General features: G+C 62.3%; 101 protein-coding genes and 1 tRNA gene (2 of these 102 running past the window's edge). 74 read left to right on the plus strand and 28 right to left on the minus strand.

The window, feature by feature from the left end; translation table 11 throughout:
• From KHO30_RS11500 to KHO30_RS11550, 11 genes are all read left to right on the plus strand, one after another.
• On the plus strand, window positions 1–669 hold the end of the coding sequence (locus KHO30_RS11500; protein WP_211701103.1) for an FAD-dependent oxidoreductase. The gene continues 1005 nt to the left of window position 1, outside the view; the window shows 669 of its 1674 coding nt (coding positions 1006–1674); its start codon lies off the left edge, out of view; it ends in the stop codon at window positions 667–669.
• A gap of 346 nt (window positions 670–1015) precedes the next feature.
• Entirely contained in the window at window positions 1016–1876 is an 861-nt protein-coding gene (locus KHO30_RS11505; protein WP_211701104.1) for a polysaccharide deacetylase family protein, read from the plus strand.
• A 31-nt stretch (window positions 1877–1907) separates the two neighbouring features.
• Window positions 1908–2606, plus strand: coding sequence for a response regulator (locus KHO30_RS11510; protein WP_211701105.1), 699 nt, complete (start codon window positions 1908–1910; stop codon window positions 2604–2606).
• Between the two features lie 36 nt (window positions 2607–2642).
• On the plus strand, window positions 2643–3905 hold the full coding sequence (locus KHO30_RS11515) for a sensor histidine kinase (protein ID WP_211701106.1): 1263 nt from the start codon (window positions 2643–2645) through the stop codon (window positions 3903–3905).
• Between the two features lie 143 nt (window positions 3906–4048).
• Window positions 4049–5356, plus strand: a complete 1308-nt coding sequence (locus tag KHO30_RS11520; RefSeq protein WP_211701107.1) for a family 8 glycosyl hydrolase — start codon at window positions 4049–4051, stop codon at window positions 5354–5356.
• A 121-nt stretch (window positions 5357–5477) separates the two neighbouring features.
• The gene (locus KHO30_RS11525; protein WP_211701108.1) at window positions 5478–6653 is read left to right on the plus strand and encodes a glycosyltransferase; all 1176 of its coding nucleotides are present in this window, start codon (window positions 5478–5480) and stop codon (window positions 6651–6653) included.
• 35 nt (window positions 6654–6688) lie between these two features.
• On the plus strand, window positions 6689–7084 hold the full coding sequence (locus tag KHO30_RS11530; RefSeq protein WP_211701109.1) for a hypothetical protein: 396 nt from the start codon (window positions 6689–6691) through the stop codon (window positions 7082–7084).
• A gap of 107 nt (window positions 7085–7191) precedes the next feature.
• A complete protein-coding gene (locus tag KHO30_RS11535) occupies window positions 7192–7461 on the plus strand; it encodes a hypothetical protein (RefSeq protein ID WP_200617777.1) in 270 nt (89 codons plus the stop codon).
• A 676-nt stretch (window positions 7462–8137) separates the two neighbouring features.
• Window positions 8138–8446, plus strand: a complete 309-nt coding sequence (locus KHO30_RS11540) for a hypothetical protein (RefSeq protein ID WP_054039802.1) — start codon at window positions 8138–8140, stop codon at window positions 8444–8446.
• Between the two features lie 248 nt (window positions 8447–8694).
• Window positions 8695–9339, plus strand: a complete 645-nt coding sequence (locus KHO30_RS11545; protein ID WP_093633600.1) for a hypothetical protein — start codon at window positions 8695–8697, stop codon at window positions 9337–9339.
• Between the two features lie 59 nt (window positions 9340–9398).
• Window positions 9399–9902: a YgjP-like metallopeptidase domain-containing protein gene (locus KHO30_RS11550; RefSeq protein ID WP_211701804.1), complete on the plus strand. Its 504-nt coding sequence runs from the start codon at window positions 9399–9401 to the stop codon at window positions 9900–9902.
• 71 nt (window positions 9903–9973) lie between these two features.
• On the opposite strand, the gene KHO30_RS11555 is transcribed toward KHO30_RS11550, so the two are convergent.
• Entirely contained in the window at window positions 9974–12292 is a 2319-nt protein-coding gene (locus KHO30_RS11555) for an FdhF/YdeP family oxidoreductase (protein ID WP_211701110.1), read from the minus strand.
• A 168-nt stretch (window positions 12293–12460) separates the two neighbouring features.
• Between KHO30_RS11555 and KHO30_RS11560 the strand changes: the two genes are divergently transcribed.
• The 4 genes from KHO30_RS11560 (at window position 12461) to KHO30_RS11575 (ending at window position 16126) form a co-directional block, all read left to right on the plus strand.
• On the plus strand, window positions 12461–13894 hold the full coding sequence (locus tag KHO30_RS11560) for an aminotransferase-like domain-containing protein (RefSeq protein ID WP_211701111.1): 1434 nt from the start codon (window positions 12461–12463) through the stop codon (window positions 13892–13894).
• A gap of 32 nt (window positions 13895–13926) precedes the next feature.
• Window positions 13927–14235 (plus strand): helix-turn-helix transcriptional regulator, encoded by a 309-nt coding sequence (locus KHO30_RS11565; protein ID WP_211701112.1) that lies wholly within the window; start codon window positions 13927–13929, stop codon window positions 14233–14235.
• 161 nt (window positions 14236–14396) lie between these two features.
• The gene (locus tag KHO30_RS11570) at window positions 14397–15527 is read left to right on the plus strand and encodes a BMP family ABC transporter substrate-binding protein (protein ID WP_093633596.1); all 1131 of its coding nucleotides are present in this window, start codon (window positions 14397–14399) and stop codon (window positions 15525–15527) included.
• A 50-nt stretch (window positions 15528–15577) separates the two neighbouring features.
• Complete coding sequence (locus tag KHO30_RS11575; protein WP_093633595.1) at window positions 15578–16126, plus strand: nucleoside deaminase; 549 nt, start codon at window positions 15578–15580, stop codon at window positions 16124–16126.
• Window positions 16127–16128: 2 nt separating this feature from the next.
• On the opposite strand, the gene KHO30_RS11580 is transcribed toward KHO30_RS11575, so the two are convergent.
• Window positions 16129–16683 (minus strand): lysozyme inhibitor LprI family protein, encoded by a 555-nt coding sequence (locus KHO30_RS11580; RefSeq protein WP_211701113.1) that lies wholly within the window; start codon window positions 16681–16683, stop codon window positions 16129–16131.
• 225 nt (window positions 16684–16908) lie between these two features.
• On the opposite strand from KHO30_RS11580, the gene KHO30_RS11585 reads away from it, so the two are divergent.
• Window positions 16909–17787 (plus strand): SH3 domain-containing protein, encoded by an 879-nt coding sequence (locus KHO30_RS11585; protein WP_211701114.1) that lies wholly within the window; start codon window positions 16909–16911, stop codon window positions 17785–17787.
• A gap of 38 nt (window positions 17788–17825) precedes the next feature.
• On the opposite strand, the gene KHO30_RS11590 is transcribed toward KHO30_RS11585, so the two are convergent.
• Window positions 17826–18689 (minus strand): LysR family transcriptional regulator, encoded by an 864-nt coding sequence (locus tag KHO30_RS11590; protein WP_211701115.1) that lies wholly within the window; start codon window positions 18687–18689, stop codon window positions 17826–17828.
• A gap of 95 nt (window positions 18690–18784) precedes the next feature.
• On the opposite strand from KHO30_RS11590, the gene KHO30_RS11595 reads away from it, so the two are divergent.
• The 11 genes from KHO30_RS11595 to KHO30_RS11645 all read left to right on the plus strand — a co-directional run bounded on the left by KHO30_RS11595 (window position 18785) and on the right by KHO30_RS11645 (window position 27314).
• Entirely contained in the window at window positions 18785–19351 is a 567-nt protein-coding gene (locus KHO30_RS11595) for a DUF4865 family protein (protein WP_211701116.1), read from the plus strand.
• Window positions 19348–19566, plus strand: coding sequence for a hypothetical protein (locus KHO30_RS11600; RefSeq protein WP_211701117.1), 219 nt, complete (start codon window positions 19348–19350; stop codon window positions 19564–19566). The genes KHO30_RS11595 and KHO30_RS11600 overlap by 4 nt, the downstream gene beginning before the upstream one ends.
• A 111-nt stretch (window positions 19567–19677) precedes the next feature.
• A complete protein-coding gene (locus tag KHO30_RS11605; protein ID WP_211701118.1) occupies window positions 19678–21987 on the plus strand; it encodes a putative bifunctional diguanylate cyclase/phosphodiesterase in 2310 nt (769 codons plus the stop codon).
• A 239-nt stretch (window positions 21988–22226) separates the two neighbouring features.
• A complete protein-coding gene (locus KHO30_RS11610) occupies window positions 22227–22415 on the plus strand; it encodes a hypothetical protein (RefSeq protein ID WP_054043350.1) in 189 nt (62 codons plus the stop codon).
• A 194-nt stretch (window positions 22416–22609) separates the two neighbouring features.
• The gene (locus KHO30_RS11615) at window positions 22610–24010 is read left to right on the plus strand and encodes an FAD-containing oxidoreductase (RefSeq protein ID WP_200650650.1); all 1401 of its coding nucleotides are present in this window, start codon (window positions 22610–22612) and stop codon (window positions 24008–24010) included.
• Window positions 24011–24098: 88 nt separating this feature from the next.
• Window positions 24099–24446 carry a cupin domain-containing protein gene (locus tag KHO30_RS11620; RefSeq protein ID WP_211701119.1) on the plus strand — a complete coding sequence of 116 codons (348 nt, stop codon included), beginning with the start codon at window positions 24099–24101 and terminating at the stop codon, window positions 24444–24446.
• A gap of 68 nt (window positions 24447–24514) precedes the next feature.
• Complete coding sequence (locus KHO30_RS11625; protein ID WP_093633587.1) at window positions 24515–24832, plus strand: hypothetical protein; 318 nt, start codon at window positions 24515–24517, stop codon at window positions 24830–24832.
• 102 nt (window positions 24833–24934) lie between these two features.
• Complete coding sequence (locus KHO30_RS11630) at window positions 24935–25321, plus strand: DUF488 domain-containing protein (protein WP_211701120.1); 387 nt, start codon at window positions 24935–24937, stop codon at window positions 25319–25321.
• A gap of 92 nt (window positions 25322–25413) precedes the next feature.
• Window positions 25414–25989, plus strand: a complete 576-nt coding sequence (locus KHO30_RS11635; protein ID WP_093633585.1) for a TMEM175 family protein — start codon at window positions 25414–25416, stop codon at window positions 25987–25989.
• Between the two features lie 2 nt (window positions 25990–25991).
• On the plus strand, window positions 25992–26801 hold the full coding sequence (locus KHO30_RS11640; RefSeq protein ID WP_167378326.1) for a hypothetical protein: 810 nt from the start codon (window positions 25992–25994) through the stop codon (window positions 26799–26801).
• 24 nt (window positions 26802–26825) lie between these two features.
• Window positions 26826–27314, plus strand: a complete 489-nt coding sequence (locus tag KHO30_RS11645) for a metallophosphoesterase family protein (RefSeq protein ID WP_211701121.1) — start codon at window positions 26826–26828, stop codon at window positions 27312–27314.
• Between the two features lie 53 nt (window positions 27315–27367).
• On the opposite strand, the gene proP is transcribed toward KHO30_RS11645, so the two are convergent.
• From proP to argA, 3 genes are all read right to left on the minus strand, one after another.
• On the minus strand, window positions 27368–28870 hold the full coding sequence (proP, locus tag KHO30_RS11650; RefSeq protein ID WP_234475448.1) for a glycine betaine/L-proline transporter ProP: 1503 nt from the start codon (window positions 28868–28870) through the stop codon (window positions 27368–27370).
• Between the two features lie 712 nt (window positions 28871–29582).
• Window positions 29583–29858: an oxidative damage protection protein gene (locus KHO30_RS11655; RefSeq protein ID WP_054043359.1), complete on the minus strand. Its 276-nt coding sequence runs from the start codon at window positions 29856–29858 to the stop codon at window positions 29583–29585.
• Window positions 29859–29912: 54 nt separating this feature from the next.
• The gene (gene argA, locus KHO30_RS11660; protein ID WP_054043361.1) at window positions 29913–31301 is read right to left on the minus strand and encodes an amino-acid N-acetyltransferase; all 1389 of its coding nucleotides are present in this window, start codon (window positions 31299–31301) and stop codon (window positions 29913–29915) included.
• Between the two features lie 23 nt (window positions 31302–31324).
• Here argA and hrpA point away from each other — a divergent pair, with 23 nt between their 5' ends.
• Complete coding sequence (hrpA, locus tag KHO30_RS11665; protein WP_211701122.1) at window positions 31325–35833, plus strand: ATP-dependent RNA helicase HrpA; 4509 nt, start codon at window positions 31325–31327, stop codon at window positions 35831–35833.
• A gap of 268 nt (window positions 35834–36101) precedes the next feature.
• Here the strand turns inward: hrpA and KHO30_RS11670 are convergent, their stop codons facing one another.
• Window positions 36102–38795 carry a YadA-like family protein gene (locus KHO30_RS11670; protein WP_211701123.1) on the minus strand — a complete coding sequence of 898 codons (2694 nt, stop codon included), beginning with the start codon at window positions 38793–38795 and terminating at the stop codon, window positions 36102–36104.
• A gap of 607 nt (window positions 38796–39402) precedes the next feature.
• On the opposite strand from KHO30_RS11670, the gene KHO30_RS11675 reads away from it, so the two are divergent.
• The 4 genes from KHO30_RS11675 to KHO30_RS11690 all read left to right on the plus strand — a co-directional run bounded on the left by KHO30_RS11675 (window position 39403) and on the right by KHO30_RS11690 (window position 43306).
• The gene (locus KHO30_RS11675; RefSeq protein WP_093633582.1) at window positions 39403–40422 is read left to right on the plus strand and encodes a YVTN family beta-propeller repeat protein; all 1020 of its coding nucleotides are present in this window, start codon (window positions 39403–39405) and stop codon (window positions 40420–40422) included.
• A gap of 46 nt (window positions 40423–40468) precedes the next feature.
• On the plus strand, window positions 40469–41467 hold the full coding sequence (locus tag KHO30_RS11680; RefSeq protein ID WP_200650643.1) for a sterol desaturase family protein: 999 nt from the start codon (window positions 40469–40471) through the stop codon (window positions 41465–41467).
• Between the two features lie 147 nt (window positions 41468–41614).
• Window positions 41615–42445, plus strand: coding sequence for an EI24 domain-containing protein (locus tag KHO30_RS11685; RefSeq protein WP_054037984.1), 831 nt, complete (start codon window positions 41615–41617; stop codon window positions 42443–42445).
• A 30-nt stretch (window positions 42446–42475) separates the two neighbouring features.
• Window positions 42476–43306 (plus strand): competence/damage-inducible protein A, encoded by an 831-nt coding sequence (locus tag KHO30_RS11690; RefSeq protein WP_093633580.1) that lies wholly within the window; start codon window positions 42476–42478, stop codon window positions 43304–43306.
• A 167-nt stretch (window positions 43307–43473) separates the two neighbouring features.
• On the opposite strand, the gene KHO30_RS11695 is transcribed toward KHO30_RS11690, so the two are convergent.
• Window positions 43474–43938: a rhodanese-like domain-containing protein gene (locus tag KHO30_RS11695; protein WP_211701124.1), complete on the minus strand. Its 465-nt coding sequence runs from the start codon at window positions 43936–43938 to the stop codon at window positions 43474–43476.
• A 439-nt stretch (window positions 43939–44377) separates the two neighbouring features.
• Here KHO30_RS11695 and glnA point away from each other — a divergent pair, with 439 nt between their 5' ends.
• Window positions 44378–45793, plus strand: coding sequence for a type I glutamate--ammonia ligase (glnA, locus tag KHO30_RS11700; RefSeq protein WP_063496656.1), 1416 nt, complete (start codon window positions 44378–44380; stop codon window positions 45791–45793).
• A 21-nt stretch (window positions 45794–45814) separates the two neighbouring features.
• Here the strand turns inward: glnA and KHO30_RS11705 are convergent, their stop codons facing one another.
• Window positions 45815–45985: a hypothetical protein gene (locus KHO30_RS11705; RefSeq protein WP_167378325.1), complete on the minus strand. Its 171-nt coding sequence runs from the start codon at window positions 45983–45985 to the stop codon at window positions 45815–45817.
• Window positions 45986–46007: 22 nt separating this feature from the next.
• On the opposite strand from KHO30_RS11705, the gene glnL reads away from it, so the two are divergent.
• From glnL to KHO30_RS11720, 3 genes are all read left to right on the plus strand, one after another.
• Window positions 46008–47150: a nitrogen regulation protein NR(II) gene (gene glnL, locus KHO30_RS11710; RefSeq protein ID WP_093633579.1), complete on the plus strand. Its 1143-nt coding sequence runs from the start codon at window positions 46008–46010 to the stop codon at window positions 47148–47150.
• 35 nt (window positions 47151–47185) lie between these two features.
• Window positions 47186–48703, plus strand: coding sequence for a nitrogen regulation protein NR(I) (gene ntrC / locus KHO30_RS11715; protein WP_093633578.1), 1518 nt, complete (start codon window positions 47186–47188; stop codon window positions 48701–48703).
• A gap of 110 nt (window positions 48704–48813) precedes the next feature.
• Complete coding sequence (locus KHO30_RS11720) at window positions 48814–50952, plus strand: prolyl oligopeptidase family serine peptidase (RefSeq protein WP_211701125.1); 2139 nt, start codon at window positions 48814–48816, stop codon at window positions 50950–50952.
• Window positions 50953–50970: 18 nt separating this feature from the next.
• On the opposite strand, the gene xth is transcribed toward KHO30_RS11720, so the two are convergent.
• Window positions 50971–51747 (minus strand): exodeoxyribonuclease III, encoded by a 777-nt coding sequence (gene xth, locus KHO30_RS11725; RefSeq protein WP_211701126.1) that lies wholly within the window; start codon window positions 51745–51747, stop codon window positions 50971–50973.
• 257 nt (window positions 51748–52004) lie between these two features.
• On the opposite strand from xth, the gene KHO30_RS11730 reads away from it, so the two are divergent.
• Together KHO30_RS11730 and KHO30_RS11735 are read left to right on the plus strand one after the other, a co-directional pair.
• Window positions 52005–52292, plus strand: a complete 288-nt coding sequence (locus KHO30_RS11730; RefSeq protein ID WP_054038000.1) for a hypothetical protein — start codon at window positions 52005–52007, stop codon at window positions 52290–52292.
• 126 nt (window positions 52293–52418) lie between these two features.
• Window positions 52419–52495, plus strand: a tRNA-Met gene (locus KHO30_RS11735).
• Between the two features lie 92 nt (window positions 52496–52587).
• On the opposite strand, the gene KHO30_RS11740 is transcribed toward KHO30_RS11735, so the two are convergent.
• On the minus strand, window positions 52588–53289 hold the full coding sequence (locus KHO30_RS11740) for an aspartate/glutamate racemase family protein (RefSeq protein ID WP_200617813.1): 702 nt from the start codon (window positions 53287–53289) through the stop codon (window positions 52588–52590).
• Window positions 53290–53502: 213 nt separating this feature from the next.
• Here KHO30_RS11740 and KHO30_RS11745 point away from each other — a divergent pair, with 213 nt between their 5' ends.
• Window positions 53503–54804: an amidohydrolase family protein gene (locus KHO30_RS11745; RefSeq protein ID WP_211701127.1), complete on the plus strand. Its 1302-nt coding sequence runs from the start codon at window positions 53503–53505 to the stop codon at window positions 54802–54804.
• 121 nt (window positions 54805–54925) lie between these two features.
• Here the strand turns inward: KHO30_RS11745 and KHO30_RS11750 are convergent, their stop codons facing one another.
• Complete coding sequence (locus KHO30_RS11750; protein ID WP_211701128.1) at window positions 54926–57034, minus strand: M3 family metallopeptidase; 2109 nt, start codon at window positions 57032–57034, stop codon at window positions 54926–54928.
• A 337-nt stretch (window positions 57035–57371) separates the two neighbouring features.
• On the opposite strand from KHO30_RS11750, the gene KHO30_RS11755 reads away from it, so the two are divergent.
• Window positions 57372–58472, plus strand: a complete 1101-nt coding sequence (locus tag KHO30_RS11755; protein ID WP_093633572.1) for an acyltransferase family protein — start codon at window positions 57372–57374, stop codon at window positions 58470–58472.
• 73 nt (window positions 58473–58545) lie between these two features.
• On the opposite strand, the gene folD is transcribed toward KHO30_RS11755, so the two are convergent.
• The 5 genes from folD to fixL all read right to left on the minus strand — a co-directional run bounded on the left by folD (window position 58546) and on the right by fixL (window position 65614).
• Window positions 58546–59406 (minus strand): bifunctional methylenetetrahydrofolate dehydrogenase/methenyltetrahydrofolate cyclohydrolase FolD, encoded by an 861-nt coding sequence (gene folD / locus KHO30_RS11760; RefSeq protein ID WP_200617819.1) that lies wholly within the window; start codon window positions 59404–59406, stop codon window positions 58546–58548.
• Between the two features lie 243 nt (window positions 59407–59649).
• Window positions 59650–60591 carry a DUF2950 domain-containing protein gene (locus KHO30_RS11765; protein ID WP_093633570.1) on the minus strand — a complete coding sequence of 314 codons (942 nt, stop codon included), beginning with the start codon at window positions 60589–60591 and terminating at the stop codon, window positions 59650–59652.
• A gap of 20 nt (window positions 60592–60611) precedes the next feature.
• Window positions 60612–61928, minus strand: coding sequence for a DUF3300 domain-containing protein (locus tag KHO30_RS11770; RefSeq protein ID WP_211701129.1), 1317 nt, complete (start codon window positions 61926–61928; stop codon window positions 60612–60614).
• A 528-nt stretch (window positions 61929–62456) separates the two neighbouring features.
• Window positions 62457–63101, minus strand: a complete 645-nt coding sequence (gene fixJ, locus KHO30_RS11775; protein ID WP_011488992.1) for an oxygen response regulator transcription factor FixJ — start codon at window positions 63099–63101, stop codon at window positions 62457–62459.
• Window positions 63098–65614 carry an oxygen sensor histidine kinase FixL gene (gene fixL, locus KHO30_RS11780; RefSeq protein ID WP_054038009.1) on the minus strand — a complete coding sequence of 839 codons (2517 nt, stop codon included), beginning with the start codon at window positions 65612–65614 and terminating at the stop codon, window positions 63098–63100. The genes fixJ and fixL overlap by 4 nt, the downstream gene beginning before the upstream one ends.
• A gap of 275 nt (window positions 65615–65889) precedes the next feature.
• Here fixL and aceE point away from each other — a divergent pair, with 275 nt between their 5' ends.
• From aceE to lpdA, 3 genes are all read left to right on the plus strand, one after another.
• Window positions 65890–68586: a pyruvate dehydrogenase (acetyl-transferring), homodimeric type gene (aceE, locus tag KHO30_RS11785; protein WP_093633567.1), complete on the plus strand. Its 2697-nt coding sequence runs from the start codon at window positions 65890–65892 to the stop codon at window positions 68584–68586.
• 86 nt (window positions 68587–68672) lie between these two features.
• On the plus strand, window positions 68673–70331 hold the full coding sequence (gene aceF / locus KHO30_RS11790; RefSeq protein WP_211701130.1) for a dihydrolipoyllysine-residue acetyltransferase: 1659 nt from the start codon (window positions 68673–68675) through the stop codon (window positions 70329–70331).
• A 259-nt stretch (window positions 70332–70590) separates the two neighbouring features.
• Window positions 70591–72366, plus strand: a complete 1776-nt coding sequence (lpdA, locus tag KHO30_RS11795) for a dihydrolipoyl dehydrogenase (protein ID WP_200617824.1) — start codon at window positions 70591–70593, stop codon at window positions 72364–72366.
• A 322-nt stretch (window positions 72367–72688) separates the two neighbouring features.
• On the opposite strand, the gene KHO30_RS11800 is transcribed toward lpdA, so the two are convergent.
• A complete protein-coding gene (locus KHO30_RS11800; protein WP_054038013.1) occupies window positions 72689–73261 on the minus strand; it encodes a phasin family protein in 573 nt (190 codons plus the stop codon).
• Window positions 73262–74040: 779 nt separating this feature from the next.
• On the opposite strand from KHO30_RS11800, the gene pbpG reads away from it, so the two are divergent.
• Window positions 74041–75225, plus strand: coding sequence for a D-alanyl-D-alanine endopeptidase (pbpG, locus tag KHO30_RS11805; protein WP_093633563.1), 1185 nt, complete (start codon window positions 74041–74043; stop codon window positions 75223–75225).
• Between the two features lie 104 nt (window positions 75226–75329).
• Here the strand turns inward: pbpG and KHO30_RS11810 are convergent, their stop codons facing one another.
• Window positions 75330–76136, minus strand: a complete 807-nt coding sequence (locus KHO30_RS11810; RefSeq protein ID WP_093633562.1) for an IclR family transcriptional regulator — start codon at window positions 76134–76136, stop codon at window positions 75330–75332.
• A gap of 180 nt (window positions 76137–76316) precedes the next feature.
• Between KHO30_RS11810 and KHO30_RS11815 the strand changes: the two genes are divergently transcribed.
• Both KHO30_RS11815 and KHO30_RS11820 read left to right on the plus strand, forming a co-directional pair.
• Window positions 76317–77039, plus strand: coding sequence for a (Fe-S)-binding protein (locus KHO30_RS11815; protein WP_054038014.1), 723 nt, complete (start codon window positions 76317–76319; stop codon window positions 77037–77039).
• Between the two features lie 157 nt (window positions 77040–77196).
• Complete coding sequence (locus KHO30_RS11820) at window positions 77197–78612, plus strand: lactate utilization protein B (RefSeq protein ID WP_211701131.1); 1416 nt, start codon at window positions 77197–77199, stop codon at window positions 78610–78612.
• Between the two features lie 82 nt (window positions 78613–78694).
• Here KHO30_RS11820 and KHO30_RS11825 read toward each other — a convergent pair whose 3' ends face one another.
• On the minus strand, window positions 78695–79249 hold the full coding sequence (locus KHO30_RS11825) for a hypothetical protein (RefSeq protein WP_211701132.1): 555 nt from the start codon (window positions 79247–79249) through the stop codon (window positions 78695–78697).
• A gap of 275 nt (window positions 79250–79524) precedes the next feature.
• Here KHO30_RS11825 and KHO30_RS11830 point away from each other — a divergent pair, with 275 nt between their 5' ends.
• The 10 genes from KHO30_RS11830 (at window position 79525) to iscX (ending at window position 86731) form a co-directional block, all read left to right on the plus strand.
• The gene (locus tag KHO30_RS11830; protein ID WP_211701133.1) at window positions 79525–79764 is read left to right on the plus strand and encodes a hypothetical protein; all 240 of its coding nucleotides are present in this window, start codon (window positions 79525–79527) and stop codon (window positions 79762–79764) included.
• Window positions 79765–79884: 120 nt separating this feature from the next.
• The gene (locus tag KHO30_RS11835; RefSeq protein WP_200650630.1) at window positions 79885–80382 is read left to right on the plus strand and encodes a low molecular weight protein-tyrosine-phosphatase; all 498 of its coding nucleotides are present in this window, start codon (window positions 79885–79887) and stop codon (window positions 80380–80382) included.
• Between the two features lie 141 nt (window positions 80383–80523).
• Window positions 80524–81054 carry a Fe-S cluster assembly transcriptional regulator IscR gene (gene iscR, locus KHO30_RS11840; protein WP_028199491.1) on the plus strand — a complete coding sequence of 177 codons (531 nt, stop codon included), beginning with the start codon at window positions 80524–80526 and terminating at the stop codon, window positions 81052–81054.
• A gap of 74 nt (window positions 81055–81128) precedes the next feature.
• Complete coding sequence (locus KHO30_RS11845) at window positions 81129–82352, plus strand: IscS subfamily cysteine desulfurase (protein WP_054038230.1); 1224 nt, start codon at window positions 81129–81131, stop codon at window positions 82350–82352.
• Window positions 82353–82424: 72 nt separating this feature from the next.
• Complete coding sequence (gene iscU, locus KHO30_RS11850; protein WP_093633555.1) at window positions 82425–82838, plus strand: Fe-S cluster assembly scaffold IscU; 414 nt, start codon at window positions 82425–82427, stop codon at window positions 82836–82838.
• Between the two features lie 161 nt (window positions 82839–82999).
• The gene (gene iscA / locus KHO30_RS11855; protein WP_028199494.1) at window positions 83000–83323 is read left to right on the plus strand and encodes an iron-sulfur cluster assembly protein IscA; all 324 of its coding nucleotides are present in this window, start codon (window positions 83000–83002) and stop codon (window positions 83321–83323) included.
• A 200-nt stretch (window positions 83324–83523) separates the two neighbouring features.
• Window positions 83524–84051: a Fe-S protein assembly co-chaperone HscB gene (gene hscB, locus KHO30_RS11860; RefSeq protein WP_093633554.1), complete on the plus strand. Its 528-nt coding sequence runs from the start codon at window positions 83524–83526 to the stop codon at window positions 84049–84051.
• A gap of 113 nt (window positions 84052–84164) precedes the next feature.
• Window positions 84165–86036, plus strand: coding sequence for a Fe-S protein assembly chaperone HscA (gene hscA, locus KHO30_RS11865; RefSeq protein WP_211701134.1), 1872 nt, complete (start codon window positions 84165–84167; stop codon window positions 86034–86036).
• 140 nt (window positions 86037–86176) lie between these two features.
• Window positions 86177–86518, plus strand: a complete 342-nt coding sequence (gene fdx / locus KHO30_RS11870; protein WP_012433562.1) for an ISC system 2Fe-2S type ferredoxin — start codon at window positions 86177–86179, stop codon at window positions 86516–86518.
• Between the two features lie 15 nt (window positions 86519–86533).
• Window positions 86534–86731 carry a Fe-S cluster assembly protein IscX gene (gene iscX / locus KHO30_RS11875; protein WP_007181290.1) on the plus strand — a complete coding sequence of 66 codons (198 nt, stop codon included), beginning with the start codon at window positions 86534–86536 and terminating at the stop codon, window positions 86729–86731.
• Window positions 86732–86855: 124 nt separating this feature from the next.
• On the opposite strand, the gene KHO30_RS11880 is transcribed toward iscX, so the two are convergent.
• From KHO30_RS11880 to KHO30_RS11900, 5 genes are all read right to left on the minus strand, one after another.
• Window positions 86856–87575: a glycine zipper 2TM domain-containing protein gene (locus KHO30_RS11880; protein WP_200650627.1), complete on the minus strand. Its 720-nt coding sequence runs from the start codon at window positions 87573–87575 to the stop codon at window positions 86856–86858.
• A 318-nt stretch (window positions 87576–87893) separates the two neighbouring features.
• Window positions 87894–89420, minus strand: a complete 1527-nt coding sequence (gene lysS / locus KHO30_RS11885) for a lysine--tRNA ligase (protein WP_200650681.1) — start codon at window positions 89418–89420, stop codon at window positions 87894–87896.
• A 132-nt stretch (window positions 89421–89552) separates the two neighbouring features.
• Window positions 89553–90657 (minus strand): peptide chain release factor 2 gene (gene prfB, locus KHO30_RS11890; RefSeq protein WP_200650626.1). Its coding sequence is split into 2 segments (ribosomal slippage): window positions 89553–90575 and window positions 90577–90657, totalling 1104 coding nucleotides; the frame shifts between segments, so codons are not numbered across the junction.
• A gap of 151 nt (window positions 90658–90808) precedes the next feature.
• Window positions 90809–92515, minus strand: a complete 1707-nt coding sequence (gene recJ, locus KHO30_RS11895) for a single-stranded-DNA-specific exonuclease RecJ (protein ID WP_211701135.1) — start codon at window positions 92513–92515, stop codon at window positions 90809–90811.
• A gap of 28 nt (window positions 92516–92543) precedes the next feature.
• Window positions 92544–93689 (minus strand): regulator, encoded by a 1146-nt coding sequence (locus KHO30_RS11900; RefSeq protein ID WP_200617836.1) that lies wholly within the window; start codon window positions 93687–93689, stop codon window positions 92544–92546.
• A gap of 120 nt (window positions 93690–93809) precedes the next feature.
• Between KHO30_RS11900 and KHO30_RS11905 the strand changes: the two genes are divergently transcribed.
• From KHO30_RS11905 to ftsB, 10 genes are all read left to right on the plus strand, one after another.
• Window positions 93810–94055, plus strand: a complete 246-nt coding sequence (locus tag KHO30_RS11905) for a hypothetical protein (RefSeq protein WP_093633549.1) — start codon at window positions 93810–93812, stop codon at window positions 94053–94055.
• Window positions 94056–94426: 371 nt separating this feature from the next.
• Window positions 94427–95680: a lipoprotein-releasing ABC transporter permease subunit gene (locus KHO30_RS11910; protein ID WP_093633548.1), complete on the plus strand. Its 1254-nt coding sequence runs from the start codon at window positions 94427–94429 to the stop codon at window positions 95678–95680.
• Window positions 95673–96416 (plus strand): lipoprotein-releasing ABC transporter ATP-binding protein LolD, encoded by a 744-nt coding sequence (lolD, locus tag KHO30_RS11915; RefSeq protein ID WP_093633547.1) that lies wholly within the window; start codon window positions 95673–95675, stop codon window positions 96414–96416. The genes KHO30_RS11910 and lolD overlap by 8 nt, the downstream gene beginning before the upstream one ends.
• 56 nt (window positions 96417–96472) lie before the next feature.
• Window positions 96473–97261 carry a TatD family hydrolase gene (locus tag KHO30_RS11920; protein ID WP_211701136.1) on the plus strand — a complete coding sequence of 263 codons (789 nt, stop codon included), beginning with the start codon at window positions 96473–96475 and terminating at the stop codon, window positions 97259–97261.
• 112 nt (window positions 97262–97373) lie between these two features.
• Window positions 97374–100274, plus strand: coding sequence for a DNA internalization-related competence protein ComEC/Rec2 (locus KHO30_RS11925; protein WP_211701137.1), 2901 nt, complete (start codon window positions 97374–97376; stop codon window positions 100272–100274).
• A 116-nt stretch (window positions 100275–100390) separates the two neighbouring features.
• Window positions 100391–101194, plus strand: a complete 804-nt coding sequence (locus KHO30_RS11930; protein WP_211701138.1) for an alpha/beta fold hydrolase — start codon at window positions 100391–100393, stop codon at window positions 101192–101194.
• Window positions 101195–101346: 152 nt separating this feature from the next.
• A complete protein-coding gene (locus tag KHO30_RS11935) occupies window positions 101347–103020 on the plus strand; it encodes a CTP synthase (protein WP_211701139.1) in 1674 nt (557 codons plus the stop codon).
• Window positions 103017–103871 (plus strand): 3-deoxy-8-phosphooctulonate synthase, encoded by an 855-nt coding sequence (kdsA, locus tag KHO30_RS11940; protein WP_093633542.1) that lies wholly within the window; start codon window positions 103017–103019, stop codon window positions 103869–103871. The genes KHO30_RS11935 and kdsA overlap by 4 nt, the downstream gene beginning before the upstream one ends.
• 233 nt (window positions 103872–104104) lie before the next feature.
• Window positions 104105–105388 carry a phosphopyruvate hydratase gene (gene eno / locus KHO30_RS11945; RefSeq protein ID WP_054038196.1) on the plus strand — a complete coding sequence of 428 codons (1284 nt, stop codon included), beginning with the start codon at window positions 104105–104107 and terminating at the stop codon, window positions 105386–105388.
• 108 nt (window positions 105389–105496) lie between these two features.
• Entirely contained in the window at window positions 105497–105928 is a 432-nt protein-coding gene (ftsB, locus tag KHO30_RS11950) for a cell division protein FtsB (protein ID WP_093633541.1), read from the plus strand.
• A 154-nt stretch (window positions 105929–106082) separates the two neighbouring features.
• On the opposite strand, the gene KHO30_RS11955 is transcribed toward ftsB, so the two are convergent.
• From KHO30_RS11955 to KHO30_RS11965, 3 genes are all read right to left on the minus strand, one after another.
• Window positions 106083–106463 carry a hypothetical protein gene (locus KHO30_RS11955; protein ID WP_211701140.1) on the minus strand — a complete coding sequence of 127 codons (381 nt, stop codon included), beginning with the start codon at window positions 106461–106463 and terminating at the stop codon, window positions 106083–106085.
• A gap of 169 nt (window positions 106464–106632) precedes the next feature.
• Complete coding sequence (hslO, locus tag KHO30_RS11960; RefSeq protein ID WP_093633539.1) at window positions 106633–107583, minus strand: Hsp33 family molecular chaperone HslO; 951 nt, start codon at window positions 107581–107583, stop codon at window positions 106633–106635.
• A gap of 63 nt (window positions 107584–107646) precedes the next feature.
• Entirely contained in the window at window positions 107647–108171 is a 525-nt protein-coding gene (locus KHO30_RS11965) for a gamma carbonic anhydrase family protein (protein ID WP_172173977.1), read from the minus strand.
• A gap of 320 nt (window positions 108172–108491) precedes the next feature.
• Between KHO30_RS11965 and KHO30_RS11970 the strand changes: the two genes are divergently transcribed.
• The 8 genes from KHO30_RS11970 to dapA all read left to right on the plus strand — a co-directional run.
• Window positions 108492–109415, plus strand: a complete 924-nt coding sequence (locus KHO30_RS11970; protein ID WP_211701141.1) for a ferritin-like domain-containing protein — start codon at window positions 108492–108494, stop codon at window positions 109413–109415.
• Between the two features lie 85 nt (window positions 109416–109500).
• Entirely contained in the window at window positions 109501–110385 is an 885-nt protein-coding gene (locus tag KHO30_RS11975) for an alpha/beta fold hydrolase (RefSeq protein ID WP_211701142.1), read from the plus strand.
• Window positions 110386–110488: 103 nt separating this feature from the next.
• Window positions 110489–111319 (plus strand): 3',5'-nucleoside bisphosphate phosphatase, encoded by an 831-nt coding sequence (locus KHO30_RS11980; protein ID WP_211701143.1) that lies wholly within the window; start codon window positions 110489–110491, stop codon window positions 111317–111319.
• 151 nt (window positions 111320–111470) lie between these two features.
• Entirely contained in the window at window positions 111471–112106 is a 636-nt protein-coding gene (locus KHO30_RS11985; protein ID WP_054038207.1) for an L-threonylcarbamoyladenylate synthase, read from the plus strand.
• 47 nt (window positions 112107–112153) lie between these two features.
• Window positions 112154–112816 (plus strand): site-2 protease family protein, encoded by a 663-nt coding sequence (locus tag KHO30_RS11990; protein WP_093633535.1) that lies wholly within the window; start codon window positions 112154–112156, stop codon window positions 112814–112816.
• Window positions 112817–112822: 6 nt separating this feature from the next.
• Entirely contained in the window at window positions 112823–114025 is a 1203-nt protein-coding gene (locus KHO30_RS11995; protein WP_093633534.1) for a tryptophan--tRNA ligase, read from the plus strand.
• 16 nt (window positions 114026–114041) lie between these two features.
• The gene (locus tag KHO30_RS12000) at window positions 114042–114653 is read left to right on the plus strand and encodes a class I SAM-dependent methyltransferase (RefSeq protein ID WP_211701144.1); all 612 of its coding nucleotides are present in this window, start codon (window positions 114042–114044) and stop codon (window positions 114651–114653) included.
• A gap of 43 nt (window positions 114654–114696) precedes the next feature.
• A protein-coding gene (gene dapA, locus KHO30_RS12005) for a 4-hydroxy-tetrahydrodipicolinate synthase (protein WP_200650619.1) crosses the window boundary here: on the plus strand, window positions 114697–114821 show its 5' portion. The gene runs 790 nt beyond the window's last position; only the first 125 of its 915 coding nucleotides appear in the window; its start codon is at window positions 114697–114699; the stop codon falls past the right edge of the window.

Raw genomic sequence — 114821 nt, forward strand, 5'->3', positions numbered from 1 at the left:
GAGCACGTATATGCCCGCGCTGTTGTCGTTGCGACTGGCGCGCGTTATCGGAAACCGCCGCTGGACCGCCTTGAGAATTTCGAGGGGCGCGGCGTTTACTACAGTGCCACGTTCATGGAAGCCGCGTTTTGTGCCAACGAAGAATTGATCATCGTCGGCGGCGGAAATTCAGCCGGTCAGGCAGCCGTTTTCCTCGCGGGATTTGCGCGGCATGTCCACATCGTGATTCGCGGTGACGGACTCGCTACGAGCATGTCGAATTATCTGATCCGACGGATCGATGCGGCGTCCAACATTACCGTTCATCAGCGGACTCAGGTCGTAGAACTGTACGGCGATGAGCGGCTTGAATCGGTCAAATGGGACCGGCAAGGGCAGGTCGAACAAAAGCCGATCCGGCAGGTCTTCCTGTTTCTCGGTGCGCAGCCCAGTACAGGCTGGCTCGGCGATTGTGTTGCGCTGGACAAGAACGGCTTCGTGCTCACCGGCACCGATGCACTTAAGGCGTGCCCGCCAGATCGTCCGCCTCGATTTCTGGAGACGAGCCGGCAAGGCATCTTTGCCGTTGGCGACGTTCGCAGTGGTTCGGTGAAGAGGGTCGCAGCGGCTGTCGGAGAGGGCGCCGCGGTCCTTCAGTCGCTGCATGAATATTTGGCTCTGTATGAGTGAAGTCTGACTGCAAGTGTCGGCAAAATAGCGGCGTTCTGACCATGCAACGCCGTAGCGATACGTACCTCATGCGGGTGCGTTACGACCAATCGTCGTAACGCACCCCGCGTCAAATCTGGACGACTTTTCGTCCATGCCGCATCAAGCGCATAGCTCGCGACAAAAGTACACAAATCCAGACAAACGGCCCGTGGACGGAAGAAATACTTCCGTCTAACATTCGCCCGTTCTTGTAAAAAACGGTAATACACAGTCGACATCAATAGTTGATTTGCCCGATCTCGTCAACAGAGAGGTCTGGATTTCCGCCTGGTAATCGCTCTGAAAATCTGGAATTTCATAGTAGATGAAATCATCGATGGAATCGTTCGCTCTCTCGCTGCCGGTACTCATGTACCACCATGTTTCAGAGTCGAATGGCTCGCTGAATATCTCACCCGAGTGTTTCGAATCGCAGATGAACTGGCTGGCACGCAACGGATATGTCACGCTCACCGCGGACGAATTCGCGCGCTTCCTGCGCGGTGCGCCCATGCCTGATAAATCGATTCTTCTGACATTCGACGACGGATACCTGGACAACTATATTCACGCGCATCCATGTCTCGAGCGCTACGGTTTCAATGCCGTCATGTTTCTCGTGACTGGTCGCATTCATGACGGTCCAGTTCGACCCGTCATCACAGCTCGCGGGGCCAGGAGCATGTCGCACGCGGAGTGCGAGCAACGCGTCCAGGCGGGCCGATCGGACGATGTCACGGTGCGTTGGAGCGAGATCGAACTCATGCGTAAGGCCGGAACTTTCGAGTTCCACAGCCACACGCACAGTCATCGCCGCTGGGACATATTGTGCAGTGATTCGGTCAGCAAGCGGCATCGCATCGCACAGGATATCGAAATATCTAAATGTATTCTGGCCGATCGCCTGGGTATGATATCGACGCATCTGTGCTGGCCAGAAGGCTATTACGACGACGACTATATCGCGGCTGCTCGGGTCGCTGGTTTCGAATATCTATACACAACGAGGAACACTCGCCGCAATCACCCGGGTAGCGATCCATACGAGATTCATCGTATGGCGGACAACGGCAAGAGCGCGGAGTGGCTGGCGCGGAAAGTACGCCGCTATCAGCATCCGCAGTGGGGCGCCGCTTATTACTGGTTCAAACGACTTAGAGAATTCAGAAAGGGCGTGCGTCTATGAGAATTCTCTACACGATGGACGCTGCGCCACCATGCCAGACACGCTCCTGTTGATCGAAGACGACCTTCCGCTCGCAGCATTGACGGCTGAGTTTCTGCGCTCCGAAAATTTCGAGGTTGCGATAGCTCACCGCGGCGACGTGGCTGTGAAGATGATCGATGCAGTACGCCCGGACCTGCTCGTTATGGACGTCATGTTGCCGGGCATGGATGGATTCTCCCTATGCCGCGAGATTCGGTCCTCCTATTCAGGGCGGATTCTCATGATGACGGCACTGGACGAGGACGTAGAACAGTTGATGGGCTTCCATGTCGGCGCCGACGACTTTGTCGTCAAACCGATCGATCCTCTCTTGCTCGTGGCCCGCATTCGCGCCTTGTTGCGAAGGGACATTCGCCGTCCCAAACCTGGCCGGGTGTTCGACCACACGTTCGGGCATTTTCGGCTAGACCTCCATGCGCGAAGGGCCTGGCTGAACGATAAAGCTGTCGCGTTTTCGGTGGCGGAGTTCGACCTCCTGTCGATTTTCGCTCGCCATGCCGGCACGCCGCTCAACCGGGAGCAATTGCTTCAGAACCTCCGCGGCGTGGAGTACGACGGCCTCAATCGTTCGATCGATATGCGTGTGTCCCGGCTGCGGAAGAAGTTGGCGAACCTGGCTTGCCCTGTGACGATCCGCACCATCACTACGCAAGGCTACCTGTTTGCCGAGCTATCGGGCGAGGAGTAGTTCATGCGGCTTTCACTGAGACGTTGGTCGATCATTGTGATCGGCGTCGGATGGACTGGCTCGATCCTTGGCCTGTTGTGGCTGTCGGCCTCCGCTGCGGTCGGCATCAGCGAGTACAGTTTCCGCCAATTGATGACCGGACCCGGCTACCTGCTTGCGGAGCAACTTCGACCGCTGTCGACGGCGCAGCGCGAGCAGCGGTTGATACTGCTACGCCAGCACTTCCAGTATCCGATCGAGCTAGTTGCGGCCGACAGCGTTGAGCTGCCGCCGCAAGCGCGCACCATGCTCCTGCATCAGCAGGCCGCACAGAACAGTGGTGAGGAGATCGCCTACTTCTCACTCGACGACGACACGTTGATTCAGTTCGGGCCGATGTGGGGCAGCGCTGCGCTGACGGATGTACTGGGTTCTCCGGTTTTTCTTTTGACCGCCGTAACCGCAAGTGCTCCCATCCTGGGCTTTTCAGTCGTCGCCTGGCGGCGCAAGCAACGATGGTGCCGCGACTTGCAGGAGATCACTGCCTGCCTTTCTGACATGGCGCGCTCGCCGGCCATCATGCTGCCCGCCGTCGACAGGGAATGGATGCCGCTGGTGCTCGCTATGCGCAGGCATGTCGAAGACCTGTCTGCGATGAGCGAGCGTCACAAGGAGGTGTCGCAAGCGGTCTCGCACGAGTTGCGTACCCCGCTTGCGCGAATGCGCTTTGCCATGATGCTGCTCGGCAGGAGCGAGGACGTCGCAACCCGGAACCGTCTCCAGGAACGACTGCAACTGGATGTCGACCGACTCGAATCGCTTGTACGCGCGAGTCTACGTTTCGCCAGACTGACCGATGCGCCAGCGCGCGTTGCCCGCGAACCTATCGCGGTTCTGACATGGCTGCGTGAAGAGCGCATGGATGTCGACGACAAAGGTTTTGTGATCAACGTCAACGCACAACCGGAACATCTCCAGTTCACTGGCGACAGAGACCTGCTGCATCTGATTGCCCGCAATCTCCTTGAGAACGCGCTCGCGCATGGTCGCTCCCACGTCATTGTGGGTGCCCGCCTCGACGAGACGCGGCAGATGATCCTGGAGGTCGAGGACGATGGCCCCGGCATTGCCGCGGAAGACCGCGAACGCGTGTTCGAACCTTTTGTCAGGCTCGCGCCCGGTGGTGAGGAGGGCTCGGGATTCGGACTCGGACTCGCGCTGGTACGGCGCGCGGTGTATTTGCAGGGCGGCAGCATCGGCATTTCAACCAGCGCTTTGGGCGGCGCGTGCTTCCGCGTGACCCTGCCGTTGCCCGCATGATCCCGCGGCGGTTGCCCTGTTACGTGCGGTGACAACACCGCGTATGCCTGTCACTTATGCTCGTTTCAGACGTTGTGCGCTGACTGTGATGTTGATGCTGCGCTCGATCACAACTTATCTGCAACGAACCGACTGGGAAGCTCATGCGGGACATCAAATCAAAGTTCATGATTCTTTGCGTAACAGCGTGCCTCGGCGCCTGCGGTGGCGGCGATGATGCGACAGCCAGACCCGAAGCGGCAAAGCGCAGGGTGCAGAAAGTCTTGACGGCAAAACCCTATGTCGGGGGCACGATTCTGCCCAACCACATTTCAGCGGCTGAACGTGACAGCCAGGTGCGGGCATTCTATAGAGAATGGAGAGCCAGGTATGTGGTGCAAGAATGTGGAGACGGGCGCTATTTCGTCAAGGTCAATGCGGACCACCGACCTGTTGGCGGCGATACGGCGCCGAAGACAATCACCGTATCGGAAGCCCACGGTTATGGCATGTTGATCACCGTCATGATGGCGGCACATGACAATGACGCTCGCGACATCTTCGACGGTATGGTCCGGTACTTCCGCGACCACCCCGCGGTGTCGAGCCCGCATCTGATGGCCTGGAATCAGGTAGAAGGTTGCGCCAACTCGGGCGGCACGTTCCGCGGGAAAGTCAGTGCGACCGACGGCGATCTGGACATTGCGTATGCATTGTTGCTGGCCGACCGCCAATGGGGCAGCGACGGCGCGATCAACTATCGCCAGGAAGCGCGGGAAGTGATGCAAGCCATTCTGCAGTATGAAGTGCACCCCGCAGGCAAACACCTGATGATCGGTGATTGGGCCGGAACAGATGGCGACCCGGAGATCGAATACACGACACGGTCATCCGATTTCATGCAGTCGCACCTGAAGGCTTTCTTCACCGACAGCGGCGATGCACGATGGCTGGCGGTCCGTGACCGAACCTATGTGATCGTTAGCGATATCCAGCAGCACCACAGCCCGAATACTGCGTTGATGCCGGACTTTATCTTCCACCTGGATGGGGAGCCCAGGCCCGCGAAACCACGTTTGGTCGGGGACCCGAGAGACGGCGAGTATTCGTGGAACGCGGCTCGCTATCCGTGGCGGGTCGGGATGGATTATCTACTCTACGGCGAGCCGCGTGCGTTTAATGTACTCGGCACGTTCAACAGTTGGGCGCGATCCGCCACGGGTGGAGACCCCGCGTCGTTCGCCAGTACCTACCATCTGAATGGCGTGCCCGTCGCGGCTGAGGGCAGGAACAGCCTGGCTTTTGTTTCCGCGTTAGGCGTGTCGGCGATGATTAACTCGGACAACCAGGAATGGCTGAACGCGATCTGGGAAAACCTGCGCGGCCAGAGCCTGGAGAACAACGACTACTACGGCAATACGCTCAAGCTACTGTCGATGATCGTCATGTCGGGCGCGTGGCTGCAGCCCTGATAACGGTCCTAATGTAGTGAACGGAATCGCCGTGTAGTTACCGCGTTATCAGCACTTGCAGTCTGGAAACCCGCGTACTACTGGCTCGAGCAAATCGGAAATTTTGAGGCAACCTGCTGTTATGAAGATTCTCTACACCAACTTTCACACGGGTGATGGCGGCGGTCATACGACCTATATTCTCAACTTGGCTGCAGCACTAGGCGGGCGCCATCGCGTGACGATCGCGGCACCCCGGTCAAGCCGGCTCTATCTGTACGCGAGGCAGATTCCCGGTGTCGAAGTGGTGGCGATGGGTTTTCGCAATACCCTGACATCGATGGTCGGAACCGGGTTGGCGCTGCGCCGTCTGATCGAACTGAACGGGTTCGATATCCTGCATGTCAATGGCTCCGCGGATCATCGGATCGCGATGCTAGCTACGACGGGATTGGGGAAAAGCAGCCCCTGTATCGTTTATACGAAACACAATGATCTGCCTGCGAGGAGCGTGACCACATGGCTCAAAGGCACGTTGGGGACCGATTCGGTCATTTGTGTTTCAGCGTACACACGCCGCCGGCTGGCGCAAACTGTCTATGGACGCAAGGTTAATTGGGTTGTACGGCACGGTATCGATCTCGGCCGGTTCGCACCTGTGAGTGCTGCTACCGTTAGCAGGATTCGGAGCCGATTTTTGCCTGGGATTCCAGAGGATGCGCTGGTGGTCGGGAGCACTGCAGGCATGGATGACAACAAAGCCTGGCTGGACATGGTGACGGCGGTTGCCATGTTGCCCGATGCATTGCGTAAGCGCGTCCGCATTGTTCTCGCGGGTCACTTACCCGATGCAACACAGCGCTCAAGAGTGGCTGCACTGGGGATGACGAGGCAGGTGATCTACACCGGAATGCTTCGGGACGTTCGGCCTGCAGTAGCGCTTCTGGATGTGGGCTTTGTGCTTTCCCAGCGGGAAACGCTGTCATTCGCGTGCCGGGAAATGATGGCGATGGGCAAGCCGGTGATTGTCTCCGATACCGGTGGCTTGCCGGAGAATGTGACCCCTGGCGAGGATGGCTGGCTGGTCCCGCCAGGTGGACACGGCTACATCGCGCAGCTTCTCATGCTTCTGCTGTGCAATCCGTCCGAGGTCGAGCGGGCCGGCGCCGCTGCACGTGCCAAGAGCGAGGCGGAGTTTTCATTGCAGACTTTCGCGGCCAGTACCGAGGCGGTTTACGTCGAGTGCTTATCAAGAGTCTCGCCGTTGGCAGCAGAAAAAGGTCTCGCTCAACGGGTGACGCAGGGGCGCACCGCCTAGAGCGCGTCGTAATTGAGCGAGTGTGCTGAACACCCGTGACCACTGTGGCGCTCCAGAATCAAATCAACAACATCCAGCTACCTATGAATTTACCACTGTCGTCCAACGGCGCAGCGTATACAACTCGGGAAACCCGTAATGGTGTCCCGCTGGCCTATATCAGCGAGAAGCTGGCGTATGCGATTGAAGATACCCATGCGGCCGGGCAGGCGCACCCGGAAATGCGCTTACGTCTTTCCCATGTGATGTATTCGCAAACTTTGGCGTTCCTGGCGCTTCACAATATGCTGGGCGCCGCCAATGACTCGGGATTGCCGGAACGCTTGCTCGATCTGGAGCGCGAGGAACTCAGGAACTGGATCAACGCTGTCGTCAGCTATGGGGATCTGCTGGGAGGGGGTGATGTTGGGGCGCGCAACAGTTCTTGCTAACGCAATGGTCGCTACGGGGAAGCGGGTAGTGGTCATGTTTGAAGCGCGATCCCTATCGATCAGCCACTACATGCTACGATGCCTCGACGATCACGATGGAGACAGCCATGTGGGACAAGATCGAACATAACGGATACGAAGTCTGGGTCCTGCCGATCCTTGCATACGGTCCCTCGGCCCCAACCACCTTGTGGCACTACTCGGCGTACATCTGCCGCCACGGTTCCGATGCCCACCTCGCCGGGCAGAGCATTCGCTTCCAGGAACTTGTCGCCACGTTCGGCAGTGAAGAAGAGGCCCGCGAGGCTGGGTATGTCGAAGGCAAGCGGCGCGTCGACATGATGGTCGAAGGCGGCCCGGTCGCCGGCAACGGCTGATCACTGCGCTAGTTGTTCACAATGGAACTCTGGATTCAACCATGCGCACGGTGCGCTGATCTCTACGGGCAGTCGGCTACCGCGGCTGCGCACGACGACCTGAGGCCTAACGGCGTCGGCACTGTGAAGGATACGCGAGCAGAAGAGCACTACACCTGCGTGCGGTGCGGCGGCGTGTTTGCTCGCATTCTTGCAGGTGCCCCCACGCGGCAGATCTGGATGCTCCTGAACGCGGGGCAGCACTGATTCTCTTGCGCAGGAGAGTCGGCTTGCGGCTAGTATCCTTCATACGAAGATTCTTCGAAGATACCGACGGAGGCCGCTATGTGGACCTGTCGAAACTGCAATGTGTCGTTCCCCTTTGATCGCGTCGAGCCGGAAGCCGACAAACAAGGTTTCTTTTTCCTCTGTCCTGCCTGTGACTACCGCAACCAACTGGTGGATTCAGGTCCTGACGCAATGGGGCGCCCAAAGCTTGTCCAGAGCGACGACGGGGTCCCGCCTGACGATCAGCCTGACTGAAGACAACGCTGCCGAACACATTCCGCAGTTAATCGCGCTCGAGGTGCGGCGCCGTCGCCGTCGCAGATGATCCGGCAAGAAAATTGGTCAATGAACCAGAAAAAGAAGCAGCGCATAATGGTGAAATCCCTTTGGCAGAATGATGGAGGCAGATATGGCTACGTTTGCTATAGACGCCATTCGCATCAATCCGACGAACGACAGGATTACCCACGTGCGTTGGGCTCCCGTCGACCCGGCGACGCGTGACTGGTTGTCCCCCACGTCGATTGTCGAGGTGGCCGAAGTCGTGGCCGCGATCCGTCGGGGGAACGCTGTTTGGTCCCTTTTTACGCTCGGTGGCATACGGTTTCTGGGGCCAAAAATCGTGTCGGTTGCTCACGCCGACGGCCACGACGGGATTGACACCGATGTCCCTGGCGAGCACGTCGAAAAGTGTATTGACGATTTGCCGCACGTTTGACCGCACACACCCGGTCAGGCGGACCTTGGCGTAGCGGTGCTGCCGCTGCGCAAGGTCGTGGTGTCCTCGAAAATCATTCGCAAAGACCGTAAATTGACGTGCAAGGCGGCGCGCCTTCCTGCTTGCCCTCGATGCGAAAAATATCGAACCGGCGGTCGCCGTGGCTCGGATAATTGCGCGGTTGCACAGAGCGTCGCCATGTTTAATGTAAATTGGTCGTTCTTGAGAGCGCCTTTTAGCGAAACACCATGAAAAACGGAAAACCAAAACTAACGCGTCGTGATGCAGACGGTCTTTTCCCTGACCTGCAGCAAAGCGGCGCCCGTCTCGCTAGCCGGCCTGATAACCCGTTCGGAGAAGAAGTATCCAGAACAACCGATCGACGCGATCGTGGCGAGGCCAAGCTTTGGAAAGATAACCTCGTTACCTTGCCCGCTGCGATCGAGTTGCCGCCAGGCTACGAGTCGGTGTCGCACGTGCGCGATGCAATGGAGCGCGCCTGGCGTATGAAATGGGTCCGGGAAAGCGGCAATGAGGTTGTGGCGGAATTTCCTGAAGGCTGGACGGCCGCTCGGCCACCCAGCGGTGCAGTGGAGTTAAAGGACGCAACTGGCGTGGTCCGGGCCGTGTACGGCTGGGCAGGAGATGCTGAAGTGAGACTCCTGCCACGATATCGGGTCGAAACGCAGGAGAACAGTTCGAGCGGTCTTGGCAGTCTGCTTGTCCGTGATCGTGAGAGCGGACAGATTCTCGAGAGGTCGTCGACGTGGTCCGCGAAGACCGGGACCAACCACCCTGATTGGACACGGCTGTCGGCGTGGCTCGACAAGCAGTATCCGCTTCACCGGGATCCGCTGCGCCTGTGGACGGATTGCGAAGGCAATCGCGGTTGAATTCGGCTCAACAAAAGTCCGTCGCCGCGAGGCCATCGTCACAAGCAAACCCCATTGCCATGCAACACCTGAAATACCTGACAGGCTACCCAGCCGGGCTGCAGGAAAAAGTCAAAAAGCTGATCGCCGAGGAACAACTCGGCTCGTACCTCGTGAAGCGCTACCCTGACACGCACCAGGTACAAACAGATCGGGCCCTGTACGAGTACTGCTCGGAGCTCAAGCGCGAACACCTTCGCAACGGCGCGCAAATCGACAAGGTCACTTACGACAGCAAGCTTGATGTTGTGCGCCACGCACTCGGCCTGCACACGAGCATCTCGCGCGTGCAGGGCGGCAAGCTAAAGGCGAAAAAAGAAATCCGCATCGCCTCGCTATTCAGGGAGGCTGCGCCGGAGTTCCTGAAAATGATTGTCGTGCACGAACTCGCTCACTTGACGGAAAGCGACCACAACAAGGCGTTCTACCGCCTCTGCGAATTCATGCAACCGGGCTACCACCAGATTGAATTCGATCTGCGCTTATATCTAACGCACCGCGATCTCACGAAAAACCAGACTTGAGCGCCAAGCTTAAGATGCGGAATTTCGGGTGACGCCTACGAGCGATCGTCCGAAGCTCCGCATCAAGAGCATCAAGCAGCAACCGCTTCAACAACCGCCGACGCCGTCAACAGCACTGGAATCGACTTCGAAGTCGGCGTCCCCGCGCCGTCGGCAACCGAAGAGAGCGGCACCAACGGATTTGTTTCCGGATAGTAGGCGCCAAGACACCCACGCGGAATGTCGTATTCCACCAGCAGGAATCCAGCCGCGTGACGCTCGATTCCATCGGCCCACACGCTCTTGATATCCACGCGCTGGCCCGCAACGAAACCTAGCATCGCGAGATCGTCCTTGTTGGCGAACAGCACGCGCCGCTGCCCATACACGCCGCGATAACGGTCGTCGAGGCCGTAGATCGTCGTGTTGTACTGGTCGTGTGAACGCGTCGTCATCAAGGTCATCAGACGCTCGCCATGCTCGGCGCGCGCCTGATGAATCGGCGTGTCGACGTCGATCGCATGCACAAGGAACTGCGCCTTGCCGCTCGGCGTTTTCCAGATCCGCTCGCGCGACGCCACGCCCAGGTGAAAACCGCCCGGGTTCTTGAGGCGCTCGTTGTAGTTCTGGAAGCCGTCGATCACCTGCGCAATGCCGTCGCGAATCAATGCATAGTCAGCGGCCTGAGCGAGCCAATCAACTTTGTTGCTGCCGAGCGTGGCGTGCGCCATGCGCGCGACGATTGCAATCTCCGACAGCAGATTCTCCGAGGCCGGCTTGTTCATGCCATACGAGATGTGCACCATGCTCATCGAATCCTCGACGCTCACGCCTTGCGCCACGCCATTCTGCAGATCGATTTCGGTGCGTCCGAGCGTCGGCAGAATCAGCGCGTCGCGGCCATGTATCAGGTGACTGCGGTTCAGCTTGGTCGTGATGTGCACGGTCAGCTCGCACGAGCGCATCGCTTCCCACGTACGCGGCGTGTCCGGCGTCGCGATCGAGAAGTTGCCGCCGAGGCCGATGAACACCTTCACCTTGCCGTCGAGCATCGCCTGGATCGTGTTGACGACGTCGAGACCATGCTCACGCGGCGGTTCGAAATCGTAGACTTCGCCGAGCCGATCGAGAAACGCCTGAGTCGGCCGTTCTTCGATGCCGACCGTGCGGTCGCCCTGCACATTCGAGTGTCCGCGCACCGGGCACAAGCCCGCGCCGCGGCGGCCGATATTGCCGCGCATCATCATCAGGTTCGACAGGATCTGCACCGTCGGCACGGAGTTCTTGTGCTGCGTGAGGCCCATGCCCCACGTCGAAATCACCGCACGACCCTTTACGTAGATGTCGGCGAGCTTCAGCACGTCTTCGAACGGCACGCCTGATTCGGCGACGATCGTGTCCCAGCTTTCGGCACGCAAATCGTCGGCAAACGTATCGAAGCCGACCGTGTGTTCGGCGATGAACGCGACGTCGAGCACGCGTTCGAGACCCGAGGCCAACGCTTCGTCGTCTAGTTCGATCACGCGTTTGGCGACGCCCTTGATCAAGGCGAAATCGCCGCCCACCTTCGGCCGGATGAACACGGAGCTGATTTTCGTGCTGCCCATCGTGATCATTTCCACCGGATGCTGCGGACTCGCAAAGCGCTCGAGGCCACGTTCCTTCAGCGGATTGATCGACACAATGGTCGCGCCGCGCTTCGCGCATTCACGCAGTTCGCCGAGCATGCGCGGATGGTTGGTTGCCGGATTCTGGCCGAAGATCAGCAGCGTATCGGCGTGTTCGAAGTCGTCGAGCGTGACCGTTCCCTTGCCGATGCCGACCGTGTGCGGCAAGCCGCGGCTGGTCGCTTCGTGGCACATGTTCGAGCAATCGGGGAAATTGTTGGTGCCGTACATGCGCACGAACAGCTGGTACAGGAACGCGGCTTCGTTGCTGGCGCGGCCCGAGGTGTAGAAGGCGGCGCTGTCCGGATCGTCGAGGCGTTTCAGGTGATCGGCAATGAGATCGAAGGCTTCGTCCCAGCCGATCGGCACGTAACGGTCGCGCACGGCGTCGTAGACGAGCGGGTCGGTCAGACGGCCATGTTGTTCGAGCTCGTAATCCGACTGCGCCATCAGTTCTTCGACCGTATGCTCCTCGAAGAACGCCGGCGTCACGCGCTTGCTGGTCGCTTCTGCCGCCACAGCCTTGACGCCGTTTTCGCAGAACTCGAAGGTCGACGCATGCTCGCGGTCCGGCCACGCGCAACCCGGGCAGTCGAAGCCGTCCGGCTGGTTCTGTTTGAACAGCATGCGGTAGTCGCCGCCCGTCACCTTTTCCTTGATGAGGTTGATGGCGACGTATTTGAGCGCGCCCCAGCCAGCGGCGGGGTGGGTATACGGTTCGATGCGAGCTTCGGGTTTCTTCATGATCTGCCGCCGGATATGGCTTGGACGAGGCTTTTATGCCGATGCATGAAAGCCTACTGTGTTCCAAAAACGGCGCAGCATACAGAAAAACGGAAAGGAGAGGGGTACAGTTGCAGGAAATTTGTCATAGACTGGCGTTCCGCCCATGTTTTTGTTCGAGCCAGGTCCTTGAAACTGTACGAAAAACTTGCCGATGAAATGACCGAAGCCGTGCGCCGCGGCGTGTTCGCGGCGGGCGAGCGGATTCCGTCGGTGCGGCAGGCGAGTCAGCAGCACGGCGTCAGCATCAAGACCGTGCTACATGCGTACGCGTTGCTGGAAAGCCGGGGGATTGTCGAAACCCGGCCGCAGTCGGGCTATTTCGTGCGCGACGCGTTGGCGACGTCGGCCGCGCTCGACGAGCCGCGCCTGAACCGCCAGCCGGCCGCCCAGGCGCCGCCGGTGGCCGCTGCGGTCGACGTGAGCCGCCTCGTGTTGTCGACGCTGCGCAGCATCCGTGCGCATGACGCCGTGCCGCTCGGCTCACCGTATCCCGATCCGTCGTTGTTCCCGTGGCGGCGTATCAACCAGTACGCGAATGCGATCGCCCGGCGTCACGCGAGCTGGAATCTGATCGACGACCTGCCGCCCGGCAATCCCGAGCTGATCCGGCAGATCGCGCGGCGCTATGCCGAGAACGGCGTGCCGGTCGACCCTGACGAAATCATCATCACGCTCGGCGCGACCGAGGCGATCAACCTCAGCTTGCAGGCGGTCGCCAAACCCGGCGACACGGTCGCCGTCGAGTCGCCGACTTATTACGCGATGCTGCACGCCATCGAGCGTCTCGGCATGCGCGCCATCGAAGTGGCGACGCATCCGGTCCACGGTATCGACATCGAGGCATTGGCCCAGGTCATCGCACGGCAGAAGATCGCCGCGTGCATGGTGATGCCGAACTTCCAGAATCCGCTCGGTTTCCAGATGCCGGACGAGCGCAAGCGGCAACTGGTCGAACTGCTCGCCGCGCACGACATTCCCGCCATCGAGAACGATGTCTATCAGGAGTTGTACTTCGGCGAGGCGCGGCCGTCGACCTTGAAGAACTACGACACCAAGGGACTGGTGCTGCATTGCGCGTCGTTTTCGAAGAGCCTGACCGCGTCGTACCGGATCGGCTGGGCGATGCCGGGGCGCTACCGCGCGCAGGTCGAGAAGCTGAAGTTTCTCAACACGCTGACTACGCCTTCGGTGCCGCAAGTCGCCGTCGCCGATTACCTGAAACAGGACGGCTACGACCGGCATTTGCGGCACGTGCGCAAGGTCTACCGGCAACAGGCGAGCATCATGATGGCGATGGTGCAGCGGTTTTTTCCGGCAGGCACGCGCATGTCGACGCCGCAAGGCGGCTACGTGCTGTGGGTGGAGTTGCCCGAAAGTGTCGATTCGATGCGGCTCTATCAGGCGGCGCTCGCGCGCAGTATTACGATCGGGCCAGGCATGATGTTTTCGATGCGCGACGATTTTCGCCACTTCATGCGGCTCAATTACAGCTATCCGTGGACGGCGCAGACCGAGGCGGCATTGAAGACGCTGGGAGAACTGGTGGCGCAGATGGCCTGATCGGCCTTCAGAAAAGCGAGGAGACATTCACGATGGAAGACGATGAACTCGATCCGGTACTGGTCGCCGTGCTGGCGCAGTTGTGGCGCGCGTATCTGGAAACGCCAGGCGGCGCGTGGTCGCTCGCCAAGCTGTCCAAACAGGCGGACGTGCCGATGAGCGGCTTGCGACGGCAACTGACGGCGTTGGTCGACGGCGGCCTGGTGGACACCACGTTCAACGAGGAAGGCACGGGAACGGCGCGCCTGAGCGAGATCGGCCAGGACTTGTGCGCGGATTTGTTCGGTGAGGACGGCTCGCCAGACGATGACGAGGCTGACCCGCCACCACGCGTTCACTGAGTTTTCCGGCCACCAAAATACAGATTCCGTTATGGGCGGGATAACGGGAAATAATTTTTCCGAGGAAATTGACCTTCGAATATGGCCCCCTATGCTGGAGCCTTGCCCGGGACAGTCCCGGGCACTGTGGCAGGCACCTGGAAACCATCTTCGGAGAATTCATGAAAGCAAAGCTGGCGCGAGTGCTGCATCACTCATTGCGCATCAAAACCGTTCGCACTGTTCTTGCTGCAGCGTTCGGCGCGTCCCTCGCGCTCGGCGCCGGGGCGGCAGCCGCTGCGACTGCGCAGCCGCTCGGCATCGCCTTCGTCTACCTCGGCAATCCGGGCGACGCCGGCTGGACCTACGCGCACGAACAGGGCGTGAAAGAGGTCGAGGCGAAATTCGGCGACAAGATCAAGGTGACGCGCGTTGAGAACGTGCCGGAGTCGGCGGATTCGGAACGCGTGTTTCGCGATCTGGCGGCGAAGGGCAACAAGATCGTGGTCGGCTCGAGCTTCGGCTTCCAGGATTTCGAACTAAAGGTCGCCAAGGACTTCCCTGACGCCGTATTCGAACATGCGACCGGCTACAAGAAGGCCGCCAACTTCGCCACCTATGACGTGCGGACTTACCAGAGCGCATATCTGGCCGGACTGGTCGCCGGTTATACGACGAAGTCCAACACGCTCGGCTTTGTCGGCTCGGTACCGGTGCCGGAGGTGGTGCGCAACATCAACGCGTTCACGATGGGTGCGCGCTCGGTCAACCCGAATGCGCGCGTAAAGGTCGTGTGGATCAATAGCTGGTTCGACCCGGGCCTCGAAAAGCAGGCCGCCGAGACACTGATCGGCCAGGGCGCCGACGTGCTGATCCAGAACACCGATTCGACGGCGACGATGCAGACCGCCGAGCAGAAGAAAGTGCATGCATTCGGCTGGGACTCCGACATGAAGAAGTTCGGGCCGAACGCGCAGTTGGGCGCATGCGTGAGCAACTGGGGCGTGTACTACACGCATCTGGTGCAGCAGGTGATGGCGGGTTCGTGGAACAACTCGCCCGTATGGTGGGGGCTGAAAGAGAAAGCGATCGATCTGGCCAACATCAACACGAATGCGGTGTCGCCGACGGCGCAAAAGGCGTTGAGCCAGAAACGTGACGACATCATCTCCGGCAAGTTCAATCCGTTTGCCGGTCCGATCGCGGATCAGTCCGGTGTGGTGAAGGTCGCCGCGGGCAAGTCGTTGAGCGATGCCGAGCTGCTGCGTTTGAACTGGTTCGTGCAAGGCGTCGACGGTACTCTGCCGAAGTAATGCATTGATTGGCTTGCCTAACTATTATTAAAAATTAAAGGAGATCGTTCGTGAGTCTTACCGTCCCGACCGATGCCGGCGCCGCTGGAGTGGCGCCGGCTTATCCGCCGCAGGGTTTAACGCCGACGCACGAACAGGTCGTGCGGCATCTGCGGCATTCGAGCCGGGTGGCCGAGCGGGCGACGCTGCTGGGGCACCATCCGTTCGGCGCGGTGCTGGTCGGCCCGGATCAGGAGACCGTGTTGATGGAGCAGGGCAATGTCGATACGGTGAATCACGCCGAGTCGGTGCTGGCTCGCGTGGCGGCGTTGAACTTCACGCCGGAGTACTTGTGGAGTTGTACGCTGTACACGTCGGTTGAGCCTTGCTGCATGTGTGCCGGCACGATGTACTGGGCCAATATCGGCCGCGTCGTGTTTGGCATGACCGAGAAGCGCCTGCTGGAGGCGACCGGCGATCATGCCGAGAATCCGACCATGAGCGTGGATTGCCGGTATGTGTTCGATCACTGCCAGAAGCCCGTCGAGGTGATCGGGCCGGTGGCCGAAGTGGAGACTGAGGTGCTGGAAGTTCAGCGGAAGTTCTGGAGCGGCAGGTAGTGCTATTGCACGTCCGCTGGCGCGAGCATCGCCAGTCCGCAGAACCAGTCGCCGCCGTGCGGCTGATATTTCCACTTACCGTTGTTCTCCTTGATCACAGTGGAGCACTGGTCATTCACGACGATTCCCGGATCTGCCGCGGTGCATCGAAGCATCGCGGTTTCGGTTTGCTGTAGCGCAGGCATCACCACCTTACGCTGAGTGTTCGGTTCAGTCGGCCCATCCGGGTTTCCCGTTTGGATGCTTTCGATTAGCCGTTGCAGTTCCTCGATCCGGGTCTCGTACCACGTCCCCAGACACGCCGCATCGCGGCAATTCGCTTCCCGCCACGCCCACTTACTGTCACTGTCCGTGAGGAACGCGCGACGGTTGACGACCCGTCGCCGCGCTTTCCAGTACAGTTGCCCAAGCGTGTCATCGAGCTTCGAGAGCGCAGGGTCGTTGCAGATCATCCGTTCGGTGAGCGAGCGTCCCCTCGTGCAGTCGAAACTGGTAGCGTGAGCGGGCAGATACGTGAGCATCAATGCGGCGACAAAGATTGGGCGGAAAATTTTCATGGTGCTCCCGGCAGTGCATGGGTTTTTCATGCAATGGATGATCGGCCGAGTCGTCGGACTACAGAGGCCCGAAAACAGCATGAGTTCGGGTGGGTGATTACCAAATCTTGCTTTGCTCGGGGCGCACTGGAACGGCTAGGGCAATTCCATAAGCATTTGCCGGCTGGTTTCAGGCATGCGCATTGCAGATGTGGATAAGTACGGGACGTAAAAACGGGAGAAAAAATGAAACAACACCTCGTTCGATGCATGTATGCGGCGTTCAGCTTGCTGGCGCTGCCAGCAGTGGCGTCCGCGCAGTCGCAGGCTTATACGAATGGCACGGTCAACGTGCGCGCCGGGCCGGCTTCGGATTACCCGGTCGTGACGCAATTGCCGGGCGGTGTCCCGGTAAGCGTGATGGGTTGCATCAGCAACTACCAATGGTGTGACGTCGCGGCTGAGAATCTGCGCGGTTGGGTCTACGCAGCGCGACTCAGCTATCCCTATCAGGGCAGCAATGTGCCGGTGATGAGCTACGGCACGGTGATCGGCTTGCCGATCGTGACGTTCTCGATCGGCACCTACTGGGGCAATTATTATCGGGGCCGGCCGTGGTACGGGCAGCAATCGCGCTGGGCGCATCATTCACCGCCACCACCCCCGAGACCAGGTGCAGGACGGCCACCAGGTTGGCGTCCGCCCGGAGGTCCGCCGCCCGGAAGTGCGGGTGGTCGGCCGCCAGGCGGTCGGCCACCGGATAACGCAGGCGGACGTCCACCGGGTGGCCAGCAGGGCAATGGGGGCGGACGCCCACCGGGCGGCCAGCAGGGCAATGGAGGCGGACGCCCACCGGGCGGGCAGCAGGGCAATGGAGGTGGACGCCCACCGGGCGGCCAGCAACCGGGCAATGCAGGCCGTCCACCGGGCGGGCAGCCGGGCAATGCAGGCGGACGTCCACCGGGCGGGCAACCGGGCAATGCAGGCGGACGCCCGTCAGGCGGGCAGCAGCCGGGCAATGCAGGCGGCCGTCCACAGGGAGGGCAGCAAGGCGGCGGGAATAACCGGCCTCAAGGTGGGTCTCAACGGGGCGGCGATCGGCCGCCCGGAAGCGGAAACAACTGAGGCAAGGTGGACCGGTCCGTCCGGTCCACCCATTCCCTTCAGTAGATTGCGTTCATAAACGCCGAGCTGACCGCTCGCAAGGTTTCCTGCGAGCGTGGGTCGCTCAGCCGCGTATGCAGTACCACCTTCGAATTCGGCAGCGTCGGCAAACCGAGTTGTTCGCCGACCTCCACCGCTCCCGCCGGCGCCACGCGCTGCGCCAGCGCGGCCACGGCGAGCCCTGCACTCACGGCAGCGCCGACAGCCATCACGCCTCCACCAACGAACACCTCGGTCCACGCAATCCCGGCCGCATCGAGCGCGTCCGTGGCAATCGCGCGAATCCCGCATGGCGCGGCGAGCGTCGCCAGTTTTAGCGGCTGCCCCTCGCGATGCTGCCAGCCCGGCGCCGCGAACCAGCCGAGCCGCTCCTCCGCCAACAGTTGTCCATCTTGACGATCACCTTCGCGACGGCCGATCGCCGCGTCGACTTCACCCCGCTCGAACCATGCAAGCACGTCGCGCGACGCGGCAATGCGCACCTCGATGACGAGGAGCGGATCGTAAGCCGCGAGCCGCCCCAGCAGCGCCGGCAGATTCGGCCCTGCCACGTGGTCGCTGATGCCGAGCTTGAGCCGGCGTTCCGGCGCGTCGTCGGTCCCCGCCAGTGCCCGCTCATGAGCGAGCAGCAATTGCCGGGCGGCGCCGATGAAAGCGTCACCCCGCGGCGAGAGTCTCACCGCGCGCGGGGTGCGCTCCAGCAGGCGGTAACCCAGACGTGCTTCGAGCCGTTTGAGCTTGAGGCTCATCGCGGCTTGTGACGTATCCATGACTTCGGCGGCGCGCGTGAAGCTGCCGAGATCCGCGACCAGCACGAAGGCCTGGATCGCATCAAGATCGAGAGGACGGGCGAGGGTGCTCATATCAAAACTTTATCGCAGATATAAACTACCATATCTTGATGTAATGATTGCGCCGGCGCAAGCTCATCCTCAGTCGAAACCATAAGGAGCTCGCCATGCTTGCCAAACAGTATTCGCACCGTCTGCCGTCCACCTACGATATGGGCATCATCCGCGAGCGCGCGACGCGGCGCGGCCCGCTGTGGGACGAGACCGAGGGGCTGGGATTCAAGGCTTTCGTCGTCCGCGAACGGGGCCGCTACGGCGCTACCGCGAACGTATATTCCGCGGTGTATCTGTGGCTCGACGCTGAGCAGACCGCCGACTTCTTCATGGGCTCGCGCTTTCAGAACGTGATCGACGACTTTGGCCGTCCCGACGTCGAAACCTGGTTGCCGCTCGATGCCCGCAAGGGGCCGGCGCAACGGGCGCTTGCGTTGTATCGCGAGGAACAGCTGATCGGCGAGCAGGACAACCGCGCCGAGTTGCGCGCCGCATTGATCGAGCAGAACCGTCGCATCGCGAAGCAGGACGATACGGTCGCCGTGGTCTCCGCACTCGATGTCGCCAACTGGAAGCTGATCCATTTCACGCTGTCGTCGTCGCCGCCGGTTGCCACGGCGGGGCGCACGGTCTACGAGGTGCTGCATCTCGCGCGGCCCGGCGTCGCGAGCCTGAAGTGAGCGCTAGCGGGGTGTCCAACGGCAGAGCGGCTGAGACCGGTCCGGCAGCCGTTCCGGCGGCCCCCGCTCAACCCGTGCCGCTGCTAGCGCCGCTCGATATCCGCGTGGCGCTGGCCGCGCATCTGGCAGGGCTGGCGCTGACAATGGCCGCGATCGCCGGCTTCACCGTGCTCGCCGTGTTAACGGGGCAGTCGCTTCATTGGCTGACCGACTAGCCGGTCACACGCTTAGCACGCTATGCATCGTAATTAAAGTGCGCTAGCCTCGCGTAAACCCCGGTGTGCCGCTTACACTAACTTGCCGATGTGGGGTTAGGGGGCGCACATATGACACGCGAAGCGACATCAGATAGCACGATGGGAGCAACGCCTGAGGGCACCCGCTACGGGCCGGATCGGGCCGAGGGGGTGTTGGCGTCGGAGCGTACGGTGTTGCGGCTGATTACGCGCAACACACCGCTGCCGGAATTGCTCGACGAAGTATGCCGCCGCGCCGAAGCGCTGCTAGGCGATGGTGCGACCTGTTCGATCCTTCTACTGGACGCGGACGGCGTACGCGCGCGCGTGGGCGGCGCGCCTTCTCTGCCGGCGGACTTCAGCGCCGCGATCGACGGTGTCCCGATCGGCCCGCGAGCCGGGTCCTGCGGCACCGCGATGTACGAGCGGCGCATGGTCGCCGTCGAAGATATCGAAACCGATCCGCTGTGGGGCGATTTCCGGCACCTCGCGTTGCCGCTCGGTTTGCGCGCGTGCTGGTCGGTGCCGTTTGAAAACGATGCCGGCGCGGTGCTGGGTGCGTTCGCGGTCTATCACCGCACGTCGCGCCGGCCGACCCCCGAAGAAGCGGCGATGCTCCACGACATCAGCCACAGTGTCGGTCTCGCTGTTCATCAGGACGCGATGGCGCAACGCCTCGCGCACAGCGAGGAGCATCACCGGCTGGTCGTGAACCATCTCAACGAAGGCATCATCGTGCAGTCGCGCGAAGGCGTGGTGCTGGCCTGCAATCCGAGTGCGCAACGCATTCTGCGGGCGAGCGCCGATCTGGTCGGCCGCGACATTCAGACGGTGATGGTGCGTGCATATCACGAGGACGGTTCAATCGTCACCGACGCCGATCGTCCCACCAGTCAGGTGCTGGAGACCGGCAAATCCAGGCTCGGCATCACGATCGGTCTGGAACTGACGGACGGCGATGTCGTCTGGATTACTGAGAATGTCGTGCCGATCATCAAGCCGGGCGACAGCGAACCCAGCTCGGTGCTGATCTCGTTTACCGACATTGGCCCGGTGCGCGAGGCGCAACGGCAACTCAAGTTTCTGGCCACCCGCGATCCGCTCACGGGCCTGTACAACCGCGCCTACCTGGCCGAGCGGATGCGCGATCTGTTCACGCCGGGTGATGTGGCAGGCATGGGCGAGCTGGCGCGGGTCGCCGTGCTGTTTGTCGATCTGGACGGTTTCAAGAAGGTCAACGACACCGCCGGTCACGAGGCCGGTGATGCGCTTCTGTGCAGCGTGGCGGAGCGGCTGTCGGCGTGTGTCGCGCGCGACGATACGCTCGCGCGCGTGGGCGGCGACGAATTCGTAATCGTGGTCAGCGCTTACGAAAACACGGGTCGGCTGATCGCGCTTGCCCAGCGTATTCTCGATACGATCGCGGTACCGTTCGCGGTGGCGGACAACGAGTACTACATGGGGGCATCGATCGGCATCAGTCTGTTTCCCGAGGACGGCCAGGACGTGCCCACGTTGATGCGCAACGCCGACTCGGCGATGTATCACGCGAAACAATGCGGCCGCAACAATTTTCAGTTCTTCACCGCCGAGCTGAATCGGCATCTGCAACGCCGCTTTATGATCGAGCAGGCGTTGCGGCGCGCGCTCGCCACGGATGAACTGAGCCTCGTGTATCAACCGATCGTCGACAGCCAGTGCGGCCGTACGATCGGCGCCGAGGCGCTGCTGCGCTGGTACAACAGCGAGCTGGGCAACGTCTCGCCGGTGGAGTTCATCCCGGTGGCCGAAGATGCCGGCCTGATCGTCGAGATCGGCTCATGGGTGCTGGCGCGGGCCTGCGAGCAGGTCGCGCAATGGCGGCGCACGCTGGCGCCGGATCTGATCGTCGCGGTGAATCTGTCACCGCGCCAGTTCAAAGGCGGACTGGTGGAGCGCATCGAGCGCTGTCTCGAGGAGTCCGGGCTCGAGCCGGCGGCGCTGGAGCTGGAGATTACCGAGCGGCTGTTGATGAGCGACAGCGACGCCGTCCTGCCGATGCTCACCGCGTTGAGCGCGATGGGCGTGCGGATTTCCGTCGACGATTTTGGCACCGGTTATTCGTCGCTGTCGTATCTGAAGCGGTTTCCGCTGCATAACCTGAAGATCGACCGTTCCTTCGTCGCGGGCTTGCCGGATCATCGCGATTCGATCGCGATCACGCAGGCGGTCGTGGCAATGGCCCATTCGCTCGGCATGAATGTCACGGCGGAAGGTGTGGAAACCGCCGAGCAGGCGGCGTTTTTGCGCGGGATCGCTTGCGACAAGCAGCAGGGCTATTTTTATAGCAGGCCTGTGGGGGCGAGCGCTTATGCGCGTAGCCTGCATGACGCGCAGGTGGGGCTGGCCAGCGCTTCATAGCTGCCCTGACGTCTCGGGACACGGCTGTAGGCGCCGCAAACCCACTTCGCCCGAGGGGCTAATTCAGCAATCGGACCTCACTGCTCACTGCCGCGGGGATCCAGATTCGATTGTTCAGATTCCCAAACAAGTGCCTTCGCGTTCCCGGTATTTATCCGCGGCCCCGGTCTCCCTAAAATCCTCCCATCGAATGTACATTCCGCGTCGTGCCAGAACGGCCCAGCGCGATGGGAGCCGTTATGCCAGCCTTAATTCAGAACCAGCTTTATCGGCCCGCGGTGATTCTGCCGATGGTCGCGCTCATGCAGGTAATGGTCTCGCAGGATTTCAACCTCGGCCAGGTCGGCTGGGTTGTGGCCGCTCGCGGCGCGCAGGCCGCGCTGCAACGCTCGCGCGAGTTGATCTGCGCCGTGCATTGCCACGCCTGAACCTAAGCGGGCGCAATTTGCAGCAATTGGCCGCGCCGGCCCATTGGCGGCGCGAAAACAGATCTGCGGCCGGCGCGCGAACGCCACCGCGCGTGACAGAAACAACGAGAAGCAAACAGAAGGAGCGATAGCGGCAACGCGAGGCGCTGAGGGTAAGATGCTACGACCAGCACCCCAGCCTCGGGAGATCTGCCATGCCACAGCACTTCGACGCAGTCGTGATCGGTACGGGACAAGGCGGGGCGCCGCTCGCTGTCCGTCTCGGTCAAAGCGGCCGCAAAACCGCGGTGATCGAACGCGGGGCTTTCGGCGGGACTTGCGTGAATGTCGGCTGCACACCCACCAAGTCGTATGTAGCTAGCGCCCGCGCGGCCCATGTGGCGCGCCACGCCGCGGACCTGGGCGTGCAGGTGAGCGGGACGGTCAGCGTCGATCTGGCAGCGGTCAAGGCGCGTAAGGACAAGATCATTGGCCAATCGCGCGACGGCGTCGAGAAATGGCTGCGCGGCACGGATAACGTCACCGTCTTCACCGGCCATGCGCGCTTCACCGGCGCGCATACGCTCACCATCAGTGGCCCGGACGGCTCGGTGCGCGACGAACTCAGCGCTGACGAAATCTTCATCAATACCGGTACGCGCGCCGTCGTGCCGCCGCTCGAAGGGCTTGAGCGCGTTCGCTACTACACCAACTCCAACCTGCTTGAACTGACGGAATTGCCGGACCATCTGGCGATTGTCGGCGGCAGCTATATCGCGCTCGAATTTGCGCAGATCTTTCGCCGCTTCGGCAGCCGGGTGACGGTGCTGGTGCGCGGCGAGCGCGTGCTGACGCGCGAAGATGCCGACTTCGCCAACTCGGTGCAGAAGGTGCTGGCGCGTGAAGGGATCGAGTTTGTCTTCGGCGTACAGCCTGCGCGGGTCGAACCGCATCCACATCACGAGAACGAGGTGTGCATCGGCTTCGAGCAGAACGTGCCCGCGCTCGAAGCGTCGCACCTGCTGTTCGCCACCGGCCGTGAACCGAACACCGACGACCTTGGCCTCGACGCTGCCGGCATCGCGACGGACAAGCACGGCATGATTCCCGTCGACGGCCAGTTGCGCACCAACGTGTCGGGCATCTGGGCGATTGGTGACATCAACGGACGCGGCGCCTTTACCCACACTTCCTACGATGATTTTCAGATCGTCGCTGCTAATCTGCTCGACGGCGGCGCGCGCAGCGTCGATACACGGATCATGACGTACGCGGTGTTCGTCGACCCGCCTCTCGCGCGCGTCGGGCTGTCGGAAACCGACGTGCGCAAAGCCGGCCGTGAGGCGCTGATCGCGACCATGCCGATGACGCGGGTGGGCCGCGCGCGCGAACGCGGCGAGACAGACGGTTTCATGAAGGTGCTGGTCGACCCGCAAAGCAAGCAGATTCTTGGCGCGGCGATCCACGGCATTGAAGGCGACGAAGCGCTGCACACGTTCATCGACATCATGACGGCCGGCGCGCCGTATCCGACCTTGCAGTACGCCATGCACATTCATCCGACCATCAGCGAACTGGTGCCGACCTTGCTCGATGGCCTCAAGCCGATGAAGTGAGCGCCGCACCGGTGGTATTCCGGGAGCGAGCGTGCTCGGCGAAAGCGTGTAGCGAACTCAGATAGCGAGCCTAGCCGGAGCACAAGCGATGAAACGCACGATCAGCAGCGGCAACCTCTTCGATCCCGGCGCGCCAGCCGGCGCTGACGAGCAGGTCGACGCGCTCGTGGAACAGGTCGGCGTGACCATCGAACGGATCGTCTCCCGAGGGCACGCAAGCCCGCCGGACTTCTGGTACGACAGTCCGCGCGCAGAGTGGGTCGTGCTGCTGAGCGGCGCGGCGGCGCTGGAATTCGAAGGCGAGCCTGAACTGCATCCGATGAAACCCGGCGACCACGTGCTGATCGACGCACATTGCCGGCATCGGGTGGCATGGACCAGCGACACGGAGCCGAGCGTGTGGCTGGCGGTGTACTACCCTGGCGCTTGCCAGTGACCGATAGCTGAGATCACGTCGCCATAACGGGATTAAACTCGAACTGGCACGTATCCTGGAGCGAGATCATGAATGATGCTGACCCCAAAAGCACTTTTCGCGGTCTTCCGTTGACCCCGGAACAGGACGCGGAAGTCAGACACTACATAAAAAAGCAGAAGCAGCAGGGCGCGGCGTGGGACACGCCGGAACTGGCGTCCATGCTTCGCGACATGCTGGAACCGCCGGGCGATGACGACGGAGAATTCGATCCCGACTTCGACGAAACGAAAGCCGCCGCGGAACGTGCAGCGGCCTCGATCGACGAGGCGATGGACCCGATCGAGGCGAGCGAAGAGCGCAACGCCGCGATGGAAATCGAGGCCATGAAGGGCTTGAGACGCTGAGCCTGGATTGCAGGACGCATTGCATTGCAGAACCACTGACGAGCGGCGTTGATCGACCCGACGGGAGAAGGTCGCGAGTCCACCACGGATCAGGAAAACAACATGAGCATCAGCATCGTTCAGCTTGGGTCTCCGAGAGCGGCTGACGAGGGGCTGCGTATCGGCACCGTTCGGCGGCCGCCGCGCGGCGTACCCCGGGCCGAATTCGCCACCCGTGACTATTACGACGTGTGGCTGCCCAATCTCTCGCCTGACGCGGAGCTGGTCAAGGAAGCAAAGGCGGTGACGAGCGACCGCGACTGGGCTGCGTTCGCGAAGAAATTCCGCGCGGAGATGAATGGCGGCGATGCCAGCAAGGTGTTGGACCTGCTTGCCGCCTTGTCGAAAACGACCAACTTTTCCGTCGGCTGCTATTGCGAGGACGAAAACCGCTGCCATCGCAGCATTCTTCGTCAGTTGTTGGACGAGCGGGGCGCGCTGATCAGGTGAGGCGCGCATGCGCCGCCGGCCGCATTCGACAAGTCCGGTTGTCATCACCGATAATCGGCGGCGTAACGACTACACAATCAGGAAACCGACCGATGGGCAAGGGACGCGTCGAAGCCTTCAGCGATGGCGTGATCGCCATCATCATCACAATCATGGTGCTCGAATTGAAGGTGCCGGACGGCTTCGATCTCGCCGCGCTGCGCCCCGTGATCCCCGTGTTCTGCGCCTACGTGCTGAGTTTCATCTACGTCGGCATCTACTGGAACAATCACCACCACCTGTTCCATACCGTGCAGAAGGTCAACGGCGCGGTGCTCTGGGCCAATCTCCATCTGTTGTTCTGGCTATCGCTGCTGCCGGCCGTCACGCATTGGGTCGGTGAAAACCATCTCGCCGCCTGGCCGACCGCGATGTACGGCGCCGTGCTGTTCATGTCGGCGATTGCGTATTTCATTCTGACCCGCGTGCTGATCCGCGAGCACGGTACGGAGTCGACGCTCGCGAAGGCGGTCGGCAACGACTTCAAGGGCAAGGTGTCGGTCGTCATCTATCTGGTGGGCATGGCGCTGGCATTTGTTCAGCCGTGGCTCTCGGCCGCGCTCTACACGCTCGCCGCGGCCTGGTGGCTCATTCCCGACCGCCGTATCGAACACCTGATGGAAGCGTAAGCATGTTGCTTGCGCTCAAGCTCACGCTGGTGCCCGCGTTTCTCGCCGCGCTGACTGTGGCGGGGCGGGTGTGGGGACCGTCGGTGGCGGGATGGCTCGCGGGGCTGCCGGTGGTGTCCGGCCCGATCGTGTTGCTGCTCGCGCTGGAGCGTGGGCCGGCGTTCGCGGCGTTGGCGTCGGTGGCATCGATTGCGGCGATTGCCGCCTCCGAGGCGTTCAATTTTGCGTATGCGTGGACCTGCCGGCGTTCAGCATGGCCGCTTGCGCTTGTGGCCGGCATGCTCGGATGGGTTGGCGTGGCGATGTTACTCACACATTTGCCGGGTGGACTGATGTGGGCGGTGGCCGCGAGTTGCGTGGCTGTCGCCATTTCGCAAAGCGGCTTGCCGCGCGTCACCGGCCATGTGCGGGCGACGCGTCTCGGGCTCGGCGATCTTGCGCTGCGCATGCTCGCCGGCGCGGTGCTGACGTTGGCGGTGACGACGCTGTCCGCGTCGATGGGCGCGACATGGAGCGGGCTGCTGTCGGTGTTTCCTTTGCTCGGCATCGTGCTTGCGGTGTCGGCCCAGCGCGCGCATGGCTCGGATTTCGTTGCGTTGTTGATGCGCGGCATGGTGATCGGCCGCGGCTCGTTCGCGGCGTTCTTCGCCGTGACCGCGACGATGTTGCCGCACTACGGTGTGTGGGTCAGTTTTGCGTGCGCGGCGGTGGTGTCGATGGTGGTGCAAGGGGCGACCAGGCGATTGCTTCGCGCAAAGCGGCCGGCGCAGGTTGTGACGCGTGAGCTTGCTGAACAGCAGTCAGCGGATTGAGGCCGTTTGGCCGATACTGACATCATGACTTCGCGCACCCAAGGCTCCATCGTCACTCGAATCGGTTTGATCTCCGACACGCATAACCTCGTGCGTCCTGAAGCCCTGCAGTACCTCGCAGGGTGCGATGCGATCATCCACGCGGGCGATATCTGCAATCAGGCAGTGCTCGATGCGCTCGCACAGATCGCGCCGGTCACCGCCGTGCGCGGCAACAACGACATCGACGAGCCGGTCGCCTCGCTACCGACGCACGTCAAGCTGACCGTTCAACAGGTGACGATCCTCGTCGTGCATGACATTGCCGATGTGGGCGACGATCCGCGCAGCGAAGGCATCGACGTGGTCGTGACGGGCCACTCGCACAAACCCGCAATCAGCGAGCGCGACGGCGTGCTGTACGTCAATCCAGGCAGCGCAGGGCCGAGACGTTTCAAGTTGCCGATTTCCGCCGGCATGCTGATCGTTGAAGGTGCGCGCGCAAGCGCAACCTTCGGTTCTCTCGTGACATAAAAAAACGGGCCGGCAGAATATCTGCCGGCCCGTTGCTACTGCGCAATCCAGGATCAGGCACGCGCCGTAGCAGCAGACGCGTAACCTTCATCCATCTCCGCCGCCTCACGCTCGCCGCGCAGCACCGCATGCGCTTCGGCACGCGTCGCGACACACGGACCGGAGCCGAGCAAGGGCTTGCGGGCCGTTTCACGCAGCGCGAACACCGACACGATACCGATCAGCGACGCGCCCATCAGGTAGTACGCGGGCATCATCAGATTGCCGGTGCTGTCGACGAGCCATGCCGTCACGAGCGGCGTCGTCCCACCGAACAGCGACACCGAAATGTTGAAGCCGATCGCGAGCGCGCCGTAGCGGATCTTGGTCGGGAACAGCGCCGGCAGCGCCGACGGCATCACGCCGGTAAAACACGACAGCAGCACGCCGAGAATCATCAGGCCGCCGAACACCGGCAGCACCGTGCCCATGCGAATCAGCAGCAGCGCGGGAATCGACAGCACGAACAGACCCACGCAACCGAACAGCATCACCGGTTTGCGGCCGATCGTGTCGGACAGGTGGCCGGCTGCCAGCGTCATCGGCATCATCAGCACCATCACGAGCAGCACGAGGAAGAGACCGTGCGTTTCGTTGAAGTGCAGCGTAGCCGACAGATAGCTCGGCAGATACGAGAGCGCCATGTAATCGGTGACGTTGAAGATCAGCACGAGGCCAACGCACAGCAGAAGCGGCTTCCATTGCTGCATCAGCAGCTCGCGGAACGATTGCTTCGGGAGCGCCTTGTCTTCGGCTTCGCGTTGTTCGGCCTGCTTCTTGAACGCGGGCGTTTCTTCGAGCTTCATCCGGATGTAGAGACCCACCAGACCCAGCGGGCCCGCGATCAGGAACGGCACACGCCAGCCCCACGAGAGCAGCGCCTCGTTCGAGAGTGTCGCCGTTAGAACCGCGACCGTACCCGCGCCGAGCACATAGCCGATCAGCGTGCCGAATTCGAGGAAGCTGCCCATGAAGCCGCGGCGCTTGTCCGTCGAGAATTCGGCGATGAAGGTCGCAGCGCCGCCGTATTCACCACCCGTCGAGAAGCCTTGCACGAGGCGCGCGACCAGCAACAACGCCGGCGCGAAAATGCCGATCGTCGCATAGCTCGGAATCAGGCCGATCGCGAAGGTGCCGAGCGCCATCATGATCATGGTCATGGCCAGCACCCGCTGACGGCCAATGCGGTCGCCCAGCGGCCCGAACACCATGCCGCCGACCGGCCGCACGAGGAACGCCGCGGCGAACGTGCCGAAGGTGGCGATCAACTGGGCGGACGGGCTCGACGACGGGAAGAACACTTTGCCGAGCGTGACAGCGATATAGCTGTACACGCCGAAATCGAACCATTCCATTGCGTTGCCGAGCGCCATGGCGCCGACGGCCCGCTTGAGGAGAGATTTGTCGACGACGGTGATGTCGTCGAGAGAGAGGCGTTGTTCTTCTTTGTGATGTCGCCAGAAGCCGTTGCTGGAAGCGGTCAAGGTGAAAACTCCAATGACTGCGACGAAACTCATGAAAACGCGCATGAACGTTCCGCCACGGGTGCTGGGGAAGTGCAGTTTCGCGAGCAGAGCGATGGCGTCTCTCTCGCCCGAAGGCGATAGAAGGGGGCGTGAAAAAAGAAAACAGAACGCCCGTGCCTCGCGAATCATTCGCGAAAAAACACTCGTCTAGATTGTGCTGACTGTTGCATCTGCGTGGCCGTGGAAGGGGGGCAGATGCATGAGGACGCTGGGGTGGCTGAAAGCTGGCCCATGCGCCGCTGAAAGGCTCGAAACGAAAAAGGCCGGTGCTGGATCGCCGCTCATAGTGCGAGCTCAAGCGGGGAAACGACCGACAAGCCTTCTTGTATAAAAACTATTCAATCCGGCCCTTGGTACGCATTGCATGCCAAGTGTGAACTGAATGTGAATGAAGGTAAATTGCTGTTGGAACGGTGCACATGATAGCACGATGACGGACGATCGTGCAAACCCAAGGTCCGGTGGGCAGCCCGGGGAGGGCGCCCAATCCCTTGCGTGGCGGGGGATTCGGCGGATTGAGACGGTATGGAAAAGAGGCTTAAAAGTGGCCGGAAATGGTCCGGTTGGTGAATTTTTCCAAGGCTTGAAAGTGGCGAAATACGCGGCCAAATTCGCGGCCAGACAGGCGAAAAAAATCCGCGCTCGCGGCGCGGATTTTTTGTCAGGCTGGTCGCCAATTCTGGCTTGTAGCTCAGAAAAGCGCTTACTCGGCTGCCGGCGGCACGTAGCCCTGCGCCGTATCCGCGCCTTCGCCAAAGAAGAACTTTTCGGTCTGCTTCATCAGATACTGGCGTGCGCGCGGATCGGCCATGTTCAGGCGGTTTTCGTTGATCAGCATGGTTTGCTGCTTCAACCAGGCCTGCCAGGCTTCCTTCGAAATGCTTTCGTAGATCCGCTTGCCAAGTTCGCCCGGCAGCGGCGGGAAATCGAGGCCTTCGGCTTCCTTGCCGAGCTTCGCGCATTGAACCGTACGAGTCATGCTGTGCTTCTCCTATATCGATGTGGGGCGGGCAGTCGCTTTATATGGGGACGCTCAGAGCTGTTTCATCAGCACGAGCGACTTGCGCTGCCAGTTATAGAGTCGGCGGCGGTCTTCCGGCAGGTCGTCGACCGTGACCTTGACGAAGCCGCGCTTGAGGAACCAGTGTTCGGTACGCGTAGTGAGCACGAAAATCCGCGTGAGGCCGCGTGCCCGGGCGCGTTGTTCGATGCGTTTGAGCAGGCGCTCGCCGTCGCCGGTGCCTTGCGCTTCAGGCGCGACCGTGAGGCAGGCCATTTCGCCGATGCGCTCCTGCGGGTACGGATACAGCGCCGCACAGCCGAACAGCACGCCATCGTGCTCGATCACCGAGAAATGGTCGATGTCGCGTTCGATCTGGTGGCGGCCGCGCCGCACCAGCGTGCCGTCGGATTCGAGCGGCTCGATCAGCGAGAGAATGCCGCCGACGTCGTCCGGCGTGGCTTCGCGCAGGCTTTCGAGGTTCTCGTACGAGATCATCGTGCCCACGCCATCGTGCAGGAACAGTTCGAGCAGCAGGCTGCCGTCGAGCGCGTAGGGGATGATGTGTGCCCGCGCCACGCCGCCGCGGCAGGCGCGGATCGAATGTTTCAGATAGAAGCCCGCGTCGCCGGTGACCTCGCCGCTTTCATGCAGCTTGTAGGCGTCGTCGAGCGACAGTTCGCGAACCAGCACCGGTCCGTCTTCGCCGGTCTCCATCAGGCCCGGGGTCTCGGTCAGGAACACGATCTTGTCGGCGCGCAGGGCGATCGCCGCCGCCGAGGCGACGTCTTCCATCGACAGATTGAATGCCTCGCCGGTGGGCGAGAAGCCGAGCGGCGAGAGCAGCACCAGCTTGCGGCTCGCGAGCGAATGGCGGATCGAATCCGCGTCGATCTTGCGCACTACGCCCGTGTGGGCGAAATCGACGCCGTCCAGAATGCCGACCGGGCGCGCCGTCACGAAGTTGCCCGACACCACGCTGATGTGCGCGTGCGCCATCGGCGTGTTCGGCAAGCCCTGGCTGATCGCCGCCTCGATATCCAGCCGCACTTCGCCGGCCGCTTCTTTCGCGGACTCCAACGCGCGTGCATCGGTAATGCGCATGCCGTGCGAAAACTCGGATTCCACGCCGTGCAGGCTCATCTGCTCTTCGACCTGCGGTCGCGAGCCATGCACCAGCACGATCTGGATGCCCATGGCCTGCAGCAGCGCGATGTCGGACACGAGAGCATTCAGGAGCCCCTGATGCACCACCTCGCCGCCGAAACCGACGACGAACGTCTTGTTACGGAACGCATGGATGTAAGGGGCGACTGAGCGCATCCAGTCGACGAATTGCGCGTGCTGTGCGAGGTCTTCCGTTGCTCCGGCGGGGGCCGGAACGCTCGCGGGCGCGGGGACGAGGTCGGTTTGGGAATTCATGCCGGGGATTATAATGCGCCCCCATGTCGAATGTACCCAAAAGTCCCGCTACGGCGAACGAGAATGTGGCGCCGGCCGCCGATCAGGTGAAGCCGGGCGACGCGCGCCGCCGCGATGCGCAGGACGCTAACCGCAACACGCCACCCGCCGCGCGTGAGTCCCTGCGCTCCGCGGATGACGCGCGCGTGTCCGCCCAGAAAAATAATCCGCCGCGTGAGGCGCGCCGCGAGGCGGGCGCGCAGGCGTCGAAAGCTGCGCATGAAGGGCGGAAGCACACCCCACAGGGCGACGCTGCGCGCAGCCACCCGACTTCCGGCGGCGTGGAGAAGCCCGCGCGCCGCGACGATGGGCGCGCGCAGAACGCGCCTCGCGGCCAACGCCAGCAGCAAGGCGATGAACGGCGCGCGCAGTCCGAAAACACGCGAGTTCCAAATCAGCCGAAGCGTGGCGACGGACGTGCCAATCAGCAAAGCGGTGCGCCCGCGCAAAAATCACCGCAAGCAGGCGATGCGCAAGGTGGTCAGCCGCGTCGCGAGCCCCGTCCGCCGCGCGTTCAGCGCGTCGTCGAGCCAAATCCGATTCCGCCGATTACGTTTCCCGAAGCGCTGCCGGTTTCCGGTCGCCGCGAGGAAATTGCGCGGGCCATCGCACAGAATCAGGTCGTGATCGTCTGCGGTGAGACCGGTTCGGGTAAGACGACACAGCTACCGAAAATCTGCCTCGAACTTGGGCGCGGCCTCGGCGCGGGTGGCTCCGGTTTGATTGGGCACACGCAACCGCGCCGGATTGCGGCATCGGCAACGGGCCGCCGCATCGCCGAAGAACTCGGCACGCCGTTTGGCGAAGTGGTCGGCTACAAAGTGCGGTTTACCGACAATCTGTCGCCGGGCGCGTCGGTCAAGTTGATGACCGACGGTATTCTGCTCGCCGAAACGCAGACCGATCCGCTGCTCAAAGCCTACGACACGCTGATCATCGACGAAGCGCACGAGCGCAGCCTGAACATCGATTTTCTGCTCGGCTATCTGAAGGAAATCCTCGTCAAGCGGCCCGATCTGAAGCTGATCGTGACGTCGGCGACGATCGACGCGGACCGCTTCGCGCGCCATTTCGGCCGCGACGACAAGCCCGCGCCGGTGATCGAAGTGAGCGGGCGTTTGTATCCGGTCGAGGTGCGCTATCGGCAGGTCGCAGAGGACAGCCCGGCGGTGAAGGCGGCGGAAGGTTCGTCGTCGTCGTCGCGCGAATCGCGTGACAGGCCGAAGACCCAGCGCGAAACAGATCGCGATCTAATGGAAGCGATCGTCGATGCGGTCGACGAACTGTGCCGCGAGGGTCCCGGCGACGTGCTGGTGTTCCTGCCCGGCGAGCGCGAGATTCGCGATGCCGCCGAAGCGCTGCGCAAGCATCATCCACCGCACACGGAAATTCTGCCGCTGTTCGCGCGTTTGTCCGCCGCCGAGCAGGAACGCGTGTTCCGCACCTCGAACGCGCGTCGCATCGTTCTGGCCACTAACGTCGCCGAAACTTCGCTGACAGTGCCCGGCATTCGCTATGTGGTCGATACGGGACTCGCGCGTGTGAAGCGCTACTCGTATCGCAACAAGGTCGAGCAGTTGCAGGTCGAGTCGATCTCGCAGGCCGCCGCGAATCAGCGGGCAGGGCGTTGCGGCCGCGTCGCGGATGGCATCTGTATTCGTCTGTACGAGGAAGGCGACTATCAGGGCCGCGTGCGTTTCACCGACCCGGAGATTTTGCGTTCGTCGCTGGCGTCGGTGATTTTGCGGATGAAGTCGCTGCATCTGACGGCGATCGAAACCTTCCCGTTCATCGAACCGCCGCCGGGCCGCGCGATCGCCGACGGCTATCAACTGCTTAACGAATTGGGCGCCGTCGACGACGACAACCAGCTCACGCCGCTCGGCCGCGAACTCGCGCGCTTGCCGCTCGACCCGCGCGTCGGCCGGATGATTCTCGCCGCACGCGATCAGCAGGCGTTGAAGGAAGTGCTGATCATCGCGAGCGCCTTGTCGGTGCAGGACCCGCGTGACCGGCCGATCGAGGCGCAGGAGCAAGCTGATCAGGCGCATCGCAGGTTTGCCGACGAGCGTTCCGAGTTCCTGCAATGGCTGAAGATCTGGAACTGGTTCGAAGAAGCGATCGCGCACAAGAAGTCGAACCGGCAATTGCAGGACGAGTGCCGCAAGAACTTCCTGTCGCAACTGCGCCTGCGTGAATGGCGCGACGTGCACTCGCAATTGCTGACCGTGGTGCGCGAGCACGGCTGGCGGCTGAACGAGGCCGAAGCGACTTTCGAGCAGATTCACCTCGCGTTGCTGACCGGCCTGCTCGGCAACATCGGTCTGAAAGCCGACGACGAGCCGTATTTCCTCGGCGCGCGCAGCATCAAGTTCTATCTCTGGCCGGGCTCGGCGCTGGTGAAGAAGGCCGGTAAGTGGGTGATGGCCGCGGAACTGGTCGAGACGAGCCGTCTGTACGCACGCTGCATCGCGAAGATCGAGCCGGAATGGATCGAAAAGATCGGCGAGCATTTGCTGAAGAAATCGTTGTCCGAGCCGCATTGGGAAAAGCGCGCGGCACAGGTGTCGGCGTTCGAGCGCGCGGTGCTGTACGGTCTGCCGATTTACCACCGGCGGTGCGTGAGCTTCGGCAAACAGGACCCGGCGCGGGCGCGCGAGCTGTTCATTCGCGGCGCGTTGGTGGAAGGCGAGTTCGATACGAAGCTTGCGTTCTTCGCGCACAACCGCAAGCTGCTCGCCGATATCGAGCAGCTCGAACACAAGTCGCGTCGCCAGGACGTGCTGGTCGACGACGAGCTGATTTTCGGCTTCTACGATCAGGCGCTGCCGAAAGGCATCTATACGGGCGCGTCGTTCGAGCGCTGGTATCGCGACGAGGTGAAGAAGAGCGGTCAGCCGGAAGACAACCTGCGTCTGCTGTATCTGTCGCGCGACGATCTGATGCGGCACGAAGCTGCCGGCGTCACGACCGATCTGTTCCCGAAGCGGATGACGATGGCGGGCGTCGAAATGGCGCTTACCTATCACTTCGAGCCGGGTTCGCCGCGCGATGGCGTGACGCTCGCCGTGCCGCTGTATGCGCTCAATCAGGTCGATGCGCGGCGCTGCGAATGGCTTGTGCCCGGCATGCTGAAAGAGAAGACGCAACTTCTGCTGAAATCGTTACCGCAGAAGCTGCGGCGTCATTGCGTGCCGCTGCCTGAGTTCGCGGCCGGTTTCGTCGAACGGCATAGTGGTCCGCGCTTCGGCGCGGGCGGTTTGCTTGAGACGTTGATCGCCGATGTTCGCGAGCAGACTCAGGTCGCGATGAAGCAATCGGACTTCAAGCTCGAGACGCTGACGCCGCATCTGTTCATGAACTTCAAGGTCGTCGACGAGCACGGGCGGCAGCTTGCGATGGGCCGGAATATGTCGCAACTGCGTGCTGAACTTGGCGGCCAGGCGCAGCAGCACTTCCAGAAGATTGCGTCGGGTGCGGCTGGGGTGGCGTTGGCGGATGCCGGAGGCGGTGGCGGCGTGGCTGTTGGCGCGCAAGCGGGCGGAGCAGCCGGCGCGGCAAGCGGTGCGGTTTCGCGAGGTAAGGGCACTACTGCGCCAGGTCCGCAAACTGCGCCGCAAGAAGGCGCAGCCGGCACCGCGTTGTACGAAAAGCTGACGACGTGGAATTTTGGCAAGCTCCCCGAGTTGCTGGAAATTCGCCGTGGCGGGCAGACCTTGTTCGGTTATCCGGCGTTGGTGGATCGCGGCACGCACTGTGACGTCGAAGTGTTCGATTCACCCGACGAAGCCGCGCGCATTCATCGTGCAGGGCTGCGGCGTTTGTTCGCGTTGCAACTGAAAGAGCCGATCAAGTATCTGGAGAAAAATCTGCCGGGTTTGCGCGAAATGGCGATGCAGTTCATGCCGCGTGGCACGCAGGAGGAACTGCGCGATCAACTGATCGACACCGCGCTTGATCGCGCGTGCCTGCAAGACCCGCTGCCAGCCGATGACGTCAGTTTCCATACACGCCGCGACGAAGGCCGCAGCCGGTTGACTTTGTTGGCTCAGGAAATCGCCCGGCTCGTCGGCCAGATACTGACCGAGTACGCGACCGTGACGAAGAAACTGGTGCAGGCGAAGTCGTTCGCGGCCGCGCATGCGGATATGCAGAACCAGCTGGATGGGCTGATCGGCAAGCGTTTTGTGGTCGATACGCCGTACGCGCAGTTGGCGCACTTTCCGCGCTATCTGAAGGGCATTGCGTTGCGCATCGACAAGCTGAAGGCGGACTCCGCGCGCGACGCACGGCAGTTCGCCGAATTCCATCCGCTGTTGCAGAACTACCAGCGTGCGCTTGCACAACGCGGCGGTGTGCTGGATCCGCGCCTGTCGGAATTCCGCTGGCTGCTCGAAGAATTGCGGATTTCGCTGTTCGCGCAGGAGTTGCGGACGCCGATGCCGGTGTCGGTGAAGCGTCTCTATAAGGTGTGGGAGTCGATGCAGCGTTGAGCGATGGCTGGGGCGGGACCGATGCGGCGCCTGGCGGCGCAGGAAGTGGGGCGGCGCAACTGTCCGCTTCGTTCGTCCAGCGTTAGCCGATGCGGTTCTACACGCGGTGTCGAGCAAAAAAACGCGCGACGCCACTCCTTTTGAGAATGTTGTCACGCGCAAAAGGCGCGAGTTCTTGCGGGCCCGCGCCTGCTCGCTAAGTACGGCAATGCTATCGGCGTCGGCGTGACTGATTCAGATCGAGCCAATCACGTTTTCCGCCGAGCTGTTACCAGTGCATGCCCGCGCCGACCGACGCACCGAACTGGCCACGCGAGTCGGTCGTCCCTTGCACCTTGTAGACCCACTTGCCGGTTTCCGACAGTTGCGAAACGCCGATGGCCATCGCCGACTGGCCGCCATACGTGCCACCCGCAATCGCCACCATCCCGCGACCCGGCAAGACCGCCTGCGGCAAACCTGCTGCGGCCAGCGCCGATGCCGTGCCACCGTACGAATCGCGGCGAGCCGAGCGGATCTGGTCGTCGGTGTAGCTGTTTGCCTGGCCGACCGCGCCGCTTACGCTTTGCTGTAGTTGATTGACGTTGACCGCGTCCGTGCCTTGTACGCCGGCTGCGACGTTGGTGATCTGACGTTCCTGGCCCGCTGCGCCAACCGATACTGTGTTCGCCCGATCCGCGACTGAGCCCTGACCCAATGCCACTGAGTTGTCCGCGCTGGCGTTTGCTGCTGCGCCGAGTGCGGTGGCGTTGTTGCCGCTTGCGACGGAGTTCGCGCCGATGGCCACGGTATTGGCGCCTGCTGCTTGTGCGTTCGCGCCCGAAGCGACCGAGTGCGCGCCGCTTGCCAGCGCGCCTTCTGTCCCGCGGTCGCCTTCCGCGCTGTAGAACGGATTGGCCGTGTTGACCGTGATGTCGCTGACCGCGCCGTTGATGGCCGCGTTCAACTGGCCGAGGTTGACGGCGTCGTTTGTGTCCACGCCGTCGGCGACGTTATGGATCACTGTGCCACCGCTTGTTGCATCGCCGAGCGTGACGCTGTTCTTGTTGACGCTGCCGTCGGCGTTCCTGTCGTACATCACGGCGCCGTCGAGCCTGGCGTCGGTCTGGGACGTAACTTCCTTCAACTGGGCAACGTTGACGGCGTCGGTGTCGGCGGTACCGGCTGCGACGTTGGTGATTTGACGTTCTGCGCCGCTTGCACCGACGGAGACGGTGTTGGCACGATCGGCGATCGAGCCGTTGCCGAGGGCGACCGAGTTGGCAGAGCTGGCAATGGCCTGATAGCCGAGCGCCGTTGAATTGTCGCCGGCAGCCGTCGCGAGGGTGCCGACAGCCGTGCTGTTGCCTCCCTGTGCCCACGAGGAGGTGCCGGCTGCAAAAGAGGCGTCGCCGGAAGCGTTGGCGTAGGCGCCGATCGCGACCGAGTGGTCGCCGTTTGCGGTGGCGTCGTCCGAGCCGTCATTGGCACCGCCTGCCTTGAAATAGCGCGATGCGTCGGCGGCAGCGGCATTCAGCTGGCTCAGGTTGACGGCGTCTGTAGCTTCGGTGCCGGCTGCGACATTGGTGATTTGACGTTCTGCGCCGCTTGCGCCGACCGAGACGGTGTTCGCACGATCGGCGATCGAGCCTTTGCCCAGTGCGACCGAGTTAGCCGCGACGGCGCTAGCGTTATAGCCGAGCGCCGTCGAGCCGTCGCCTGCTGCCGTGGTAAGCGTGCCGACAGCCGTGCTGTTGTCTCCCTGTGCCCAGGAGGACGTGCCGGCTGCAAAAGAGGCGTCGCCGGAAGCATTGGCGTAGGCGCCGATCGCGACTGAGTGGTCACCGCTTGCGGTGGCATCGTCCGAGCCGTCATTGGCGCCGCCTGCCTTGAAATAGCGCGAGGCGTTAGCGGCAACGGCATTCAGTTGGCTCAAGTTGACGGCGTCTGTAGCTTCGGTGCCGGCTGCGACGTTGGTGATCTGGCGTTCTGCGCCCACTGAACCGACAGATACGGTGTTTACGCGATCGGCGACCGAACCGTTGCCCAACGCGACCGAGTTGGCGGAGCTGGCATTTGCCTGATAGCCGAGCGCCGTCGAATTGTCGCCCGCAGCCGTCGCGAGGGTGCCAACGGCGGTGCTGTTGTCTGCCTGTGCCCGCGAAGACGTGCCGAGCGCCAATGACTCAGCGCCGGAAGCGTTGGCGTAGGCGCCGATCGCAACCGAGTGGTCGCCGCTTGCGGTGGCGTCATCCGAGCGGTCATTGAGGCCGTCTGCCTTGAAATAGCGGGATGCGTCGGCGGCAACGGCATTCAACTGGCTCAGGTTGACGGCATCCGTTGCTTCGGTGCCGGCTGCGACGTTCGTGATTTGACGTTCCGCGCCGCTTGCGCCGACAGAGACGGTGTTAGCACGATCGGCGATCGAACCTTGGCCGAGCGCAACGCTACCGTCGGCGAAGGCGCTAGCGTCAAGGCCAATGGCGACCGCGCCGCTTCTATTCGCGAGCGCGTTGGCGCCGAGCGCCGTTGCGCCCACGCCCGTCGCGCTAGCATAGTTGCCTATGCCGGTGCTGAAATCGGCGTCGGCCAGAGCTGTCATCCCGGCCGCGAATGCACCTTCGCCCCGGCTTTCCGCCTTGAACCCAATCGCGGTCGCGGCCGTGTTCGTTGCCGTTGCCCAGTTACCGATCGCGATGGACCCCGAACCCGATGCACTCGATCCAACGCCCGCCGCCACCGAGCCCGGTCCCGAGGCTGTCGCATCGGGATCCACACCTGGAATGACCGAGCCGGCAGCGAAATAAACCGTAGCCGCCTGCGCCACCGGCACACCGCCCAGCAAAGTTGCCGCAGCCAGCACAGCCTGCGCCATGACCAACTTCCGCGATGCCCCGCGTTTCGTTTTTGAGCGAGCCGTCTCCGACGCGGCGACCCACGAGCCCGTCGTCTCACACCAAACCGATTTGTAGATTTTATTCATTTTTCAGAAAACTCCGCCGGAATTAGATCGTGGACGGCACACGAAAGCATTCTGAGTCGGAAAAGGCGTCATCGCCCCAAGTGTGTCGCGCATAGGCAGAACACGTCGGCTACGGTTATTTATTCCGGCCGCTTTTTGTGTTCTGTTGATTTCCTCGCGCGTCCGAATTACCTGCATCACGCTTTCATGTCCACGGGATTAAGTGCATGGGCGATGAACGGCGAGATTGTCAGTTCTGGTGGGGCGAAGCCGAAATAAGCCAATTCTTAAATCGTTGAAAATAAATGGCGGGATGTAATTGGGTTTGGATAAGTGTTTTTTAATTGTATAAAGTAAAGAATAATCTTGTTTTGTCTTATGAAAAACGGAATGGCATAAGAATTTAATGAGCTGTTATTATGTGGGTTAAAATGGATTGATATGAATCGCCACGGATTTTTCTACGTAAAACCGTCGTCGGGTTGTCAGTGACTCGGAATTCACTGACAGATTTGCCGCCGGATGCGCCGCGTCCCTTCGTCTTTCCACGCGTCGCACCCGCATCCACGTCAACCGCTGGTCACAGCAAACGTTCTACAATGACGGTTGTTCTCCGAAGTGAGTTTTCATGCGTAAATTTTTTCTTCCCGGCGTGACTGCCACGTTCGCCGCAGGCGCAGCGCTGGTCGCCGCCGCAGGCTTTTTTTCTCCGGCGGCTCTCGCCAACAACGTGATCGTGCTCAATTCCGGCGAAGCCACGCTGAGCCTGATCGACGAGACCACCCGCCAGGTCATCGGCACGGTGCCGACGGGCAAGGAACCGCACCACCTGATGGCCACGCCGGACAACTCGTCGCTGATCGTCGCCAACTCGGTGTCGAACAACCTGATGTTCGTCGACCCGAAGTCGGGCCAGGTCCAGCGCTGGGTCGAGAACATCGAGGATCCGTACCAGATCGGCTTTTCGCCCGACCGCAAATGGCTCGTCACCACCGGGCTGCGTCTGGACCGCCTCGACATCTATCATTACGACAGCCAGAAGAACCAGATGACGCTGGCCTCGCGTCTGCCGCTCGCGGTGATGCCGAGCCACATGGCCTTCACCAATGACAGCAAGACGGTGTTCGTCACGCTGCAGGTTTCGGGCGAACTGGCCGCTATCGATCTGGCCACGCAAACCGTCAAGTGGAAGATGAAGGTCGGCAAGGTGCCGGCCGGCCTGTGGATGACCCCGGGCGAGAAATATCTGCTGATCGGCATGACCGGGGCGGATTACGTCGCGGTGGTCGACTGGCGCAACCAGAAAATCGTCAAGACGATCCAGACCGGCAAGGGCGCGCACAACTTCCGCTCGCTGGTCGACGGCAAGCATGTGGCGGTATCGAACCGCGTCGCGAGCACGATCAGCATCATCGACGAAGACACGCTCACCAATGTCGGCGATATCACCGGTTTGATGCCGGGGCCGGACGACATGGAACTTTCCGCGGACAAACGCTATCTGTGGGTGACCTTCCGCTTTGCGAAACATGTCGGCATCATCGACCTGAACACGCGTAAGCTGATCCAGACGATAGCCGTCGGCCGTTCGCCGCACGGTATCTATTTCTTCAATCGCGCGCCGATTACGGCGCCGAACGGCGCGTGACGCTGTAACAGGCAGACCGCGAGGAATGAAGTAACAGGCCAGCACCATGTTCCATCTGATTTTTTCTTCTCTCGACAGCTTCGTCTCAGCCGTGCAGACGCTGCTGTACGTCGACGTGGTGCAGCCGTTGCTGTTCCACTTCAATCTGATGGACTATGACGAAGATACTTACGACAGCCTGTATTGGGTGATCGTCGGCGTTTTCGAGGTGCTGGCGATGTACGCGATCCTGCGCCCGCTCGAAATGCTCCGCCCGGTGGAGCGGTGGGAAAACCGCAAGGCCGTGCGTGTCGACGTGATTTACACGTGGATCGCCAAGCTCGGCATCCTGAACCTGTTCTTCTTTTTCGCGCTGCAGCCATTATTCGACAACGTGCAGGCCTGGCTGCGGCTGCACAACATCGCGAATATCGAATTCGACAATCTGTGGCCGGGCGTCACCACGCAGCCGCTTGTCACATTCGTGATGTACCTGCTCGTACTCGATTTCGCGGGCTACTGGTATCACCGCTGGGAACATCGGATCGGTGTGTGGTGGGAATTGCACGCCGTACATCACAGCCAGCAGCAAATGTCGCTGTGGTCCGATGACCGTAACCATTTGCTCGACAGTTTGTTGCAGGCTTCGTTTTTTGCAGCGATCGCGTTGGTGATCGGCGTGCCACCGTCGCAATTCGTCGTGCTGGTGGCAATCACGAACCTCGCGCAGAGCGTGCAGCACGCGAACATTAGTCTGTACTTCGGCTGGCTCGGCGAGCGCCTGTTGGTCAGCCCGACCTTCCATCGCCGGCATCATGCAATCGGCTATGGCCACGAAGGGCTGAAGTACGGTTGCAACTTCGGCGTGCTGTTCCCCTGGTGGGACATGCTGTTCCGCAGCGTGTCGTGGAGCCGCGAAATGGAGCCCACCGGCATCCGTGACCAACTCGAAGGCCGGCGCTACGGCGACGGTTTCTGGGCGCAGCACTGGCTTGCCTTCGTGCGCATCGCCGGGCGGCTTGCGCCGAAGCGTCGCACCGAAGGCAGCGACGCCGCCCCGGTTTGAGCATTCTTCCTCTTGCGCCGTCGGTTTTCCCGGCGGCGCGTCACGTGGTTTATCCTGTTCACGTTTGTGCGCGCAGCCTTGGCCTCGTGGCCGGTGCGTTGCGGCATTCTCCTTATTCCATCGTTTCGTTCACCGGCACTGGCTCGCATGAATGATCTGTTGCGCTCGTTCGGACGTGCGCTCGCAAGCGCGCTCCACCCGCGCATGCTCTGGTTGACCTTCCTGCCGTTTCTGGCGGCAACGGTCGGGTGGGGCGTGATCCTGTGGTTTTCCTGGCAGACGCTGATCGGCGCCACCCGCACGTGGCTCGAAAGCTGGTCGTTCACCGTCACGCTCTATCATCTGTTCGACTGGCTCGGCTTTTCGGCGCTGCACACGGCAATCGCGCCGTTTATCGTGATTGCGATGGCGATTCCGCTGATCGTCGTCACGGTGTTGCTATTGATTGCCACGCTGTCGATGCCGGCCGTGATCCGCTTTCTGTCGGCGCGGCAATTCCCCGGCCTTGAAATGCGTCGCGGCGGAACGTGGTACGGTAGCTTGGGCCAGGCATTGTGGACCACGCTGGTTTGTCTGGTGCTGCTGATCGTCACGTTGCCGCTCTGGCTGGTGCCGCCGTTTTTTGCGCTGATTCCGCCGCTCCTGTGGGGCTGGCTGACGTATCGCGTGATGAGCTACGACGCGCTCGCGCTGCATGCCACGCGTGACGAGCGGCGCGCGCTGGTGAGACGCTTCCGTTTGCCGCTGCTGTTGATCGGCATCGCGAGCGGACTGCTGGGTTCACTGCCGACGCTGCTGTGGGCATCGTCGGTATGGCTGATCGTGCTGTTCCCAGTGATCACCGCGGTGACGATCTGGATCTACGCGTTCATCCTCGTGTTTTCGGCGCTGTGGTTCGGCTACTACTGTCTGCGCGCGCTGCAACGCATGCGTGCGGAAGAGCACGGCCCGCGGCACGCGGCGCCGGTTCCCTACTGATGAATTACTGACAAAGCGAAAGAGGCGGCAATGGCATTTGGCGTCATCATCATCGGCGACGAAATCCTGTCGGGCAGACGTATCGACAAGCATCTGCCGAAGGTCATCGAATTGCTGGGCGCGCGCGGGTTGTCGCTCGGCTGGGCTGAATATATCGGCGACGAGCCGGAGCGCATCACGGCGACGTTGCGACGCACGTTCGCGTCGGGCGACATCGTGTTTTCCACGGGCGGCATCGGCGCCACCCCGGACGACCACACCCGTCAGTGCGCGGCAGCCGCGCTCGGCGTGCCGCTCGAACTGCATCCGGAGGCCGCGAAGCTGATTCAGGAGCGTATCCGCGATATGTATCCGGCGAACGCCGCAGCGCCGCTCGATCTGAATTCGGCCGAGAACCGGCATCGTCTGAATATGGGCACGTATCCGCAGGGCGCGTCGATCATTCCCAACGGCTACAACAAGATTCCTGGCTTCTCGATCAAGCAGCATTACTTCGTGCCGGGCTTTCCGGTGATGGCGTGGCCGATGATCGAGTGGGTGCTGGATACGCAATACGCGCATCTGCATCATGCGATGCCGCACGCGGAAAAGTCATTGCTGGTGTTCGAGCTGCCGGAGTCACGCCTCACGCCGTTGATGGAAAAAATCGAACACGATTTTCCGGGTGTGCGGGTGTTCAGCCTGCCGAGCGTGGGCGATGCGGAGCGTGGCGGCGTGTATGCGCGGCATCACATCGATCTCGGTGTGAAGGGCGAACCGGAAGCGGTGGCAGCGGCGTTTGTGAAGCTGCGTGAAGGTGTGCACCTGCTGGGCGGCGATATCGTCGAGCCGGAAGCGGCTGGGGCTAAACCACGCGCTTGAGCGCTGGTCGTGCAGCGGTTAATCGCCACGCACACCATCCTTCCTTCGGGCGCGCTTGCGTCCGTACCTGACATAACACTCAACGCATCATCGGCCTGTCACATGCAGCGCCGACGATGCGTCTAATTGTCCCGCCCCATCTCCCGAAGGCCCCTGCGGATCAATAATCAGGCGCCGATCCACGGCAACCCGCGAAAGCACCAGCCCGACACTGTCTTCCGATGCCCCTGGCCGTCCTTGTCGCCTTCGAAGCCTTCCAGCAGGTCGTACGCCTTGGTAAAGCCGGCTTGGGTAGCGGCAATCGCGGCGAGCTTCGAGCGCGCGGCGCTGCGGCACAAGAACAGCATCGGCGTGTCGGGCGAAGCGAGATGACTCAGTTGCTGAAGGAATTCCTGGTTCGGCACGGCGCCTGGGTAGCGCGTCCATTCCACGTGGGCGTATTGTCCGTCGCCGATAACCGGCCGGCCAACCCAATCGAGTTCGGCACGGGTGCGCACGTCGACGAGACGCGTGCGCGAGTCGAGTTGCAGCAGTTCGAACGCCTCGGCGGGCGATACCGCGCCCGCGTAGGGCAACTGGTTCTCGGTGCGGCGCTTGTCCGCCTGGGCGTACAACTGTTCGAGCGTGCTCATGAGCGCAAATCTCCGTCGGACCAAATGAACATTCTAGCGCGCCGCGTGCGACGCGCATGCGGTTCAGCGCGGGCGTCCAGTCCGCACGAAGCAAGGAGATGTGCGCTCTGTAATGGTGCATATTCCGAAAAATGCACCAGAATAGAGATGTCACCCGTTGTCGATTTTGTGAATGCACTAACTCGGTGCGATGCGCAACGTGAAGATTTCGGGGCCGCATGCGGTTCGGTGCGCCCATTCCCCGCAAACGCGCGCGCAGTGTGGTTCTGCGCCGGGTTGGCGCACACATGGCACAGAAGCTGCTTTATTGGTGCCGATCGATTTGTTCCAGCAGGCTTTTATGTTCATCCTCAACGATAGAGGGGTGGACGCGCCGGGACGGGTCAGCTAGATTGGGCGGCGGCTGAATCCGCCGAATTCGTTAATCAGGAGATAGGTTATGAGTAAATCCGTGGCCGACGTCGTTCAACTCGTCAAAGACGAGGACGTCAAGTTTGTCGACTTCCGTTTCACCGACACGCGCGGCAAAGAGCAACACGTTTCGGTGCCGGTGTCGGCATTCGATGAAGACAAGTTCGAAAGCGGCCATGCGTTTGACGGTTCGTCGATTGCCGGCTGGAAGGGCATCGAAGCATCGGACATGCTGCTGGTCCCGGACGCGAACACTGCCTTCATCGACCCGTTCTATGAAGAGTCGACCCTCGTCCTGACCTGCGACGTCGTCGAACCGGCTGACGGCAAGGGCTATGAACGCGACCCGCGTTCGCTCGCAAAGCGCGCTGAAGCGTACCTGAAGAGCACGGGCCTCGGCGACACGGCCTTCTTCGGTCCGGAACCTGAATTCTTCATTTTCGACTCGGTCAAGTGGGGTACGGACCAGTCGGGCACGTTCGTCAAGATCGGTTCGGAAGAAGCACCGTGGTCGTCGGCGATGGACTTCGAAGGCGGCAACACCGGCCACCGTCCGGGCACGAAGGGCGGCTACTTCCCGGTCGCACCGGTCGACACGTTCCAGGACATCCGTTCGGAAATGTGTCTGTTGCTCGAACAGATCGGCATCCCGGTCGAAGTGCATCACCACGAAGTCGCGGGCCAGGGCCAGAACGAAATCGGCACGAAGTTCTCGACGCTGGTGCAACGCGCCGACTGGCTGCAGCAAATGAAGTACATCATCCAGAACGTCGCGCACACGTACGGCAAGACGGCAACGTTCATGCCGAAGCCGGTGGTCGGCGATAACGGTTCGGGCATGCACGTTCACCAGTCGATCTGGAAAGACGGCACGAACCTGTTCGCAGGCAACGGTTACGCAGGTCTGTCGGAATTCGCGCTGTTCTACATCGGCGGCATCATCAAGCATGCTCGCGCGCTGAACGCGATCACGAACCCGTCGACGAACTCGTACAAGCGCCTCGTGCCGCACTTCGAAGCACCGGTGAAGCTGGCTTACTCGGCGCGCAACCGTTCGGCATCGATCCGCATTCCGCACGTGTCGAACCCGAAGGGCCGCCGTATCGAAACGCGTTTCCCGGATCCGATGGCGAATCCGTACCTGTGCTTCTCCGCGCTGATGATGGCGGGTCTGGACGGCGTGCAGAACAAGATTCACCCGGGCGAAGCTGCCGACAAGAACCTGTACGACCTGCCGCCGGAAGAGGATGCAAAGATCCCGACCGTGTGTGCCGGCCTCGATCAGGCGCTGGACGCACTCGACGCGGACCGCGAATTCCTGACGCGCGGTGGCGTGTTCACGGACTCGATGCTCGACGCGTACATCGAACTGAAGACGGGCGAGCTGCAACGCTATCGTCAGTCGGTGCACCCGATCGAATTCGAAATGTACTACTCGCTGTAAGCGGCAATGGCGCTTCGCCCTTCAAACGGCGAAGCGCTTTGCCCGACGCTCGCGATCGGTCACGAAGGGACGGCGGCGCCGTCCCTTTTTTGTTAGGCGCGAATGAGTCCATTCGCGGCGTTCGTGACGTACAGGGGCAAAGAAGTAGCGCATCAGGCAGGACAATAAGCGGTACACCTGATTGATCACCATCTCCTATCGGCCAGACTGCAAGATGGTTCTGAAGAATCTGATGAAGGCAAGGAAAGGGCACGAGCAGACGCTGTCGGACGACGCTCAGCTCGTGGGTTCCGGTTTGCTGCCGGGCTTCGAGGCATTGCCGACAGTCGCGTTGGTGCTCGAGAAGCGCACGTTGCGCGTGGTGTTTGCGAACCCGTCGGCGGAGTCGATGCTGGAGCTCTCGCGCAAGCAATTGACGCAGATGGCGTGGCCGGACATCTTCTCGAACGCGGACGAACTGCTCGCCACGATTTCGGCGATCGCCGCCCACCGTTTTCACGCGACGCATCTGGACGCCGTACTCGAGCGTCCGGGCCACGAGCCGCTGCATGTGCATGCGGTCGTCGGTCACCTGGAAAGCGCGCAAGACTATGTGCTGCTCGAACTGTTCGAGAACGAGCGGCATATTCGCACCGACCGCGAGGAGCGCATCAACGACCTCACGGCGGTCAACAAACAACTGATCCGCAACCTCGCGCACGAGATCAAGAATCCGCTCGGCGGGATTCGCGGCGCGGCGCAACTGCTCGAATTCGAACTCGGCGAGCGTCAGCGCGACGAGTTGCGCGAGTACACGCAAGTCATCATCAAGGAATCGGACCGGCTGCAAACGCTGGTCGATCGCCTGCTGGAGCCACACCGTCATCCGCATATCGTCGGTGACGTGAATATTCATGAAGTGTGCGAGCGCGTGCGTCAGGTGATTCTCGCGGAGTTTCCGCGCGGTCTCACGATCGAGCGCGACTACGACGTGAGCGTGCCGGACCTGCGCGGCGACAAGGAGCAACTGATCCAGGCGTTGCTGAACATCGTGCGCAACGCTGCCGAAGCATTGCGCGAACGCATCTCGCAAGGCGATGCGCGCATCGAATTGCGCACTCGCATTGCGCGCAAGATCACCGTGTCGAAACGTTTATGTAAGCTGGCACTGGACTTGCATATCACTGACAACGGGCCAGGCATTCCCGAAGAAATCCGTGACCGCATTTTCTATCCGCTCGTGTCGGGGCGCGAGGACGGCAGCGGTCTCGGCCTGACGCTCGCGCAGACTTTCGTGCAACAGCACGACGGGCTGATCGAAGTGGAAAGCCGGCCGGGCCACACCGAGTTTCAGATTCTGCTGCCGCTCGACTGCTAACACCACAAGCCTCTCAAGACTTCTGAACGACCTATATGAAGCCGATCTGGATAGTAGACGACGATCAATCGATTCGCTGGGTGCTCGAAAAAGCGCTCGCCCGCGAAAACTTCGCGACTCGCAGCTTCGCGAACGTGCGCGAGGCATCGGCCGCGCTCGATCACGACAGCCCTCAGGTGCTGGTGTCCGACATCAGGATGCCTGGCGGCTCCGGCCTCGAATTGCTGCAGACCGTCCGTGACAAGGTGCCGGGCCTGCCCGTCATCATCATGACGGCGTTCTCGGACCTGGACAGCGCGGTCGCCGCATTCCAGGGCGGTGCGTTCGAATACCTCGCCAAACCGTTCGACGTCGACAAGGCGGTCGAGTTGATCCGTCGCGCGGTCGACGAAAGCATGCGCGGCGAACAGACGTGGGACGACCGCGTCGCCGATGCACCGGAAATGCTCGGCCAGGCGCCGGCGATGCAGGACATGTTTCGTGCGATCGGCCGGCTGTCGCATTCCGCGGCCACCGTGCTCATTACCGGCGAATCAGGCACCGGGAAGGAACTCGTTGCGCGCGCGTTGCACCGACATAGCCCACGCGCGAATGGTCCCTTCATCGCGTTGAATACGGCGGCGATTCCGAAGGATCTGTTGGAATCCGAACTGTTCGGTCACGAGCGCGGTGCGTTTACCGGCGCGCAGGCTATGCGCCAGGGGCGCTTCGAGCAGGCTGAGAACGGTACGCTGTTTCTCGATGAAATCGGTGACATGCCGTTCGATCTGCAGACGCGCCTGTTGCGTGTGCTGTCGGATGGGCAGTTCTATCGCGTCGGCGGCCACAATCCGTTGCGCGCCAATGTGCGCGTGATCGCGGCGACGCACCAGAACCTCGAATCGCGCGTGCGTCAGGGCCTGTTCCGCGAGGACTTGTATCACCGGCTCAATGTGATCCGTTTGCGTTTGCCGGCCTTGCGCGAGCGTAGCGAAGACATTCCGCTGCTTACGCGCCACTTCCTGCAAAAGAGTGCGCGCGATCTGGGCGTGGAGCCTAAGCGCGTGTCGGAAGAGGCGCTCGCTTATCTGGCATCGCTGCCGTTTCCGGGCAACGTGCGTCAACTGGAGAATCTCGCCAACTGGCTCACGGTGATGGCGCCGGCGCAGACCATCGAGATCAAAGACCTGCCGCCCGATCTGGGCCCCGCGCAAGTTGGCGTGGCCGATCTCACGGGCGGTGGCACCGGCGTGATCGGCACCGGTGAAGTAGGGCTCGCCGGCGGCGCGCCGATCAACGGCATCAGCGCAGCCGCGCATCCGGCCAGTGCTGCCGGCATGCCCGTCGCGACCGCCGTCGCCGCCTGGGAAGGCGGCTTGCGCACCGAAGTCGCGCGGATGTTGCGCGAGAATGCGGCCGACGTGATGGACGAACTCGCGCGCCGTTTCGAAGCGGCGGTGATTCGCGAGGCGCTGGATTTCACGCGTGGCCGCAAGGTTGAAGCGGCGGAGCGGCTCGGCATTGGCCGCAACACGATTACGCGCAAGATTCAGGAGCTCAATCTCGAGCCCTGAGGTTTGTGTGTTTAACCGGAGCGGCTTGTCAGCCGCTCCGGAGCGCAGCGTCAAAGGCTCGCCGGCTCCCACAAGGCATAATCAACGCTGTTTTCATTCAACAGCTGACGATGCCCGCTTCTGCCGCTTTTTTCTCCTGGCCGCTTTCTCCCGATTCCTTTCTGTCGCTCGAAGCGCTCGACGACCCTGACGCACTCGCATGGGTCGAAGCGCAGAACGCCCGCACGCGCGCCGCGTGGTGCAGCAGCGCGGAATTCGAATCGCTCAAACAGCGGCTTGCCGACGCTTATCTGCCGCGCGAGCGGCCGGTCATCCCCGATCGCTGGAAGGACTGGGCCTACGATTTGTGGCAGGACGAACGCAATCCCAAAGGCATCTGGCGGCGCACGACGTGGGCGGCCTGGCGCAGCGGCGCACCTGTCTGGCAGAACCTGCTCGACTTCGATGCGCTCGGTGCGGCCGAAGGCACGCCATGGGTCTGTGCCGAACTCGACATTTTTTATCCGGACGGCGATCGCGCGCTGGTCACGCTGTCGCCGGGCGGGTCGGACGCGCTGGTTGTACGCGAGTTCGACATCGACGCGCGACGGTTTGTGGACGACGGCTTCGTGATTGCAAAGGCCGGCAAGCACACGGCTTCGTGGATCGATCGGGACACGCTCTACGTCGGCTGGGACAACGGCCGCAAGACGCTGACGCGCTCTGGCTATCCGCGCGAAGTACGGCGCTGGACTCGGGGGAGTGCACTGGCCGACGCGCCGGTGGTCTTCAAGGGGGCGTTTGGCGACATCGGCGTGGAGGCCCATTACGATCCGATCGAGCGGCGCCACACGGTGGTGAGCAGCGTCGATTTCTTCGATTCGCAGACGTACTACATCGATATCGATAGCAACAATGGCGCTGCGGACGGTGCCGATGCATGGCACAAGTACGACGTGCCGTCGCACGTCGCGGTCGGCGGCTGGCAAGGCTGGCTGCTGCTTGAGCCGCGCCTCGATTGGGACTGCAATGGCGTGCGCTACCCGGGCGGCGCGTTGCTGGCGATCCGCGAAGCCGCGTTCCTGCGTGGCGAGCGTGACGTGGTGCCGCTCTTCACACCGACATCGCAAACCTCCGCCTGCGAGTGGACGCACACGCGCAACTACCTGATCGTGTCGTACCTGGAAGATGTGCAGAGCAGGACCTCGCTGTGGATCCCGTCGCAAGCGGCCGATCAAGTCTGGCACTGGCATCAGCGTCTCTTTCCCTCACGTGACGATGTGCAGGCCGACGTCTCACCGATCGAGCCGACGTTGAGCGACGAAGTGTTCGTCGATACCGACGACTATCTGCAGCCGCCCGCGTACTGGCTCACCGATCTTGCCCAGAACGACCTGAGCGAGTGGACGTTGCTCGACCGCTGGCCGACCCAGTTCGATGCGACGCCGTTCGCGGTGACGCATGGGCACGCGGTGTCCGCGGACGGTACGCGGGTGCCGTATACCGTCATCGGACCGCGGGTCGCGCAACACGCTGTGCAGGGGCAGATGGCGCAGGCGTACGATCAAACGCGCCCATGCCTGCTCAACGGTTACGGCGGCTTCGCGATTCCGTTACTGCCGGGTTATCTGACCGGGCCGGGGATCGGTTGGTTGGAGCGCGGCGGCGTCTACGTGGTGGCGCATATACGCGGTGGCGGCGAGTTCGGCACGCAGTGGCATGCGGCGGCGCAGGGCGAGCATCGGCAGCGCTCGTTCGACGATTTCATCGCGGTGGCGGAGGCGCTCATCAGCACAGGCGTGACCAGCGCCGCGCAACTCGGCATTCAGGGCGGCAGCAATGGCGGCCTGCTGGTCGCGGCGTGCATGGTGCAGCGTCCCGAGTTGTTCGGCGCCGTGGTGTGCGAAGTGCCGCTGCTTGACATGAGCCGCTATCACCTGTTGCACGCAGGCGCATCATGGATCGATGAATACGGCGATCCGGACGAGCCAGACGAGGCACGCGTGCTGGCCGCTTACTCGCCCTATCATCGCGTGAGTGCGGACGTCGCGTATCCGCCGGTGCTGTTCACCACATCGACTGCGGACGACCGCGTGCACCCCGGACACGCCCGCAAGATGGCCGCGCGCATGCAGGCGCTGGGCGCAGAAAAGGTCTGGTATCGCGAGAACACGGAAGGGGGCCACGGCGGCTCCGATGAGCTGGAACAGGCCGAGCACGATGCGATGGTGTTCGAATTCTTGTGGCGCTGTTTGAGCGGGGCGACGTAGGCCCCGCTCGCCGTGCGTTCAGCCGATCTGGGCGACGACCGGCGCGTGGTCCGACGGCTGCTCCCACTTGCGCGGCACCTTGTCGACATCGCAGGACGAGCACGCCTCGGCGAGCGCTTTCGACAGCAGAATGTGGTCGATACGCAGCCCCGCGTTGCGGCGGAATGCCATCATCCGGTAGTCCCACCACGAATAAATCTTCTCCGGCTGCTCGAACTGACGGAACGCATCGACGAGACCGAGTGCGACCAGCCGCACGAACTCGGCGCGCTCTTCGGGCGACACCAGATTCTGGCCTTCCCACGCTTTCGGATCGTGCACGTCGCGATCTTCCGGCGCGATGTTGTAGTCGCCGAGCAGCGCGAGTTTCGGATACAGCGCCATTTCGCTCGCGACCCAGTCGTGCAGGGCGGCGAGCCAGTTCAGCTTGTAGGCGAATTTGTCGGTGCCCGGCGCCTGGCCGTTCGGGAAGTAAGCGGAAATGATGCGCACGCCCTCGATGGTCGCGGCGATCACGCGTTGCTGCGGGTCTTCGAGGCCGGGGATATTGCGCACGATGCTGCTTTCGTCGACGTTCAGGCCGTCGCGCACCAGGATGCCGACGCCGTTATACGTCTTCTGGCCCGCGAACCAGCTCCGGTAGCCTTTCGCTTCGAGTTCGGCGCGAGGGAATTTGTCGTCGGTCAGCTTCAATTCCTGCAGGCACAGCACGTCTGCGTGGCTGGTTTCGAGCCAGTCGATGACGTGCTGCAGGCGCACTTTGAGGGAGTTGACGTTCCAGGTGGCGATTTTCATAAAGTTCTCACATTCTTGCTGGGCAAGGCTTTGTGGGGCGCTGGCCCCGCGTTCCGCTTTATTTTTGCTTCAGCGACGACCCGTCTGGCGACCCGGATCCGGATTGGCAGGATCGGGTCGATTCCGATAGTCCCGCATCTTATCGCGCGAGACGACCGACGGTGAAAATTGCCCCGGCGGCCGTCAAAAATAAAAGCCCGATGCCGTCATGCCACGGCGTATAGTGGGATCACATTTACGCGCATCGGGAACGCATCATGGCCCAACTATATCCAGCCCTTTATAAGGACTTCGAAGTGCATCCGCTGGTGTTTTCGCGGCAGTTCGACAAGTTCGACGGTCACAAGCGTCATGCCGAAGGTTACGACGTTGCAGTACGCGTGTGCCGGCCGGGCGCGATCAGCGGCTCGAAGGCAAGCCGCGTATTCCGTCTGGTGCTGGCGTCCACGTTCTCCGATTTCGGTGTCGCGAAACGCAGCGCGAGCCAGTATGGCGCGGACATCATCGACGGCAAAGTGGAAGGCGCGACGGTCGAGGATCTCTGAGTAGTCTGCTTATGTGCGGCGTTCACCAGCTGCATGAGCGCGACCCGCAACAGGCACCTCATTTGAAATTATTTCGTCCGATTGTTTGACGTCTCGCGAACCACCCTATATACTCTTTTTCTCTGACGCGGGGTGGAGCAGTCTGGCAGCTCGTCGGGCTCATAACCCGAAGGTCGTAGGTTCAAATCCTACCCCCGCAACCAAGCATTGTTGAAAGCCCGCTAGCGCAAGCTACGCGGGCTTTTTAACTTCTGGCGTTCGCTTTCACGCGTGCATGCGCCGCGTGCACTTGCATTCACTCCTCCGACTCGATCGCCCAGTCCACTGCCGCTTGCGCATGCAATTCGGTCGTGTCGAATACGGGTAACGCCGAATCTTCCGGCTTGATCAGCAAGGTGATTTCCGTGCAGCCGAGAATCACTGCCTGCGCACCGCGCGCGGCCAGTCCTTCGATCACACGTTGATAGACCGCGCGCGATGCGTCATTCACGTTGCCGTGGCACAGTTCGTCATAGATGATGCGGTGCACATCCGCGCGTTCGGCTTCTTCGGGAATCAGCGTCTCGAGGCCGTAGCGTTCGCGCAAGCGCCCCGTGTAAAACGTCTGCTCCATCGTATAGCGTGTACCCAGCAAGCCCACCCGCGCGATTCCTGCGGCGCGCAGCGCCTTGCCGGTCGGATCGGCGATGTGCAGGAATGGCACGTCAATCGCCCGTTCGATCGATTCGTACACGCGATGCATGGTGTTGGTCGCCAGTATCACCAGGTCGGCGCCGCCGCGTTCGAGTTGGCGCGCGGCGTCGGCCAGCTGATCGCCGAGCGCCGTCCAGTTGCCGGCGCGCTGGTTGGCCTCGATCGGCGCGAAGTCGACCGTCAGCATCAGGCTGCGCGCGTTGTGGTGGCCGCCAAGGCGCGCCTTGGCGTGGCGGTTCAGGAGTCTGTAGTACTCGGTGGACGACTCCCAACTCATTCCGCCGATCACGCCGATGGTTTTCATGGTCTTGCTCCGTTGGTGGATGATGCAGGCGGTTGCGTATCGAATGCCAGGCATCGAACGTGTGGAAAGTCGAGTATAGGCGGGCGTTGTCATTCGTAGCCGGTACGCATTCCTCTCCGCCTGCCGGTACGGCGTCCTGCTAAAACGCGGGCACACACTTTCTGACGCCGATAGAATCGCAATCAGTCAAAGAGCGGTCAACAGGAGCGAATCATGGATCTGATTATCCGCCGCGCGACGCTGCCGCCGAGCGCCACGTCACAGCACAAGCAGCACAAAGAGCTGGTCGACATCGGCATCGAAGCGGGCCGCATCGTCGCCGTCGAACCGAATCTGGCCGCGAGCGCGCATGAAGAAATCGACGCCGCCGGTTCGCTCGTCACGCCGCCATTCGTCGATCCGCATTTCCACATGGACGCGACGCTGTCGTACGGTCTGCCGCGCGTGAATGCGTCGGGCACCTTGCTGGAAGGCATCGCGCTGTGGGGCGAACTGAAGCCGGACCTCACGCAGGAGGCGCTGATCGAGCGCGCGCTGCAGTACTGCGATTGGGCTGTCGCGCGCGGTCTGCTGGCGATTCGCAGCCACGTTGATGTATGCGATCCGCGCTTGCTCGCCGTCGAAGCACTGCTCGAAGTGAAGCGCCGCGTCGCGCCTTATCTCGACTTGCAACTGGTCGCGTTTCCGCAGGACGGCGTCTTGCGCAGCGCAGGCGCATTCGAGAATCTCAAGCGAGCGATTGCAATGGGCGTCGACGTGGTTGGTGGGATTCCGCATTTCGAACGCACGATGGCCGACGGCGCGCAGTCCGTGCGCATGTTGTGCGAGTTCGCGGCGGAGCAGGGCTTGCGCGTCGACATGCATTGCGACGAATCGGACGATCCGATGTCGCGTCACATCGAAACGCTCGCCGCCGAAACGCACCGGCTCGGCTTGCATGGGCGCGTCACCGGTTCGCATCTGACCTCGATGCATTCAATGGACAACTATTACGTCAGCAAGCTCTTGCCGCTGATGCGCGAGTCGGGCGTCGCGGCGATCGCCAATCCGTTGATCAACATCACCCTGCAGGGCCGCAGCGATACGTATCCGAAACGGCGTGGCATGACACGCGTGCCAGAGATGATGGCGGCGGGCATCAACGTCGCGTTCGGCCACGACTGCGTGATGGATCCGTGGTACAGCCTCGGCTCGGGCGACATGCTCGAAGTCGCGCACATGGGTTTGCATGTTGCGCAGATGACGGGCGTCGACGGTATGCATGCGTGTTTCGACGCGGTCACGGTGAATGCCGCGCGTATTCTCGGGCTGGAAGACTACGGCGTCGCGCCGGGTTGCGCGGCGAATCTCGTGCTGCTCGATGCGCGCGATCCGGTCGAAGCGATCCGCTTGCGCGCCGCACGGCTCGCGGTGGTGAGCCGCGGCAAGGTGGTGAGCCGTGCGCCTGCTGCGCGCGCGGCGTTGTCGCTGGAAGGGCGTCCTGCCGAGGTGGATTTCAAACTGCATCGCGGTTAGCCGCAGCGCACCGCTCGCGGCGCGCGTTCATGAAAAAAGCCGGTGCCTGCTCTCGCAGGTCACCGGCTTTTTTATCGACGTCGGCGCTATCTACAAAGCCGACCGATGCTTCACCACAAGTTCAATGCGCCGCGCCAGGCGCCATGCCGTTGTGCCGCAACAAGGCGTCGATATTCGGCTCGCGGCCGCGGAACGCCTTGAACGATTCCATCGCGGGACGGCTGCCGCCCACTTCCAGAATCTCCTTGCGATAGCGCATGCCGGTTGCCTGATCGAGCACGCTGCCGCTCGCGGCCTGTGCGGCCTCTTCGAACGCGGCGTACGCATCGGCGGACAGCACTTCTGCCCACTTGTAGCTGTAGTAGCCCGCTGCATAACCGCCCGCAAAAATATGGCTGAACGTATTCGGCCAACGCGAGAACGAAGCTTGCGGCACCACGTGGAAGCGCTCGTTGATCTCGCTCGCGAGCTCGGTGGCGTTCTTCGTGCCGGACGCATCGAAGCCGGTATGCAGTTGCATGTCGAACATCGAGAACACGATCTGGCGCAGCGTGCCGAGACCGCTCTGGAAATTCTTCGCGGCGAGCATCTTGTCGAACAGATCGCGTGGCAACGGCTTGGCCGTGTCGACGTGCGAGGTCATGTCGCTCAGCACGTCCCACTCCCAGCAGAAGTTCTCCATGAATTGCGACGGCAGTTCAACCGCGTCCCACTCGACGCCATTGATACCCGACACGCCCAGTTCATCGACACGCGTGAGCATGTGATGCAGACCGTGGCCGAACTCGTGGAACAGCGTGATCACTTCATCATGCGTGAAGCAGGCGGGTTTGCCGCCGACCGGCGCCGAGAAGTTACAGGTCAGATACGCCACCGGCGTCTGCACGCTGCCCTGAGTGTGCTTGTGACGGCCGCGGGCATCGTCCATCCATGCGCCGCCGCGCTTGCCTTCGCGTGCATACAGGTCGAGATAGAACTGGGCGACGAGGCCGCCGTCCTGATTCTCGACGCGGAAAAAGCGCACGTCCGGGTGCCACACGGCTGCTTCGTCGCGACGGATGCGCACGCCGAACAGCGTTTCGGTGACCTTGAAGAGGCCCTTGAATACGACGTCTTCCGGGAAGTACTGTTTGACTTCGTTCTCGGAGAACGAATAGCGCTTCTGACGCAGGCGTTCAGCGGCAAACGTCATGTCCCACGGCTGCAGCTCGGCCATGCCGAGCTCGTTCGCAGCAAATTCGCGCAGTTCCTTCCAGTCCTGTTCAGCATGCGGGCGCGCGCGCGTGGCGAGGTCTTCGAGGAAGGCCATGACTTGCGCCGGGGACTCGGCCATCTTCGGCGCAAGCGAGACTTCGGCGAAGTTGTTGTAGCCGAGCATGTGCGCTTCTTCGGCGCGCAGCTTCAACTGATCGGCGAGCACGGCCGTGTTGTCCCATTCCGGCTTGCCATTGCCATATTGCGGGCCGAGTTCCGATGCGCGCGTCACATACGCGCGGTATATCGTTTCGCGCATCGCGCGATTTTCCGAGTACTGCATGATCGGGAAATACGACGGGAAGTGCAGCGTGAATTTGTAGCCGGTCTTGCCTTCGCGTTCGGCTGCTTCCTTCGCGGCTTCGATCACGTCTTCGGGCAGGCCGGCCAGTTGCGCTTCATCGCCGGCTTCGACGATGTAGGCGTACGCGTTGGTCGCGTCGAGCACGTGATCCGAAAATGCTTTCGACAAGCCCGCCTGCTTTTCCTGCAATTCGGCGAAATGCGGCTTCTGGTCTTCCGGCAACTCCGCGCCCGACAGGCGGAAATCGCGCAGCGCATTACCGAGGATTTTCTTGCGCTCGCCGGTCAGCGAGGAAAAATCGCTGCTGGCGTGGAGCGCCTTGTACTTCTCATAGAGCGCGAGATTCTGGCCGACGCTCGACCAGAATTCGGTGACGCGCGGCAGATTCTCGCCGTACACCGCGCGCAGCTCCGGCGTATCCGCCACGGCGTTCAGATGGCCGACCACGCCCCAGGCGCGCGACAGCGGTTCGGTGGCGCGTTCGACCGGCTCGACCACGTCGGCCCACGAAGCGGGCGTAATGGGCTGGGCGGCGCGCTCGACGGCGGCGGCCGCATCGGCGAGCAGGATATCGAGGGCGGGGGTGACGTGTTCGGGGCGGATTTCGCCAAAGCGCGGCAGGTCGGAGAAATCGAGGAGCGGATTGTCGTGCTTCGAGGGGGTATTGGACATAAGGCTTCCTGTCTGACGCGGGTGAACGGGTAATCGGTGCATCGACGGGCGCGCGATGGCGCCCCAATGACACTCCATAGAGACATTATTGGGGCTGGGCGCGCCGATTCCAATCCGTCGGTAGACAAATTATCAGATGTCGCGTGACTGTGCGCGGAGGAGCCGGTGCCACACGCGGCTCCGGCGGCTGCAAGGCAATGCGCCAGCGGGTTGCCGCCGCCAGAACCGCTCTCGCAGTGCCGCGGCGCTCTGTGCGAAAGCGAACGGTGCAAATTGCTGCCATGCCACATTCTGGCGCGTCGGCACCCATTAGTGACGCTTTCTGTAAGAGGTATCGATGAACCCGCTTTCGCACGCCCTTTCGCGCAACGGCAACAATTTCGATCTCGTGCGGCTCCTTGCCGCCATCGCCGTGGTGTATGGCAATTCATATCTGATACAGGCGCCCGACGGCACGACGGATTGGGTCCGGAACGCGCTCGGTTTCGACGGTTTTGGCGCACTCGGCGTCTATGCGTTCTTTCTGCTGAGCGGCATGCTGGTGACCGCCAGTTTCGACCGGCAACGCTCGGTGCCGCGTTTCGCCGCGTTGCGCATCGCGCGCCTGTGGCCGGCGGTGGCGGGCGGCTCGCTGGTGACCGTGTTCATCGTCGGGCCGCTGTTCACGACACTGCCGCTGCGCGACTATTTTGCTTCCGGCATGACGTGGGCCAACCTCGACAACTTTTCCAGCATCGTGCTGAAAACCGGCTGGGTGGTGCCCGGTGTATTCGAGCACAACCGCTTTCCAGTCGACGTCGCTGCGCCGCTGTGGACGTTGCCGCTCGAAGTGCGCTGCTATCTGATCGTGATGGCGACCGGCATGCTGGGCTTGTTGTCCAGCGCGCGGGGGGCGGCACTGGCGGCGGTGCTCGGGTGCGCCGCGTTCGTTCTGCGCGTGCATCTGCCGCATCTGCAGATCGGCCTGCGTGACTTCAGCGAAACGCCCGGCGGCTATTCATTCTGGCCGGAGCCGTTTTTCATGCTGGGGATGCTGCTGTATGGCTGGCGCGAACGGATCGACATCAACGGCCTGACGGCCGTCGCGCTGGTGATGGTGTTTCTGGTGTTCCGCGACACGGCCGGCGCTCAACCGCTTTTCTATCTGGCGTTTGTTTACGGCGTGCTATGGGTGGGCGCGACGCCGCTCTTGCGGCGCTTCGTGCCGCGCCACGATTACTCGTATGGGATTTATCTGTACGGTTTTATGGTGCAGCAATGCGTCGCGAATATCGCGCCGCAGTTGAGCCATGTGACGGCGGTGCTGATCGCGGCGCCGTTCATCCTGCTGTGCGCGGCGCTGTCGTGGCACTTCGTGGAGAGGCCGGTGCTGAGGTGGTGCCGCGGGCGTCTTGCGCGCCGGTCAACGACGCTTGGCGCTGGGGTAGTGACGCGGTGAGCGTCATGTTTGACGCCGGGGTTTGACAGTTTGCATGCCGGCGAAATCACTCCGCCGGCATGAACCCTCAGCTTTACGCCTTTGCCGCCGCTTCTCGCTCGGCGGCTTCAATCGTGTTGACCAGCAGCATCGTAATGGTCATCGGACCGACGCCGCCCGGCACCGGCGTGATGTAGCCGGCCACTTCCTTGACACCGGCGAAATCGACGTCGCCGCACAGCTTGCCGGCTTCGTCGCGATTCATGCCGACGTCGATCACGGCCGCACCCGGTTTCACCATGTCCGCCGTGAGAATGTTGCGCAGGCCCGTGGCGGCGACCACCACGTCAGCGTTGCGGGTATGGGCAGCCAGATCGCGCGTCTTGCTATGGCAGATCGTCACGGTAGCGCCCGCTTCGAGCAGCAGCAGCGCCATCGGCTTGCCGACGATGTTCGAGCGGCCGATCACCACCGCGTTCGCGCCTTGCAGCGGAATCTCGTAGGCCGCCAGCATTTTCATCACGCCGTAGGGCGTGCACGGGCGGAACAGCGGGCGGCCGGTCATCAGCGCACCGGCATTGGCGACGTGAAAACCGTCGACGTCCTTTTCCGGGGCGATCGCCTCGATCACCTTGTGGCTGTCGATATGCGGCGGCAGCGGCAGTTGCACCAGAATGCCGTGGATGCGCGGATCGCGATTCAGCTCGTCGATGCGCGCCAGCAGCTCGGCTTCCGGCAGATCGGCCGGATAGCGGTCGAACGACGAACCGAGGCCGTTGTCATTGCACGCCTTGACCTTGTTGCGCACATAGACTTCGCTGGCTGGATTGTCGCCGACCAGCACCACGGCGAGGCCCGGCTGATGCCCGCGGGCGGTGAGGGCTGCGGCGCGCGTGGCGACGTCGGCGCGCAGGGTCTTGGAAAGGGCTAGGCCGTCGATCAGTTTGGCTGTCATGGTCGGTCGAGAAGGGCGGTTTGGAAAGCGGAGCAGGGCACAGGCGCGCGTGCGCGGCACGTGCGATGGCGCTTTTCACCGGAAACGGGTCGGCACATGAAAAGCGCGCGGCGCGAATCAGGGATAAGCAGCGCTGCAAAGTCCGTCATTATACCGGCCCGGCATGGCATGCCATGTACGGATTCCGGGCGAGCGGGCGCGCCGGAATCCGCGATACCTCCAACCGTCGAGCGACTTGTCCCGCTACTCCTGCACAGCCTGCCAGCTATCGTCCGGGTCGAACGATTTAATGGCGGCCGCGGCACGCGCGGATTGCGGCCCGAGGTTCTTCTGATAGACCTGACCGTCCTGATTGACGATAAAGCTCATCACGCCGGTCTTGCCGTATTCGGCCGGCGAGGCGACCAGACCGAACCCTTTGGTCAGCACGCCGTTCTCGACGTAGTTCTGCGCGCCCCCCTTCGCGTGCGCACCTTGCGCCGTCAGGATCCGGTAGTGATAGCCGTGGTACGCCTCTTTCGGCAGGGTGCCGTTGGGCATGGTGGCGGCGAGCGGTCCGAGCGGGCTTTCCGTTTCGCCGGGCGCCGTTGCCCAATACAGGCCGTCATGCTGGCCCTGCGTACTGACGAAGCGCTGTGCGTAGTGCTGGGTCAGGTTGTGATAATCGTTCTGCGCGTCGAGATAGGCGAGCGAGGTCAGGATCGCCGCGTGTTCGTTGCGGCCGATGCGGCGCGTCAGCATCTCGTCCTGCGCGGCGGGCGGATCGAAACGCCAACCCTTGCCAGCCTGCACGAGCGGAATCGGCAAGGTCCAGCCACTGTCGCCGACGGCCAGATGCGCGGTTGCGCGACCCTTGCTCTTCGCCGGGTCCTCGATGATCTGATGTCCCTTCGACCATGCGCCGAGGAACTGGTAGATGTCGTCCTCGCCGATTCCTTCGGAAGGAATGTAGCGATGAAAATCATTGCCGAGTACGTGCTTGAGTGCACCTTCGTCGTTGCGGGCCAGGGCGTCGACGAACGCATTGGCAGCGTCGTCGGCCGTGGGATAGACCGCCTGCGCGTGTGCGGCGGTCGTGCCAAGCAGAAGTACCGGCGCCACCAGCAAGGTGCCGGTCGTGCCAAGGGCGACGGCGAGTGTCAGAACGTGGGCGCGCAAGGCGCCGCGTGGGAATAAGCGAATCATCAGAAACTCCTCTTGATCGTTCAACGGTTGCGGCCGAGATGGCGCTCACCGCCGCCGCCACCGCCCAGTCTGCCACCACCACCGCCGAAGTTGCCGCCACCGCCGCGCTGGACGCCGCCGCCGTTTGCACCGAGGCCGCCGCCCGTGCGTTGCTGACCGCCGCCATTGGCGCCGAGGCCGCCGCCGGAACGGTTCGCGGCAGCGTTGCGGCTCGCCTCGCCACGCTGCGTATCCTGGCGCGCGGCATTGCCGTCGCCGGCGCCGCGTAACGCGTTATCGCGATTGGCGTTCTGCGCGCGGTTCTCCAAATCGGCGTTCTGCGTGCCACCCTGATGAATCCCTTGCACGCGTTGGCTCGCATTGCCGCTCAGGTTCTGGCCGGTTCGGTTCTGCAAGGTCTGCTGCGCCTGGGCACGCGCGGCGTCGTCACGTCCGCGATAGGCATCACGCTGTGCGCCGCTGATATTGTTATTGACGTTGCGGTTGATGTTCGCGTTGTTGATGTTGCGATTGACGTTGGTGTTGCGGTTCCAGTTCGTCGTGCTGCTATTCACGTTGAGCCGGTTGTTCACATTGATGTTGTTGTAATGGTTCACGTTGATGTTGACGTCGTGCGTGTTCCAGTTGAAGCCACCCCACAGCGAATTGGCAACCGCGACACCGGCGCCGAACGCGAGGCCGGCCGCCAAACCGCTTGCGATTGCATAGCCGGGTGGCGGTGGCACATACACGGGCGGATAGGCGGGATAGGGCCATGTGCCGTAGACCACAGTCGGGTTATACGTAGGCACGTAGACCACTTGTGGATTGGCCGGCACGATCTGAATCGTGCTTTGCTCGACCACGACCTTTTGTTGCGAGCTCGTCTTCAGATTGCCTGCCGCTTGTGCCTGTTTGCGCAGGCGTTGCACGGAGTCCATTACGTCATTCGACTGGCCGAGAAAGGCCGTGCCGAGTTGCGCGACCCAATCGGGTTTCGACGCCATCGTTGCGAGGACCTGCGGGAAGGCGACGAGTGACTGCACGCTCGGGTCCCAGGGCTCCGACGCGACCGCTTTGACGGCGTCGTCGCCTTGCAATTTCGAGTTTGCCTTCGACCATGCGGCCGCGGCCTGCACGTCTTGTGGGAAGGTGGCGGCCATCAGTACCTGCGCAAGCAGTGCGTCGGGATAGAGCGCGACGGGCGCGGTCAGCGAATCGAGTTGCTGGTTCGACAGCTTCGCGGCGCTTTGCGCATAGACCGCGCTCGGCATGGTCAGACCGACGAAGAATGGTGCGCCCGCAAGTGCGGCGCAAACAAGCAACACACACGAGCGGCGTGCTCCGGATCGTTTCACGATGAAATCCTCCCGGCTGCGTTAGACGCGCGAGATCGATGCGCAGCGCATGCTGCGTTGCTTTCGCGCGATGGAATGGAGAAGGCAGCGAATAAAGCGAGTAAAGGTCGGCTCAGCTTTGCTTGAACCGTTCGATATGACTGATGCCTCAGCAATGCGGTCGAACCGCTTCAACTGACTTGCGCCGCATGGCGACGCCGCATACGACAACGACAGCACATGTGTCCTGCGTTCATCGGGCATCAAAGATTCCTGCTAAGGAGTTCTTTATAAATTAAGGGGCGCGGTGAAGCTTGTCAATCTTGTCGGAGGAAAGAAGTTATTGCCGCGCAGCGTAAGCGTTTGCTGAGTAATGCGTAATGATTACGGGATAAAGATGCGGTGCGGGTGCGCACGCGTCTAACTATGCCGCGCATCGCTGTAGCGAAGCGGGAGAAGGGGGAAGGAAAATGGAACAGACCGGACTTTTCGACAGTCCGGCCGTTGAAACGCAGTAACGAGCCGCGGGCCGCGCCGCGGTCGTTATGTTTATTGCGCCGGTTGCGGCTTGTTCGACAGCGCCAGTCGCAGCAGATCGGCGACCGTGTTGACGTTGAGCTTTTCCATGATGTTCGCGCGGTGCGCTTCAACCGTCTTGATGCTGATGCCGAGGTCGTCGGCGATCTGCTTGTTCAGGCGGCCGGCGATGATGCGCTCAAGCACCTGGTGTTCACGCGCGGTCAGCTTGCCGAGACGTTCGGCCGCTGCGCGTTGCTGCTGCACGCTGGTGCTTTCGCTGCGTGCCTTGTCGAGCATGCGCTCGACCAGCTTGCGCAGTTCGGCTTCGTCGAAAGGTTTTTCGATGAAGTCCATGGCGCCTTTTTTCATCGTCGACACAGCCATCGGCACGTCGCCATGGCCCGTCACGAAGATGATCGGCAGCGACGCGTTGTCGGCGATCAGGCGTTCCTGCAACTCGAGCCCGCTCATGCCGGACATCCGCACATCGAGAATCAGACACGCGATCTGGCCCGGATGCGTATGCGGCTGCCATGCGTCGATGAACTGCTCGGCGCTGGAGAAGCATTGCACGCGGTAGCCGTTCGCCTCCAGCAGCCAGCGCAGCGAATCTCGCACGGCCTCGTCGTCGTCGACAACAAATACCGTTTCCTGTGTGGTGACTGGGCTGTTCATATCTCTCCCGTAACGGTTTGTGGTTTCGGCGCCTCTGACCCGCCGTTGCTCGGGCCGTCAGGCTCTCCAATGGGCAGACTGCAATGGAACGTGGCGCCTGTGATGTGGCCGTCAGATTCGACGTTGTTAACCACCCACAGACGGCCGCGGTGCGATTCGATAATCGAACGGCAAATGTTCAGCCCCATGCCCATACCATCGGACTTGGTGCTGTAAAACGGTTCAAACAGACGCTCGGCCGTCGCTTCGTCGACACCCGGTCCCTGGTCGACGACGCTGATGCAGACAAACCCGCTCTCAAGTCGCACCACGACGCGAATCACCGGGTCGACCGCATTCGGACGCGCATCGTGCATGGCCTCGACGCCGTTCTTCAGCAGGTTCACCAGCACCTGCTCGATCAGCACCGGGTCGACGTAAATCACCGGCAGGCGCGAGCGCAGATCGGTCACGATGCGAATCTTGCGCTTGCGCGCTTCGAGTTCGGCGAGACCCACGGCATCGGCGACGATATCGGCCACGCGCGTAGCCTGCCGTTTCGGCTCGCTGCGTTTCACGAACTCGCGAATGCGCTTGATGATCATGCCAGCCCGCACCGCCTGTTGGGCGGTTTTCTCGAGCACGGGTAGAAGATTGTCAGGCGTCGTTCGACCGGATTTAACCAGTGCCACGGTTCCAGAGCAATAGTTATTGATCGCGGCGAGCGGCTGATTCAGTTCGTGCGCGAGCGACGAGGCCATTTCACCCATCGTCATCAGGCGGCTGGTGAACTGCAGCTTCTCGTCCTGCTGACGCGAGAGTTCCTGAGCCTGCTTGCGGGTGGTGATGTCGGTCGCGATCTGCATCTGCGCGAGGTGGCCATCCACCCACTGGATGTACTGGCGGCGCACTTCGAACCATTTCTGAATGCTTTGCACGTAGACTTCCTGCGCGTCGGCGGTGCTTTCGGTCAATGCGGCAGCCGGCAGACCCGCGTATGCATCCACCATATCGATCGAATCGGACGACGCCTGTGCGCTATCGAACCCGCCGCCCGCCAATTCCAGATGGCCGTCCGGGCGAATGCCGAAGAGATGCCGGTAGTAGCGGTTAGCGAACAGTAGCTCGGCTTCGTCGGCGGCCAGCACGGAAACGGCGGCGTCAAGACTTTCGAGGACGGTTGTGAAGCGTTCGTGTGCTGCGGCGAGCTCCTCGCGCGCGCGCTTCGGTTCGGTAATGTCGGTCATCGACGACATCCAGCCGGTCTGGCGGCCCGAGCTGTCGATCAGCGGCGACACATAGAGGCGTGCATGGAAGAGCGATCCGTCCTTGCGGCGCACCCGTAATTCGAAGCCCGAAGAAGGGGCTTTGCCGCGCAGCGTCATGTCGAGCTGGCGTTGCATCTCAGGGTAGGCATCGCGCGGCCAGTAAGCGAATGGCGCGTTCTTGCCGACCAGATCGCTTTCGTCCCAACCGGTCATGCGGCAGAAGGCCGGATTGACGTGAGTGATGCGGCCGTGCATGTCGAGCACGCGCATACCGATCAGCACCGAGTTTTCCATTGCGCGGCGAAAGAACGCTTCGGCGTAGAGCGCCTGCTGCGCCTCGAAACGTTGCCGCGTGTGCTTCCACAAGCTCCACAGACTCCACAACACGAAGCACGACAGGCCGGCCACCAGCCAGACCAGCGTGTTGTTGGTGAAGTTGGTCATCTGCGGGAACGCGTAGACGCGTACCGAGACGCCCTGGCCCGGCGGGTCGAGCGGCAGATCGTAGAACATGTCGCGCGGCAGGCGCGGGCGGGTCGACGTGGTGGTCAACTCGCGGTTGTTCACGTCGATGATCGAGATTTTGTATTTCGCCGACAACTCGGGCGGAATGTCGTGCTTCAGGATGCCTTCCACCGAGAACACCGCGGCAATCGTGCCGAGGAAGTCACGGTCGCGGTAGACCGGCGTCTGCAGCGTGATGTAGCCGTTGCCGAGGTCGTCGTAGATCAGCGGTGAGTACACCTGGCGGCGCGTATTGCGCGCCTCGTTGAAGGCGGCTTTGACGGCCTCGTCCATCTGCGCGTCGTTCGGCTTGGCAAGACGCTGGCCGAACACGGGGAGTGCGGTATTGGGCCAGCGCGGTTGCTGCAGGCTCGTGTACCAGTTCATGTAGAGGATCTCGGGATGCCCCTGCATGATGTCCGTGGTGGACACCTGGAATGAATGCGGATCGGCGTGGCCGGCGACGAGATCGCGGGCGAGGGCCTGAATCTGTTCCTGCGCGCCCGTCATGGACAGGCGGATCTGCTGCTGCGCCCACGCGACGTTGCGATAGAGCGTGTCTTCCTGCTGCTGCTGTTCGCGCCGGTTCAGGCTCCACAGAATCAGGCTCATGACGACCAGGAAAACCAGGATCGACAGCAGCGGCGTGAGCAAATAGGAGTTCGACCACCACGGTCCGTGGTGCCAGCGGGAGGACGGCGTCGAATCCGCCGGCGAACCAGCGGTGCGCGCCGAGCGAGCGAAAAGCCGTTCGGTCAACATGCGTGGCATTGTAGCGCAGCGAGTCACTAGCAAATGGCGCAAAAAAGCGCTGAAAGAACCGTTATTCGGCGCAAACTAGCCGACGTATCGGTCGATCGGCAGTCAAATCAGGTTGCGCCGCAACAATTTTCCGCATTATGAGATTCGATCTCGTGATTCGAAATTTTTGTTGCGCAGACGTCGGGACCCCTTTTACAATCGGCCGAAGCTGCCGCGGCCGTGCTTCGTCCGCGTCGTCTGTTCAAAGAGCGTTCCTCTATATCCAGGAGACGAGCATGTCCGCTGTACCCGACGAAGTCATGAAATATGTCGCTGCCGAAAAAGACGACGATCCCCAGGAAACCGGCGAATGGCTGGAAGCGCTGGATGGCGTGATTTCTGCTGTGGGCCCCGATCGCGCTCACTACCTGATCGAGAAACAGATCGAATTCGCCCGCGTACATGGCGAACATCTCCCGTTCTCTGCAAACACCCCCTACATCAATACGATTCCCGTGTCGCGTCAGGCGCCGATTCCCGGCGACCAGGACCTCGAACACCGGATTCGCTCGTACACGCGCTGGAACGCCATCGCCATGGTGCTGCGCGCGGGCAAGGATACGAACGTCGGCGGTCACATCGCCTCGTTCGCGTCGGCTGCCACGCTGTACGACGTCGGCTACAACCACTTCTGGCACGCACCGTCCGCTGAACATGGTGGTGACCTCGTGTTCGTGCAGGGTCACTCGTCGCCGGGTGTCTACTCGCGCGCGTTCCTGCTCGGCCGTCTGACCGAAAACCAGCTCGACAACTTCCGTCAGGAAGTGGGCGGCGAGGGCATCTCGTCGTACCCGCACCCGTGGCTGATGCCGGACTTCTGGCAATTCCCGACCGTCTCGATGGGCCTCGGCCCGATCATGGCGATCTATCAGGCGCGCTTCATGAAGTACCTGCAGGCGCGCGGCATTGCGAAGACCGAAGGCCGCAAGGTCTGGGCCTTCCTCGGCGACGGCGAAACGGATGAACCGGAATCGCTCGGCGCAATCGGCATGGCCGGTCGCGAACGCCTCGACAACCTCGTGTTCGTGATCAACTGCAACCTGCAGCGCCTCGACGGTCCGGTGCGCGGTAACGGCAAGATCATCCAGGAACTCGAAAGCGAATTCCGCGGCGCCGGCTGGAATGTCATCAAGGTCGTCTGGGGCAGCCGCTGGGATGCGCTGTTTCAACGCGACAAGTCGGGCGCGCTGATGCGCCGGATGATGGAAGTCGTCGACGGTGAATATCAGACATACAAGTCGGAGTCGGGCGCGTATGTTCGCGAACACTTCTTCAATACGCCTGAACTGAAGGCGCTGGTTGCCGAGTGGTCCGACGAAGAAATCTGGAACCTGAACCGCGGCGGCCACGATCCGCACAAGATCTACGCAGCGTTCTCGGAAGCTTCGAACTCGCAGGGCCAGCCGACCGTCATCCTCGCGAAGACGATCAAGGGCTACGGCATGGGCGAAGCCGGCCAGGCGATGAACATCACCCACCAGCAGAAGAAGCTGCACGTCGATCAGCTGAAGAAATTCCGCGATCAGTTCCGTCTGCCGATTCCCGACGAAGACCTCGTCAACGTGCCGTACCTCAAGTTCGAAGAAGGTTCGAAGGAACTCGAGTACATGCGCGCTCGCCGTCAGGACCTCGGCGGCTATCTGCCGGCGCGTCGTCAGAAGGCCGAGTCGCTGCCGGTGCCGGCGCTCGACGCGTTCGAGCCGCTGCTGAAGGGCACGGGTGAAGGCCGCGAGATCTCCACGACGATGGCGTTCGTGCGGATCCTGAACATCCTGCTGAAAGACAAGGCGCTCGGTAAGCGCATCGTGCCGATCGTGCCGGACGAGTCGCGTACCTTCGGTATGGAAGGCCTGTTCCGTCAGATCGGTATCTGGAATCAGGAAGGCCAGAAGTACGTGCCGGAAGATTCCGACCAGCTGATGTTCTACCGCGAATCGGAAACCGGCCAGATCCTGCAGGAAGGGATCAACGAAGCCGGCGGTATGTGTGACTGGATCGCAGCCGCGACGTCGTACTCGACGCACGGCGAGATCATGATCCCGTTCTACATCTTCTACTCGATGTTCGGCTTCCAGCGTATCGGCGACCTGGCATGGGCGGCGGGCGACATGCGTTCGCGCGGCTTCCTGCTGGGCGGCACCGCTGGCCGCACGACGCTGAACGGCGAAGGTCTGCAGCACGAAGACGGCCACTCGCTGCTGTGGGCGGCCTCGGTGCCGAACTGCATCAGCTACGACCCGACGTTCGGTTATGAACTCGCGGTCATCATGCAGGACGGTCTGCGTCGCATGGTTGCTGACCAGGAAGACGTGTACTACTACATCACGGTGATGAACGAAAACTACGAGCACCCGGCGATTCCGCAGGGCGATGCTGTAGCGGCCGACATCATCAAGGGTATGTACTCGTTCAGGAAGGCCGATGCTGATAAGAAGGCACCGCGCGTTCAGCTGATGGGCGCAGGCACGATCTTCAACGAAGTGATTGCCGCTGCTGACCTGCTGAAGAACGACTGGGGCGTCGCTGCCGACCTGTGGAGCGTGCCGAGCTTCACCGAACTCGCTCGTGAAGGTCACGAAGTGCAGCGTTGGAACCTGCTGCATCCGACGGAAGAGAAGAAGGTCTCGCACGTCGAGAAGCTGCTGAAGGACGCACAAGGTCCGGTCATCGCTTCGACCGACTACGTGCGCGCGCTGACCGAGCAGATCCGCGCGTTCGTGCCGCAGAAATTCGTCGTGCTGGGCACGGATGGCTACGGCCGTTCGGACACGCGTGAAAAGCTGCGTCACTTCTTCGAAGTCGACCGCTACTGGGTCACGGTTGCCGCGTTGAATGCACTGGCAGATGAAGGCACGATCGAACGCAAGGTCGTCGCCGAGGCGCTCAAGAAATACAACCTTGATCCCGCCAAACCCAACCCGATGACCGTCTAAGGCATCATTCCCCGTGTGCCACGGCGTGCGCGCCTGCTCCTGATCGACAGGAGCGGGTGGCGTGCGCGGCCCAGGAGACACTAACAATGAGTCAAGCGATCGAAGTCAAGGTGCCGGACATCGGCGATTACAAGGACATTCCTGTGATCGAGGTGCTGGTGAAGGCGGGTGACACCGTCGAGAAAGAGCAATCGCTCGTTACGCTGGAGTCCGACAAGGCGACCATGGACGTGCCGAGCTCGGCTGCCGGCGTCGTCAAGGAAGTGAAGGTCAAGGTTGGCGACAATGTGTCGGAAGGCTCGCTGATCGTCGTGCTGGAAGGCGCGGGCGCGGCGGCTGCCGCACCGGCTCCGGCGCCTGCCGCTGCACCGGCTCCCGCGGCGGCTCCGGCTGCTGCGCCGGCACCGGCACCCGCTGCTGCCGGCGGCGGTCTGCAGGAAGTCAAAGTGCCGGATATCGGCGACTACAAAGACATTCCCGTGATCGAAGTCTCGGTGAAGGTCGGCGATCGCGTCGAGAAAGAGCAGTCGCTGGTGACGCTCGAATCCGACAAGGCGACCATGGACGTGCCGAGCTCGGCCGCCGGCGTCGTCAAGGAACTGAAGGTCAAGGTCGGCGATACCGTGTCGGAAGGCTCGGTCATCGTCGTGCTGGAAGCGGATGGCGCGGCTGCGCCGGCTGCGGCTGCCGCACCTGCGGCGAAGCAGGAAGCGCTCGAGAAGCCGTCGGATGCGCCGGTTGCTCCTTCGCCTGCGCCGGCTTCGCCGTCTGCGCTTGCACAAGCGCCGCTGATTCAAGCTGGCGAGGGTGGTGCTCGCCGCGCGAGCCACGCTTCGCCGTCCGTGCGCAAGTTCGCGCGCGAACTCGGTGTCGACGTGACGCAGGTACAGGGCACGGGTCCGAAGGGCCGTATTACGCAAGCGGATGTGACCGGTTTCATCAAGGGTGTGATGACGGGTCAGCGTGCTGCACCGGCAGGCGCTGCTGCGCCGTCTGCTGCGGGTGGCGGCGAATTGAATCTGCTGCCGTGGCCGAAGGTCGACTTCACCAAGTTCGGCCCGGTCGATCCGAAGCCGTTGTCGCGCATCAAGAAGATCTCGGGCGCGAACCTGCATCGCAACTGGGTCATGATTCCGCACGTCACGAATAACGACGAAGCGGACATCACCGATCTCGAAGCGCTGCGCGTGCAGTTGAACAAGGAAAACGAAAAGGCCGGCGTGAAGTTCACGATGCTGGCGTTCGTGATCAAGGCGGTGGTTGCTGCCTTGAAGCAGTTCCCGACGTTCAATGCGAGCCTCGACGGCGACAACCTGGTGTTCAAGCAGTACTACCACATTGGGTTTGCTGCCGATACGCCGAACGGCCTGGTCGTTCCGGTGATTCGCGACGCGGACAAGAAGGGCTTGATCGATATCGCGAAGGAAATGACCGAGCTGTCGAAGGCTGCGCGTGACGGCAAGCTGAAGCCGGATCAGATGCAAGGCGGCTGCTTCTCGATTTCTTCGCTGGGTGGCATTGGCGGGACTAACTTCACGCCGATTATCAATGCGCCGGAAGTCGCTATTCTCGGCTTGTCGCGTGGCGCGATGAAGCCGGTTTGGGATGGCAAGCAGTTTGTGCCGCGTCTGATTCTGCCGCTGTCGTTGTCGTATGACCATCGGGTGATTGATGGTGCTGCGGCGGCGCGGTTCAATGCGTATCTGGGTGCGATTCTTGCCGATTTTCGGCGTGTGATTCTTTGATGTGGTGATGGTTGCGCGGGGCGCGGTTTTTTTGTTTATCCGCGTCTCTCTGTAGAACCTGCTTTCCTAGTGGTCTATTAGCGTTGCCCCTGTGCGGGGCGGCACCTACTTTTCTTTGTCTTCCAAAGAAAAGTAGGCAAAAGAAAGGCGCGTCCTTGGGCGGACAGCAAAGGAAGTTGCTGTCCGCCGCGGTGCCTGCTTTTAGGCTGCTTTTTTCTGGTTCTTCGTCTCATCACGATCAATAAGAGAAGGGGACACTATGAGTCTCGTCGAAGTAAAAGTGCCGGATATCGGTGACTTCAAGGACGTCGATGTCGTCGAAGTCAATATCAAACCGGGCGATGTCATCGAGAACGAGCAGGCGCTGATGACGCTCGAGTCCGATAAGGCCTCCATCGAAGTGCCAAGCGATACCGCCGGCACCGTCAAGGAAGTACGCATCAAGGCCGGCGACAAAGTCTCGCAAGGTACGGTCATCGCGCTAGTCGAAACGTCCGCAGACGCAGCACCGGCTAAGGCGCCTGAGAAAGCGCCCGCTCCGGCAGCAGCGCCTGCACCGGCGCCGGCGCCTGCGTCCAAAGCGGCAGCGCCCGCGCCGCAAGCCGGTAGCTTCTCCGGCAGCGCGGATATCGAGTGCGACATGCTCGTGCTTGGTTCGGGCCCCGGCGGTTACTCGGCTGCGTTCCGCTCGGCCGATCTCGGCATGAAGACGGTGCTCGTCGAACGTTATTCCACGCTCGGCGGCGTCTGTCTGAATGTCGGTTGTATCCCGTCGAAGGCGCTGTTGCACACGGCCCTTGTTATCGATGAAGCGGAAGCGCTCGGCTCGCATGGCATCACGTTCGGCAAGCCGCAAATCGATCTCGACAAGCTGCGCGACTTCAAGTCGGGCGTCGTCAAGAAGCTCACTGGCGGTCTCGCCGGCATGGCCAAGATGCGCAAGGTCGAAGTCGTGACGGGTACCGGCTCGTTCGTCGATCCGTATCACATGGAAGTCGTGACGGACGGCGGCAAGAAGGTCGTCAAGTTCAAGCAGGCGATCATCGCCGCGGGCTCGGAAGCGGTGAAGCTGCCGTTCATTCCGGAAGATCCGCGCGTGGTCGATTCGACCGGCGCGCTGGAGTTGCGTCAGATTCCGCAACGCATGCTGGTGATCGGTGGCGGCATCATCGGCCTGGAAATGGCGACGGTCTACGCCACGCTCGGCGCAAAGATCGATGTGGTCGAAATGCTCGACGGCCTGATGGCCGGCGCGGACCGCGATCTGGTCAAGGTCTGGGAGAAGTACAACAGCAAGCGTTTTGCCAACGTCATGCTGAAGACCAAAACCACCGCAGCGGAAGCGAAAGACGACGGCATCTACGTGTCGTTCGAAGGTGAAAAGGCCCCGGCCGAAGCGCAACGCTATGACCTCGTGCTGGTCGCTGTCGGCCGTACGCCGAATGGCAAGAAGATCGGCGCGGACAAGGCAGGCGTGGCCGTGACGGACCGAGGTTTCATCGACGTCGACAAGCAGATGCGCACCAACGTGCCGCATATCTTCGCGATCGGCGATATCGTCGGTCAGCCGATGCTCGCGCACAAAGCCGTGCATGAAGCTCACGTCGCTGCGGAAGTCGCTCATGGCGAGAAGGCGTACTTCGATGCACTGCAGATTCCGTCAGTGGCCTACACCGATCCTGAAGTGGCGTGGGCCGGCAAGACGGAAGATCAGCTGAAGGCCGAGGGCGTCAAGTACGGCAAGGCGGTGTTCCCGTGGGCAGCCTCGGGCCGCGCTATCGCCAACGGTCGCGACGAAGGCTTCACCAAGCTGTTGTTCGACGAAGAAACGCATCGCGTGATCGGCGGCGGGATTGTCGGTTTGAACGCCGGCGACCTGATCAGCGAAGTGTGTCTCGCAGTCGAGATGGGTGCGGACGCAACGGATATCGGTAAGACGATTCACCCGCACCCGACGCTCGGTGAATCGATCGGTATGGCCGCCGAGTTGTACGAAGGCGTCTGCACCGACTTGCCGCCGCAGAAAAAGAAATAATGCTGCTGCCCCCGCCTGCATGCAGACAGGCGGGGTCGAAAAAGCAGAGGCAAAAAAAACGGCGCGCCCCGCAAAGGGCGCGCCGTTTTTTATGCAGCAAGCAGCGTAGAGCGTTTGGCAACATGCGCCGCGCATCTCAGGCAGCGGGAAAAAAAATCCCGGCCTTTCGCCGGGCAAACGATACGTCATTCAACGTATCGGAGCGTTCGGCCAGATGAAACCGTGTGAGCGGCAACGGCACGACGCAGTTGCTTGCATGTTGTTGCTGCAATCGCGCCGGCCCTGCCATGAGGCGGGGCCGGCGTGATGTGCGGCTTGAAACTTAGACTGCCTTCTTTGCCGAGCGCGATGCTTGTGCAGCGGCTTGCGATGCCGCCTTCGATGCGGCCGTTGCGGCTGCATTGAAGTTGCTTTCAGCGATTTCGACAGCTTGCTTGGTTGCCTTGTGGACCGTTTCGTACGTGGTGTTGGCGGCGGTGATTGCCGACTTCAGCACGGCGACAGCGGTTTCCGAACCGGCCGGGGCATTCTTCGCAACGTTTTCGACGAGCGACTGGACCTTGCGGTTTTGCTCTTCGAATTGGGCTTCTGCGACGCGGGTGAACTCACCTTGCGTTGCCGAAACGATCTCATACACGTGACGGCCGTACGACAGCGCCTTTTCAGCCACCGGTTGTGCGAGGCTAGCTTGCAGTGCCAGCAGTTCCTGCGCGTCCTTCACCGACAGGGCGCGTTGGGCATTTTCCTGGCTTTCCGCGAGCGTCGATTTCACGACTTGCAGGTTCAGTTCAACCAGCTTTTCGACGCCTTCAAATGCTTTGGTCGTCAGGCCGAACAGCGTTTCAAAGTTGGCTTTCTGGGCTGCAGCGAATTGCTCAGGGGTCAGCAGAGTCATGGTTTACGCTCCTGGATCGCGGTCTGTCTGTGCGGACCGCATTGGGTTGGTGGCGAGACGCTCTCAGATCGTCTCCCCGGACCGCGATGTTTTGTGCATCGCAGCAATGGTTCCCATTTTAGGATGGTGTTAACGAATGTCAAGTGTTTTTTGTGCGTCGCACAATATTAAGAAATTACTGATAAAACAATACCTTATGCGGTGGGCATGACATTCGTTTGACGCAGGTTGATTTGTCCGTCGCACCGCGCTGGTGCAGAACAAATCCGCATTTGTTACCGATTTCAGGAGGGATTTTGACCGCGCGATGCGACCCGGTGCGGGTGGAATGGCAAATCGGCGTTTGACAAAAAACCCGTCGATTGCTCTTCCCGATGTAAACCAGAAAGTGTCACGGAACGTTAATGCTCTATGCCGGTCGAATGCGCGTTGGCGGTCTCCAGCAGGTGTTTAACAGCCTGCGGCAGGACTCGCTCGACGTCCCGGCGTGCCGGCAAGGCTTTACGTGCCTGCGCTCTGACCGTATTTCCCCTGATCAAGGTTGTCTCGAAATTGCCGTTATGCTGAAAGAATCGGTACGATTCCGGCATTTGGCGGCAAAGGCGAGGCGAAGCGCGTTGGCGATCGTTTTTTTCGATCGGAACGTGGCACTTATTTGTGTTTTTGCGATCGGAGCTTACAAGCCGGTTTAAGGAGCGCGTATAAGTGCTTCAAATTGCTAATTTTTCGTTGTTTTACTACACTTGCGGAAACCTCTTGCCGCTCCCTACTGAACACCCATGAAAACCGACATGTTTTCGTCGCTAAAAGTGATCCACGGCGCGGCTCGCAGCACCGCTCTGTCGGTGGCCGTCTCCATGGTCATCGCAGCGGCGTTCGCCACGCCTGTCAGCACTTTTGCCGCCACGCCCGCCACCACGGCAAAAACCTCCAAACACGCGAAAGCGGCCAAAAAGCCCGCCGCGGCCCCGGCTGACAAAGTGTCGAGCAAGAAGGCCGCCAAAGGCGCCGCTGCGAAGACCGTGGCCGCTGCAGATGACGACGCGCCGCGCGCGAGCGTCAAGCGCAAGCGCGTGACGTACTCGTCGAACGGTCGTCACCACTCGGTGATGCGCCGCGTCGCGTACGAACCGCGTCCGCCTACCGTCGGCCAGGCTTTCGGTCTGCACGACACGCCGGACGCGCTGATGCTGCGTTCGAGCGTCGCCTATGTGATCGATCAGAACACCGGCGAATCGCTGTTCGACAAGAATTCGCGCGCCGTGGTGCCGATCGCGTCGATCACCAAGCTGATGACCTCGATGGTGGTGCTCGACTCGAAAGAGCCGATGACCGACCAGATCGAGGTCACCGACGAAGACCGCGACTACGAGAAGAACACCGGTTCGCGTCTGTCGGTGGGCTCGGTGCTCTCGCGTGAAGACATGCTGCACATCGCGCTGATGGCCTCGGAAAACCGCGCGGCCGCCGCGCTGTCGCGTTACTTCCCGGGTGGCCGTCCGGCGTTCCTCGCGGCAATGAACGCGAAGGCCAAGCAGCTCGGCATGACCGACACGCACTTTGAAAACCCCACGGGTTTGACGAGCCAGAACGTTTCGAGCGCGCGCGACCTCGTGAAGATGGTCAATGCGGCGTATCAGTATCCGATGATCCGCAAGTTCTCGACCGACCACAGCTACGAGGTGTACACCGGCAAGCGTTCGCTGGCGTACAACAGCACGAATGCACTGGTGCGTAACCCGACGTGGGACATCGGTCTGCAAAAGACCGGGTTCATCAACGAAGCGGGCGAGTGCCTCGTGATGCAGGCGACCATTCACGGCCGTCCGATGATCATCGTGCTGCTCGATTCGTCGGGTAAGTACTCGCGCTTTGCGGACGCGACGCGTCTGCGTACGTGGCTCGACAACGGTGGCGATCAGCCGCGCATCACCAGCGCGGATGCTGGCGGCTCGGGTACCTGAGGCCGCCCTGGCATCATCTCGCGGCCGGTTTTCGAACCGGCCAGAAAAAAAGCCTCGCTGATGCGAGGCTTTTTTATTACGTCGGAGGACGCGTGATCACCCGCTTATGCGTGCTGGGGATGCGTATGCTCCTGTGGCGTCTGAGGGCGATAACCCAGCGACGCGGAAATCAGCAGCGCCGTTTGGCTGAGCTGCCCCAACCACGAGTCCTGCAAGCGATCCGCCGGGGCCGACAGCGACAGGCCCGCAACCAGTTTGCCGGTGTCGTCGTAAATCCCCGCTGCGATGCAGCGCACGCCCAGTTCCAGTTCTTCGTTATCACGCGCACAGGCCTGCTGGCGCACGTGCGACAACTCACGTTCGAGCTTGGTCAGATCGGTGATGCTGTTCTGCGTATGGCCGGACAGTCCGGTACGCGTGGCGTAGGCGCGCACGCGGGTTGATTCGTCCGCAGCGAGGAAGAGCTTGCCCACCGAGGTCAGATGTAGCGGCGCCCGCCCGCCAATCGCCCGCACCACCTGCATGCCGGAGCGCTCGGAGTAGGCGCGTTCTATATAGACGATCTCATCGCCCTGGCGCACCGACAGGTTCACGGTCTGCCCGGTTTGACGGTGCAGTTCGCGCATCGGCGTGAGTGCCGCGTCGCGTACCGAGAGCCGCGCCTTCACCAGATTGCCCAGTTCGAGCAGGCGCATACCGAGACGGTAAGTGCCGGGATCCGACCGGTCGACCAGCCGGCACATCACCATGTCGTTCAGGATGCGGTGCGCGGTGGACGGGTGCAGCTCCGTGCGGATGGCGAGTTCTTTCAGGCTGACCGGGTCGCTATGCGCAGCGAGTGCATCGAGCAAGCGCATCATGCGTTCGATCACCTGGATCGAAGTTTTGGGATCCGGGTTCGTATCGCTCATGGGGAGGAATCGGTTGACGCGTCAAACAGCGGAAATTGATTGTATCCCGTATTGTGAAAAGATGGAAAGCAGTTGGAACGTCTATTCCAATTTAACGTGGCATTCGTCTTATGCCTTCCGGCCGTTGGTATTGTGCGGCAAACAGCGGATAATCAGGGACGTTTTCCCGAAGGAGGGCTCATGCGAGTCGGATTGTTCGTCACCTGCCTGATCGACCTGATGCGTCCGGAAATCGGTTTTTCGGTCATCAAGCTGATCGAAGGCGCCGGTTTCGAGGTGGTGGTGCCGCCCGCGCAGACCTGTTGCGGGCAGCCCGCGTACAACTCGGGTGAGCGGCGCATCGCGCGCGATCTGGCCGAGAAAACCCTGCGTGAATTCGAACAGTTCGACTATGTCGTGGTGCCGTCCGGTTCGTGCGGCGGGATGATCCGCGCGCATTACGGCGACCTGTTTGCCGACGATCCGGAGTTGATGAACCGCTTCGGCCGCTTGCGGGCCAAAGTGTTCGAGTTGACTGATTTCCTTGTCAACGTGGCCAAGGTGCAATTGCAACCCGGTGAGTTCGCGGGCCAGGTGACGTACCACGATTCCTGTTCGGGGCTCCGTGAACTGGGTGTCAAAACGCAGCCGCGCGCGCTGCTGGCGCAGGTGGGCGTGGCGGTGACCGAAATGAAGGATTGCGAGCACTGCTGTGGCTTTGGCGGCACCTTCGCGATCAAGTACGGTGACATCTCCACGGCAATCGTCGACGAGAAATGCGCGAATATCGGCGCGAGCGGCGCCGGCACGGTGGTGCTCGGCGACCTCGGTTGCATGCTGAATATTGAAGGCCGCCTGCGGCGCACGGGCGATACCGCTACACGCGTGCTGCACATCGCCCAGGTGCTGGCGGGCGACGCGTAACGATCGTCGCAGCATCCAGAACGCGCAGTTGATTCGGTACACGCCATTTCGCGCGCTTCACTCGTTCATTTGATTCGCTTTTCGCTCGCGCATTTCAACAGCGCGTTTCACTTGTTTTTTTCGTTCGCGCTTTCATTCGAATACGCTCAAGGCCGCCATGCAAGTCCAATCGATGCATTTCAAGGCCCGTGCGGGCCAGAACCTCGCCGACCAGCGTCTGCAGCAGAACCTGACCAAGCTGTCGACCAAGTTCGTGTCCGCCCGCGCCGCGGCCATGACCGCGATCGATTTCCCCGCCACCCGCGCAGCGCTGAAGGAGCGTCGCAATCGCGCGCTGGAAAATCTCGACGTCTGGCTTGAAACCTTCGAACGTGAAGCGACCCGGCGCGGCGTCACGGTCCTGTTCGCCGAGACGACGCAGGAGGCCGCGCGCCTTGTCGGCGATATTGCGCGCCGGCACGAGGTGAAGAAGGTGATCAAGACCAAGTCGATGGTCACCGAGGAAATGCGCCTGAACGAAGTGCTCGGGCAGATGGGCGTGCAATCGATCGAAACCGATCTGGGCGAATACATTCTCCAGATCAACGACAACGAGCCGCCCAGCCACATCATCGCGCCGGTCGTCCATAAAGATAAGGAGGAGATCGCCGACCTGTTCGCGAAAACGCACGGCCGGCCGCGTCTGACCGAGATCACCGACATGACCCGCGAAGCGCGCGAGATGCTGCGTCCGCACTTCATGACGGCAGACATGGGCGTGACCGGCGGCAACTTCGTGGTGGCGGAGACGGGTTCGGTCGTGCTGGTCACGAACGAGGGCAACGAGGGCATGTGCACGGTAATGCCACGCGTGCATGTGGCGGTGACCGGCATCGAAAAGGTGTTGCCCACGCTGGAAGATCTCGCGACTGCAATGCGTTTGCTGCCGCGCTCGGCAACCGGTCAGGCGACGTCCAACTATTTTTCGGTGCTGACCGGGCCGCGCGGCGAGGGCGATCAGGACGGCCCCGAGCATATGTACGTAGTGCTGGTCGACGGCGGGCGCACGGGCCTGATCGGCGGCGACTTCCAGGAGATGTTGCGCTGTATCCGTTGCGGCGCATGCATGAATCACTGCCCGGTGTATCAGAAGGTGGGCGGTCACGCCTACGGCTGGGTTTATCCGGGGCCGATGGGGTCAGTGCTGACGCCGAGCTACGTCGGGATCGACAAGGCACTGGATCTGCCTCAGGCGGCGACGTTGTGCGGCGAGTGCAACAGCGTGTGTCCGGTGGGCATTCCGTTGTCGGATCTGCTGCGCAAGTTGCGCGAGAAGCAGGTCGAGCGGCATCTGCGGCCGTGGCGCGAGCGGGCAGGGCTCGCAGTGTGGGGCTTCCTCGCATTGCACCCGGACGCTTATGCGCTCTTCACCAAGCTGGCGGTTCGCGTGCTGGAAAGAATGGGCGGGCGAAATCGTTCGATTGCCAGGTTGCCGCTGGGTGGAGCGGGCTGGACCAACACGCGGGATATGCCGGCGCCGGTCGGCCGGACGTTCAGAGAGTTGTACGCCGCGCAACGCAGCCATATTGGTTGAGCGAGCAGCGCAGCGTTGAGGTTTTGCGCGGCTCATACAGGAAGCGCGACGCGAGACTACGCCCGCGTCGCGCCCCGCCGGATCAATGGTCCGTCATCCCTGGCTGGCGGCCGTTATTGCTTCTGGCCTGCGAATTCCCGCCATTGCCGCGACCACCGTTGTTGCCTGCCTGTTGTGGCGGAGGCGGCGGTGGGTTGCCTGCTCCCGGCCGCGGAGCATTAGATCCGCTCGGTCCCCTCGGCCCGCCAACTGCACCTTGAGGCGGCGGCCCCCCATGTTGCCCGCCGTTCGGCTGACCATGCCAGCCGCCGTTATCTCCCCGGTTGCCGTTGTTTCCGTCGTTGCCGTTATTCGGCCGTCCCCGATCCGGATAGCCCGGGTAGCCCCGATAACCGGGCCCCGGCCCGTAATAGCGGCCCGGCCCGTCGTAGTAACCGGGCCCCCCATAATTGCTGTAGCCCATGTAGACGTTGGTCTGCGGCACAACCGGCACGCCGGTGGCATAGCCATCGTAACCGTCATAGCCGCTGTAACCGCCGCCGTAGCCGGCCATCGGCGAGCCGTCCGGATAGACCGCGCAGCCGGCTAGCAACGCAGCAGCGACCATCAAACCGGCGAGTGGAGCAATACGTTTCATTGGAACGACCAGTGCGAAGATTTCATATCTGTAAGACAGCTATTATCGCTAAGCGTCGCACCAGCTTTGTATTCGTTTGTAAGGATTTCTTTTTCATGCCATGACGCAGGTCAGCATCGTACGCGGCAGAGACAGGCCAGTTAATGGACTGTTCCATCCAGCGCAACGCTGTATCTCGCGCCAGTAGGTTTTTCCCGATTGTAAATTCCTATAGCATTTCGACTGGGCATAGTGGGTCACGAACTCACGAGCCCCTAATCGGAAGAAACCACATCATGAAAAAGACAATATCGGTGTACTGGCCCCTCGCCATCGTTGTGCCGCTTGCTGCGGCAGCCTATCTGCACATTTGCGGCGACGCGGCTTCGCGTGCCTCGCAGGCTCCGCTCGCCGCTGACCAACTGACCGCGGAACTGGCGCGCGCCGTCTCGTACGGCATGGTCGACAACACGACGACGTTGCCGGCCAAACCCATGCACGCTGTCACGACAATGCCGGCGGCTGAAGCGTCCTAAGCGTCTTAGCGGCGTCCTGAGCGCGCGTAGCCTTCGGCGCGATCCGGTCGACCTTTGTATAATCGCGCCACCGTTTCCTAACTGCCGATCCGCGGGCGTTCAGCGTCCGAAAAGCCTCTGATGAAAACCGTGTCCGTCTGCTTTGTCTGCCTGGGGAACATCTGCCGTTCGCCGACCGCGGAAGGCGTGATGCGCCGTCTGGTCGACGAGGCGAAGTTGACGGAGCGCATTCTGATCGATTCCGCCGGCACGGGCGACTGGCACATCGGCCAACCGCCTGACGACCGCGCGCAGCATGCGGCCGAACAGCGGGGTTATGAGTTGGCCGCCTTGCGCGGCCGCCAGGTCGCGGCAGCCGACTTCGAGCGCTTCGATCTGCTGATCGCAATGGACGACAAAAACGTCGCCGCGCTGCGCCAGATCTGCCCGGCGGAGCAGCGCGACAAAATCCGTCTGTTGATGGAGTTCGTGCCTGAGACGGACGGCCGCTGGGGCGGCGCCCGCGAAGTCGTCGACCCTTATTTCGGTGGCGCCGAAGGGTTCGAACGGGTACTGGATCAATGCGAAGCAGCCTGCCGTGGACTGATCGCAGCGTTGCGTCCCCAATTGATCACGTAAGACTGGCGGGTCATCGCCGAAGTCTGGACCGGCTTATCCAGCAATTAAGCAAATGACCCAAATCACGATAGGGATACTTGACTAATTCAGTCATGTATTTATACTTGACCAAACTTGTCGAGAATTGCGGTTCCCACACATATGAGACTCACCACGAAAGGCCGTTTCGCCGTCACGGCGATGATTGACCTGGCGCTGCGCCAGGAGCAGGGCCCGGTGACGCTTGCAGGTATCAGCCAGCGCCAACATATCTCCCTGTCCTATCTCGAGCAGCTGTTTGGCAAGCTGCGTCGTCACGAAATCGTCGAGTCCGTGCGCGGACCGGGCGGCGGCTACAATCTGGCCCGCCGCGCTGAAGACGTGACCGTCGCCGACATCATCATCGCGGTCGACGAGCCGCTCGATGCCACCCAATGCGGCGGCAAGGGCTCGTGCGAGGGCACCAAACAGCACGATGGCCACTGCATGACGCATGAATTGTGGTCCACGCTGAACCAGAAAATGGTCGAGTACCTCGATTCGGTGTCCCTGAAAGATCTGGTCGATCAGCAGCGTTCGCGCGAAGGTGCGCCGGCGGTGTTGCGCGACCGGCGCAACGAGGCGCCGGCGGTCGAACCCGCACGCGTCGTGCCGAAAGGGCCTAATTCAGTTTTCAACATGGCCGGTTCCTAGGCGCGGCAATCTGAACGCACCGCAGCCTGATCAGGAAACCAGAAGCCAGAGCAATGACGTCCCCGGAGCAATTGATGAACAACGACACTCTCCACCTGCCCATTTACATGGACTACAGCGCGACGACGCCGATCGATCCGCGCGTGGTGGACAAGATGATTCCGTACCTGCGCGAGCAGTTCGGCAACCCCGCATCGCGTAGCCACTCGTATGGCTGGGATGCGGAGCGTGCGGTCGAAGAAGCGCGCGAAAACGTCGCCGCACTGGTGAATGCTGATCCGCGCGAGATCATCTGGACCTCGGGCGCAACGGAGTCGGACAACCTGGCGATCAAGGGTGCGGCGCACTTCTACAAGAGCAAGGGCAAGCACATCATCACGGTGAAGACCGAGCACAAGGCTGTGCTCGACACCTGCCGCGAACTCGAGCGCGAAGGCTTCGAAGTCACGTATCTGGACGTGAAGGACGACGGCCTGATCGACCTCGAAAAGTTTAAAGCCGCGCTGCGCCCGGACACGATTCTGGTGTCGGTCATGTCGGTGAACAACGAGATCGGCGTGGTCCAGGACATCGAGGCGATCGGCGAGATCACCCGTGAAAAGGGCATCATTTTCCACGTCGACGCGGCGCAAGCCACCGGCAAGATCGCGATCGATCTGCAAAAGCTGAAGGTCGACCTGATGTCGTTCTCGGCGCACAAGACGTACGGTCCGAAGGGCATTGGCGCGCTGTACGTGCGTCGCAAGCCGCGTATCCGCATCGAAGCGCAGATGCACGGCGGCGGTCACGAGCGCGGCATGCGTTCGGGCACGCTGGCTACGCACCAGATCGTCGGTATGGGCGAAGCGTTCCGTATCGCGCGTGAAGAAATGGCAACGGAAAACGAACGCATCCGCATGCTGCGCGACCGTCTGCTGGCCGGCCTGTCGGAGATGGAAGAAACGTATGTGAACGGCGACATGGAAAAGCGTGTGCCGCACAACCTGAACATCAGCTTCAATTTCGTCGAAGGCGAATCGCTGATCATGGCGGTGAAGGACGTGGCGGTGTCGTCGGGTTCGGCGTGTACGTCGGCTTCGCTGGAACCGTCGTATGTGCTGCGCGCACTGGGCCGTAACGACGAACTGGCGCACAGCTCGATCCGCTTCACGGTGGGCCGCTTCACGACTGAGCAGGATGTGGATTACGTGATCAACCTGCTGAAGACCAAGATTTCGAAGCTGCGCGACTTGTCGCCGCTATGGGAAATGCACAAGGACGGGATCGATATTTCGACCATCCAGTGGGCAGCGCACTGACGCGCCAGTTTGGACGACGTCGAATTTATCGAATTGCAAATTGCAGGTTGAAACGGATCAAGGAGTGTCATCATGGCTTATAGCGACAAGGTTCTGGACCACTACGAAAACCCGCGCAACGTTGGTTCCTTCGCGAAGGACGACGATGCAGTCGGCACGGGCATGGTCGGCGCGCCGGCATGCGGCGACGTGATGAAGTTGCAGATCCGCGTGGGCGCGGACGGCATCATCGAAGACGCGAAGTTCAAGACGTACGGCTGCGGTTCGGCGATTGCGTCGAGCTCGCTCGTCACCGAATGGGTGAAGGGCAAGACGCTTGATCAGGCAATGTCGATCAAGAACACGCAGATCGCCGAAGAACTGGCGCTGCCGCCGGTGAAGATCCACTGCTCGATCCTCGCGGAAGACGCGATCAAGGCAGCGGTCGCCGACTACAAGCAACGTCACGGTGAAGCAGTCGTCGAAAGCGACAAGCAACACGCGTAAGCGGCGAGTGGGTGCTCGTTAGAGTGCGCATTTGGGTAAGTCGAAGCGGGCGGTGCGAGCAAAAAACACCGTTCGGCATGAGCGATATTTGAAGCAGGCAGGGTAGCAGCGCGTCAGTAGGCACAGGAGTGACGAACACGCGCGGCGCAATGAGAAACGCTATGGCAATTACGTTGACCGAAAAGGCAGCACAGCACGTCCAGAAGTATCTGACTCGCCGCGGCAAGGGTGTCGGGCTGCGCGTAGGCGTGCGCACCACGGGATGCTCGGGTTTGGCCTACAAGCTCGAGTACGTGGATGAACTCGCGCCCGAAGACGAAGTGTTCGACTGCAACGGCGTGAAGATCATTGTTGACCCGAAGAGCCTCGCTTATATCGACGGTACCGAACTCGACTTCGCACGCGAAGGGTTGAACGAAGGCTTCAAGTTCAACAACCCGAACGTGAAGGACGAGTGCGGTTGCGGCGAATCGTTCCGCGTGTAAATCGGCTCACTCCGCGTGCAGCGGATCAAAGGCGGCGCGTGCCGCCTTTTTAGTTTCATCCGCGCATCCGGGTTGGTTTTTTCGGCTGACTTGGTCGCTAAATGCGCCGGTGAATGCGCCGGAGAGTCTGCACGGCGCTTTCGATCCGCGTTTTTAGCCTGCACTCCGGTGCGCTTTCCTGAACGGACTCCTTTTATCCGATGGCCTCGCTGAACGACAGCCACTTCGACCTGTTCGATCTACCGGCGCAATTCGCGCTCGACGCAGCGGCACTCGATCACGCCTACCGCACGGTGCAGGCGCAAGTGCATCCGGACCGCTTTGCGGCGGCCGGCGACGCGCAAAAGCGCATCGCGATGCAATGGGCGACGCGCACCAACGAGGCATATCAGACGCTGCGCGATCCGTTGAAGCGCGCGACCTATCTGTTGCATCTGCGCGGCATCGACGTCGGCGCGCATGACAACACGGCGATGGAGCCGGCGTTCCTGATGCAGCAGATGGAGTGGCGCGAAGGCATTGAAGACGCGGCCGCGGCGAAGAACGTCGACGCGCTCGACGCCTTGCTGACCGAACTCCGCGACGAAGAGCGCATGCGTTTCGACAAGCTCGGCGCGCTGCTCGACAGCGGCGCAAATCAGGCGGCGGGCGAGGCAGTGCGGCAGTTGATGTTCATCGAGCGGGTGGCGTCGGAAATCGGCACGCAGATCGAGCGGCTCGAGAACTAGCGGTTAGGCGACCCGGTGCCGCCGCGCATGAATACGCAGCGATAACAGCCGTAGCAATACATCCAGCAACGCAAAAATTCAGGACGGGGCCCAGCGGCTCCGAGAAGATCCAGATGGCCCTACTGCAAATCTCTGAACCCGGCATGGCGCCGGCGCCCCATCAGCGGCGTCTGGCGGTCGGTATCGATCTCGGCACCACCAATTCCCTCGTTGCCGCCGTGCGCAGCGGCGTGCCGGACGTGCTGCCCGACGAAGACGGCTATGCGCTGCTGCCGTCGGTGGTGCGTTACCTGGAAAAGGGCGGCCGCCGCATCGGCCGCACGGCCAAGGCCGAAGCCGCGACCGATCCGCGCAACACGATCGTGTCCGTCAAGCGCTTCATGGGCCGCGGCAAGGCGGAAGTAGAAGGCGCCGAGAACGCGCCGTACGATTTCATCGACGCGCCCGGCATGGTGCAGATCCGCACCGTCGACGGCGTGAAGAGCCCGGTCGAAGTGTCGGCGGAAATTCTTGCGACGCTGCGCCAGCGTGCCGAAGACACACTCGGCGACGAACTGGTCGGCGCCGTCATTACCGTGCCCGCCTATTTCGACGAAGCGCAGCGCCAGGCGACCAAAGACGCCGCGCGTCTCGCTGGCCTGAACGTACTGCGTCTCCTGAACGAGCCGACCGCGGCCGCGATCGCCTACGGCCTCGATAACGGTTCCGAAGGTCTCTACGCGGTCTACGACCTCGGCGGCGGCACCTTCGATCTGTCGATTCTGAAGCTCACCAAAGGTGTGTTCGAAGTACTCGCGGCGGGCGGCGATTCCGCGCTCGGCGGCGACGATTTCGACCATGCCCTGTATCGTCACGTGCTGGAGCAGGCGGGCATCGCGCCGCAAACGCTCGCACCGGAAGACGTCCGCCTGCTGCTCGACAGCGTACGCGTGACCAAGGAGGCGTTGTCCGACGCGCCGAATGCGAAGGTACAGGCAACGCTGTCGAACGGCACCCAGATCGATCTGACGGTCGACGAGGCCACTTTCGAGGCCATCACTCAGGCGCTGGTTCAACGCACGCTTGGGCCGACGAAGAAAGCACTGCGCGACGCCAAAGTGGCGACCAAGGACATCAAAGGCGTGGTGCTGGTCGGCGGCGCGACGCGCATGCCGGTGATTCGCCGCGCGGTCGAGTCGTTCTTCGGCCAGCCGCCATTGATCAACCTGGACCCGGATCAGGTCGTCGCGCTCGGCGCGGCGATCCAGGCCGATCTGCTCGCGGGCAACCGTGGCGCCGACGGCGACGATTGGCTGCTGCTCGACGTGATTCCGCTGTCGCTGGGCGTCGAAACGATGGGCGGTTTGACCGAGAAGATCATCCCGCGCAATTCGACGATTCCGGTCGCTCGCGCGCAGGATTTCACGACCTTCAAGGACGGCCAGACGGCCATGGCGATCCACGTCGTGCAAGGCGAGCGCGAGCTCGTCAGCGATTGCCGTTCGCTCGCGCGTTTCGAACTGCGCGGCATTCCGCCGATGGCCGCCGGTGCGGCGCGGATTCGCGTCACATATCAGGTCGACGCGGACGGCCTGCTGTCCGTGTTCGCACGTGAGCAGGGCTCGGGCGTGGAAGCGTCGGTGGTGGTCAAGCCGTCCTACGGCCTCGCCGACGACGACATCGCCCGCATGCTCGAAGAAAGCTTCTCGACCGCCGAAGTCGACATGCGTGCTCGCGCGCTGCGCGAAGCGCAAGTCGAAGCGCGCCGTCTCGTCGAAGCCACCGACGCGGCCCTCGCCGCCGACGCCGAATTGCTCGACGACAGCGAACGCGCCGAACTCGACACGCTGCTCACCGCATTGCGCAACATCGCCGGAAGCGACGACGCCGACGCAATCGAAGCCGCGACCAAAACGCTTGCCGAAGGCACCGACGAATTCGCCGCCCGCCGCATGAACAAGGGCATTCGCCGCGCGCTGGCCGGCCGCAAGCTCGACGAGATTTGAGCGTCTTGCGGCGTGGCCGCGCGATGCGCGCCAGCCGGCAATGAACCGCGCCGCACGGACTTAAAAAGTCCGCGTGGCGCCAGTAAAATGGTACGGAGCCTGTTTGCGGCCGCCGTGCCGCAGACCCAAACGGAAAATGTATGCCTCAAATCGTTGTGCTGCCCCACGTCGAACTGTGCCCGGAAGGCGCGGTGATCGATGCCGTGCCCGGCAAGAGCATCTGCGACAATCTGCTCGAACACGGCATCGAAATCGAGCACGCGTGCGAGAAGTCCTGCGCGTGCACGACTTGTCACGTGATCGTGCGTGAGGGTTTCGCCGCCTTGACGCCGTCCGAGGAAGACGAGGACGATCTGCTGGACAAGGCGTGGGGGCTCGAACCGGCCTCGCGTCTGTCGTGCCAGGCGATGGTGCCGGCCGAGCAGGATCTGGTTGTCGAGATCCCGCGCTACTCGATCAATCACGCGAAGGAAAATCACTAACTGGAGGATGCAGCCATGAAGTGGACCGATACGCAAGACATCGCGATGGCCCTGACTGACAAGCACCAGGACATCGATCCGCAGCAGGTGCGCTTCACTGATTTGCACCGTTGGGTCACCGAGCTGGAAGGTTTCGACGACGATCCTAACCGGTCGAACGAAAAGATCCTCGAAGCGATTCAGGCTGCATGGATCGAAGACGCGGATTACTGAGCGGGCAGTATGCTCGGTGGTTCAGTGGCGGCGGGGCGCGATTGATTCCGCTCCGGCTGCGGCAAAGAAAAAGGCGATTCCATTGGAATCGCCTTTTTTTAACGCCTGGAGAATCTTCAGGTGGTCAGCTTGCCACGAGCGTGCCGTTTTCGACTCGCACGCGCTGGCCCTGCTGGAACGGCGGCGCTTCGTGATACGTGAAGTAGCGCGTCTTGCCGCTTTCCATCCGCACCCGCACCGAATAGGACGTCGTGCTGCGGATGTGCTTTTCGACCGAGTTACCGGCCAGGCCGCCACCGAGGGCGCCCAGCACCGTCATTGCGGTACGGCCGTTGCCGCTGCCGAACTGGTTGCCGACTACGCCGCCGGCCACTGCGCCGCCGACCGCACCGATACCCGTGCCATGGCCTTCCTGACGGACAGCCGAGATGCCTTCGACCGTGCCGCAGGTCGAGCAGTAGGCCGGTTGCGACGGCTGTTGCTGGGCGTACTGCGGTGCCGGCTGTGCCTGCTGCTGTTGAGCGTACTGTTGTTGCTGCTGTGTCGGCGCCGGAGCGCGTTGAGGCGCCTGTTGCTGCGCAGCCTGCTGTTGCGCTTCGGCCTGCGCGGCTGCCTGTTGAGCGGCCGGATTTGTCGGCGCCGCCGAATCGACCACACCCGGTTGGGTGCTCACTTGCGCAGCCTGGGTCTGATCGGTTTGCGAGCCGCTGCTCGACGCCTTCGGGAACAGGCCCGTGACGGCCGCTGTCGCGGCAAGGCTTGCGATGATCACTGCGCCCGCTGCAGTAGCGACAAGCGGGTGAAGACGACGTTGTTGCGTGGGCTTGGTATCTGGATTATCCATATTGGCCTCCGTCTGGAGCAGAGTCGACTGTTATTGAGACTGAGTGTCGGGCAAATCGATCCCGCAAGGGTTTCAATTTGTAACCATTTCCGGGCAATCATCGCAGCGCTTTCGCGTCAAAGCGCGCGCAGCGCGGCGGGGCGCCTGATTCCTTGCGGGTCCGCAGCAACTTAAGAAAACCCCGGCCCAGCGGGGAATACGCGCTTTTTACCGATGGTTACAAACCGTCAGCTTTCGGCTGCCAGTGTTTTTCACAAGCCGCGAGAAAAAACGCCCGACATCGAGCCGGGCGTTTTTCTTTTACGAACCACGCAACGATCAGTCTTCGCGGCGCAGATGCGGGAACAGAATCACGTCGCGAATGCTCGGGCTGTCGGTCAGCATCATGACCAGACGGTCGATGCCGATGCCGCAACCGCCGGCCGGCGGCATGCCGTACTCCAGCGCGCGGATGTAGTCGGCGTCGTAGAACATCGCTTCTTCGTCGCCGGCGTCTTTCTGGTCGACCTGCTTCTTGAAGCGGGCGGCCTGGTCTTCCGGATCGTTCAGCTCCGAGAAACCGTTGGCGATTTCACGGCCCGTGATGAACAGCTCGAAACGCTCGGTGATGCCATCGAACTTGTCCGACGCGCGTGCCAGCGGCGACACTTCGATCGGGTAGTCGATGATGAAAGTCGGCTCCCACAATTGCGACTCGGCGGTCTCTTCGAACAGCGCCAGTTGCAACGCGCCCACGCCTGCGTTCAGGAACTGCGGCTGCGAAGCATCGACGCCGAACTTCTTCAGTTCCGTGCGCAGGAATGCGTCGGCGCCGAGTTGCGCGTCCGTGTACTGCGGCGCGTACTTCTGGATCGCCTGGCTGATCGTCAAGCGATGGAAGGGCTTGGCCAGATCGAGCTCACGACCCTGGTAGCTGATCGTCGCGCTGCCGAGTGCATCGACCGCCGCCTGACGGATCAGCTGCTCGGTGAAGTCCATGATCCACTTGTAATCGGTGTACGCCGCGTAGAACTCGATCATCGTGAATTCCGGATTGTGGCGGACCGACACGCCCTCATTGCGGAAGTTACGGTTGATCTCGAACACGCGCTCGAAGCCGCCGACCACGAGGCGCTTCAGATACAGTTCCGGCGCGATGCGCAGGAACATCTGCATGTCGAGCGCGTTGTGGTGCGTGGTGAACGGCTTGGCCGCGGCGCCGCCCGGAATCGGGTGCAGCATCGGCGTTTCGACTTCCATGAAGTCGGCGTCCGCCATGAACTTGCGGATCGACGACATCGCCTTGGTGCGTGCGACGAAGGTCTTGCGCGTTTCCGGCGTGACGATCAGGTCGACGTAGCGCTGGCGGTACTTCATTTCCTGGTCGGCGAGGCCATGGAACTTGTCCGGCAGCGGACGCAGCGACTTCGACAGCAAACGCAGTTCGGTGCAACGCACCGAGAGTTCGCCCTTGTTGGTGCGGAACAGCACGCCGCGCGCCGCGACGATGTCGCCCATGTCCCACTTCTTGAAGGCGTCGTACGTTTCCTGACCGACGTCGGCGGGCGTGATGAAGAACTGGATCTGACCCGAACCGTCACGCACGGTTGCGAAGCTCGCCTTGCCCATCACGCGCTTGAGCATCATGCGGCCGGCGATCGCGACTTCGAGGGGATTCGCTTCGAGCGCTTCCTTGTCGATCTCGGCGTATTTCGCTTGCAGATCTTCGGCGTGATGCGTGGGGCGGAAATCGTTCGGATAGGCGACGCCTTGCTCACGCAGTTCGCGCAGCTTTTCGCGGCGCTCGGCCATGATCTTGTTGTCGTCGCCCTCGGGCGCGGCATTAGGCTGGGTCGGTTCGGTCATGATGGTTTGGTATTCGGTGGCCCGCACCAGGATGGTCCGCATGCGGGTGGCCAGTCAGTAAAAACCTCAGGCGCTATAACAAAGATGCAAGGATACGGCGCGGCGATGTCAGGCATGCCGCGCCGGTTGCGCTTAGACGCCCTGTTTCAGGCTGGCGCTGATGAACGGATCGAGGTCGCCGTCGAGCACGCTCTTGGTATTGCTGATTTCGACGTTTGTGCGCAGATCCTTGATACGGCTGTTGTCCAGCACGTACGAGCGGATCTGATGACCCCAGCCCACATCGGTCTTGCCGGCTTCGAGCTTGTCCTGCTCGGCCTGACGTTTGCGGATTTCCGCTTCGTACAGGCGCGATTTCAGCATGGCCATGGCTTCGGCGCGGTTACGGTGCTGTGAACGGTCGTTCTGGCACTGCACGACGATGCCCGACGGCATGTGCGTAATCCGCACGGCCGAATCGGTCTTGTTGATGTGCTGACCGCCCGCGCCGGACGCGCGGTACGTGTCGATGCGCAGATCGGCCGGGTTGATGTCGACTTCGATCGAATCGTCGATTTCCGGATACACGAACACCGACGAGAACGACGTGTGGCGGCCGCCCGACGAATCGAACGGCGACTTGCGCACGAGGCGGTGCACGCCGGTTTCGGTGCGCAGAAAGCCGTACGCGTATTCGCCTTCGATCTTGATCGTGGCGTTCTTGATGCCCGCGACGTCGCCTTCGGTCTGTTCCAGCACTTCGGTCTTGAAGCCCTTGCGCTCGCAGTAGCGCAAGTACTGGCGCAACAGCATGGACGCCCAGTCGCACGCTTCGGTGCCGCCGGCGCCGGCTTGAATGTCGAGGAAGGCGTTGTTCGGGTCGGCCGGATTCGCGAACATCCGGCGGAATTCCATGTCGGCGACACGTTGTTCGATGCCTTGCGCGTCTGATTCGCAGGCGACGAGGGTTTCCTCGTCGCCTTCTTCGCGGGCCATGTCGAACAGGTCCTGCGCGTCGCGCAAGTCGTTATCGAGTGACGTGAGTTTGCCGACGGTGTCGTCGAGCAGCTTTTTTTCCCGGCCGAGGGCCTGGGCGTGCTTCGAGTCGTTCCAGACGTCCGGGTCTTCGAGTTCCCGGTTGACTTCGATCAGACGTAATGCCTTGTCGTCGTAGTCAAAGATACCCCCGTAGCGAGTCCGCGCGCGTGCGCAGGTCCGCCAGTGAGGCTTCGATCGCGTTGAGACGTTCCGCTTCCATGTCGATCTTTTATAGCTTCGTAAAAAGGGGAAATTATAGCCGATCGGCGCCCCGCGCCGGAGGCTCTTGAGCGATCCGGCGCGGGTTTGGGGTTGATTTTGCGGTGATTTTCGACGCCGTTGCGCATCCTGCGGGCATCTCGAGCAACGTGCTAACTCGCCGCGTGCTCGACGATCAATTGCACTCGCGACACGCCATTCCACGTGTCGCTGGCGAGCCTGTAGGCGACGATGGTGCGTGCCGGCAGCGTATCGGTGTGATTGAACCAGATCGCGTTGAAGCGCTGGCGACCGCGCACCAGTTGCAGCTTCAGATGCTTGTCTTTCACCAGCGCCTGCGACGCAATGTCGAATTCGCCGGAAAACACCGGCGCCGGGAAGCCCTGGCCCCATACGGCGGCGTCGAGCATTTCGACGAATTGCGGCGTGAAGTAGGCGTCTTCGAGTTCGCCATCGGTTTCGACCGTGCGCGAGAGCGCCTCTTCAGAGAGCCATTCGCGGCCCACGGCCTCGAACGCGGCGGTGAAGCGCGGCACGTCGGCGGCGGCCATCGTCAAACCCGCGGCCATTGCGTGGCCGCCGAATTTGACGATCAGGCCCGGCTCGCGCTTCGAGATCAGATCGAGCGCGTCACGCAGATGGAAGCCCGAGATCGAACGGCCCGAGCCTTTGACGAGCTGGCCGCTATCGTCGGCGAGCGCGAACGTGAACGACGGCCGGTGGAATTTCTCCTTCAACCGTCCGGCGACGATGCCGATCACGCCCTGGTGCCAACTCGGATTGAACAGCGTGATGGTGGTCGCGCCCTCAGGATCGATTGCCGAGAGGTCTTCGAGCGCCTGCTGCTGCATGCCTGCTTCAATTTCGCGGCGCTCGCGGTTCATCGTGTCGAGCTGCTGTGCGAGATCCCATGCGCGGCCGATGTCGTCGGTGGTCAGGCACTCGATGCCGAGCGACATGTCCGACAGGCGGCCGGCCGCATTCAGACGTGGCCCGAGCGCGAAACCGAGGTCGAAGCCCGACGCGCTGCGGGCGTCGCGCGCGGCGGCGCGAAAGAGGGCGGCGATGCCCGGCTGCATCTTGCCTTTGCGAATCCGCTGCAGTCCTTGCGCGACCAGCACGCGGTTATTGCCGTCGAGCTTGACCACGTCGGCCACCGTGCCGAGCGCGACCAGATCGAGCAGGCCGTCCAGACGGGGCTCGGGGAAGTCGTCGTTGAAGGCGCCGCGGCGGCGCAATTCCGCGCGCAATGCCAGCAGCACATAAAACATCACGCCGACGCCGGCGATGCATTTGCTCGGGAACGTGCAGCCCGGCTGGTTCGGATTGACGATGGCGCGGGCTGCCGGCAGTTCGTCGCCGGGGAGGTGATGGTCGGTGACGAGCACGTCGATGCCGAGCGCGTTCGCCGCTTCCACACCGTCGACGCTGGCGATGCCGTTATCGACCGTAATCAGCAGTTCCGGCTTGCCCGATGCACTGCGAGCGGCCAGCGCGACGATCTCAGGCGTGAGGCCATAGCCGTATTCGAAGCGGTTCGGCACCAGATATTCGATCTGGCCGCCGAACATGCGCAAGCCGCGCACCGCGACCGCGCAGGCGGTGGCGCCGTCGCAGTCGTAGTCGGCGACCACCAGCATGCGGCGCTTGTTCCGAATGGCATCGGCGAGCAGCGCGGCGGCGTCTTCGCAGCCTTTGAGCCCGGCGGGCGGCACGAGCCGCGCGAGACCGGTTTCGATTTCATCGGGCATGCACACGCCGCGCGCGGCGTACAGGCGCGCCAGCACCGGATGCAGGCCGTGGCGGGTGAGGACTTCGGCGTCGACGGGTGACGAGGCGCGCGTAACGATTCGAGTCATTCGGAGAGGCCGTGGATCATTCGATAGGTCATTCGATAAACAGCGAGGCGAACACGCGCCGTCGCCAGAATTTGCGCAGGTCGCCGCGCGTGATCGTGAGCGTCACCGAACCGGTGTCGCCGCACAGCGTCAGGGCGAGTTCGTTTAACTGGCCGGATTGCAGCGCTTGTAGTGCCGGCTCGAACCAGTCGGTTTGCAATGCGGCGAAGGCGTCGTTCCAGCGCGCCCAGTCCTGCTCGATGTAGGGCGTGGAGAAAGGATCGAGTTCTACCAGCGTGGCGCCGTTGGCATGTGTGTCGGCGGACGTGCCAACCGACGCGTTGCCTGAGGCGCCGTTTGCCGCACTAGCGGCCTGGAACGCCGCAAACGACGCCGGCGGCGCCGCGGTCTGGACGCCCGACGTCATGGCGAGGCCACGCGTGGCCGCCGCGTCGGAAAACACCCGCGCGAACGGGCTCGTCACCGGCTGCGCCGCGCCTTGAGCGTGAAACCAGATCGAGTTGACAGCTGGCAGGCCACGCGCTTCGCGCGCTTCATTGACGGGATGCTCGAACCATGCCATCTGGACTTCGTTCTGCAGCTTCATCCAGGCGCGTGAACGGTCGCCGGAATGGGCCTCGTGCGGCAGCCAGATTTCGATGTTGCGGCCGCTCGCGCGCAACGGTGACGCTCCTGCCAGCGTGCCGAAGCCGTCGCCCGACAGGTACCAGCGCGCGGGCTTCGGCGCTTCGATGCGCACGCCGAGTTCCTCGATCAACGGCCGGGCGATCGCCAGCAGCACGCTGGCTTCGTCGTCGGACAGTTCGAGCGAGGCCGGATCGATCAGCACCAGATGGTCGTGAGCGATACGCACGTGCACCGGTTGCACGCAGGCCCACGTGGCGTTGCCGGGTTCGCCGCCGTCTGCGCGCAGCATGTACGGGGCAAGCGGCGCTTCGTCGGCGGCAGCTGCGCCGCTCGGCAGCGCGCCGAACTGGCGCGCCACCCAGCGCTCGTGCGGCAGCGTGCGCTGAAAATCTTCACCGACCACCCGTTCGACCAGCGTCGCACGGGCGATCAGCCGGTCGAGGGCTGGACTCTGAATATCGTGCAGGGCGGTGGAGGCGTCCGCTGCGGCGGGCAGCGCGAAGGGCAGGAGAAGATGAAGACGGTTGGCGTGCATGATGCTGCGCATTGTAGGGCAAAGAGTGCGAGTATTCAGACCATATCGGCGGATTCGGGCACCCCCATCCGGGCCTCGCCGATGGCAGCAGCCGCGCGCGGCGGCACCGCGCCCATGACGAGGGAGACCGACATGTCGCGTGAACTGAAAACCGAGCAGGAACTGCTCGGATTGGTCGTGCAGGCGCTCGACGCCAATCCGGCCACGGCCGGCTGGATCCCGACCGGATTCCACGAGACCGTCGAGGATGAGGACGGCTGCAACTGGGATATCACCCATCTGCATCGCGACCGTAAGGATGCGGAAGTGCGCGACGTGGCGGCCAGCGAGGCGGCCGGGATCATCAATGGTCTGAGGAGTCGCTATAACCTGCGCTAGGGTGTGGGCGGCTCGAGGCGGCGGGCGGGCCGGTTGTCGCCGCGAGCGTTGTGCTCGATGCCGCCGGCAGGCCTGTGCGTTCGCCGTGAACCCCGCGTGCAAGGCCTTTGCGTGTGTTCGCGGCATTGTATGGCAAACTTCGCGCTTGATTGACGGCAGTGGCGGCAGGGACGGGGCGATGGCTCCGGTGGCGCGGGGGTTGCTTGGGGCACAGGAGCGCACCGGAACGTCATACCGGAACCATCCGGGTTGCCGCGACACCAATGATCACGACGCTCGGGGCCGCATGACAGGCGTGACAGCCGCAAGCTGCCGCCGCCATGCGCGGCAAAAGGCCCGCGAGCAGACGAAGAACGCAGAAAAGGATTCGCTTGAAATTTCCCTACGAATGGCAGATTGGCTGGCGCTACACCCGCGCCGGCAAACGCACGACCGGTAACGGCTTCATTTCCTTCATCGCGCTCGTGTCGATGTCGGGCATTGCGCTCGGCGTCGCGGCGCTGATCGTCGTGTTGTCCGTGATGAACGGCTTCCAGAAAGAGGTGCGCGACCGGATGCTGTCGGTGCTGGCGCACGTCGAAATCTTTTCGCCGACCGGTTCGATGCCTAACTGGCAATTGACTGCCCAGGAAGCGCGCCAGAACAAGGAAGTGATCGGCGCGGCGCCGTACGTCGAAGCGCAAGCGCTGCTCACGCGCCAGGACGCCGTGAGCGGCGTGGCGCTGCGCGGCGTCGAGCCGACGCTCGAACCCGAAGTGTCCGACATCGGCAAGGAAATGAAGGGCGGCAAGCTGACCGACCTCGTGCCGGGCGACTTCGGCATCGTGCTGGGCGCGGACCTCGCCACCAATCTTGGTGTGGCGGTCAACGACAAGATCACGCTGGTCGCGCCCGAAGGCACCATCACGCCCGCCGGCATGCTGCCTCGACTGAAACAGTTCACGGTGGTGGGCATCTTCGAGTCGGGGCATTACGAATACGACAGCACGCTCGCGCTGATCAATATCAAGGACGCGCAGGCGCTGTTCCGGCTATCCGCGCCGACTGGCGTGCGGCTGCGCCTGACCGACATGCAGCGGGCGCCGGAGGTCGCGCATCAACTGGCGCGCAGCCTGTCCGGCGATTTGTATATTCGCGACTGGACCCAGCAGAACAAGACCTGGTTCTCGGCGGTGCAGATCGAAAAACGCATGATGTTCATCATTCTCACGCTGATCATCGCGGTCGCGGCGTTCAATCTGGTGTCGTCGCTGGTGATGACGGTGACCAACAAGCAGGCCGACATCGCGATTCTGCGCACGCTCGGCGCGCAGCCCGGCTCAATCATGAAGATATTCGTCGTGCAGGGTGTGACGATAGGCTTTATCGGCACGGCGACCGGCGTCGCGCTCGGCTGCCTGATTGCTTGGAGCATTCCGTGGCTCGTGCCGATGATCGAGCATCTGCTCGGCGTGCAGTTCCTGCCGCCGTCTGTGTATTTCATCAGCGAACTGCCGTCTGAACTGATTCCCGCCGACGTGGCGCGGATCGGCATCATCGCGTTCGTGATGTCGGCGCTGGCGACGCTTTATCCGAGCTGGCGTGGTGCGAAAGTCCGTCCTGCGGAGGCACTGCGCTATGAATGACCGTTCCACTAGCCTGGCCATGGCCGATCAAAATAACGCGCTGCATCCCTATGTGCTGGAAGCGACCGGCATTTCGAAGTCGTTCGTGCAGGGCGGCCTCAATGTGCAGGTCCTCAACAACGCGCAACTGAATGTCCGGCGCGGCGAAAAGCTGGCGATCGTCGGCGCGTCGGGGTCCGGCAAGAGCACGCTGCTGCATGTGCTCGGCGGCCTCGACGATCCAAGTGCCGGTCATGTTTCGGTAATGGGCAAGCCCTTTACGAAGCTCTCCGAGCGCGAACGCAACGATCTGCGTAATCGCGCGCTCGGTTTCGTGTATCAGTTCCACCATCTGCTGCCCGAATTCACCGCGCTCGACAACGTCGCCATGCCGCTGCGGATCCGCCGGATGACGACCGAAGCCGCGCGGCGCGAAGCGCTCGCGGTGCTGGAGCGCGTCGGCATGGGACATCGGGCGAAGCATCGTCCAGGTGAGCTGTCGGGCGGCGAGCGTCAACGTGTCGCGATCGCGCGGGCGCTAGTGACAAAACCCGCTTGCGTACTCGCCGACGAACCCACCGGCAATCTGGACGGCGGCACCGCCGACACCGTGTTCAACCTGATGCTCGAACTGTCGCAAACGCTCGACACCAGCTTCGTGATCGTCACGCACGATCCGGAACTGGCCGGACGTTGCGACCGGATCATGCGCTTGCGCGACGGCGTGTTGTACGAAGAGCCGCCGGTGCCGGTTTAAGCACCGCGCGGAACGTAAGCGTTGCTCCGCCACCTCTGTCACTAACGAGGCGCGCCATGTGGATCGATACGCACTGCCATCTCGACGCTTCGGAATTCAACGCCGATCGCGACGAAGTCGCCGATGCAGCGCGTCGAGTGGGCGTGGGGCGTATCGTGATTCCCGCGATCGGTCGCGAGAACTTCACGACGGTGCGTGAACTCGCGCACCGTGTCGATGGCGGCGCGTATGCGCTGGGCATTCATCCACTTTTTACGCCGGGCGCGCAGGACAGCGATCTCGACCTGCTGCGCATGGAAATCGAGGCGAGTCTCGACGATCCGCTGTTCGTCGGCATCGGCGAGATCGGCCTCGATTATTTCGTCGAAGGTCTCGACGATGCGCGCCAGCAGTTCTTCTACAACGGTCAACTTCAACTGGCGCGCGAATTCGATCTGCCGGTGATTTGCCACGTGCGCAAATCGCAGGATCAGGTGATCAAAGGGCTGCGGCGGCATCAGATTCATCGCGGCATCGCACACGCTTTCAACGGTAGTTTCCAGCAGGCTCAGGCGTATATCGACCAGGGCATGCATCTCGGTTTCGGTGGCAATCTGACCTTCGAACGAGCGCGGCAAATCCGCCGTCTTGCCGAGCAATTGCCATTCGATGCGCTGGTCGTCGAGACCGACGCGCCGGACATCGCGCCTTCCTGGATGTACAAACAGCGCAACGCGCCGGATCAGATTCCGGCCATCGGCGCGGGCCTCGCGCAACTGCGCGGCATGAGCGCCGACGAAACCGCCCTAGGCACAACGGCTAACGCGCTCGCCGCGCTGCCGCGGCTCGCACTTTCCTCTGCATAATTGAACGCGATGGTTTGAGTGATTCGCGCCGGGCGGAACACATGCCTGGCGGGATTGCTGACGCCTGCTCGCTGTGCGTTGCGCCGTCCGGCGATGGCTGGGCGGAGGGCGGATGCGGGCATGGTGGTGCGGGTTTGCGTTGGGCGTGTTCTGGCTGCAGCGGCAGGCGGTGTTGCCGGATGGGGGTGGATGGTGCGTGCTGGTGCTGCTTGGGTGCGTTGCGATTCTCATGGCGGCGTGGGGATTGCGCCGTGGCTCTTATGGCGAAGTGAGTTGCGGTTCTTCGGAGAAAGCGTGCGTCGATTCTCCCGACAGGGTGTGCGGCAACGCGCCGGACGGGGTGTGCTGCGACTCCTCGGGCGAGGTGTGTCGCGATGTGTCGGGCGGATTGCGCTGGGGTGCTTCTGTGGTCGCGGACACGCGTGCGGCAGTCGTGAATTCGCGCGTGAGGCGCGTCTTGTTCAGCGCGCGCTTGCGTTCGGGCGTGGGCTGGAGTGCGGTGTGGATTGCGGCCTTATGTGTGGGCTTTGGCTATGCTGCCTGGCGCGCAGAAACTCGGCTCGCGGTGAGCTTGCCGAGCGCGTGGGAGGGGCGCGATATCGACGTCGTCGGCAGTATCAAGGGGCTGCCGTCACGCAATGAAAAGGGGGCGCGTTTCCTCTTCGAAGTCGAGTCGGCGAATGCACCGATCGCCGCGTTTCCACGCGTGATCCAACTGTCGTGGATTGCGGAAGATGCGCCTGCGCCGTTGCTCGAACCAGGCGAACGCTGGCGGCTGACCGTGCGGCTCAAACGTCCGCACGGCAATGCGAACTTTGGCGTGCGCGATGCCGAAGCCAGCTTGCTGGCGCGCAATGTACGCGCCACCGGCTATGTGAGCGCACCGGCTCACGCCGTGCGTTTGCCTGGCAACGCACATGGCGTAGGCGTGACGGTCGATCGCTGGCGCGCCGCGCTGCGGGCGCGCATCGGCACGGTGCTCGCCGACGCGCCACATCGTGGGATCGTGGTGGCGCTCGCCATCGGCGCGCAGGACGAAGTCAGCGCGGCCGACTGGCTGTTGATGCGCGGCACGGGCACCAGTCATCTGGTGGCGATTTCTGGCTTGCATATTGGTTTTGTAGCGGGACTGGCGGCGTGGCTCGCTGGAGCGGTGTGGCGGCGCTCGGGGTTCATCGGTCGCAACTGGCCGTTGCTGCTGCCAGCGCAGGTCGTCGCGGTGGCGGGCGGCGCGTTGTTCGCGGGGCTGCATGCGGCGTTGGCCGGGTTCAACGTGCCGGCGCAGCGTGCGTTGTGGATGGCGGGTGTCGTTGCGCTCGCGTTTATCAGTGGGCGCAACGTCGCGCGATCGGTGGTGTTGGCGTGGGCCTTGGGGTTGGTGCTGTTGATCGATCCATGGGCGGTCGTGGCGGCGGGATTCTGGCTGTCGTTCTGCGCGGTGGCAGCGATTCTGTTCGCGATGTCGGGACGGCCTCGAGTGCAGGATCATGAGCAGCGCCGTGACGAAGAGGGTGAAGGCGCCGTGACGCCGACAAGGCTCTCGCGCCTGTGGTCCGGCCTGTGTCGTCGCGCTCGTGCTTTCGGCGAGCGCCTGCGCAGCGCCGCGCATGTGCAGTTCGCGGTGACGGTCGCGCTTGCGCCGCTCACCGTTTACTGGTTCGCGCAGATTCCACTGATCGGCCCGCTCGCGAATGCTTTCGCGATTCCGTGGGTGAGCCTGCTGGTGACGCCGGCGGTATTGGCGGGCGTCGCGTTGCCCGCGCCATTCGATGCCTACGCCTTTCGCGTCGCACACACCATGCTCGACCTGCTCGCTGCGGGCCTGCAGATGCTGTCCGGCCCGGCATGGACGCTCTGGCGATTGCCGCAGCCTGACGCGTGGACCCTTGCCGCGGCGGCGGTCGGCGTTCTCTGGTGTTTGGCGCCGCGTGGCTGGCCGCTGCGCTGGGCCGCACCGCTGACGTGGCTGCCACTGCTGCTACCGGCGCCGCCCGGCCCGCCGCATGGCAGCTTCCGTCTGACGGCGCTCGATGTCGGTCAAGGCACCTCGGTGCTGGTCGAAACGGCGCACCATGCGCTGCTGTTCGATGCCGGGCCGGGGCCGGAATCGACGCATGCGGGAGAACGGGTTGTCGTGCCGTTTTTACAGGCGCATGGCGTCAGGACGCTCGATACGCTGCTCATCAGCCACGCCGACTCCGACCACTCGGGCGGCGCGCCGGCTGTGCTGGACGCGATCGAGGTGCGCCAAATGGTGGCCGCATTGGCGCCGACGAATCCGTTGTGGTCGAACGCAAAGCAGCGCGGCGCGGATACGTTGCCCTGCGCGGCGGGGCAGCGCTGGCAGTGGGACGGCGTCGAGTTCGCAATACTCTGGCCCGATGCCGGACCGCTGCAAGGCAAGCCGAATGCGCATTGCTGCGTGTTGCGGGTGAGTACGGTGTCTGCTGAGACGAGGCTGCCTGCCGCGGCGAACCCGCCGGCCGCGGTGAGCATGACGCTTGCGCAGGGCCGAGCGGCCCCCGAGAGCATGCCGGCCGGAAATGTTAAACCGACGCCAATACGCATAACCGCCTTGCTGACGGCCGACATCGAAGCGCCGGTCGAACGCATCCTGCTCGCGCGCGATCGCGACGCGTTGCGCGCCCAGGTGCTGGTCGTGCCACATCACGGGAGCAAGACCTCGTCGACCGAGCCGTTCCTCGACTCTATCGACCCGCTCGTCGCGCTATTTCAGGTAGGCTATCGCAACCGATTTCATCATCCGAATGCGGGTGTGTTCGAGCGTTATAAGGCGCGGCACATCGAGCTTGCGCGCAGCGATGCGGACGGCGCGGTGCGGGTTGATGTCAGCCCGGATCTCAAAACGGACCCCGGCCCAGGCCCTAATCCGAACTTCGGGTCTGAGGGAAGTCCAGGAGTTGGCACCGGAACCAACGCGGACCTGACCGACGCCGCACTGACGCTCGAACGCTATCGCGACACACAGCGCCGCTACTGGATGGATCGCTGATGGATCACTGACCGTACAGATAGAACAAACAGAACAAACGCGCCGCTGGGCCTGGAACCTGGATGAAAAGCCAGGAGCCAATTCGGCGTGCCAAAACAGAACGGAGATAGTCGCAGTTGAAAAACATCATCCACTTCTCGCACGCGAACGGTTTTCCGGCGTCGACCTACCGGACGATCTTCGCCGAACTCGCCGACGACTATGACCTGCGCTCGATCGAGCGCATCGGCCACGACGCGCGTTATCCCGTCACGCAAGACTGGCCGCATCTGGTCGAGCAATTGCTCGACGACATCGGCCGCTCGTACGAGCAGCCGGTGTGGCTGGTTGGTCATTCGCTGGGCGGCTATCTGTCGCTAATGGCCGCACTGAAAAAACCGCAGTGGGTGAGGGGCGTGGTGATGCTCGACTCGCCGGTGATCGCGGGCTGGCGCAGCAGCATGCTGCGTGTATCGCAATGGACCGGACTCGACGAGCGCCTGTCGCCCGCGGCCGCGACCCGCACACGCCGCACGCAGTGGGCGAGCCGCGACGAAGCATGGCGGCATTTCCACTCGAAGCCGGCGTTCGCGCGCTGGGACGAGCGCATGCTGTCCGACTACATCGACTTCGGCATCCCGCAGAGCTCGCGCGACGGCGGCCGTTCGCTCGCTTTCGACCGGCGCACTGAGTATCAGATCTACAAGACCTTGCCGCATACGCTCGGCCCCCGGCTTGCGCGCGGCGCCCCGGTGCCGGTGGGCTTCATCGCCGGCACGCGTTCGAAGGAGGTGCGCCAGGCGGGTCTGGACGCCACGCGCCGCGCGACTGGCGGTCATGTGGAATGGATCGAAGGCAGCCATCTGTATCCGATGGAAAAACCGCTCGAAACCGCGCGCGCGGTGCAGCGGATGCTGCGCGAACTGGAGCGGGGCGCCTGACCGCACGCCTCGCCGGGGCAAAAAAACGGTGCATGATCGGCGCACGGCAATTGCTGCCGCCGTAGCATCGGTACGTGCAGATGTCGCTCGGATTTTGCTGGGTTGAGACCCTGCTTTACGGTATAATCCGTTTTTCCCGCGAGCATCCAGCGATGACCAAATATGTTTTCGTCACCGGCGGCGTAGTATCTTCCCTCGGCAAGGGTATTGCCGCCGCTTCCCTCGCCGCGATCCTCGAATCGCGCGGTCTTAAAGTCACCCTCCTCAAGCTCGATCCCTACATCAACGTCGACCCCGGCACGATGAGTCCGTTTCAACACGGCGAAGTGTTCGTGACGGAAGATGGAGCGGAGACTGACCTCGACCTTGGCCACTATGAGCGCTTCATCAGCACGAAGATGCGCAAGGCCAACAACTTCACCACAGGCCAGATTTACGAATCGGTGATCCGCAAGGAACGCCGCGGCGACTATCTTGGCAAGACGGTGCAGGTCATTCCGCATATCACGAACGAAATCCAGGCGTTCATCGAACGCGGCGCGGCTTCCGCGACGTGCGGTGAACCGGACGTCGCTATCGTCGAAGTGGGCGGCACCGTGGGCGACATCGAATCGCTGCCGTTCCTCGAGGCCGCGCGTCAGATGAGTCTGCGTATGGGCCGCAACAGCGCGTGCTTCGTGCACCTCACGCTGGTGCCCTGGGTCGCCACCGCAGGCGAGCTGAAAACCAAGCCTACCCAACACAGCGTGCAAAAGCTGCGCGAAATCGGTATTTCGCCGCACGTACTGCTGTGCCGCGCCGACCGCCGCATTCCGGACGACGAGCGCGCGAAGATCTCGATGTTCTCGAACGTGCCGGAAGACGCGGTGATTTCCGTGTGGGACGCCGACAGCATCTACAAGATCCCGCAAATGCTGCACGACCAGGGTCTGGACGCGATCATCTGCGAAGAGCTCAAGCTCACGCCGAAGCCGGCCGACCTGGCAATGTGGTCCGATCTCGTCGAAAAGCTCGAGAACCCGAAGCACGAAGTCACGATCGGCATGGTCGGCAAGTATGTCGATCTGACCGAGTCGTACAAGTCGCTGATCGAAGCGCTGCGCCATGCGTCGATGCATACGTCGACCAAGGTCAACATCGAGTACATCGATTCGGAAGAGATCGAGACGCAAGGCGTCGAGAGCCTCAAGCATCTGGATGCGGTGCTCGTGCCGGGTGGCTTCGGTCGTCGCGGCACCGAAGGCAAGATCGCTGCGATCCGCTACGCACGCGAAGCGAAGGTGCCGTATCTCGGCATCTGCCTCGGCATGCAACTGGCTGTGATCGAATTCGCCCGCGACGTGGTCGGCCTGAAAGATGCGAACAGCACCGAGTTCGATCAGGAAACCGAAAACCGCGTGGTCGCACTGATCACCGAGTGGTACGACCGTGAAGGCAAGGTCGAGAAGCGCACCGAAGAATCGGATCTGGGCGGCACGATGCGCCTCGGTTCGCAACGCTGCCCGATCAAACCCGGCACGATGGCCGAAGAGATCTATGGCAAGGATGTGAACGAACGCCATCGTCACCGTTATGAAGTCAATAACCGCTTCGTGCCCCAGCTCGAAGCCGGTGGCCTTATCATCAGCGCCCGTACCCCGAGTGAAGATCTGCCGGAAATGATGGAATTGCCGCGCAGCATGCACCCGTGGTTCGTCGGCGTGCAGTTCCACCCGGAATTCACGTCCACGCCGCGTGATGGCCATCCGCTGTTCAAGTCGTTTGTCGCAGCGGCGCTCGCGCATCAGCAGCCGCGCGTGGCGACGGAAGTTGGGGAGAAAGCATGAAACTGGGCGATTTCGAAATCGGGCTCGACAAGCCGTTTTTCCTGATCGCGGGCACCTGTGTCGTCGAATCCGAACAGATGACGATCGACACGGCGGGCCGGCTGAAGGAAATCTGCGCGAAGCTGAACATTCCGTTCATCTACAAATCGTCGTACGACAAGGCCAACCGCAGCAGCGGCAAGTCGTTCCGCGGTCTGGGCATGGACGAAGGTTTGCGCATTCTGTCGGAAGTGAAGCGTCAGCTCGGTTTGCCGGTGCTGACCGACGTGCACGCCGAGCACGAGATCGAGCAGGTTGCGTCGGTGGTCGACGTCCTGCAAACGCCTGCTTTCCTGTGCCGTCAAACGGACTTCATCCACGCTTGCGCGCGTTCGGGCAAACCGGTCAACATCAAGAAAGGCCAGTTTCTCGCACCGCACGACATGAAGAACGTGATCGACAAGGCGCGTGATGCGGCGCGTGAAGCCGGTCTCTCGGAAGACCGCTTCATGGCGTGCGAACGCGGCGTGTCGTTCGGCTATAACAACCTCGTGTCGGACATGCGATCGCTTGCGATCATGCGCGAAACCAACGCGCCAATCGTGTTCGACGCCACCCACTCGGTGCAGTTGCCGGGCGGGCAGGGCACGAGCTCGGGCGGTCAGCGCGAATTCGTGCCGGTGCTGGCGCGCGCCGCGGTTGCCGTCGGCGTCTCGGGTCTCTTCATGGAAACCCATCCGAAGCCTTCGGAAGCCAAGTCGGACGGCCCGAACGCGGTGCCGTTGCATCGCATGGCCGATCTGCTCGAAACGCTGGTGACGCTCGATCAGGCCGTCAAGCGCGCGCCGTTCCTCGAAAGCGATTTCAACTGATTCAGGCGTTCGCGGGGTGTCACGATCGGCGCGCATAATTGGCCCGATCGGCTCAGTTGGCACGCGGCGAATGCACGCAATGGTCGTCGAAAGCATCGGGGTGCAGGCAGTCTGCAGGGGAGACCAGTGCTCTACATGGGACCAGAGTAAGTGCTAAAGCGCTAACTCCGGATCGACACAGCGCCCGGTGCAGTTTCACAGTAAAGAATTCAACGTCATTTCTTGAGGAAACCATGAGTGCTATCGTAGATATCATCGGTCGAGAGATTCTCGATTCGCGAGGCAACCCCACCGTCGAATGCGACGTGCTGCTCGAGTCGGGCACGATGGGCCGCGCTGCGGTGCCGTCGGGTGCATCGACGGGCTCGCGCGAAGCGATCGAACTGCGCGACGGCGAAGCCGGCCGTTACGGCGGCAAGGGCGTGCTGAAGGCTGTCGAGCACATCAACACCGAAATCTCCGAAGCGATCATGGGCCTCGACGCTTCCGAGCAGGCCTTCCTCGACAAGACCCTTCTGGAACTCGACGGCACGGACAACAAGTCGCGCCTCGGCGCGAACGCGATGCTGGCTGTGTCGATGGCCGTCGCGAAGGCTGCTGCTGAAGAAGCCGGCCTGCCGCTGTACCGCTATTTCGGCGGCTCGGGCGCGATGCAACTGCCGGTGCCGATGATGAACATCGTCAACGGCGGCGCGCACGCGAACAACAGCCTGGACATCCAGGAATTCATGATCGTGCCGGTCAGCCAGCCGACCTTCCGCGAAGCACTGCGCTGCGGCGCTGAAGTGTTCCACGCGCTGAAGAAGATCCTGAGCGACCGCGGCATGAGCACGGCCGTGGGCGACGAAGGCGGTTTCGCACCGAACTTCGGCAGCAACGACGAATGCCTGTCGACCATCCTGCAAGCCATCGAAAAGGCGGGCTACCGCGCCGGTGAAGACGTGCTGCTCGCGCTCGACTGCGCAGCGAGCGAGTTCTACCACGACGGCAAGTACCAGCTGGCGGGCGAAGGCCTGCAACTGTCGTCGACGGAATTCGCTGACTACCTCGCGAACCTGGCCGACAAGTTTCCGATCGTTTCGATCGAAGACGGCATGCACGAAAGCGACTGGGCCGGCTGGAAGATCCTGACTGACAAGCTCGGCAAGAAGGTGCAACTGGTGGGCGACGACCTGTTCGTCACCAACACGCGCATCCTGAAGGAAGGCATCGAGAAGGGCATCGCCAACTCGATCCTGATCAAGATCAACCAGATCGGTACGCTGACGGAAACCTTCGCGGCGATCGAAATGGCGAAGCGCGCCGGCTACACGGCCGTGATCTCGCACCGCTCGGGTGAAACCGAAGATTCGACGATCGCGGACATCGCAGTCGGCCTGAACGCCGGTCAGATCAAGACGGGTTCGCTGTCGCGTTCGGATCGCATCTCGAAGTACAACCAGTTGCTGCGCATCGAAGAAGACCTCGGTGATATCGCCAGCTACCCGGGCAAGTCGGCGTTCTACAATCTGCGCTAAATGGATTGCTCGCTAGCGCTGACCGATGAACCGGTTATCTTTCGTTTCTGATTGACCCCGCCGCCCTGCGTATAGCGCAGGGCGGCGTGTATTTATTGTGCTTACTTCATGCGGCTTGTCACTGCTGTCCTGATCGTTCTGCTGGCGCTCATCCAGTATCCGCTCTGGTGGGGGCATGGTGGCTGGTTGCGCGTGCACGAGTTGCAGCAGCAACTGGCGCAGCAACTGCAGAAGAACGCCGACTCGAAGCTGCGCAACGAGCGTATCGAGGGCGAAGTTCAGGATTTGCAGAACGGCACCGCGGCGGTGGAAGAGCGGGCGCGTTACGAAATGGGCATGGTGAAGGACAGCGAAGTGTTCGTGCAGTTCGTTGCGCCGAACGCGCCGTTGCCGGCTGCGAACACGCCTTCGGTTACTACGTCTACGCGTGGTGTGGTGTCGGCGGCGCCGCTGCATATGGTGCCGAATCCGGAGTCGCGTGCGAAGCCGGATCGCAAGCATGGCGGCAAAGCGTCGGCAGAGAAGAAGCCCGCGCACTGAGTGCACAAACGAACGAAAACGCGAGCGTAAAAGCGCGTGGAAAGACAAAAAAAGCCGCCCATAGGGCGGCTTTTTTATCAGCGCTGCAATGAGAACGGCATCCCTCTCAATCGCCGCATCGTTGATGCCTCTCCTTCGGCGTGCCCGTTACGGCTTACCAGCCCCAATACGGCGAGTAGCCTACGCCGACACCCGTACCCCAGCCGTGCCCCCAACCCCCGCCGTAATAGCTACCGTACACGCTGACAGGTGGCGAGTAATAACGTGAGTACGCCTGAGCCGCGTTCTCGGCGGCAATGGCCTGATTCTGATCGGAGAGCACCTGACGGTCGATCGCATCATAGCGCTCGCGCTCTTCCGGCGTGAGCGGCCGGGCGGTGCTGGACATGCCCGACTGGTCTGCCGGCAGGCGGCTATAAATCGGCGATGGCCCCGGTGGGTCCATCACGCAACCCGTAAGTGCAGCGCTGCCGGCGATGACTGCCAGCATGGTCAACGAGCGCATGCAATGCTTGAGCGAAGTAGGAATGTTCATTTTTGATCTCCATCGGTCGGATGCCTAAGCAAAACATGCGCAACGCGCACCGCCCGGGATCCAACTCAACGATCGACGATAACGCGCCGCCCAAGCCCCAAAAAAAGTAGCAGGCGACGCGTCATTTTACTGCCGTAAAGCACGTTTAACGCGCCGCAGCCTGGCCGCTTCAGTGCCGCTGGTCGGCCGCCGGTGTCACGCCTTGTGAGAGCGCATTCGCGACGAAAAGTTGCGCCACGTCCACCGGATCGAATTCGTACCGTTGATTACAGAATTCGCAATGAATCTCGACGTGACCACGCTCCTCGATCACGCCGTCCACTTCCTCGCGACCCAGCATCTTCAGCATGGCGCCGACTTTTTCGCGCGAACAGCTGCATTCGAAACGCGTCGTGGCCGGTTCGAAATGCTGCACGTTCTCCTGCCAGAACAGACGGCGGAAAATCGTTGCCGGTTCTTCTTTCAGCAGCTCGTCTTGCGACATCGTGCCGCCGAGCGTGCAGACGCGCTCCCACGTGTCCGCATCCAGATCGCCCGGATGCGGGACGATGCCGCCGTCGCCCGGCAGCTTTTGCAGCAGCATGCCCACTGCGCGCTCGGTGTTCGCCGCTAGCCACAGGCGCGTGTCGAGCTGCTCCGAGTGATGCATGTAGTGCTCGAGCACTTCGGACATTGACTTGAGCGGACCGTCCACGCCAGAGAGCGGCACGATACTTTGATACGGCTGCTGGCCGGGCTGCTTGTCGCGCGGGTCGAGCGTGATCACGCAACGGCCATGGCCGCTCGCGTTGACCAGGTCGATCATCGAGGTGGTGTCGTCGATCGTATTGCCTGCTTCGCCGGAGAGCTTGGCGGTGGCGCGCATCGACAGGTCGGAGCTGCATTGCACCACCAGCATCTTGGCCGGACCGTCGCCGAAAATCTGCATGACGAGCGTGCCGTCGAACTTGAGGTTCGCCGAAAGCAGCGCGCACGCGGCCATCATCTCGCCAAGAATCGTCCGGACGGGCGCCGGATAGTCCCGGCGCGTCAGCACTTCCTGCCACGTATTGCGCAGCGAAACGATCTCGCCGCGTACCGGCGCCGCGCTGAACATGAATTTTTGCAACTGGTCGCTCACAACTTTTCCTCGGTCGAATGACGCAGCCTGATGCTGCGCCGTGCGCGCCGCGCGCCCGGCTGACTAGCCGATGCGCACGAGCTGCGCCTTGAAATATTCGCGGCGCTCGGCATAGCTTGCCGTGCCGCGCTGCATATTGGCGATATCCGTCTCGGTCAGTTCGCGCACCACTTTGGCGGGCGCGCCGAGAATCAGCGAATTGTCGGGAAACACTTTGCCTTCAGTGACGATGGCGCCCGCTCCGACCAGACAGTTGCGGCCGATTACCGCTCCATTCAAGACCACGGCCTGAATTCCGATCAACGAGCCCTCCTTGATCGTGCAGCCGTGCAGCATGACCTGGTGGCCGATCGTCACATTCGGCTCGATCGTCAGCGGGAAGCCCGGGTCGGTGTGCAGCACCGCGTTTTCCTGGACGTTGCTGCCGGCGCCGAGGGTGATCGGCTCGTTGTCGCCGCGAAGCGTCGCGCCGAACCAGACGCTTGAGTTTTCCTCGAGCGTCACGTTGCCGATAATGTTCGCCGAATCCGCGACGAACACGCTTTCATGGATGGTCGGGGCTGCTTCGCCAAGCTTGTAAATTGTCACGCTGTCTCCTCTTGATCGGTCGCTACACGCTGTGCGGGCGGGCCGGGGCGGCGAAACCGGTTACGAAATGGGGCCGTTAAATGAGGCAGCTAAATAGGGCAACTAAAGCCAAACGCCCAAAAAGCGGTCAGAAGGCCCCCGATGAACCGGGCTGTCCTGCCGGCCTCGCGCCATAGGCACGCGAGATGGTCGAATCGAGTATTGTAAACGGTTGTGTGCTTAGGCCGCTCGGCGGTGCTGTAAGCCGTCCGCCGCCCAGCTTCGGCGACCGTCGCGCCTTCCGTCCTGCCTGTTGCCATTCCCTTTGCCAACCTGGTGCCATGATTTCCGCTGCCCCGTCTGTTCCGCTCGCTCTGCCGATGTCGACGAATCCTGAGCACTGCCTAAATCGCGCGAACTGCGCGCGCAGCGCGGCGCTGGCCGCATTGCGCGAAATCGATCCGGTAACCAAGGCGGCCGCAGCACGCGCGCTATACGCAGCGGTGCTCGAAGGCAGCTACGCATGCTTCGCTGACCTCGAACTCGCGGAGCCGACCGACCTGCCGGGCCGTCCTGCACGTCCTGAACTGGTCGATCCGCGCAAACTGAAGCGCCGCAGCATGCAATCGCCCGAAGGGCGGGCTGTCTTGCTGCACGCGCTGGCACACATCGAATTCAACGCCATCAACCTCGCGCTCGACGCCGTCTGGCGCTTTGCCGGCATGCCCGCGGCGTTCTACACCGACTGGCTCAAAGTCGCTGCCGAAGAAGCCCATCACTTCTCGCTGCTGGTCGCGCGGCTTGCGGAATTCGGCCATGCCTACGGCGATTTTCCCGCACACGACGGCCTCTGGGACATGTGCGAGCGCACCCGTGCCGGCGTGCTGGCGCGCATGGCACTGGTGCCGCGCACCCTCGAAGCACGCGGCCTCGACGCCTCGCCGCCGATCCGCGCCCGCCTGCAGCAGGCGGGCGACCTGGCGTCCGCGGCGATTCTCGACGTGATCCTGCGCGACGAAATCGGTCATGTGCTGATCGGCAACCGCTGGTTCCGCCATCTGTGCGACGAGGGCGGCCTCGACCCGCACGCCACCTATACGCGCCTCGCCGACCAGTATCACGCACCGAAATTACGCGGTCCGTTCAATTTCGAGGCGCGTCGCGACGCCGGTTTTGACGAAGCCGAACTGGCCGCGCTGGTCGCCCTGGCCGGCCTCGAGGCTGAGCAGTCGGCCCCGCCGGCCACTCAAGCCTCGGGCAACTGAAGCTTTTTTCCATAGCCGGACGCCACGCATCGTCTGGCTATCTCGTTATAATCGAACGACCATTCTTTTTTCGGGCGCGCCGTTCATGAATACATCCAGGTCTGAATTCGTCGCCGTGCGCGGCATCCGTCTGCACGTGCGGCGCTGGGGCAATCCGGATGCGCCGATGCTGTTCATGCTGCACGGCTGGATGGACGTGGCGGCATCGTTCCAGTTCGTCGTCGACGCATTGGGCGGCGACTGGCAGGTGATTGCGCCCGATATGCGCGGCTTCGGCCTGTCGGACTGGCCGGTCGCCGAACGCGGCGGCGGCAACTACTGGATTCAGGATTACCTCGGCGACCTGGACGCGTTGCTCGACCACTATGCGCCGACCGGCGAAGTCAATCTGGTCGGCCACAGCATGGGCGCGAATATCGTCTGCCTGTATGCGGGCGTGCGGCCGGAGCGGGTGCGGCGCGTGGTCGATCTGGAGGGCTTCGGTCTCGCGCCGTCGCACTCGGCGCAAGCGCCCAAGCGTCTGCGCAACTGGCTCGATGAGTTGCGCGATCCGCCCCAGTTGAAGCGCTATGCGTCGCTGGACGACGTCGCCGGCCGTCTGATCAAGACCAACCCGCGCCTCGCTCCGCAGCGTGCGGAGTTCCTCGCGCAGCATTGGTCCAAGCCGGACGGAGAAGGGCGCTTCATGCTGCTCGCCGATCCGGCGCACAAACTGCGCGGGCCGACGCTGTACCGCCTCGACGAAGTGATGGCCGTCTGGCGCAAGGTCATGGCGAAAGTGCTGCACGTCGAGGCCGCCAACTCGCCCACGCTCGCCCAGATTGCCGGCGAGATTCCGCTCGACGAATTCAAGGCGCGCTTCCAGGCTTTTCCGAACTGGCGCGAAAAGATCATCGATGAGGCGGGGCATATGGTGCATCACGACCAGCCCGAGCAGGTAGCCGCGCTGATCGAGGGCTTCTGCGCCTGAACCTTGCAAAAGGGTTTCGGCGCACGGGCCATTATCGCGAGATAGCGCTGCGGCCATTTACTGCGTTGCAGTAAAATGAGTGCAGAACCTTCTCAAGACAAAGATGAACGCCGACCTCCATTGCCACTCCACCGTTTCCGACGGCCAGTTCGCGCCGGCCGATGTTGCGCGCCGCGCGCACGCGGGCGGCGTGACGCTGTGGGCGCTGACCGACCACGACGAACTGGGTGGCCAGCACGAAGCGCGCAGCGCCGCTGAGGCGCTCGGCATGGACTACCTGAGCGGCGTGGAGATTTCGGTTACGTGGGCGTCGCGCACCGTGCACATCGTCGGGCTCGGCATCGATCCGACCAGTTCGATCCTGATCGACGGCCTCGCGCGAACCCGTAACGGCCGCGCCGCGCGCGCCGAAGCGATTGGCGAGCAGTTGGCCACGCTCGGCATCCCCGACGCCTATCAAGGCGCGCTCAAATACGTCTCGAACCCGGACATGATTTCGCGCACGCACTTCGCGCGCTTCATGGTCGAAAACGGCTACGCCAGCTCGACACAGGACGTGTTCACCCGCTATCTCGGTGACGGCAAGCCCGGCTACGTGTCGCATCGCTGGGCGAAACTGGCGGACGCGGTCGGCTGGATTCAGGCGGCCGGCGGCGAGGCGATCATCGCGCACCCGGGGCGCTATGCGTACTCGCCGGTGGAATTCGACGCGCTCTTTGCCGAATTCATCGACCTCGGCGGTAAAGCGATCGAAGTGGTGACAGGCAGCCACACGCCGGATCAGTACCGCGAATACGCGGACGTCGCGCGCCGCTTTGGCTTCGAAGCTTCGCGCGGTTCCGACTTCCATGCACCCGGCGAAGGCCGTGTCGATCTCGGCACGCTGCCGCCGCTGCCTGCCGATCTCAAGCCCGTCTGGGAACGCTGGCTGTGATCGCGCGCCGTGCCGCGGCGGCACGATATGCGCGACTGTCCCCGTCCGAGGGGCGGGCTTTCGCCCGATCTTCCGCCCGGCTTTCCGTCTGCTTTCTCGGCCGCTTTTTCGCCCGTAGCCACGCCGTCACCCGCAGCCACCGTTAGTCAAAATGTCCCAATACTTTCGGCTTCATCCGGATAACCCGCAGCCACGCCTCGTCAAACAGGCCGTGCAGATCATCAATGACGGCGGCGTCGTCGCGTTGCCGACGGATTCGAGCTACGCGCTCGCCTGCCACCTCGACGACAAGGACGCGGTCGAGCGCCTGCGGCGGATTCGCGGACTCGACGAGAAGGCCCTGTTGTCGCTGCTGGTGCGCGATCTCTCGGAGCTGTCGAACTTCGCGATGGTCGACAACCGCCAGTACCGCCTGATCAAGTCGGTCACGCCGGGCCCGTACGTGTTTGTGTTGCAGGCCACCAAAGAAGTGCCGCGCCGCCTGTCGCACCCGTCGCGCAAGACCATCGGCCTGCGGGTGCCGGAGCACGCGATCACGCTGGCCATCCTTGAAGAACTCGGCCAGCCGCTGCTCGGCTCCACACTGATCATGCCGGGCGAAACCCAGCCGCTGAACGACCCGGAAGAAATCCGCGAACGGCTCGAGAAACAGTTGGACCTGGTGATCGACGGCGGCCCGTGTGTGTGCGAGCCATCCACCGTGATCGATCTGACCGGCGCCGAACCGGTGCTGGTGCGGGCAGGGCGCGGTTCTCTCGCGCCCTTCGGTCTCGAAGAGACGGCATGAGTGAAAGCGGACAGACGCACGCAATCGCGTTGTTACAATAGCGAGTTATGGATTCTTCCCTGATACAGACCATTGCGGTTTACGCGTTGCCGGTGATTTTCGCGATCACGCTGCATGAAGCCGCGCATGGCTACGTCGCGCGCTGGCTCGGCGACAACACCGCGTACGTGCTCGGCCGCGTCTCCGTCAATCCGATGCGGCACATCGATCCGCTCGGCACGATCGCGATTCCCTTGCTGTTGTACTTCGCGACCAGCGGCGCGTTCATGTTCGGTTATGCGAAGCCCGTGCCGGTCGCTTTCGGCAATCTGCGCAATCCGCGCTGGGGCAGCCTGTGGGTCGCGGCCGCCGGACCGGGCTGCAATTTCGTGCAGGCGCTCGTGTGGGGCCTGATCGGCGTTGCACTTGCCGTGGGTGGGGTTGATGAGCCTTTCTTCACGCGCATGGCGGCAGCCGGCGTCGGCGTGAACCTCGTGCTCGGCGTGCTCAACCTGTTTCCGCTGCCCCCGCTCGACGGCGGCCGCGTGCTGATGGCGCTGTTGCCGCCGCGGCAATCGATCGCGTTGTCGCGCCTCGAACCGTACGGCTTTTTCATCGTGATGGCGCTCGTCATGACGGGCACGCTCACGCGCTATTGGCTGAGCCCGCTCGTCACGCTCGGCTACGGTGCGATTACCGCAATTCTGACTCCACTTGTTTCGCTTTTCTAAATAACCATGTTCCCAGACCGTATCTTCTCCGGCATGCGGCCCACCGGGTCGCTGCACCTCGGCCACTATCACGGCGTGCTGAAAAACTGGGTGCGGCTGCAGTCCGAGTACCCGTGTTTCTTCTGTGTGGTCGATTGGCACGCTCTGACGACGCACTACGAAACGCCCGAAGTGATCGAAAAGAACGTGTGGGACGTGCTGATCGACTGGCTCGCGTCGGGTATCGATCCGGCGCAGGCTACGCTGTTCATCCAGAGCAAGGTGCCCGAACATGCGGAACTGGCGCTGCTGCTTGGCATGAGCACGCCGCTCGGCTGGCTTGAACGCGTGCCGACCTATAAGGAGCAGCAGGAAAAGCTGAAGGACAAGGACCTGTCCACCTACGGTTTCCTCGGCTATCCGGTGCTGATGGCGGCAGACATTCTGCTGTACCGCGGCTCGCTCGTGCCGGTTGGCGAAGACCAGGTGCCGCACGTTGAAATGACGCGTGAAATCGCGCGCCGCTTTAACTATCTGTACGGCCGCGAACCGGGCTTCGAAGAGAAGGCGAATGAAGCCGCGAAGAAGCTGGGCGGCAAGCGCGCCAAGCTTTATCACGAGTTGCGCAACGCCTATCAGCAGGAAGGCGACGACGAAGCGCTCGAGCAGGCGCGGGCGATGCTGCAGGAATCGCAGAGCCTATCGATGAGCGATCGCGAGCGTCTGTTCGGCTACCTCGAAGGCTCGCGCAAGATCATTCTGGTCGAACCGCAGGCTATGCTGACCGAAGCGTCGCGCATGCCGGGTCTGGACGGCCAGAAGATGTCGAAGTCGTACGGCAACACGATCGGCCTGCGCGAAGACGCGGAAACGATCACGAAGAAGGTCCGCACCATGCCGACCGATCCGGCACGCGTACGCCGCACCGATCCGGGCGATCCGGACAAGTGCCCGGTGTGGCAGCTGCATCAGGTCTATACGGACGAAGCCACCCACGAGTGGGTGCAGAAGGGTTGCCGAAGCGCGGGTATCGGTTGCCTCGAGTGCAAGCAGCCGGTGATCGAAGGCATTCTGCGCGAGCAGCAGCCGATGCTCGAGCGCGCGCAGAAGTACATGGACGATCCGTCGTTGTTGCGCGCAATCGTCGCCGACGGCTGTGACAAGGCCCGCAAGTTCGCCACGGAAACGATGCGCGACGTGCGTGAGGCAATGGGCCTGTCGTACAACTGAGCGCGGCGCTGAAGCGATGAGCACTTCAGTTGCCACGTCGGACGGTTCCTCGCACGGAAACGGCGAACCGTCGCGCTGGGTGCGCCACTGGGCGCATCTGGTCGCGCCGGGCGGCGCGGTGCTCGACGTGGCGTCGGGGGCCGGGCGGCATGCGCGCTTCTTTGCATCGCTGGGCCATCCGGTGACCGCGCTCGACCGCGATGCGGCCGCGCTGGACCTGATGCGCGACGATCCGCGCATTACCACGCTCGCGGCCGACATCGAAGGCGCCGCATGGCCCTTGCCTGCCGACGCGAAATTCGCCGCGATCGTGGTCACGAACTACTTGCACCGGCCGCTGTTTCCGCAGCTTTTGCGGTCGCTCGTGCCTGGCGGCGTACTGGTTTACGAGACCTTCGCGCAAGGCAACGAAAGGGTCGGCAAACCGTCTAATCCGGCGTTTTTGCTTGCACCCGGCGAGCTGCTCGAGGTGGTGCGCGGCCACCTTCGCGTGGTCGCATTTCAAGACGGATTTCTCGCGCAGCCGCGCCCGGCCTACGTCCGGCGGATATGCGCAATTATGGAGGCGGATCGCTCAGCCGAGCGTGCAGATGCGGCACCCCCGCGTTGTTACGAGCTGGCTGGCTAATCCGCTACAATCGCGGTTTACCTGATCAAATTCATGGCGTTTCATGACTAACGGCAATCAAAGCAGCACTGGCGGCGTTCAGATTCGCGGCAGCATCCCTGCCATCATTACTCCGATGCTCGAAGACGGCGGCCTCGATCTGCCGGCGTTTCGCAAACTGATCGACTG

It is taken from the genome of Paraburkholderia aspalathi (genome assembly GCF_905220735.1).
Lineage (GTDB): Bacteria > Pseudomonadota > Gammaproteobacteria > Burkholderiales > Burkholderiaceae > Paraburkholderia > Paraburkholderia aspalathi.

What these genes read in the sequence shown, in the direction of transcription:
- KHO30_RS11755 (WP_093633572.1), top strand. Translation starts at nt 57,372, where the DNA reads ATGAACCCGCTTTCGCACGCCCTTTCGCGCAACGGCAACAATTTCGAT.
- KHO30_RS11955 (WP_211701140.1), bottom strand. Translation starts at nt 106,463, where the DNA reads ATGAACATTCCTACTTCGCTCAAGCATTGCATGCGCTCGTTGACCATG.
- KHO30_RS11590 (WP_211701115.1), bottom strand. Translation starts at nt 18,689, where the DNA reads ATGAGCACCCTCGCCCGTCCTCTCGATCTTGATGCGATCCAGGCCTTC.
- KHO30_RS11685 (WP_054037984.1), top strand. Translation starts at nt 41,615, where the DNA reads ATGAATGATCTGTTGCGCTCGTTCGGACGTGCGCTCGCAAGCGCGCTC.
- KHO30_RS11690 (WP_093633580.1), top strand. Translation starts at nt 42,476, where the DNA reads ATGGCATTTGGCGTCATCATCATCGGCGACGAAATCCTGTCGGGCAGA.
- lolD (WP_093633547.1), top strand. Translation starts at nt 95,673, where the DNA reads ATGAATGACCGTTCCACTAGCCTGGCCATGGCCGATCAAAATAACGCG.
- folD (WP_200617819.1), bottom strand. Translation starts at nt 59,406, where the DNA reads ATGACAGCCAAACTGATCGACGGCCTAGCCCTTTCCAAGACCCTGCGC.
- lpdA (WP_200617824.1), top strand. Translation starts at nt 70,591, where the DNA reads ATGAGTCTCGTCGAAGTAAAAGTGCCGGATATCGGTGACTTCAAGGAC.
- fixJ (WP_011488992.1), bottom strand. Translation starts at nt 63,101, where the DNA reads ATGAACAGCCCAGTCACCACACAGGAAACGGTATTTGTTGTCGACGAC.
- KHO30_RS11615 (WP_200650650.1), top strand. Translation starts at nt 22,610, where the DNA reads ATGCCACAGCACTTCGACGCAGTCGTGATCGGTACGGGACAAGGCGGG.
- KHO30_RS11970 (WP_211701141.1), top strand. Translation starts at nt 108,492, where the DNA reads ATGATTTCCGCTGCCCCGTCTGTTCCGCTCGCTCTGCCGATGTCGACG.
- KHO30_RS11635 (WP_093633585.1), top strand. Translation starts at nt 25,414, where the DNA reads ATGGGCAAGGGACGCGTCGAAGCCTTCAGCGATGGCGTGATCGCCATC.
- KHO30_RS11975 (WP_211701142.1), top strand. Translation starts at nt 109,501, where the DNA reads ATGAATACATCCAGGTCTGAATTCGTCGCCGTGCGCGGCATCCGTCTG.
- KHO30_RS11990 (WP_093633535.1), top strand. Translation starts at nt 112,154, where the DNA reads ATGGATTCTTCCCTGATACAGACCATTGCGGTTTACGCGTTGCCGGTG.
- KHO30_RS11605 (WP_211701118.1), top strand. Translation starts at nt 19,678, where the DNA reads ATGACACGCGAAGCGACATCAGATAGCACGATGGGAGCAACGCCTGAG.
- KHO30_RS11625 (WP_093633587.1), top strand. Translation starts at nt 24,515, where the DNA reads ATGAATGATGCTGACCCCAAAAGCACTTTTCGCGGTCTTCCGTTGACC.
- KHO30_RS11505 (WP_211701104.1), top strand. Translation starts at nt 1,016, where the DNA reads ATGAAATCATCGATGGAATCGTTCGCTCTCTCGCTGCCGGTACTCATG.
- KHO30_RS11800 (WP_054038013.1), bottom strand. Translation starts at nt 73,261, where the DNA reads ATGACTCTGCTGACCCCTGAGCAATTCGCTGCAGCCCAGAAAGCCAAC.
- iscU (WP_093633555.1), top strand. Translation starts at nt 82,425, where the DNA reads ATGGCTTATAGCGACAAGGTTCTGGACCACTACGAAAACCCGCGCAAC.
- KHO30_RS11680 (WP_200650643.1), top strand. Translation starts at nt 40,469, where the DNA reads ATGTTCCATCTGATTTTTTCTTCTCTCGACAGCTTCGTCTCAGCCGTG.
- fixL (WP_054038009.1), bottom strand. Translation starts at nt 65,614, where the DNA reads ATGTTGACCGAACGGCTTTTCGCTCGCTCGGCGCGCACCGCTGGTTCG.
- KHO30_RS11820 (WP_211701131.1), top strand. Translation starts at nt 77,197, where the DNA reads ATGCAAGTCCAATCGATGCATTTCAAGGCCCGTGCGGGCCAGAACCTC.
- KHO30_RS11655 (WP_054043359.1), bottom strand. Translation starts at nt 29,858, where the DNA reads ATGACTCGTACGGTTCAATGCGCGAAGCTCGGCAAGGAAGCCGAAGGC.
- recJ (WP_211701135.1), bottom strand. Translation starts at nt 92,515, where the DNA reads ATGACTCGAATCGTTACGCGCGCCTCGTCACCCGTCGACGCCGAAGTC.
- kdsA (WP_093633542.1), top strand. Translation starts at nt 103,017, where the DNA reads ATGAAACTGGGCGATTTCGAAATCGGGCTCGACAAGCCGTTTTTCCTG.
- KHO30_RS11510 (WP_211701105.1), top strand. Translation starts at nt 1,908, where the DNA reads ATGCCAGACACGCTCCTGTTGATCGAAGACGACCTTCCGCTCGCAGCA.
- fdx (WP_012433562.1), top strand. Translation starts at nt 86,177, where the DNA reads ATGCCTCAAATCGTTGTGCTGCCCCACGTCGAACTGTGCCCGGAAGGC.
- KHO30_RS11570 (WP_093633596.1), top strand. Translation starts at nt 14,397, where the DNA reads ATGAAAGCAAAGCTGGCGCGAGTGCTGCATCACTCATTGCGCATCAAA.
- iscX (WP_007181290.1), top strand. Translation starts at nt 86,534, where the DNA reads ATGAAGTGGACCGATACGCAAGACATCGCGATGGCCCTGACTGACAAG.
- ntrC (WP_093633578.1), top strand. Translation starts at nt 47,186, where the DNA reads ATGAAGCCGATCTGGATAGTAGACGACGATCAATCGATTCGCTGGGTG.
- KHO30_RS11585 (WP_211701114.1), top strand. Translation starts at nt 16,909, where the DNA reads ATGAAACAACACCTCGTTCGATGCATGTATGCGGCGTTCAGCTTGCTG.
- KHO30_RS11520 (WP_211701107.1), top strand. Translation starts at nt 4,049, where the DNA reads ATGCGGGACATCAAATCAAAGTTCATGATTCTTTGCGTAACAGCGTGC.
- KHO30_RS11835 (WP_200650630.1), top strand. Translation starts at nt 79,885, where the DNA reads ATGAAAACCGTGTCCGTCTGCTTTGTCTGCCTGGGGAACATCTGCCGT.
- hscB (WP_093633554.1), top strand. Translation starts at nt 83,524, where the DNA reads ATGGCCTCGCTGAACGACAGCCACTTCGACCTGTTCGATCTACCGGCG.
- KHO30_RS11620 (WP_211701119.1), top strand. Translation starts at nt 24,099, where the DNA reads ATGAAACGCACGATCAGCAGCGGCAACCTCTTCGATCCCGGCGCGCCA.
- KHO30_RS11905 (WP_093633549.1), top strand. Translation starts at nt 93,810, where the DNA reads ATGTCGCGTGAACTGAAAACCGAGCAGGAACTGCTCGGATTGGTCGTG.
- KHO30_RS11745 (WP_211701127.1), top strand. Translation starts at nt 53,503, where the DNA reads ATGGATCTGATTATCCGCCGCGCGACGCTGCCGCCGAGCGCCACGTCA.
- KHO30_RS11995 (WP_093633534.1), top strand. Translation starts at nt 112,823, where the DNA reads ATGTTCCCAGACCGTATCTTCTCCGGCATGCGGCCCACCGGGTCGCTG.
- KHO30_RS11645 (WP_211701121.1), top strand. Translation starts at nt 26,826, where the DNA reads ATGACTTCGCGCACCCAAGGCTCCATCGTCACTCGAATCGGTTTGATC.
- KHO30_RS11985 (WP_054038207.1), top strand. Translation starts at nt 111,471, where the DNA reads ATGTCCCAATACTTTCGGCTTCATCCGGATAACCCGCAGCCACGCCTC.
- proP (WP_234475448.1), bottom strand. Translation starts at nt 28,870, where the DNA reads ATGAGTTTCGTCGCAGTCATTGGAGTTTTCACCTTGACCGCTTCCAGC.
- KHO30_RS11580 (WP_211701113.1), bottom strand. Translation starts at nt 16,683, where the DNA reads ATGAAAATTTTCCGCCCAATCTTTGTCGCCGCATTGATGCTCACGTAT.
- KHO30_RS11880 (WP_200650627.1), bottom strand. Translation starts at nt 87,575, where the DNA reads ATGGATAATCCAGATACCAAGCCCACGCAACAACGTCGTCTTCACCCG.
- KHO30_RS12000 (WP_211701144.1), top strand. Translation starts at nt 114,042, where the DNA reads ATGAGCACTTCAGTTGCCACGTCGGACGGTTCCTCGCACGGAAACGGC.
- KHO30_RS11545 (WP_093633600.1), top strand. Translation starts at nt 8,695, where the DNA reads ATGAAAAACGGAAAACCAAAACTAACGCGTCGTGATGCAGACGGTCTT.
- KHO30_RS11730 (WP_054038000.1), top strand. Translation starts at nt 52,005, where the DNA reads ATGGCCCAACTATATCCAGCCCTTTATAAGGACTTCGAAGTGCATCCG.
- KHO30_RS11550 (WP_211701804.1), top strand. Translation starts at nt 9,399, where the DNA reads ATGCAACACCTGAAATACCTGACAGGCTACCCAGCCGGGCTGCAGGAA.
- KHO30_RS11720 (WP_211701125.1), top strand. Translation starts at nt 48,814, where the DNA reads ATGCCCGCTTCTGCCGCTTTTTTCTCCTGGCCGCTTTCTCCCGATTCC.
- KHO30_RS11535 (WP_200617777.1), top strand. Translation starts at nt 7,192, where the DNA reads ATGTGGGACAAGATCGAACATAACGGATACGAAGTCTGGGTCCTGCCG.
- KHO30_RS11900 (WP_200617836.1), bottom strand. Translation starts at nt 93,689, where the DNA reads ATGCGCAGCATCATGCACGCCAACCGTCTTCATCTTCTCCTGCCCTTC.
- KHO30_RS11935 (WP_211701139.1), top strand. Translation starts at nt 101,347, where the DNA reads ATGACCAAATATGTTTTCGTCACCGGCGGCGTAGTATCTTCCCTCGGC.
- KHO30_RS11525 (WP_211701108.1), top strand. Translation starts at nt 5,478, where the DNA reads ATGAAGATTCTCTACACCAACTTTCACACGGGTGATGGCGGCGGTCAT.
- aceE (WP_093633567.1), top strand. Translation starts at nt 65,890, where the DNA reads ATGTCCGCTGTACCCGACGAAGTCATGAAATATGTCGCTGCCGAAAAA.
- KHO30_RS11675 (WP_093633582.1), top strand. Translation starts at nt 39,403, where the DNA reads ATGCGTAAATTTTTTCTTCCCGGCGTGACTGCCACGTTCGCCGCAGGC.
- KHO30_RS11695 (WP_211701124.1), bottom strand. Translation starts at nt 43,938, where the DNA reads ATGAGCACGCTCGAACAGTTGTACGCCCAGGCGGACAAGCGCCGCACC.
- KHO30_RS11640 (WP_167378326.1), top strand. Translation starts at nt 25,992, where the DNA reads ATGTTGCTTGCGCTCAAGCTCACGCTGGTGCCCGCGTTTCTCGCCGCG.
- KHO30_RS11980 (WP_211701143.1), top strand. Translation starts at nt 110,489, where the DNA reads ATGAACGCCGACCTCCATTGCCACTCCACCGTTTCCGACGGCCAGTTC.
- KHO30_RS11565 (WP_211701112.1), top strand. Translation starts at nt 13,927, where the DNA reads ATGGAAGACGATGAACTCGATCCGGTACTGGTCGCCGTGCTGGCGCAG.
- KHO30_RS11925 (WP_211701137.1), top strand. Translation starts at nt 97,374, where the DNA reads ATGCGGGCATGGTGGTGCGGGTTTGCGTTGGGCGTGTTCTGGCTGCAG.
- argA (WP_054043361.1), bottom strand. Translation starts at nt 31,301, where the DNA reads ATGAATTCCCAAACCGACCTCGTCCCCGCGCCCGCGAGCGTTCCGGCC.
- KHO30_RS11830 (WP_211701133.1), top strand. Translation starts at nt 79,525, where the DNA reads ATGAAAAAGACAATATCGGTGTACTGGCCCCTCGCCATCGTTGTGCCG.
- glnL (WP_093633579.1), top strand. Translation starts at nt 46,008, where the DNA reads ATGGTTCTGAAGAATCTGATGAAGGCAAGGAAAGGGCACGAGCAGACG.
- ftsB (WP_093633541.1), top strand. Translation starts at nt 105,497, where the DNA reads ATGCGGCTTGTCACTGCTGTCCTGATCGTTCTGCTGGCGCTCATCCAG.
- KHO30_RS11705 (WP_167378325.1), bottom strand. Translation starts at nt 45,985, where the DNA reads ATGGTGATCAATCAGGTGTACCGCTTATTGTCCTGCCTGATGCGCTAC.
- KHO30_RS11750 (WP_211701128.1), bottom strand. Translation starts at nt 57,034, where the DNA reads ATGTCCAATACCCCCTCGAAGCACGACAATCCGCTCCTCGATTTCTCC.
- lysS (WP_200650681.1), bottom strand. Translation starts at nt 89,420, where the DNA reads ATGACCGAACCGACCCAGCCTAATGCCGCGCCCGAGGGCGACGACAAC.
- KHO30_RS11810 (WP_093633562.1), bottom strand. Translation starts at nt 76,136, where the DNA reads ATGAGCGATACGAACCCGGATCCCAAAACTTCGATCCAGGTGATCGAA.
- KHO30_RS11555 (WP_211701110.1), bottom strand. Translation starts at nt 12,292, where the DNA reads ATGAAGAAACCCGAAGCTCGCATCGAACCGTATACCCACCCCGCCGCT.
- aceF (WP_211701130.1), top strand. Translation starts at nt 68,673, where the DNA reads ATGAGTCAAGCGATCGAAGTCAAGGTGCCGGACATCGGCGATTACAAG.
- xth (WP_211701126.1), bottom strand. Translation starts at nt 51,747, where the DNA reads ATGAAAATCGCCACCTGGAACGTCAACTCCCTCAAAGTGCGCCTGCAG.
- KHO30_RS11845 (WP_054038230.1), top strand. Translation starts at nt 81,129, where the DNA reads ATGAACAACGACACTCTCCACCTGCCCATTTACATGGACTACAGCGCG.
- iscA (WP_028199494.1), top strand. Translation starts at nt 83,000, where the DNA reads ATGGCAATTACGTTGACCGAAAAGGCAGCACAGCACGTCCAGAAGTAT.
- hrpA (WP_211701122.1), top strand. Translation starts at nt 31,325, where the DNA reads ATGTCGAATGTACCCAAAAGTCCCGCTACGGCGAACGAGAATGTGGCG.
- KHO30_RS11920 (WP_211701136.1), top strand. Translation starts at nt 96,473, where the DNA reads ATGTGGATCGATACGCACTGCCATCTCGACGCTTCGGAATTCAACGCC.
- KHO30_RS11630 (WP_211701120.1), top strand. Translation starts at nt 24,935, where the DNA reads ATGAGCATCAGCATCGTTCAGCTTGGGTCTCCGAGAGCGGCTGACGAG.
- iscR (WP_028199491.1), top strand. Translation starts at nt 80,524, where the DNA reads ATGAGACTCACCACGAAAGGCCGTTTCGCCGTCACGGCGATGATTGAC.
- KHO30_RS11740 (WP_200617813.1), bottom strand. Translation starts at nt 53,289, where the DNA reads ATGAAAACCATCGGCGTGATCGGCGGAATGAGTTGGGAGTCGTCCACC.
- KHO30_RS11815 (WP_054038014.1), top strand. Translation starts at nt 76,317, where the DNA reads ATGCGAGTCGGATTGTTCGTCACCTGCCTGATCGACCTGATGCGTCCG.
- KHO30_RS11610 (WP_054043350.1), top strand. Translation starts at nt 22,227, where the DNA reads ATGCCAGCCTTAATTCAGAACCAGCTTTATCGGCCCGCGGTGATTCTG.
- hscA (WP_211701134.1), top strand. Translation starts at nt 84,165, where the DNA reads ATGGCCCTACTGCAAATCTCTGAACCCGGCATGGCGCCGGCGCCCCAT.
- KHO30_RS11540 (WP_054039802.1), top strand. Translation starts at nt 8,138, where the DNA reads ATGGCTACGTTTGCTATAGACGCCATTCGCATCAATCCGACGAACGAC.
- KHO30_RS11670 (WP_211701123.1), bottom strand. Translation starts at nt 38,795, where the DNA reads ATGAATAAAATCTACAAATCGGTTTGGTGTGAGACGACGGGCTCGTGG.
- eno (WP_054038196.1), top strand. Translation starts at nt 104,105, where the DNA reads ATGAGTGCTATCGTAGATATCATCGGTCGAGAGATTCTCGATTCGCGA.
- KHO30_RS11765 (WP_093633570.1), bottom strand. Translation starts at nt 60,591, where the DNA reads ATGATTCGCTTATTCCCACGCGGCGCCTTGCGCGCCCACGTTCTGACA.
- glnA (WP_063496656.1), top strand. Translation starts at nt 44,378, where the DNA reads ATGAGTAAATCCGTGGCCGACGTCGTTCAACTCGTCAAAGACGAGGAC.
- KHO30_RS11825 (WP_211701132.1), bottom strand. Translation starts at nt 79,249, where the DNA reads ATGAAACGTATTGCTCCACTCGCCGGTTTGATGGTCGCTGCTGCGTTG.
- KHO30_RS11595 (WP_211701116.1), top strand. Translation starts at nt 18,785, where the DNA reads ATGCTTGCCAAACAGTATTCGCACCGTCTGCCGTCCACCTACGATATG.
- pbpG (WP_093633563.1), top strand. Translation starts at nt 74,041, where the DNA reads ATGAAAACCGACATGTTTTCGTCGCTAAAAGTGATCCACGGCGCGGCT.